General features: G+C 59.8%; 126 protein-coding genes, 3 tRNA genes and 2 pseudogenes (1 of these 131 cut by a window edge). 64 read left to right on the forward strand and 67 right to left on the reverse strand.

The window, feature by feature from the left end; genetic code table 11:
* The 3 genes and pseudogenes from chlL to ACGVKB_RS00990 form a co-directional block, all read left to right on the forward strand.
* Window positions 1-334 (forward strand): annotated as a pseudogene (gene chlL / locus ACGVKB_RS00980) (ferredoxin:protochlorophyllide reductase (ATP-dependent) iron-sulfur ATP-binding protein); the annotation flags it as partial.
* A gap of 162 nt (window positions 335-496) precedes the next feature.
* On the forward strand, window positions 497-1,057 hold the full coding sequence (locus ACGVKB_RS00985; protein ID WP_392349399.1) for a hypothetical protein: 561 nt from the start codon (window positions 497-499) through the stop codon (window positions 1,055-1,057).
* 69 nt (window positions 1,058-1,126) lie between these two features.
* Window positions 1,127-2,563 (forward strand): M10 family metallopeptidase C-terminal domain-containing protein, encoded by a 1,437-nt coding sequence (locus ACGVKB_RS00990; protein ID WP_392349400.1) that lies wholly within the window; start codon window positions 1,127-1,129, stop codon window positions 2,561-2,563.
* A gap of 18 nt (window positions 2,564-2,581) precedes the next feature.
* On the opposite strand, the gene ACGVKB_RS00995 is transcribed toward ACGVKB_RS00990, so the two are convergent.
* The 3 genes from ACGVKB_RS00995 to psaM all read right to left on the reverse strand — a co-directional run bounded on the left by ACGVKB_RS00995 (window position 2,582) and on the right by psaM (window position 4,134).
* The gene (locus ACGVKB_RS00995) at window positions 2,582-3,535 is read right to left on the reverse strand and encodes a protochlorophyllide reductase (RefSeq protein ID WP_392349401.1); all 954 of its coding nucleotides are present in this window, start codon (window positions 3,533-3,535) and stop codon (window positions 2,582-2,584) included.
* Window positions 3,536-3,601: 66 nt separating this feature from the next.
* Window positions 3,602-3,919 carry a hypothetical protein gene (locus tag ACGVKB_RS01000; RefSeq protein WP_392349402.1) on the reverse strand — a complete coding sequence of 106 codons (318 nt, stop codon included), beginning with the start codon at window positions 3,917-3,919 and terminating at the stop codon, window positions 3,602-3,604.
* Between the two features lie 110 nt (window positions 3,920-4,029).
* Window positions 4,030-4,134 (reverse strand): photosystem I reaction center subunit XII, encoded by a 105-nt coding sequence (gene psaM, locus ACGVKB_RS01005; protein ID WP_392349403.1) that lies wholly within the window; start codon window positions 4,132-4,134, stop codon window positions 4,030-4,032.
* A gap of 84 nt (window positions 4,135-4,218) precedes the next feature.
* Between psaM and ACGVKB_RS01010 the strand changes: the two genes are divergently transcribed.
* Window positions 4,219-4,689, forward strand: coding sequence for a CRR6 family NdhI maturation factor (locus ACGVKB_RS01010; protein WP_392349404.1), 471 nt, complete (start codon window positions 4,219-4,221; stop codon window positions 4,687-4,689).
* Between the two features lie 1,755 nt (window positions 4,690-6,444).
* Here the strand turns inward: ACGVKB_RS01010 and ACGVKB_RS01015 are convergent.
* On the reverse strand, window positions 6,445-7,212 hold the full coding sequence (locus tag ACGVKB_RS01015; RefSeq protein WP_392349405.1) for a sulfite exporter TauE/SafE family protein: 768 nt from the start codon (window positions 7,210-7,212) through the stop codon (window positions 6,445-6,447).
* Between the two features lie 89 nt (window positions 7,213-7,301).
* Here ACGVKB_RS01015 and ACGVKB_RS01020 point away from each other — a divergent pair.
* Window positions 7,302-7,754 (forward strand): annotated as a pseudogene (locus ACGVKB_RS01020) (lipoate--protein ligase family protein); the annotation flags it as partial.
* A 169-nt stretch (window positions 7,755-7,923) separates the two neighbouring features.
* Here the strand turns inward: ACGVKB_RS01020 and ACGVKB_RS01025 are convergent.
* A complete protein-coding gene (locus ACGVKB_RS01025) occupies window positions 7,924-9,204 on the reverse strand; it encodes a site-2 protease family protein (protein WP_392349406.1) in 1,281 nt (426 codons plus the stop codon).
* A 34-nt stretch (window positions 9,205-9,238) separates the two neighbouring features.
* On the opposite strand from ACGVKB_RS01025, the gene ACGVKB_RS01030 reads away from it, so the two are divergent.
* Window positions 9,239-9,925 (forward strand): phosphoribosylanthranilate isomerase, encoded by a 687-nt coding sequence (locus ACGVKB_RS01030; RefSeq protein ID WP_392349407.1) that lies wholly within the window; start codon window positions 9,239-9,241, stop codon window positions 9,923-9,925.
* Here ACGVKB_RS01030 and folE read toward each other — a convergent pair.
* The 6 genes from folE to ACGVKB_RS01060 form a co-directional block, all read right to left on the reverse strand.
* Complete coding sequence (gene folE / locus ACGVKB_RS01035) at window positions 9,915-10,667, reverse strand: GTP cyclohydrolase I (protein ID WP_392349408.1); 753 nt, start codon at window positions 10,665-10,667, stop codon at window positions 9,915-9,917. The genes ACGVKB_RS01030 and folE overlap by 11 nt on opposite strands.
* 10 nt (window positions 10,668-10,677) lie before the next feature.
* On the reverse strand, window positions 10,678-11,385 hold the full coding sequence (locus ACGVKB_RS01040; protein WP_392349409.1) for an SDR family oxidoreductase: 708 nt from the start codon (window positions 11,383-11,385) through the stop codon (window positions 10,678-10,680).
* 24 nt (window positions 11,386-11,409) lie between these two features.
* Window positions 11,410-12,399, reverse strand: a complete 990-nt coding sequence (locus ACGVKB_RS01045; RefSeq protein WP_392349410.1) for an acetyl-CoA carboxylase carboxyltransferase subunit alpha — start codon at window positions 12,397-12,399, stop codon at window positions 11,410-11,412.
* Between the two features lie 30 nt (window positions 12,400-12,429).
* The gene (locus ACGVKB_RS01050; protein ID WP_392349411.1) at window positions 12,430-13,470 is read right to left on the reverse strand and encodes a long-chain acyl-[acyl-carrier-protein] reductase; all 1,041 of its coding nucleotides are present in this window, start codon (window positions 13,468-13,470) and stop codon (window positions 12,430-12,432) included.
* A 116-nt stretch (window positions 13,471-13,586) separates the two neighbouring features.
* Window positions 13,587-14,303, reverse strand: coding sequence for an aldehyde oxygenase (deformylating) (locus ACGVKB_RS01055; RefSeq protein ID WP_392349412.1), 717 nt, complete (start codon window positions 14,301-14,303; stop codon window positions 13,587-13,589).
* Between the two features lie 77 nt (window positions 14,304-14,380).
* Window positions 14,381-15,211, reverse strand: coding sequence for a creatininase family protein (locus ACGVKB_RS01060; protein WP_392349413.1), 831 nt, complete (start codon window positions 15,209-15,211; stop codon window positions 14,381-14,383).
* A 59-nt stretch (window positions 15,212-15,270) separates the two neighbouring features.
* On the opposite strand from ACGVKB_RS01060, the gene ACGVKB_RS01065 reads away from it, so the two are divergent.
* Genes ACGVKB_RS01065 through pgeF form a run of 3 tightly spaced genes read left to right on the forward strand, consistent with a single transcriptional unit; the run spans window position 15,271 to window position 18,191 of the window.
* On the forward strand, window positions 15,271-16,521 hold the full coding sequence (locus tag ACGVKB_RS01065; RefSeq protein ID WP_392349414.1) for a S1 RNA-binding domain-containing protein: 1,251 nt from the start codon (window positions 15,271-15,273) through the stop codon (window positions 16,519-16,521).
* Complete coding sequence (locus ACGVKB_RS01070; protein ID WP_392349415.1) at window positions 16,518-17,384, forward strand: Tab2 family RNA-binding protein; 867 nt, start codon at window positions 16,518-16,520, stop codon at window positions 17,382-17,384. Before ACGVKB_RS01065 ends, ACGVKB_RS01070 begins: the two co-directional genes overlap by 4 nt.
* Complete coding sequence (gene pgeF, locus ACGVKB_RS01075; protein ID WP_392349416.1) at window positions 17,385-18,191, forward strand: peptidoglycan editing factor PgeF; 807 nt, start codon at window positions 17,385-17,387, stop codon at window positions 18,189-18,191.
* On the opposite strand, the gene ACGVKB_RS01080 is transcribed toward pgeF, so the two are convergent.
* Genes ACGVKB_RS01080 through hemH form a run of 7 tightly spaced genes read right to left on the reverse strand, consistent with a single transcriptional unit; the run spans window position 18,173 to window position 25,185 of the window.
* Window positions 18,173-19,828 (reverse strand): NAD(P)/FAD-dependent oxidoreductase, encoded by a 1,656-nt coding sequence (locus tag ACGVKB_RS01080; protein ID WP_392349418.1) that lies wholly within the window; start codon window positions 19,826-19,828, stop codon window positions 18,173-18,175. The two genes, pgeF and ACGVKB_RS01080, sit on opposite strands and share 19 nt — an antisense overlap.
* Before the next feature lie 36 nt (window positions 19,829-19,864).
* Entirely contained in the window at window positions 19,865-21,031 is a 1,167-nt protein-coding gene (locus tag ACGVKB_RS01085; protein WP_392349419.1) for an amino acid ABC transporter substrate-binding protein, read from the reverse strand.
* A 27-nt stretch (window positions 21,032-21,058) separates the two neighbouring features.
* A complete protein-coding gene (locus tag ACGVKB_RS01090) occupies window positions 21,059-21,274 on the reverse strand; it encodes a GIVxVP protein (protein ID WP_392349420.1) in 216 nt (71 codons plus the stop codon).
* Entirely contained in the window at window positions 21,275-21,625 is a 351-nt protein-coding gene (locus tag ACGVKB_RS01095; RefSeq protein WP_392349579.1) for a nuclease, read from the reverse strand.
* Window positions 21,622-23,475: a biosynthetic-type acetolactate synthase large subunit gene (ilvB, locus tag ACGVKB_RS01100; RefSeq protein ID WP_392349421.1), complete on the reverse strand. Its 1,854-nt coding sequence runs from the start codon at window positions 23,473-23,475 to the stop codon at window positions 21,622-21,624. The genes ACGVKB_RS01095 and ilvB overlap by 4 nt, the downstream gene beginning before the upstream one ends.
* Before the next feature lie 29 nt (window positions 23,476-23,504).
* Window positions 23,505-24,041, reverse strand: coding sequence for a M23 family metallopeptidase (locus tag ACGVKB_RS01105; protein WP_392349422.1), 537 nt, complete (start codon window positions 24,039-24,041; stop codon window positions 23,505-23,507).
* Complete coding sequence (hemH, locus tag ACGVKB_RS01110) at window positions 24,010-25,185, reverse strand: ferrochelatase (RefSeq protein ID WP_392349423.1); 1,176 nt, start codon at window positions 25,183-25,185, stop codon at window positions 24,010-24,012. The genes ACGVKB_RS01105 and hemH overlap by 32 nt, the downstream gene beginning before the upstream one ends.
* A gap of 72 nt (window positions 25,186-25,257) precedes the next feature.
* Here hemH and ACGVKB_RS01115 point away from each other — a divergent pair, with 72 nt between their 5' ends.
* From ACGVKB_RS01115 to cobO, 3 genes are read left to right on the forward strand one after another with little or no spacing between them, the layout of a single operon-like run.
* On the forward strand, window positions 25,258-26,424 hold the full coding sequence (locus tag ACGVKB_RS01115) for a site-specific integrase (RefSeq protein ID WP_392349424.1): 1,167 nt from the start codon (window positions 25,258-25,260) through the stop codon (window positions 26,422-26,424).
* Complete coding sequence (locus tag ACGVKB_RS01120; protein WP_392349425.1) at window positions 26,421-27,050, forward strand: class I SAM-dependent methyltransferase; 630 nt, start codon at window positions 26,421-26,423, stop codon at window positions 27,048-27,050. The genes ACGVKB_RS01115 and ACGVKB_RS01120 overlap by 4 nt, the downstream gene beginning before the upstream one ends.
* A 6-nt stretch (window positions 27,051-27,056) precedes the next feature.
* Window positions 27,057-27,719 (forward strand): cob(I)yrinic acid a,c-diamide adenosyltransferase, encoded by a 663-nt coding sequence (gene cobO, locus ACGVKB_RS01125; RefSeq protein WP_392349426.1) that lies wholly within the window; start codon window positions 27,057-27,059, stop codon window positions 27,717-27,719.
* Window positions 27,720-27,736: 17 nt separating this feature from the next.
* Here the strand turns inward: cobO and ACGVKB_RS01130 are convergent, their stop codons facing one another.
* Window positions 27,737-27,922, reverse strand: coding sequence for a hypothetical protein (locus tag ACGVKB_RS01130; protein WP_392349427.1), 186 nt, complete (start codon window positions 27,920-27,922; stop codon window positions 27,737-27,739).
* A gap of 83 nt (window positions 27,923-28,005) precedes the next feature.
* Here ACGVKB_RS01130 and pyrH point away from each other — a divergent pair, with 83 nt between their 5' ends.
* From pyrH to ACGVKB_RS01145, 3 genes are read left to right on the forward strand one after another with little or no spacing between them, the layout of a single operon-like run.
* On the forward strand, window positions 28,006-28,719 hold the full coding sequence (pyrH, locus tag ACGVKB_RS01135; RefSeq protein ID WP_392349428.1) for a UMP kinase: 714 nt from the start codon (window positions 28,006-28,008) through the stop codon (window positions 28,717-28,719).
* Window positions 28,720-28,760: 41 nt separating this feature from the next.
* Entirely contained in the window at window positions 28,761-29,309 is a 549-nt protein-coding gene (gene frr, locus ACGVKB_RS01140) for a ribosome recycling factor (protein ID WP_392345484.1), read from the forward strand.
* Complete coding sequence (locus ACGVKB_RS01145) at window positions 29,306-30,451, forward strand: NAD(P)/FAD-dependent oxidoreductase (protein ID WP_392349429.1); 1,146 nt, start codon at window positions 29,306-29,308, stop codon at window positions 30,449-30,451. Before frr ends, ACGVKB_RS01145 begins: the two co-directional genes overlap by 4 nt.
* On the opposite strand, the gene ACGVKB_RS01150 is transcribed toward ACGVKB_RS01145, so the two are convergent.
* The 7 genes from ACGVKB_RS01150 to ACGVKB_RS01180 are packed head-to-tail and all read right to left on the reverse strand — an operon-like array spanning window position 30,448 to window position 38,578.
* Entirely contained in the window at window positions 30,448-31,923 is a 1,476-nt protein-coding gene (locus tag ACGVKB_RS01150; RefSeq protein WP_392349430.1) for an FAD-binding domain-containing protein, read from the reverse strand. The genes ACGVKB_RS01145 and ACGVKB_RS01150 overlap by 4 nt on opposite strands.
* A 50-nt stretch (window positions 31,924-31,973) precedes the next feature.
* Window positions 31,974-33,362 (reverse strand): MFS transporter, encoded by a 1,389-nt coding sequence (locus ACGVKB_RS01155; protein ID WP_392349431.1) that lies wholly within the window; start codon window positions 33,360-33,362, stop codon window positions 31,974-31,976.
* A gap of 51 nt (window positions 33,363-33,413) precedes the next feature.
* Entirely contained in the window at window positions 33,414-33,797 is a 384-nt protein-coding gene (locus tag ACGVKB_RS01160; protein ID WP_392349432.1) for a cyclic nucleotide-binding domain-containing protein, read from the reverse strand.
* A 27-nt stretch (window positions 33,798-33,824) separates the two neighbouring features.
* On the reverse strand, window positions 33,825-35,003 hold the full coding sequence (locus ACGVKB_RS01165; protein WP_392349433.1) for a transaldolase: 1,179 nt from the start codon (window positions 35,001-35,003) through the stop codon (window positions 33,825-33,827).
* 52 nt (window positions 35,004-35,055) lie between these two features.
* Complete coding sequence (locus ACGVKB_RS01170; protein ID WP_392349434.1) at window positions 35,056-36,840, reverse strand: peptidoglycan D,D-transpeptidase FtsI family protein; 1,785 nt, start codon at window positions 36,838-36,840, stop codon at window positions 35,056-35,058.
* Complete coding sequence (locus ACGVKB_RS01175) at window positions 36,840-37,277, reverse strand: hypothetical protein (protein WP_392349435.1); 438 nt, start codon at window positions 37,275-37,277, stop codon at window positions 36,840-36,842. The genes ACGVKB_RS01170 and ACGVKB_RS01175 overlap by 1 nt, the downstream gene beginning before the upstream one ends.
* Window positions 37,278-37,330: 53 nt before the next feature.
* Complete coding sequence (locus tag ACGVKB_RS01180) at window positions 37,331-38,578, reverse strand: CPBP family intramembrane glutamic endopeptidase (RefSeq protein ID WP_392349436.1); 1,248 nt, start codon at window positions 38,576-38,578, stop codon at window positions 37,331-37,333.
* A gap of 84 nt (window positions 38,579-38,662) precedes the next feature.
* Here ACGVKB_RS01180 and ACGVKB_RS01185 point away from each other — a divergent pair, with 84 nt between their 5' ends.
* Window positions 38,663-39,991, forward strand: coding sequence for a histidine phosphatase family protein (locus ACGVKB_RS01185; protein WP_392349580.1), 1,329 nt, complete (start codon window positions 38,663-38,665; stop codon window positions 39,989-39,991).
* Between the two features lie 4 nt (window positions 39,992-39,995).
* Complete coding sequence (locus tag ACGVKB_RS01190; RefSeq protein ID WP_392349581.1) at window positions 39,996-41,270, forward strand: dihydroorotase; 1,275 nt, start codon at window positions 39,996-39,998, stop codon at window positions 41,268-41,270.
* Here ACGVKB_RS01190 and lepB read toward each other — a convergent pair.
* On the reverse strand, window positions 41,260-41,943 hold the full coding sequence (gene lepB / locus ACGVKB_RS01195) for a signal peptidase I (protein ID WP_392349437.1): 684 nt from the start codon (window positions 41,941-41,943) through the stop codon (window positions 41,260-41,262). The two genes, ACGVKB_RS01190 and lepB, sit on opposite strands and share 11 nt — an antisense overlap.
* Window positions 41,944-42,022: 79 nt before the next feature.
* Here lepB and ACGVKB_RS01200 point away from each other — a divergent pair, with 79 nt between their 5' ends.
* On the forward strand, window positions 42,023-43,528 hold the full coding sequence (locus tag ACGVKB_RS01200) for a hypothetical protein (protein WP_392349583.1): 1,506 nt from the start codon (window positions 42,023-42,025) through the stop codon (window positions 43,526-43,528).
* Here the strand turns inward: ACGVKB_RS01200 and ACGVKB_RS01205 are convergent.
* The 5 genes from ACGVKB_RS01205 to ACGVKB_RS01225 all read right to left on the reverse strand — a co-directional run bounded on the left by ACGVKB_RS01205 (window position 43,491) and on the right by ACGVKB_RS01225 (window position 45,541).
* Window positions 43,491-43,853: an arsenate reductase family protein gene (locus ACGVKB_RS01205; RefSeq protein WP_392349438.1), complete on the reverse strand. Its 363-nt coding sequence runs from the start codon at window positions 43,851-43,853 to the stop codon at window positions 43,491-43,493. The genes ACGVKB_RS01200 and ACGVKB_RS01205 overlap by 38 nt on opposite strands.
* 3 nt (window positions 43,854-43,856) lie before the next feature.
* A complete protein-coding gene (locus ACGVKB_RS01210) occupies window positions 43,857-44,216 on the reverse strand; it encodes a 2Fe-2S iron-sulfur cluster-binding protein (RefSeq protein WP_392349439.1) in 360 nt (119 codons plus the stop codon).
* Window positions 44,217-44,281: 65 nt separating this feature from the next.
* Complete coding sequence (locus ACGVKB_RS01215) at window positions 44,282-44,809, reverse strand: inorganic diphosphatase (protein WP_392349440.1); 528 nt, start codon at window positions 44,807-44,809, stop codon at window positions 44,282-44,284.
* Window positions 44,751-44,918, reverse strand: a complete 168-nt coding sequence (locus ACGVKB_RS01220) for a hypothetical protein (protein ID WP_392349592.1) — start codon at window positions 44,916-44,918, stop codon at window positions 44,751-44,753. The genes ACGVKB_RS01215 and ACGVKB_RS01220 overlap by 59 nt, the downstream gene beginning before the upstream one ends.
* A gap of 170 nt (window positions 44,919-45,088) precedes the next feature.
* Complete coding sequence (locus ACGVKB_RS01225; RefSeq protein WP_392349441.1) at window positions 45,089-45,541, reverse strand: resolvase; 453 nt, start codon at window positions 45,539-45,541, stop codon at window positions 45,089-45,091.
* Window positions 45,542-45,688: 147 nt separating this feature from the next.
* Here ACGVKB_RS01225 and ACGVKB_RS01230 point away from each other — a divergent pair, with 147 nt between their 5' ends.
* The 4 genes from ACGVKB_RS01230 to ACGVKB_RS01245 all read left to right on the forward strand — a co-directional run bounded on the left by ACGVKB_RS01230 (window position 45,689) and on the right by ACGVKB_RS01245 (window position 50,423).
* On the forward strand, window positions 45,689-47,473 hold the full coding sequence (locus tag ACGVKB_RS01230; RefSeq protein WP_392349443.1) for a proline--tRNA ligase: 1,785 nt from the start codon (window positions 45,689-45,691) through the stop codon (window positions 47,471-47,473).
* Between the two features lie 71 nt (window positions 47,474-47,544).
* The gene (psb27, locus tag ACGVKB_RS01235; protein WP_392349444.1) at window positions 47,545-47,970 is read left to right on the forward strand and encodes a photosystem II protein Psb27; all 426 of its coding nucleotides are present in this window, start codon (window positions 47,545-47,547) and stop codon (window positions 47,968-47,970) included.
* 74 nt (window positions 47,971-48,044) lie between these two features.
* Window positions 48,045-49,364 carry an adenylosuccinate synthase gene (locus ACGVKB_RS01240; RefSeq protein ID WP_392349445.1) on the forward strand — a complete coding sequence of 440 codons (1,320 nt, stop codon included), beginning with the start codon at window positions 48,045-48,047 and terminating at the stop codon, window positions 49,362-49,364.
* Window positions 49,365-49,409: 45 nt separating this feature from the next.
* A complete protein-coding gene (locus tag ACGVKB_RS01245) occupies window positions 49,410-50,423 on the forward strand; it encodes an adenosine kinase (RefSeq protein ID WP_392349446.1) in 1,014 nt (337 codons plus the stop codon).
* On the opposite strand, the gene cutA is transcribed toward ACGVKB_RS01245, so the two are convergent.
* Window positions 50,416-50,736, reverse strand: a complete 321-nt coding sequence (gene cutA / locus ACGVKB_RS01250) for a divalent-cation tolerance protein CutA (protein WP_392349447.1) — start codon at window positions 50,734-50,736, stop codon at window positions 50,416-50,418. The genes ACGVKB_RS01245 and cutA overlap by 8 nt on opposite strands.
* Window positions 50,690-51,562, reverse strand: coding sequence for a precorrin-6A/cobalt-precorrin-6A reductase (locus ACGVKB_RS01255; RefSeq protein WP_392349448.1), 873 nt, complete (start codon window positions 51,560-51,562; stop codon window positions 50,690-50,692). The genes cutA and ACGVKB_RS01255 overlap by 47 nt, the downstream gene beginning before the upstream one ends.
* Window positions 51,563-51,591: 29 nt before the next feature.
* Here ACGVKB_RS01255 and ACGVKB_RS01260 point away from each other — a divergent pair, with 29 nt between their 5' ends.
* Complete coding sequence (locus tag ACGVKB_RS01260) at window positions 51,592-52,050, forward strand: single-stranded DNA-binding protein (RefSeq protein WP_392349449.1); 459 nt, start codon at window positions 51,592-51,594, stop codon at window positions 52,048-52,050.
* A 2-nt stretch (window positions 52,051-52,052) separates the two neighbouring features.
* Here the strand turns inward: ACGVKB_RS01260 and ACGVKB_RS01265 are convergent, their stop codons facing one another.
* Window positions 52,053-52,244, reverse strand: a complete 192-nt coding sequence (locus ACGVKB_RS01265) for a hypothetical protein (protein ID WP_392349450.1) — start codon at window positions 52,242-52,244, stop codon at window positions 52,053-52,055.
* Window positions 52,245-52,300: 56 nt separating this feature from the next.
* On the opposite strand from ACGVKB_RS01265, the gene ACGVKB_RS01270 reads away from it, so the two are divergent.
* The 3 genes from ACGVKB_RS01270 to ACGVKB_RS01280 are packed head-to-tail and all read left to right on the forward strand — an operon-like array spanning window position 52,301 to window position 54,824.
* Window positions 52,301-52,843 carry a DUF2854 domain-containing protein gene (locus tag ACGVKB_RS01270; protein ID WP_392349451.1) on the forward strand — a complete coding sequence of 181 codons (543 nt, stop codon included), beginning with the start codon at window positions 52,301-52,303 and terminating at the stop codon, window positions 52,841-52,843.
* Between the two features lie 4 nt (window positions 52,844-52,847).
* Complete coding sequence (argB, locus tag ACGVKB_RS01275; protein WP_392349452.1) at window positions 52,848-53,711, forward strand: acetylglutamate kinase; 864 nt, start codon at window positions 52,848-52,850, stop codon at window positions 53,709-53,711.
* A gap of 3 nt (window positions 53,712-53,714) precedes the next feature.
* Entirely contained in the window at window positions 53,715-54,824 is a 1,110-nt protein-coding gene (locus ACGVKB_RS01280; RefSeq protein WP_392349453.1) for a DUF3153 domain-containing protein, read from the forward strand.
* On the opposite strand, the gene priA is transcribed toward ACGVKB_RS01280, so the two are convergent.
* Window positions 54,825-57,029, reverse strand: coding sequence for a primosomal protein N' (gene priA, locus ACGVKB_RS01285; protein ID WP_392349454.1), 2,205 nt, complete (start codon window positions 57,027-57,029; stop codon window positions 54,825-54,827). It abuts the gene before it with no gap.
* 354 nt (window positions 57,030-57,383) lie between these two features.
* Between priA and rpoD the strand changes: the two genes are divergently transcribed.
* From rpoD to ACGVKB_RS01300, 3 genes are all read left to right on the forward strand, one after another.
* Window positions 57,384-58,775 carry an RNA polymerase sigma factor RpoD gene (rpoD, locus tag ACGVKB_RS01290; RefSeq protein WP_392349455.1) on the forward strand — a complete coding sequence of 464 codons (1,392 nt, stop codon included), beginning with the start codon at window positions 57,384-57,386 and terminating at the stop codon, window positions 58,773-58,775.
* Window positions 58,776-58,847: 72 nt separating this feature from the next.
* Window positions 58,848-59,018 carry a hypothetical protein gene (locus ACGVKB_RS01295; RefSeq protein ID WP_392349456.1) on the forward strand — a complete coding sequence of 57 codons (171 nt, stop codon included), beginning with the start codon at window positions 58,848-58,850 and terminating at the stop codon, window positions 59,016-59,018.
* Between the two features lie 350 nt (window positions 59,019-59,368).
* Window positions 59,369-59,677 (forward strand): hypothetical protein, encoded by a 309-nt coding sequence (locus ACGVKB_RS01300; RefSeq protein WP_392349457.1) that lies wholly within the window; start codon window positions 59,369-59,371, stop codon window positions 59,675-59,677.
* 128 nt (window positions 59,678-59,805) lie between these two features.
* Here the strand turns inward: ACGVKB_RS01300 and ACGVKB_RS01305 are convergent, their stop codons facing one another.
* Window positions 59,806-60,297, reverse strand: coding sequence for a DUF6561 domain-containing protein (locus ACGVKB_RS01305; RefSeq protein ID WP_392349458.1), 492 nt, complete (start codon window positions 60,295-60,297; stop codon window positions 59,806-59,808).
* A 134-nt stretch (window positions 60,298-60,431) separates the two neighbouring features.
* Between ACGVKB_RS01305 and hemC the strand changes: the two genes are divergently transcribed.
* Window positions 60,432-61,385, forward strand: coding sequence for a hydroxymethylbilane synthase (gene hemC, locus ACGVKB_RS01310; protein ID WP_392349459.1), 954 nt, complete (start codon window positions 60,432-60,434; stop codon window positions 61,383-61,385).
* Here the strand turns inward: hemC and ACGVKB_RS01315 are convergent, their stop codons facing one another.
* A complete protein-coding gene (locus ACGVKB_RS01315; protein ID WP_392349460.1) occupies window positions 61,386-61,883 on the reverse strand; it encodes a L,D-transpeptidase in 498 nt (165 codons plus the stop codon). It abuts the gene before it with no gap.
* 186 nt (window positions 61,884-62,069) lie between these two features.
* Here ACGVKB_RS01315 and ACGVKB_RS01320 point away from each other — a divergent pair, with 186 nt between their 5' ends.
* Window positions 62,070-62,966, forward strand: a complete 897-nt coding sequence (locus tag ACGVKB_RS01320) for a phytanoyl-CoA dioxygenase family protein (RefSeq protein ID WP_392349461.1) — start codon at window positions 62,070-62,072, stop codon at window positions 62,964-62,966.
* Between the two features lie 59 nt (window positions 62,967-63,025).
* Here ACGVKB_RS01320 and ACGVKB_RS01325 read toward each other — a convergent pair whose 3' ends face one another.
* Both ACGVKB_RS01325 and ACGVKB_RS01330 read right to left on the reverse strand, forming a co-directional pair.
* Complete coding sequence (locus ACGVKB_RS01325) at window positions 63,026-63,613, reverse strand: inorganic diphosphatase (protein WP_392349462.1); 588 nt, start codon at window positions 63,611-63,613, stop codon at window positions 63,026-63,028.
* A 66-nt stretch (window positions 63,614-63,679) separates the two neighbouring features.
* Window positions 63,680-65,182 (reverse strand): carboxypeptidase M32, encoded by a 1,503-nt coding sequence (locus tag ACGVKB_RS01330; protein WP_392349463.1) that lies wholly within the window; start codon window positions 65,180-65,182, stop codon window positions 63,680-63,682.
* 130 nt (window positions 65,183-65,312) lie between these two features.
* Here ACGVKB_RS01330 and ACGVKB_RS01335 point away from each other — a divergent pair, with 130 nt between their 5' ends.
* On the forward strand, window positions 65,313-65,516 hold the full coding sequence (locus ACGVKB_RS01335) for a Nif11-like leader peptide family natural product precursor (RefSeq protein WP_392349464.1): 204 nt from the start codon (window positions 65,313-65,315) through the stop codon (window positions 65,514-65,516).
* 152 nt (window positions 65,517-65,668) lie between these two features.
* Here ACGVKB_RS01335 and ACGVKB_RS01340 read toward each other — a convergent pair whose 3' ends face one another.
* From ACGVKB_RS01340 to ACGVKB_RS01350, 3 genes are read right to left on the reverse strand one after another with little or no spacing between them, the layout of a single operon-like run.
* Entirely contained in the window at window positions 65,669-66,139 is a 471-nt protein-coding gene (locus ACGVKB_RS01340) for a thiol-disulfide oxidoreductase DCC family protein (RefSeq protein ID WP_392349465.1), read from the reverse strand.
* Window positions 66,140-66,172: 33 nt separating this feature from the next.
* On the reverse strand, window positions 66,173-66,466 hold the full coding sequence (locus ACGVKB_RS01345; protein WP_392349466.1) for a hypothetical protein: 294 nt from the start codon (window positions 66,464-66,466) through the stop codon (window positions 66,173-66,175).
* Window positions 66,467-66,469: 3 nt separating this feature from the next.
* Complete coding sequence (locus tag ACGVKB_RS01350; RefSeq protein WP_392349467.1) at window positions 66,470-67,144, reverse strand: secondary thiamine-phosphate synthase enzyme YjbQ; 675 nt, start codon at window positions 67,142-67,144, stop codon at window positions 66,470-66,472.
* A 106-nt stretch (window positions 67,145-67,250) separates the two neighbouring features.
* Between ACGVKB_RS01350 and ACGVKB_RS01355 the strand changes: the two genes are divergently transcribed.
* From ACGVKB_RS01355 to ACGVKB_RS01370, 4 genes are all read left to right on the forward strand, one after another.
* Window positions 67,251-67,541: a 4a-hydroxytetrahydrobiopterin dehydratase gene (locus ACGVKB_RS01355; RefSeq protein ID WP_392349468.1), complete on the forward strand. Its 291-nt coding sequence runs from the start codon at window positions 67,251-67,253 to the stop codon at window positions 67,539-67,541.
* Between the two features lie 20 nt (window positions 67,542-67,561).
* Entirely contained in the window at window positions 67,562-68,683 is a 1,122-nt protein-coding gene (locus ACGVKB_RS01360) for a CobW family GTP-binding protein (protein WP_392349469.1), read from the forward strand.
* A 37-nt stretch (window positions 68,684-68,720) separates the two neighbouring features.
* Window positions 68,721-68,882 carry a hypothetical protein gene (locus ACGVKB_RS01365; RefSeq protein ID WP_392349470.1) on the forward strand — a complete coding sequence of 54 codons (162 nt, stop codon included), beginning with the start codon at window positions 68,721-68,723 and terminating at the stop codon, window positions 68,880-68,882.
* Window positions 68,883-69,018: 136 nt separating this feature from the next.
* A complete protein-coding gene (locus tag ACGVKB_RS01370) occupies window positions 69,019-70,059 on the forward strand; it encodes an extracellular solute-binding protein (protein ID WP_392349584.1) in 1,041 nt (346 codons plus the stop codon).
* A gap of 28 nt (window positions 70,060-70,087) precedes the next feature.
* Here ACGVKB_RS01370 and ACGVKB_RS01375 read toward each other — a convergent pair whose 3' ends face one another.
* Window positions 70,088-70,489 (reverse strand): hypothetical protein, encoded by a 402-nt coding sequence (locus tag ACGVKB_RS01375; RefSeq protein ID WP_392349471.1) that lies wholly within the window; start codon window positions 70,487-70,489, stop codon window positions 70,088-70,090.
* Between the two features lie 327 nt (window positions 70,490-70,816).
* Between ACGVKB_RS01375 and ACGVKB_RS01380 the strand changes: the two genes are divergently transcribed.
* Window positions 70,817-71,665: an NAD-dependent epimerase/dehydratase family protein gene (locus ACGVKB_RS01380; RefSeq protein ID WP_392349472.1), complete on the forward strand. Its 849-nt coding sequence runs from the start codon at window positions 70,817-70,819 to the stop codon at window positions 71,663-71,665.
* Between the two features lie 99 nt (window positions 71,666-71,764).
* Window positions 71,765-73,273: an ABC transporter permease gene (locus ACGVKB_RS01385; RefSeq protein WP_392349473.1), complete on the forward strand. Its 1,509-nt coding sequence runs from the start codon at window positions 71,765-71,767 to the stop codon at window positions 73,271-73,273.
* A 16-nt stretch (window positions 73,274-73,289) separates the two neighbouring features.
* Here the strand turns inward: ACGVKB_RS01385 and ACGVKB_RS01390 are convergent, their stop codons facing one another.
* The 4 genes from ACGVKB_RS01390 to ACGVKB_RS01405 are packed head-to-tail and all read right to left on the reverse strand — an operon-like array spanning window position 73,290 to window position 76,691.
* Complete coding sequence (locus ACGVKB_RS01390) at window positions 73,290-74,213, reverse strand: lysylphosphatidylglycerol synthase domain-containing protein (protein ID WP_392349585.1); 924 nt, start codon at window positions 74,211-74,213, stop codon at window positions 73,290-73,292.
* Complete coding sequence (locus ACGVKB_RS01395) at window positions 74,207-75,427, reverse strand: LarC family nickel insertion protein (RefSeq protein ID WP_392349474.1); 1,221 nt, start codon at window positions 75,425-75,427, stop codon at window positions 74,207-74,209. The genes ACGVKB_RS01390 and ACGVKB_RS01395 overlap by 7 nt, the downstream gene beginning before the upstream one ends.
* The gene (locus tag ACGVKB_RS01400; protein WP_392349475.1) at window positions 75,424-76,071 is read right to left on the reverse strand and encodes a hypothetical protein; all 648 of its coding nucleotides are present in this window, start codon (window positions 76,069-76,071) and stop codon (window positions 75,424-75,426) included. Before ACGVKB_RS01400 ends, ACGVKB_RS01395 begins: the two co-directional genes overlap by 4 nt.
* Window positions 76,071-76,691: a hypothetical protein gene (locus ACGVKB_RS01405; protein WP_392349476.1), complete on the reverse strand. Its 621-nt coding sequence runs from the start codon at window positions 76,689-76,691 to the stop codon at window positions 76,071-76,073. The genes ACGVKB_RS01400 and ACGVKB_RS01405 overlap by 1 nt, the downstream gene beginning before the upstream one ends.
* A gap of 91 nt (window positions 76,692-76,782) precedes the next feature.
* On the opposite strand from ACGVKB_RS01405, the gene ACGVKB_RS01410 reads away from it, so the two are divergent.
* The gene (locus ACGVKB_RS01410) at window positions 76,783-77,568 is read left to right on the forward strand and encodes a tetratricopeptide repeat protein (RefSeq protein WP_392349477.1); all 786 of its coding nucleotides are present in this window, start codon (window positions 76,783-76,785) and stop codon (window positions 77,566-77,568) included.
* On the opposite strand, the gene ACGVKB_RS01415 is transcribed toward ACGVKB_RS01410, so the two are convergent.
* The gene (locus ACGVKB_RS01415) at window positions 77,531-77,818 is read right to left on the reverse strand and encodes a hypothetical protein (RefSeq protein ID WP_392349479.1); all 288 of its coding nucleotides are present in this window, start codon (window positions 77,816-77,818) and stop codon (window positions 77,531-77,533) included. The genes ACGVKB_RS01410 and ACGVKB_RS01415 overlap by 38 nt on opposite strands.
* Before the next feature lie 58 nt (window positions 77,819-77,876).
* On the opposite strand from ACGVKB_RS01415, the gene xth reads away from it, so the two are divergent.
* Window positions 77,877-78,716 (forward strand): exodeoxyribonuclease III, encoded by an 840-nt coding sequence (gene xth / locus ACGVKB_RS01420; protein WP_392349480.1) that lies wholly within the window; start codon window positions 77,877-77,879, stop codon window positions 78,714-78,716.
* 22 nt (window positions 78,717-78,738) lie between these two features.
* On the opposite strand, the gene ACGVKB_RS01425 is transcribed toward xth, so the two are convergent.
* Window positions 78,739-80,211 (reverse strand): FAD-linked oxidase C-terminal domain-containing protein, encoded by a 1,473-nt coding sequence (locus ACGVKB_RS01425; protein WP_392349481.1) that lies wholly within the window; start codon window positions 80,209-80,211, stop codon window positions 78,739-78,741.
* A gap of 137 nt (window positions 80,212-80,348) precedes the next feature.
* On the opposite strand from ACGVKB_RS01425, the gene hemL reads away from it, so the two are divergent.
* The 3 genes from hemL (at window position 80,349) to ACGVKB_RS01440 (ending at window position 84,479) form a co-directional block, all read left to right on the forward strand.
* A complete protein-coding gene (gene hemL / locus ACGVKB_RS01430; RefSeq protein WP_392349482.1) occupies window positions 80,349-81,650 on the forward strand; it encodes a glutamate-1-semialdehyde 2,1-aminomutase in 1,302 nt (433 codons plus the stop codon).
* Window positions 81,651-81,774: 124 nt separating this feature from the next.
* Entirely contained in the window at window positions 81,775-82,206 is a 432-nt protein-coding gene (locus ACGVKB_RS01435; RefSeq protein WP_392349483.1) for a cytidine deaminase, read from the forward strand.
* Between the two features lie 95 nt (window positions 82,207-82,301).
* Window positions 82,302-84,479, forward strand: coding sequence for a mechanosensitive ion channel family protein (locus tag ACGVKB_RS01440; protein WP_392349484.1), 2,178 nt, complete (start codon window positions 82,302-82,304; stop codon window positions 84,477-84,479).
* 8 nt (window positions 84,480-84,487) lie between these two features.
* On the opposite strand, the gene ACGVKB_RS01445 is transcribed toward ACGVKB_RS01440, so the two are convergent.
* Together ACGVKB_RS01445 and ACGVKB_RS01450 are read right to left on the reverse strand one after the other, a co-directional pair.
* Window positions 84,488-84,961 carry a nucleoside 2-deoxyribosyltransferase gene (locus ACGVKB_RS01445; RefSeq protein ID WP_392349485.1) on the reverse strand — a complete coding sequence of 158 codons (474 nt, stop codon included), beginning with the start codon at window positions 84,959-84,961 and terminating at the stop codon, window positions 84,488-84,490.
* A complete protein-coding gene (locus ACGVKB_RS01450) occupies window positions 84,961-85,356 on the reverse strand; it encodes a phosphoribosyltransferase (RefSeq protein ID WP_392349486.1) in 396 nt (131 codons plus the stop codon). Before ACGVKB_RS01450 ends, ACGVKB_RS01445 begins: the two co-directional genes overlap by 1 nt.
* Before the next feature lie 35 nt (window positions 85,357-85,391).
* Between ACGVKB_RS01450 and ACGVKB_RS01455 the strand changes: the two genes are divergently transcribed.
* Window positions 85,392-85,649: a hypothetical protein gene (locus ACGVKB_RS01455; protein WP_392349487.1), complete on the forward strand. Its 258-nt coding sequence runs from the start codon at window positions 85,392-85,394 to the stop codon at window positions 85,647-85,649.
* Between the two features lie 36 nt (window positions 85,650-85,685).
* Here ACGVKB_RS01455 and ACGVKB_RS01460 read toward each other — a convergent pair whose 3' ends face one another.
* Window positions 85,686-86,354: a hypothetical protein gene (locus ACGVKB_RS01460; RefSeq protein ID WP_392349488.1), complete on the reverse strand. Its 669-nt coding sequence runs from the start codon at window positions 86,352-86,354 to the stop codon at window positions 85,686-85,688.
* Window positions 86,355-86,743: 389 nt separating this feature from the next.
* On the opposite strand from ACGVKB_RS01460, the gene ACGVKB_RS01465 reads away from it, so the two are divergent.
* Complete coding sequence (locus tag ACGVKB_RS01465) at window positions 86,744-87,457, forward strand: hypothetical protein (RefSeq protein ID WP_392349489.1); 714 nt, start codon at window positions 86,744-86,746, stop codon at window positions 87,455-87,457.
* 27 nt (window positions 87,458-87,484) lie between these two features.
* Here the strand turns inward: ACGVKB_RS01465 and ACGVKB_RS01470 are convergent, their stop codons facing one another.
* Window positions 87,485-87,982, reverse strand: a complete 498-nt coding sequence (locus ACGVKB_RS01470; RefSeq protein WP_392349490.1) for a YajQ family cyclic di-GMP-binding protein — start codon at window positions 87,980-87,982, stop codon at window positions 87,485-87,487.
* A gap of 108 nt (window positions 87,983-88,090) precedes the next feature.
* Between ACGVKB_RS01470 and ACGVKB_RS01475 the strand changes: the two genes are divergently transcribed.
* Entirely contained in the window at window positions 88,091-88,501 is a 411-nt protein-coding gene (locus ACGVKB_RS01475; protein ID WP_392349491.1) for an MAPEG family protein, read from the forward strand.
* Window positions 88,502-88,508: 7 nt separating this feature from the next.
* Here ACGVKB_RS01475 and ACGVKB_RS01480 read toward each other — a convergent pair whose 3' ends face one another.
* Genes ACGVKB_RS01480 through ebsA form a run of 3 tightly spaced genes read right to left on the reverse strand, consistent with a single transcriptional unit; the run spans window position 88,509 to window position 90,560 of the window.
* On the reverse strand, window positions 88,509-89,042 hold the full coding sequence (locus ACGVKB_RS01480; RefSeq protein ID WP_392349492.1) for a DNA recombination-mediator protein A: 534 nt from the start codon (window positions 89,040-89,042) through the stop codon (window positions 88,509-88,511).
* Between the two features lie 16 nt (window positions 89,043-89,058).
* A complete protein-coding gene (locus ACGVKB_RS01485) occupies window positions 89,059-90,156 on the reverse strand; it encodes a phosphotransacetylase family protein (protein WP_392349493.1) in 1,098 nt (365 codons plus the stop codon).
* A gap of 32 nt (window positions 90,157-90,188) precedes the next feature.
* On the reverse strand, window positions 90,189-90,560 hold the full coding sequence (ebsA, locus tag ACGVKB_RS01490; RefSeq protein ID WP_392349494.1) for a type IV pilus biogenesis protein EbsA: 372 nt from the start codon (window positions 90,558-90,560) through the stop codon (window positions 90,189-90,191).
* A gap of 25 nt (window positions 90,561-90,585) precedes the next feature.
* Between ebsA and ACGVKB_RS01495 the strand changes: the two genes are divergently transcribed.
* On the forward strand, window positions 90,586-91,341 hold the full coding sequence (locus ACGVKB_RS01495; RefSeq protein WP_392349495.1) for an SDR family oxidoreductase: 756 nt from the start codon (window positions 90,586-90,588) through the stop codon (window positions 91,339-91,341).
* Here the strand turns inward: ACGVKB_RS01495 and map are convergent.
* Window positions 91,322-92,161 carry a type I methionyl aminopeptidase gene (map, locus tag ACGVKB_RS01500; RefSeq protein WP_392349496.1) on the reverse strand — a complete coding sequence of 280 codons (840 nt, stop codon included), beginning with the start codon at window positions 92,159-92,161 and terminating at the stop codon, window positions 91,322-91,324. The genes ACGVKB_RS01495 and map overlap by 20 nt on opposite strands.
* A 97-nt stretch (window positions 92,162-92,258) precedes the next feature.
* On the opposite strand from map, the gene ACGVKB_RS01505 reads away from it, so the two are divergent.
* From ACGVKB_RS01505 to ACGVKB_RS01520, 4 genes are all read left to right on the forward strand, one after another.
* Window positions 92,259-92,543 (forward strand): PepSY domain-containing protein, encoded by a 285-nt coding sequence (locus ACGVKB_RS01505; RefSeq protein WP_392349497.1) that lies wholly within the window; start codon window positions 92,259-92,261, stop codon window positions 92,541-92,543.
* A gap of 28 nt (window positions 92,544-92,571) precedes the next feature.
* Window positions 92,572-93,030: a 50S ribosomal protein L19 gene (gene rplS, locus ACGVKB_RS01510; protein ID WP_392349498.1), complete on the forward strand. Its 459-nt coding sequence runs from the start codon at window positions 92,572-92,574 to the stop codon at window positions 93,028-93,030.
* Between the two features lie 64 nt (window positions 93,031-93,094).
* Window positions 93,095-93,167, forward strand: a tRNA-Trp gene (locus tag ACGVKB_RS01515).
* Between the two features lie 36 nt (window positions 93,168-93,203).
* Window positions 93,204-93,392, forward strand: a complete 189-nt coding sequence (locus tag ACGVKB_RS01520; protein WP_006043540.1) for a hyperconserved protein Hcp — start codon at window positions 93,204-93,206, stop codon at window positions 93,390-93,392.
* 60 nt (window positions 93,393-93,452) lie between these two features.
* Here ACGVKB_RS01520 and ACGVKB_RS01525 read toward each other — a convergent pair whose 3' ends face one another.
* A complete protein-coding gene (locus tag ACGVKB_RS01525) occupies window positions 93,453-94,349 on the reverse strand; it encodes a LysR family transcriptional regulator (RefSeq protein ID WP_392349499.1) in 897 nt (298 codons plus the stop codon).
* A 219-nt stretch (window positions 94,350-94,568) separates the two neighbouring features.
* Here ACGVKB_RS01525 and ACGVKB_RS01530 point away from each other — a divergent pair.
* Window positions 94,569-94,642 (forward strand) — tRNA-Asp (locus ACGVKB_RS01530).
* Window positions 94,643-94,663: 21 nt separating this feature from the next.
* Window positions 94,664-96,097 (forward strand): glutamate--tRNA ligase, encoded by a 1,434-nt coding sequence (gene gltX / locus ACGVKB_RS01535; protein WP_392349500.1) that lies wholly within the window; start codon window positions 94,664-94,666, stop codon window positions 96,095-96,097.
* Here gltX and ACGVKB_RS01540 read toward each other — a convergent pair.
* From ACGVKB_RS01540 to wecB, 4 genes are read right to left on the reverse strand one after another with little or no spacing between them, the layout of a single operon-like run.
* The gene (locus ACGVKB_RS01540) at window positions 96,041-97,318 is read right to left on the reverse strand and encodes a cation:proton antiporter (RefSeq protein WP_392349501.1); all 1,278 of its coding nucleotides are present in this window, start codon (window positions 97,316-97,318) and stop codon (window positions 96,041-96,043) included. The genes gltX and ACGVKB_RS01540 overlap by 57 nt on opposite strands.
* Window positions 97,308-97,553, reverse strand: a complete 246-nt coding sequence (locus tag ACGVKB_RS01545) for a hypothetical protein (protein WP_392349502.1) — start codon at window positions 97,551-97,553, stop codon at window positions 97,308-97,310. The genes ACGVKB_RS01540 and ACGVKB_RS01545 overlap by 11 nt, the downstream gene beginning before the upstream one ends.
* Window positions 97,553-98,086: a DUF1643 domain-containing protein gene (locus ACGVKB_RS01550; RefSeq protein WP_392349503.1), complete on the reverse strand. Its 534-nt coding sequence runs from the start codon at window positions 98,084-98,086 to the stop codon at window positions 97,553-97,555. The genes ACGVKB_RS01545 and ACGVKB_RS01550 overlap by 1 nt, the downstream gene beginning before the upstream one ends.
* Before the next feature lie 37 nt (window positions 98,087-98,123).
* Window positions 98,124-99,236, reverse strand: coding sequence for a non-hydrolyzing UDP-N-acetylglucosamine 2-epimerase (gene wecB / locus ACGVKB_RS01555; RefSeq protein ID WP_392349504.1), 1,113 nt, complete (start codon window positions 99,234-99,236; stop codon window positions 98,124-98,126).
* A 191-nt stretch (window positions 99,237-99,427) separates the two neighbouring features.
* Between wecB and ACGVKB_RS01560 the strand changes: the two genes are divergently transcribed.
* Window positions 99,428-100,561: a type IV pilus twitching motility protein PilT gene (locus ACGVKB_RS01560; protein ID WP_392349505.1), complete on the forward strand. Its 1,134-nt coding sequence runs from the start codon at window positions 99,428-99,430 to the stop codon at window positions 100,559-100,561.
* A gap of 3 nt (window positions 100,562-100,564) precedes the next feature.
* On the opposite strand, the gene ACGVKB_RS01565 is transcribed toward ACGVKB_RS01560, so the two are convergent.
* Both ACGVKB_RS01565 and tsaD read right to left on the reverse strand, forming a co-directional pair.
* Entirely contained in the window at window positions 100,565-100,744 is a 180-nt protein-coding gene (locus ACGVKB_RS01565; RefSeq protein ID WP_392349506.1) for a high light inducible protein, read from the reverse strand.
* A 41-nt stretch (window positions 100,745-100,785) separates the two neighbouring features.
* Complete coding sequence (gene tsaD / locus ACGVKB_RS01570; protein WP_392349507.1) at window positions 100,786-101,856, reverse strand: tRNA (adenosine(37)-N6)-threonylcarbamoyltransferase complex transferase subunit TsaD; 1,071 nt, start codon at window positions 101,854-101,856, stop codon at window positions 100,786-100,788.
* Window positions 101,857-101,935: 79 nt separating this feature from the next.
* Between tsaD and ACGVKB_RS01575 the strand changes: the two genes are divergently transcribed.
* Both ACGVKB_RS01575 and psaJ read left to right on the forward strand, forming a co-directional pair.
* The gene (locus ACGVKB_RS01575; protein ID WP_392349508.1) at window positions 101,936-102,415 is read left to right on the forward strand and encodes a Photosystem I reaction center subunit III; all 480 of its coding nucleotides are present in this window, start codon (window positions 101,936-101,938) and stop codon (window positions 102,413-102,415) included.
* 45 nt (window positions 102,416-102,460) lie between these two features.
* Window positions 102,461-102,577, forward strand: a complete 117-nt coding sequence (gene psaJ / locus ACGVKB_RS01580) for a photosystem I reaction center subunit IX (RefSeq protein ID WP_007098612.1) — start codon at window positions 102,461-102,463, stop codon at window positions 102,575-102,577.
* Between the two features lie 73 nt (window positions 102,578-102,650).
* Here psaJ and gmk read toward each other — a convergent pair whose 3' ends face one another.
* A complete protein-coding gene (gene gmk / locus ACGVKB_RS01585; RefSeq protein WP_392349586.1) occupies window positions 102,651-103,211 on the reverse strand; it encodes a guanylate kinase in 561 nt (186 codons plus the stop codon).
* A gap of 61 nt (window positions 103,212-103,272) precedes the next feature.
* On the opposite strand from gmk, the gene ACGVKB_RS01590 reads away from it, so the two are divergent.
* Window positions 103,273-104,982, forward strand: coding sequence for an NFACT family protein (locus ACGVKB_RS01590; RefSeq protein WP_392349509.1), 1,710 nt, complete (start codon window positions 103,273-103,275; stop codon window positions 104,980-104,982).
* A 120-nt stretch (window positions 104,983-105,102) separates the two neighbouring features.
* Window positions 105,103-105,807, forward strand: coding sequence for a twin-arginine translocase subunit TatC (gene tatC / locus ACGVKB_RS01595; protein ID WP_392349587.1), 705 nt, complete (start codon window positions 105,103-105,105; stop codon window positions 105,805-105,807).
* On the opposite strand, the gene ACGVKB_RS01600 is transcribed toward tatC, so the two are convergent.
* Window positions 105,788-106,147 carry a DUF3067 family protein gene (locus ACGVKB_RS01600; RefSeq protein ID WP_392349510.1) on the reverse strand — a complete coding sequence of 120 codons (360 nt, stop codon included), beginning with the start codon at window positions 106,145-106,147 and terminating at the stop codon, window positions 105,788-105,790. The two genes, tatC and ACGVKB_RS01600, sit on opposite strands and share 20 nt — an antisense overlap.
* A gap of 104 nt (window positions 106,148-106,251) precedes the next feature.
* Between ACGVKB_RS01600 and petC the strand changes: the two genes are divergently transcribed.
* From petC to ACGVKB_RS01630, 6 genes are all read left to right on the forward strand, one after another.
* Entirely contained in the window at window positions 106,252-106,788 is a 537-nt protein-coding gene (gene petC, locus ACGVKB_RS01605; protein ID WP_392349511.1) for a cytochrome b6-f complex iron-sulfur subunit, read from the forward strand.
* Window positions 106,789-106,828: 40 nt separating this feature from the next.
* Window positions 106,829-107,761, forward strand: coding sequence for a cytochrome f (gene petA, locus ACGVKB_RS01610; RefSeq protein ID WP_392349512.1), 933 nt, complete (start codon window positions 106,829-106,831; stop codon window positions 107,759-107,761).
* A gap of 5 nt (window positions 107,762-107,766) precedes the next feature.
* Window positions 107,767-108,624 (forward strand): prolipoprotein diacylglyceryl transferase, encoded by an 858-nt coding sequence (gene lgt / locus ACGVKB_RS01615; protein ID WP_392349513.1) that lies wholly within the window; start codon window positions 107,767-107,769, stop codon window positions 108,622-108,624.
* 17 nt (window positions 108,625-108,641) lie between these two features.
* Window positions 108,642-109,415, forward strand: a complete 774-nt coding sequence (gene cobM, locus ACGVKB_RS01620; protein ID WP_392349514.1) for a precorrin-4 C(11)-methyltransferase — start codon at window positions 108,642-108,644, stop codon at window positions 109,413-109,415.
* 13 nt (window positions 109,416-109,428) lie between these two features.
* Window positions 109,429-109,500 (forward strand) — tRNA-Val (locus ACGVKB_RS01625).
* Between the two features lie 90 nt (window positions 109,501-109,590).
* Window positions 109,591-109,759, forward strand: partial view of a helix-turn-helix domain-containing protein gene (locus ACGVKB_RS01630; RefSeq protein WP_392349515.1) — the beginning only. 542 nt of this gene lie beyond the right edge of the window; only the first 169 of its 711 coding nucleotides appear in the window; the start codon lies at window positions 109,591-109,593; its stop codon lies beyond the right edge, outside the window.

Below are 109,759 nucleotides of genomic sequence, written 5' to 3' on the forward strand. Positions count from 1 at the left end.
CCGGATCGTGCAAGCCATTCAAGCCAAAGCCAAGAACTACAAGGTTCGCCTCGGCGGCGTCGTTGCCAACCGATCGGCGGACACCGATCAGATCGACAAGTTCAACGCACGCACCGGCCTGCGCACCATGGCCCACTTCAAGGATGTGGATGCGATCCGTCGATCCCGTCTGAAGAAGTGCACGATCTTCGAAATGGACGACGACGATGAAGCTGTACAAGCCGTGCGCAGTGAGTATCTGCGACTGGCTCAGAACATGCTCGAAAAGGTTGAGCCCCTTGAGGCCATATCTCTGAAAGACCGCGAAATTTTTGACCTGCTGGGGTTTGACTAAAACAATTCCAAAGGACAACCTAAAATAGTCACCGCCTAAGCCCAAAAGAACTAGCCACTCTAAAAACAATTCACAAGGAGCCAGAATTGCGAAAAGAAAGTTAAGCAGTCAAGGATTTCGCTATGCCTGGCTAAGTTCTTATTGCAAATCAAAACCCAATCGATGTCTTTCTGGCATAGCGTCACTCACGTTGGCTCCTTTGTTAAATCAGAGGTCAGCAACGCTAAAACCGTCTACACCTCAACAGTTCACAGCGTTGCTGACGCAGTGTCAGAGGCGAGCCAAGATGTGGCAGATACCTTAACCGGATCAGGCGACCTTCTTGACGAAGTAGAACATTTCACCCAATTCGTTGTCACCAAAGGCAATGGATTAGTCAAGCACTACATGGACACCGATGGAGACGGTGTATTCAACAAAAAAGTTGATACTTTAATTGGCAAAGCCAAAGCCCCTGCTGGATCATTCTTCTCTGATATTGAAGGAGAGGCTCACAGCATTCTTGGCGATAGTGGAACCATGTACGTCCACGGTCTTGACGCCCTCGAAGGGAAAGCCGTAGATGCCTACAAAGACTTCTTGGGTCATACGTCAAGCATTGCTGGTGATTTAGATCTTGGCTTCTGGGATACAGTTAACCACGGTATTACCACCGTTGGCACGGTCTTAACATCCGGTCCAAGCCTAAGCGTTGGCAGCAGCGGTGTTCACGTATCTCTGTAAATTCAGCCAACAACAGTAAGATAAGCTCCAGCGCAACTCCTGCTCTGGAGCTTTTTTTTTTGCAAATCAATGTCTAACATCAAGATCGCTCCACCAGAGGCATCAAATAATATTTGGATTAACGGATTACTCGATGGCGAACGCTGGACGAGCGAAACATCTTCTGTGGAGCTTGATTACAGCCTCATTGATACAACAAAATGGAAGAACAATGAAACACCACCATCCCCTTACAAATCCTATTCATGGAGTAAACTTGAAAGAGGTCGGATCGAAGAAGCACTGTCCAACATAACAAGCGTCAGCGACATCACATTCCAAAATATTGGGAACAATCAAAAAAATGCTCAACTAAGGCTACATCTCGTAGGGAATCGGACAATCGGCTCAAGAGGGGGATTTGCGTATGCACCAGATCAAAGTAACGACAATAGTGGGATAACTGCCGTCAACAGAGACTTCTACAACTCAAGCGTAGACTCACTCAATAAGAAACCATTGAGCGGTAGTTACTATGGCTTTTCAATTCTCCATGAGATATCTCATTCACTTGGACTTAAGCATCCCCACGACAAAGGGCGATTCGGATATCCCAAGTTTCCCGGCATTAAAAACAAAGGTCTAATTGGCCTAGACAAGGGAAGATTTGGGCAAAATGCTCATCCCTATACACAAATGACCTATGTCACAGAAATAGATCATGGAGAGCTTATAGAAGCTGAGCGCAAACGTGAATTTGGCTTTCTAAAAACACTTGGCACACTTGATATAGCGGCCATTCAGTGGCTTTACGGCATCAATCCGGATCATGCCAACGAAGACAATACCTACCTTTTGCCAACGAAGACCAAACCAGGGGTGGGATGGAGCACAATCTGGGATACCGGTGGTCTTGATACGGTTGACGGAAGAGGCTCTAAGAGTTCTGTCACTATTGACCTAAGAAACGCCAATCTTGGCAATAACAAGCGAGCTGGCGGAAGTATCAGTGCAGTCGATGGAGTTATGGGTGGATTTACAATCGCCCATGACTGGGACGGCAAAACCGTCCAGCAAAAAACAGGCATGTGTGTGATCGAGAATGCCGTCGGTGGTCCAAAAAATGATGTCATTCGAGGGAATTATGCAGACAACGAATTACTCGGTGGTCATGGGAATGACCAAATCAATGGAGGACACGGCAATGACACCCTGATCGGAGGGCGTGGCAAGGATGTGCTTAAGGGTGGTCCTGGACGCGATCAATTCGTCCTTTCCAAGGACATGGTTGACGAGATAGAAGACTTCTCATTTGAAGATGGGGACACAATCACCTTTGTAGATTCGACTCTCAAAAATAAAAACGACCTAGAAATCATTGAGGAACTCTCTGAAGGCAAACCCTCCAAAGAATTTACCTTTGTCAGCAATACTGGCGAACTTTATGCATGGTTGAATGCTTCAACGCATCCAACGAGTAAAGACACACCACATTTAATCGCTATCTTGATCACAAATCCTTTTTAAAAAGTGGCCTGGTCGCAATCAGACCCCCACCAACTTCATCGATAGCTCCCAAACCCGGCGAGCCGTTTCAGGGTCCGTGGCCTTATCGGATAACTCCTGGCTGAATTGAAGGCCATCCTTTTTCTGTCGGTTCCCCCAGCTCCAGTGCACGCCGGATTCAGCAAAATCCGGATCAGCCACCACCTGGGCCACCCGCTCTCCCGCGAGCGACTGGGAAACATAGCCACCGGTGATGTTCTTCTGGAACCAGGGGAAGATCGTCTGAAAGGCCTTCGGCGTATTGCGGAACAGCGGCGTATCGGCCACACAACCGGGATACAGCGAACTGAAAGTGATTCCCGTCTCGGAGTGCAAACGACGATGCAGCTCCTGAGTGGTGATCATGTTGCAGAGCTTGCTGTCCTTGTAGGCCTTGCCCGGCTTGAACGCTTTGCCGCTGGCCATCGCAATCGGAGCTTCGAAGCCGGCGTCAAAGCCGGATAAATCGCCTAAATCAGCCGGCGCCGGAATGGGGATCTTGCCACCAAGCTCCTTGGAATTGGCCGTCACCGTTCCGAGAATCACCACCCGCTTCGACGGATGGCTGGAGGCCTTCAGACGCTCCAACAACAATTGAACAAGGAGGAAATGGCCAAAATGATTGGTGGCCATCGAAATTTCGTAGCCCTGCGGGGACCGCTCCGGTTGCTTCAGCTTGGGTTTGTACACGGCTGCATTGCAGACCACAGCATCCAGGGACCCAGGTAGGGCTGCCACAGCATTGCGGACACTGTCCAGATCGCCGAGATCCATCAGCACATGCTGAAGTCGCTCTTTCGGCAGATCAAGATCATCCGCCGCAGCCGCCGCCCGCTGCGGACTGCGGTTGGCTGTGATCACCGTCCAACCGAGGTTGACCAGCGCCCTTGTCGCATTCAACCCCACCCCAGATGTTGTGCCTGTTATCAGAACAGTGCCTGGAGTGCCCGTCATCGCCGCACATCGAATGCGTCAGTCTGATCGATCAAGCTCTGGCAACTGCAGAAGCAGTCACGAATCTCAGCGCCAGACGATCCGCACACGATTGGGCGCAATCCACTGGTCCTGTTCGCCGATCAGGCGTTGTTCACCGCCGACGGTGAACAGACGGTCAAACCGTTGCTGCAAGGTCTGCAACTTGGACGATTCCACATCAACCACCGCAGCAATCTCTGCATGGCGGTCGAGACGCTGCTGGTAAGCACCTGACAGGCGCAAAAGACTGACTCCACCCAGCAACACCAAGCCAAGCTTGGCGGCAAGGGCCAACATGCTGCAGTGGAGTTCTCGGCGGTCAGCCTGACGTTGAATCGCTGCCGCAAGAGTCGCAGCATCCATGGATGAGGCCTGACGCGCTCTGGCTGCCGATGCCGTCAAAGGGCTGAATCAAGTACCCGCTTGTAACGCAACGAACAGCCGGCGCCAAGACCCCAGCGTTCAACTGACGATCAAGCGCGGTAAAGACTGACGCAAAGGCGCACAGCCAACACACCAGCGTGGGCTGCCACCACGAGGGCGATGTAGATCTCAGCTTGGGTCAGGACGCTGGCCATGGTGTTGGAGCAATCAAGCGTCTCCATTGTTCTCCATGGGTCGGGCCAGAGGCCATCATTCGCAAAGGCCTGTCACACCAGCCCATGGATCCGGTTTTGATCAACAGTGATGTCATTCGGACGCTGGATCTCAGTCCATTGACCCCATGGAGCAACGCTCCCCTAGAGCAGACCCTCAGCGCAGGGGCTGTACTGGAGCTCCGCTTTGAATGGCCACGGGACCCCAACGATCCCCGTGAACTGGCGGAATGTCCGGAACCACGGCTCTGGGCCCTGCGAGCCGATGCCCGTCTGCCCTGGCTTCCTTTAATTCTGGAACGGGACAACGGCAGCCTGATTCGCCATGTGGCCATGGTGGTGCCCCACAGCTTTAGCCGAAGCGAAGGCCTGCGCTTCGACCCACAAGCCCTGGAGCTTTGGATCACCCATCGGATGATGCTTCTGGACGATCTCTGCCGAACCCATGTGGGCCGCTCGATGCGCAACAACCTCACGCAGGTGGCTGCATCGCTGGGCTACGAGCTGGATCATCGCTTCTGGGATCTGCTTGATTGATTCAGCGGATCCCGCGAGGTGCTAACGCCACTGCTTCGAAGCGGCACACCAGTCATCACTGTGGTGATTCAGGGCTGTCCGCAATTGAGGCAGGTCACGCCGTCATGGTCAGCCAGTTCCTGAGTCGCACCATGAGCCAACGACCAACATTGCCTCTAAATTGAAAAGGTCTCTTCTGTGAAAACGGTCCACAGGGTGGAAACAAGGACACACTCCTGAGAATCGTTTTGAAGCCCCTGCCTTCGGCGGGGGCTTCTTTTTGTCAATTCACCCCCTGCAGATCACAGACTTACCGCTGTTCAGACGAGTGAGGAGCGACAAAGCCAGGGCACAACGTCGCCCAAAGGCCGGGGCAGCGCAGACAAAAGATGCATGATTTGCCTGTTGATATCAACAGATGGAGACGAACAATATGAACTCAAACAGCCAGAACGTTTGCGTCATTCAGCACCACCACTTTCCAGCACTGATGACACATAAATGACATCTTCTACATCCTTACACCAGCTCAAAAAGCAGATCTGAATCAGCTGTCATGTTCAAATAATGTGCAACCTGCCAAGCCATCCAACCTCGCTCTAGGCCTGGGTTCTGGACCAACCTCTTGGCTTCGAGCTGATCGGCCGCTCTTGAGCTTCAACCCCGTGACGGACTGGATCCAAGGGGATCCAGTCACAACGAATACCTTCTCTCGTACAAATCAAGAGATGCGAAGCCGGTATCAAGCCGCAGCCCCCCTGACACAGCAGGGGGTTTACATAACGAAGTGAAGGGCGAAACCATTCGCAATGTCCGGTCTTCCGATTCTTTTTAGGGTTTTCCTGTGGTCATCGGTCGGAGCAACCGTCGTCTCCATGGCTAACTCCAAAAAAGACCTCGCGCTTCTTGCGGGCGCTTTTCTCTTTGGCCTTGGAACCCTGGAAACCGTGCTCCACGCCTTTGGGGGATGAGCGACATCCGCCGCAACCAACTGCAGGCCTAGGTCCGAGCAAAAGATCCCAGCCGATCGATGGCGATCAGCCGACAGCCCCCTGTGCTGATATCCCAATAAAAATGCCCTAAGCGCGCTAACGCTTAGGGCCGGTGATGGGGAAGCACGAAATATAAGTCAATTTTTCCGCAAGAACACGGCACGCTTAACAGTATCCAAAATCACATACAAGCAAAATTGCTGTGGAAAACGCATCGGCCGACGACGCATTTCCCCAGGTCCGTGGAGAACGTCGGCATGGACGATTTCAAATGTGGATTGCATGGGCCGATCTGTTCATATCGCTCCCCTCAAAGGCCGGATCCGCGCATATCTTGGATGCATCAGGCCGGTGATGGGGATCAACGGCCAAGGAAGTCCGACCTTTCGTCGGGCTTTTTTAATGTTTTCCTGTATTTTCAGCCCTTGCGGCACGGTCCCTCGCCTTCGAGCTCAAACGGGCATGAATGAGGCACCCATTCAAAACACGAAACAACAAAAGTAAACAAAGCAAGACATCACATTGCCCACCGGCAGTGACAACTTTTAGCCCATCTTCCGCTTCCGTTAGCGTCTCAGATGGTTGCACACTGCATGCCCAGAACAGCTCAGGCATGGGGCTCAAAGCCAGCCTTCAAGAGACTTAGTTGAGCACTGAATATAACTTCAGCGCGAAAAAGAGTGCCATCTTTGATTGAATCATTGAGTCCAGGCCGAGTGGAGATTGGTCCACTCAGAACAAGGACACGACAACCACTGTGATCATCGCCAGTGCACGGAAACGTTCATCCCATCCAGAGATGAATGGCACGGCGGCAACTGTCAATCGCCAACACGATCGCGAGCCCCCGCAACAACTTGACCAACAGACCCGCATCAAATTGATCGAGGCGGCTGGAGGTCCACCATGCAGCCAGGGCTGCCACCGCTCCAAGCATCAAGCCCATCCAAGGCAACCCCCGTCCTTCATGGACGAACTGCAGGGATGCAGCGCTGGCGGAACAGAGCACGGCCAAGGTGCTGAGCCTGACCGCGAGGTGAATCGGCATTTTGAGGGGCCCGGCCATCAAGGGCACCATCACCAGCCCCCCGCCGAGACCAAGCATCCCTGCCGACCAGCCAGCGATGCAGCCCACTCCGGCCAACAGGGCTGGGGAGACCATGGAATCCGGTTGCTCCCCGTGTGGCTCATCCCTGCCCCGCACTGCAATCGCCAACACGATGTACATCAGGGTTTGCATCGCCAGCAGCGACCACTCCGGCACGATCCCGGCCAAGCCCCCAAACAGAATCGCCGAGCCAAAGGCCGACAGGCCGATGGCCAAACCGGGGCGAACCGGCAAATGGCCGCCACGCAGGTGGGTGATCGTGCCGGCCATCGCCGTCGGCACAATGGCAAAGCTGCTGGTGGCCAAGGCCTGCGCTGGGGGCAAATCCAGCCAGAGCAGCAGAGGCGCGAAAATCAAACCGCCGCCAATCCCCAGCAGACCGGCCAGACTCCCGGCCAACAGCCCCAGACCAATCAGCAACGGCACATCCCACCAAGGCAGCACGGCGTCATGACGCGTCGACGTCCAGCATGACGAGCCCAGACCAACCGGGGCGCATCTTCGATGCAGTTCGCGCAGATGGTCACACTCAGATGGCAATCGACAGCCATCTGCTCCAAACCATCAGCGATGGACCCGCCGTTCGTTTTTATCAATGGGAAGGGCCCTGGTTATCCCTGGGCCGCAATCAACGGACCATCCCCAACCACTGGCACGAACTCGCCGCGGCAGGAGAGCTCTCCCTGGTGCATCGCCCCAGCGGTGGTGATGCGGTGCTGCATCAAGGGGGCCTGACCTATGCCTTGATCTGGCCTGAGGCTCCCCGTCAACGTCAACAGGCCTACCGGGACGCCTGCCGTTGGCTGATCGACGGATTTGCCGCCTTGGGATGTGAACTGCAATTCGGCCAGAGCCGGGCGGTGGCTGGCGGAGAGAACTGTTTCGCCCGTTCAACCGCCGCAGATCTGATCGATCTCCAGGGCAACAAACGCATCGGCAGCGCCCAACGCTGGCAGCACGGCCGGTTGCTGCAGCACGGCGAAATCCTGCTCGATCCACCGTCGGAGCTGTGGTGCAAGGTGTTCCGTGAAGGGGCTCCACCGGCAGCGGGGCCGGAGATCCCCCGGCAAGGCCTGGATCAACACTTGATTCAGACCCTGGTTCAGCAATGGAATCAACTCGCCTGGCGAAGGGAATCCATCAGCGCAGACACGCTCAGGCGGCTGACGTGTCGTTCTTCTGACTGGACTCCTGATTCCTCTTCTGCATCGACTCCACCAGCTGAGGCAGCATCACCAGACCCAGGGGATAAGCGTTCTGCTTCCGGGCTGCCTCCAACATCGGAGGCGGCAAACGCACACCCAAACGCGTGAGTACGGCTTCGGCCAGATCCATCCTGTCGATCGTTCCTGACGGCAAACCGGCGGGGCTGAACACCAACAACCGCCCTTGAGGCGCCTGCTCCAAGGACTGAACCGCCTTCCAGAGCGGTTCGACGTCATGGATGGATGGCAGGTCCTCCAGGGGAAGCAAGTGATCCTCCAAGAGCTCGGAATCCCACTGCTGCACAGGACGATCGCGCAGGGAACGGTCATCCACCCAGCCCAGCCAGCGTCCGGCTCGGCAGATCAGCACCCAATCCGCACCGCGTTGATCATCCTCATGCTGCAGCCGCAACTGGCTCAAACGCCGCAGTGACTGGTTGGCTTCCAAGACGCGAAAGCGACGGCCAGCGGCATCAGAGACCTTGAGATCATTCAGCACCCTCTCCAGCACCAACATCTGCGACTGACCGCGGTTGGCGTTGAGGCCAAACCACCCCAGCAGCATCATCCAGAGACCGGTTGCATTGCGGGCGAACACCAGCAAAAAGACGCCATAAAACAACGCCGTCAGTGCCAAAGCCCGTCCTGATGCGGTGGCGACCTGAACGCCCTTGTCACGGCTTCCGGTGAAGCGCCACACCAGGGCCTTGAGAATCAGACCTCCATCCAGGGGCAAACCCGGCAGCAGGTTGAACAAGGCCAGCATCAGGTTGAGAACAGCCAACTGGGTGACCACGAAGCCGAGGACAGGGCTGACCCCTTGACCCAGCGAAAAAACAGCTCCAAGGCCGAACGCCAGCAGCAAACTCACCAGAGGTCCGGCCGCTGCCACCCGCAAGGCCCCCATGGCCGTCTCACACTCCTGATCCACCCGGGCGACACCACCCATCAGAAACAGGGTGATACTGCGAACCTTCACCCCTTCGCGAAGAGCGACCAGGGCGTGGCCCAGTTCATGGAGCAAAACCGATAGAAACAGTAGCAACGACGTCCCGAGCCCCACACCCCAAGTGATCCAGCTCGGTATGCCTGCGAGGGCCTCAGCCAACGACGGCTCCGTCGCCACCCGCTCCTGAAACAGCACCGTGGTGATGGCCACGATGGCGAACCAACTGGGGTGGATCTTGAGGGGAATGCCCCGGATCTTGATCAGCTCCCAGCCGTCACCCACCACTGCCTTGCATCAAATTGGATCCTAGAAACACTTGCTGAGCACGTCTTTGGGCAAAAACCGATCCAAACCACCCGCTCTGAAAATCTGCGGACTCAAGGATTCCGAGCAGGCCTTGGCCATTGCGGCCATGGGTGTGAGCGCAATCGGTGTGATCGGCGTGCCAGACACCCCGCGCTACCTCGCGGAGGAGCGGCGCCGGGCTCTTTTTCACACCCTTGAACAGCATGACCCCGACCTGCTGCGGGTGTGGGTGATCGCCAACCTCGACGAAGCAAGCATCGACCTGGCTCTCAGCGGAGCAGGAACGCCAAACGTGGTGCAACTTCACGGCGATGAATCCGCCGATCAACTGCAGCAGCTGAAACGACGTCATCCCACAACGCAGTGGTGGAAAGCTCTGCGGGTGCGCAGCCAAAGCGATCTTGGCGTCGTTGGGACATATGCCGACGTCGCCGATGCTGTCCTGCTGGATGCTTGGGCCCCAGGCCAACTCGGGGGAACCGGTCACCGGCTTCCCCTGCACTGGGTTGACGCGATCACCCTGAGCTGCCCCTGGTGGCTGGCGGGGGGCGTTAGCAGCGAATGGATTCCTGCACTGCTCAAGGAAGCACAACCCGATGGCCTTGACGCCTCAAGCCGGCTGGAACGGTCCCCAGGTGATAAGGACCTGAACAAAGTTCAGGCCCTCGTGGAGGCCGTGAACAGCTTCAGCTGCTGAGCAGGGCTTCCTGCTGACGCACCAGCTCGAAGAACTCCTGCTTCAGGCTTGGGTCGTGGCGGAAATCACCACGCACCACGGAATTCACCATGCTGGTTTGTGGCTCCTTCACACCGCGCCACTTCATGCAGTAGTGCTGCGCCTTGATGATGATGCCGAGGCCCTGGGGTTCGCAGAGCTTTTCAATTTCATCGGCCAAGATCATCACGGCTTCCTCTTGGATGTGGGGCCGAGAGAACACCCAATCCGCAACGCGGGTGAACTTGGAGAGGCCAATCACCCGAGCACCGGGCTTAATTCCAATCCAGCAATTGCCCATGATCGGCACCAAATGGTGTGAGCAGGCTGAGCGCACCGTGATCGGACCCACCGTGTAGATCTCGTCGAGCTGCTTCACGTTGGGGAAGCTGGCCACCTTGGGTTGGTGGTGATAGCGGCCCTTGAACACCTCGTGGAGGTACATCCGAGCGACGCGCTCGGCGGTTTCATGGGTGTTGTGATCGTTGTCGATGTCGATCACCAGGGTGCGGAGCAAATCGCGAACCCTGTCGGCGACCTCACGCTCGAGTTGAACCAGATCTCCGGGCTGGAGATGTTCAGCGATGTTGTCGTTGGCGAGGAAGGAGACACCAGCCTCGGTCAACCGGGCCCGGATGGCCTCGGAAATACTGCTAGGAAGCTGCCCATTGCCGTTGCCGTTAGTTGCAGCGCCGTTGGAAACGAAGGGGACGGTGGAAGTCATAAGTGGTCGTTTAGAAGGCGCCGGCGGACGGCATAAGGGTCAGGTCCTCGATCACTTGATTGGTGGGTTGCTCAGCCAAGTACACCAATGCATCAGCCGCCTGATCGACGGAGAGCATGGCACGACGATCGAAATCGCTTTGTACGGTTTCCGCATCCCACAGGGGAGTATTCACGGCACCCAAGGTGAGGGTGCACGCCCGAATCCCCCGTGAACGCTCCTCTTCCGCGAGACAGCGGCTGAAGCTCGCCAGGGCAGCTTTGCTGATGCAGTAAGCACCCCACTGGGGGAATGCATTGTTCGCCGCATGGCTGCTGACGTTGATCACGAGACCTCCGTTCGCACGCATGGTGGGGACCACCACCGAGCAGACCTGCATCACGCTGGTGAGATTGAGCTGAATCAACCAGTTCCAGCGCTCCAATGGCATGGAGACCAGATCACCGGTGTAGGCAGCCCCAGCGTTGTTAATCAGGAGTTGAGGAGGCTCATGTCCCTGTAACAGTGACTGAAGTGTCGGAGCGATGGAGTCTTGATCGGTGAGATCAAGGGCTCCCACGGCAACAGAGCCGCCGTGGGAACGCAATTCGATGGCTAGGGACTCAAGCTGATCCGATGATCGAGCGACCAGCAAAAGATCCCAGCCCTTTCGAGCCAGCTTCTCTGCAGTTCGCCGACCTAAGCCTCGACTCGCACCAGTAATCAGAGCTGTCGGCAACCGTTATTTGCAAACCGTTGCACTTTACGCGGCTTCATCAACAGAATGCGACGGGTTGTCCAGAACACGGCCCAAAGCACGGAATTTTCGGTAACGCGACTCGCGAAGGTCCGCTTCGGACAAATGCGATAACTCAGCCAAATGGCGCTCAATCGCGGTACGAAGCGTCTGACCGGCCTCGATCGGAGCCCAATTGTTGCCCCCGTCAGGTTCCGGCAGCACCTCATCGACAACGCCGAGTTTCAGCAGGTCTGGGCCGGTGATTTTCAAGGCAGCTGCTGCCTCGGGTGCCTTGGCAGCATCACGCCAAAGGATCGAAGCGCAGGCCTCTGGACTCGCGACCGTATAAACGCTGTGCTCAAACATCAGCAGACGATCCGCGACCCCGATCCCCAACGCTCCGCCGGATCCACCCTCACCAATCACCGTGGCGATCACTGGAACGCGCAGGCGGAACATCTCACGCAGGTTGACGGCGATGGCCTCACCCTGGCCTTGTTCTTCAGCCTGAAGGCCCGCATAGGCACCGGGCGTGTCAATGAAGCTGAGGATCGGCAGCCTGAAGCGATCGGCATGGTCCATCAGGCGCATGGCCTTGCGATAACCGCCCGGGGTGGCCATCCCGAAATTTCTGGCGACGTTTTCTTTGGTATCACGGCCCTTCTGATGACCGATCACCATCACCGGGCGGTCGCCCAGACGGCCCACACCTCCGATCAGAGCCTGATCGTCGTTGCCGCGACGATCGCCATGGAGCTCAACCCAGTCATCACAGAACATCTGGATGTAATCCAGCGTGCTCGGGCGATGTGGATGCCGGGCAACCTGGATTTTTTGAGCTGGAGTGAGAGCCCCGAAGATTTCCTTGCGACGCCGTGCCGCCAGGCTCTCCAATTGATGCAGCTGCTGACTGACATCCACCTCGGAGTCTCTGGCCAGCTGACGGATGTGCTCAATCTGCTGCTCCAGCTCCACCAGGGGCTTCTCGAACTCGAGCAGTGGACGGCGTGGCATGGAGATCAGAGAGAAAGGTTTGGAACCGACTCAGGCAGCAGCGTGCTGCACCTGGGATTGAAGATTCAGGGTTGAGAACCCATGGCGGACCGATGCCGCTCCGATGAAGTCCATCTTTTCAAGGCTGATGTTGTTGCGACCCCAGCTGAAGTTGGTATGGCATTGCTCGAACTCGAGCAGCATGGCTTCAGCGAAGCACGCGAACATCTGACGCTGTGGCTTGTCCATTTCCGCCAGTTCCATCATCGACCAACCGATGTCCTGAAAGAACTCAACGATTCCGCCCTTGAGCACGTAAGTGCCACCTCCCGAAACCTTGGAATCCAGGTTCTTCGGATAGCCCCCGTCGATCATCAGGCAGGGTTGACGCAAGCTGGCTTGGTCGATCTCCAAGGTCTTTGGCATGGAGGCAACCCAGACGACGACGTCTGCTTCAGGCAACGCATCCTCAAGGGTCATGATCCTGCCGCCGCCGAGTTCTTGCTGCAGATCGACTAGAGGCTGCTGCTGACGGGCAACCAGCAACAGTTCACCGACGCCGGTGCGAGCTGACAGCCAGCGGCAAACGGCACTGCCGATGTCCCCCGTGGCACCAACGACAGCGACCTTCGCTTTGGCAAGGTCGATCCCCACCAGAGGGGCATTGTTTTCGACCTGGCGGGCAATCACCCAAGCGGTATGGGTGTTTCCAGTGGTGAAACGCTGCCAGTCGAGGGTGGTACTGCGCACCGTGCGGTGCTGGAGCAGGTTGAAATTCTCGAAAATGATGGAGGTGAATCCACCAAGGGCCGTGATGTTGATGCCCTTCTTCTGGGCAAGCTCCATCGCATTGAGCACCTTGCGCCGAGCCGTCTTGAAACGGCTGAGCATTTCTGGAACGAAGCAAGAGTCGATGTAGGCCCCCTGAATCGTCACCCCAGCCGGACTGGTGACCTCAACGTGTTCAACGAGTTGAGGGGGAGCACTGCACCAGACGTCGAGATCGCCATCAGCAATGTGATCAAAACCCAGTTCATTCGCCTTCCGGCGAGCAGCCTCAAAACTCGTGGAATGTCCGATCAGGCCAAACATGTAGTGACGAAAACGTTCCGCAGGTGGTCTGATCGGACCATGATCCCATGATCCAAGTATCGAAGACTACCTGCCTGTGAACAAACCGGTTGACCAGAAACGGGGAGTTGGCTGAATCAAAGGGTGAGGGCTGCCGCCGCCATCCGTGCGATTTCACGGGTGTTGAAACCGATTTCAGTGAGAGCTTCCTGATAGGCGATCAGGAAATCCTCGATCAAATCTTCCTTGTCCATGTGCAGGACAGCCGCGTCTGCAGCGACCTCCTCAAGCATGGAGCGGATCAGTGGAAGGTTGGCCTTGTTCGCTTCGAAGAGCTCGTCCTTACTGGCTTCAAAATTGGCTTTCAGCCACTCCTGGCCGTAATTCAGATGGGTGTACTCGTCCTTGACGACACCTTCGGTGATTTTCCGCGCGAAGGGATCAGCAACAGGAATATAGATGTGATAAGCCGAAATTGCGAAGGCTTCGATCAGCAGGGCCTGAATCAGCAGGCAGGTCACGACCTTGCCCTCTTTCAACGCAGCCTGGAAGTTGCCGTGAAGAGGACCAAAGAAGGTTTTGGCGAAGGGCATGTCGGCCTCAACACCCAGATTGCGGCCGCAGGAGGTGAAGCCCTTCATGTGCTTCATTTCCATCCGAGCTAGACGCGCCAATTCGTCGGCCTGCTCAGGGAGCAAGGTTCCAAGAGAAATGTAGTTGTCATGGGCTTCCTGCTCGCCCTCGATGACAATGGCGTTGATCCGGCTGTAGGCGTCCTTGTAGGCGGACGTTGTGAAATCAGGCAGATCATGTCCCTCCATAACGGCTGCCTCCGGTGCGTTGAGGGTCGTCATAGGACGGGTCTAACCACAGATCAGTGGGACCGACAATAACCAGCCTTCCGGACATTGGTGAATTCTGAGTGCGTGGTTCAGCACCCAGAGGGGGCACCGTCGACGGGGGACACCGGAGGCCAATCGCTGTTCAGCAGAGAACAAAAGCGTTGCTGCCAGTGCTGAATCAGGGCCTGTTCCAGGGCGGCACCGATCGAAGCTGATGCCTCCGAGGAGTCACCAATCACCCCCGTCCTGCTGAGATCAGTGGTCAGCCATGCGCAAGGGGCAGCGCCTTCCAGGCTCCACCCCTCCGGTGGAGACGCGGGAGTGGAGGAGCCATGGGCACCATCGATGGGGCGTTGGTCTCCCACCAGCTCAGGGTGCAGATGCAGCATCAAGCTGGTTTCAGCCTGACCGGCGTGAAGGCCACCCTCCAGTTCTGGAGCCGAGATCCAGCGATCCAGCCCGCCGACACCGCTCCAGAGAAAGCAGGGGAGGACCGCCATCGATGCCGATTGGCTGCGCAGCTGCCGCGCCGCCGTCTGCAGGAGCGCGATCTGGCCACCGTGAGCATTGAACAGAACCAAACGGCGGATGCCGAGCTCGGCCAATTGGGCACCAACGCTCTCCACCAAACGGAGAACCAGATCCGCCGACAGGCTGAGTGTTCCAGGAAAACCGAGGTGCTCCGGCGAGAACCCCAGCGACTGCAGCGGCAGTCGCCATATCGGAGCGTCCTCATCCAACCCCGCCAACACGGCATCAAGGATGCGATCCGCAAACAGAGCGTCCGTTGCCAGCGGCAGATGCGGGCCATGCTGCTCCACAGCACCAAACGGCCAAACCACCGTCGCGCCGGGCCGAACAGCCGCTTGTCTGACCTCAGGCCATGGCAACAGTTCAAAACGGCGTTGCGGGAACGGCATCGACGCAGTCAAATCTCACCTTGCCTGTCAGACTGGTCGATCGACGACCCCGATGGTCCATGGCCGCTAACGGCAGTCCACAACAGAACCGCAAGCCGTTGCAGGTGATGCAGATCAACCGTCGGGAGGATGAGCAAGACCGCCTCCAACGTGAAGCCGCGGAAGCCCGTGCCGCCGCCGACGCTGCGGCTGCCAAGGCCCAGCGCCTCGAAGAAGCCGCCGGCCTCGCCTCACCGGCGAAACCACCGCAACCGCCTCAACCCCTGGCCTCACAGCCCAACGCCAGCGATGAAGAGCGCTTTGGCATGGGTGAGCTGGAAGGAATGACCATGGCCGACCTGCTCGGCGCCCCCGACGACAAGCCCAAACCCCGGGCCGCAGCTGCTGCAACACCCCAGCGGCAACAGGCTCGCAGCGTCGATGACTTCGACTTCGACGAAGAAGCCTTCCTGGCCGCTCTGGATGAGAAAGCACCGGTCGGCACCACTGGCGAGGTGGTCACGGGCACGGTGATCAGCCTCGAAAGCGACGGTGTTTACGTCGACATCGGCGGTAAAGCTCCGGGCTTCATGCCCAAAAGCGAAGCCGGTCTGGGGGTGATCACCAACCTGCGCGAGCGGTTTCCCAAAGGCCTGGAAATTGAGGTGCTCGTCACCCGCGAACAGAACGCAGACGGCATGGTCACCGTCAGCTGCCGCGCCCTCGCTCTTCGCCAGAGCTGGGACCGCGTCAAGGAGATGGAAAAGCAAGGCAAGGTCGTCCAGGTGATCGTCAACGGCTTCAACCGTGGTGGTGTCACCTGTGATCTCGAAGGCTTGCGTGGCTTTATCCCCCGCTCACAACTCCAGGACGGTGAAAACCATCAGGAGCTCGTGGGCAAAAAGTTAGGCGTGGCCTTCATCGAGGTGAACTCCGAGACCCGAAAGCTGGTGCTTTCAGAAAAACGTGCGGCCGTTGCGGCACTCTTCACCGATTTGGAGGTGGGCCAGCTGGTGGAAGGCCAGGTGGCGGCGGTCAAGCCCTACGGACTCTTCGTCGATCTGGGTGGAGTCAGTGGGCTTTTGCATCAGTCGATGATCACGAACGGCAGCATGCGCTCGATCCGTGAGGTCTTTGACCAGGGCGACCGGGTGAAAGCACTGATCACCGAGCTGGATCCGGGCCGCGGCCGGATCGGTCTCAACACAGCCCTGCTCGAAGGTCCTCCAGGTGAACTGCTGGTGGACAAGGACACCGTGATGGCCGAAGCCGCGGATCGGGCCAGCCGTGCCCAAAGCCTTCTCAAGCAACAGGAACAATCCGCGGGATGACGGGAGCGGATTGGGAACTTGATTTTTATTCCAGGCCGATCCTGGAAGCAGACGGTCGCAAACGTTGGGAATTGCTGGTGACCTCCTCCCCAGGCGGGGGGGAGCAATCGGCACCATTTCGTTTCGCCAAACGCTGCCCGTCTGGAGAGGTCAACTCGCTCTGGCTGACCGAGGCCTTGCGTGAAGCGATTGAAACCGCTGAGGCCACCGAGCACAGCGCACCACTCCGGCTGCGCTGCTGGCGCAGCTCGATGCGAACGATGGTCCAACGGGCCTCGGCTGAACTCGGATTGGAAGTGATTGCCAGCCGTCGCACCTACGCCCTGCTCGACTGGCTCCAGCAACGGGAACGGGAGGTCTACCCCCAAGAAGATGGCTTCATGGCCGGCCCTCTGGCCCCACCGCCCGCACCGATTCCAACCCCACCGGTTCCACTGCCGGAAGCGGTTCAGGGCGATGCCTGGAGCTGGGCGACACTCCCCGCAGGGCTCTTGCGCGAGGCCAGCGATTGGCCGATGGGATTCAGCGGATTGGTGCCGCTGCCGGATGGTGTGGACGACGATGCAGCGATTCCAGGTCTTCGCTTGTTCAGCAGCAGCAGGGCACTGGCGGTGGCCGGCTGGCTGGGCGGCCTCGAACCGGTTCAGATGACCGTGGAGGGGCGCCAGTTGCTGTTGGAAGCCGGTCAGGACGACCGCTGGCTGGTGAGTGATCTCGATGAGCGCGCTTCAGCTGAGATCACAACGGCACTGGAGACCTCCCGCACCAGCATGGGCGGACTGCAATTCATCGCTGTCCAGACCAGCCCTGAGGAACAGTCCTTTGCAGGCTTCTGGATGCTGCGCGATATCCCCATGGTCTGAATGGCGGACCTCAATCCGTTTCAAGGTCGGCCTGACCGTGGCTTCAATGCCCTGCCGGGCTGGAGCTGGATCGGCTGCTACGGCGGCTATTACCTGCAATCGGATCACCTGCAGGCCCATGGCATTGAGCACGGGTTCTTCACGCGCCTGTGGCACGGTCGTGGCCCCGATGAACTCGCTGGCGCCATCAGTGCAGGGATCAGCGTGCATCGGCCCCAACAAATTCACAGCGGGGACGTCCTGGAGGCCCACCGAGCGACGGGCGCACCTTGGCCGGAGGCTGACGGCCTGGTCAGTTCTGCAGGGGGTCAGAGTCTTTGGGTCTGCGGAGCCGACTGCACCCCTGTGCTGCTCGCCGATCCCGGCACAGGACACGTGGCGGCCTGCCACGCCGGATGGCGCGGAGTAGCCGCTCGGATCCTGTGCTCAGCCATCGAAAAACTGGAACAACGGGGCGCCCAGCGCAGCGATCTGGTCGTCGCCCTGGGACCAGCCATCAGCGGAGCCAACTATCAGGTTCAAACGGACGTCATCGAGGCCATCAGTGGCAGCCTCGGACATGAACACAACTGGAGTGCCCTCGAGAACGCAGGCGTTCTGCTTCCGGATCCGGAGCCGAATCACCATCGCCTGGATATCCGAGCCGCCGCACGCCAACAACTCCAGCAGGCAGGACTGACCGACGCGAACATCAGTCTCTGCCCGCTCTGCACCCTGACCGAACAGGAGCTGTTTCACTCCTGGCGTCGTGATCAGGTCAAAACCGTGCAGTGGAGCGGCATCGTCTCTCAAGCTGCCGTCAGCTGACGGGCAATGGCCTCTGCCGCACGGATGCCATCAATCCCCGCCGAAAGGATGCCCCCGGCATAGCCGGCCCCCTCACCAGCTGGAATCACCCCGCGGGTGTTGATCGACTCCAGGCTTTGATCGCGAGGAATCCGAACCGGCGATGAGGTGCGGGTTTCCACGCCGGTCAGCACCGCATCGGGATGGTCGTAACCCTTGAGGCGTGCGGCAAAGGCCGGCAGGGCTTCTCGCAGGGCCTCCACGATCGTTTCCGGCAAGGCAGAGCTCAGATCCGTCGGGGTCACACCTGGCAGATAAGACGCCGGAATCACCCCCAGATCAGTGGAGGGACGACAGGCGAGGAAATCCTCCAGCCGCTGGGCCGGAGCCGCATAACTGCTCCCTCCAAGTCGGAAGGCCCGGCCCTCCAGATCCCGCTGAAGAGCGACGCCAGCGAGGGGATCGTCCTCCCAGCGTTGATACGGCTTGAGATCCGCCGGATCCACATTCACCACCAGTCCGCTGTTGGCATTGCGTTCATTGCGTGAGTGCTGACTCATGCCGTTGGTGACCACACGCTCCTCTTCTGAAGTCGCCCCAACGACAAAACCCCCAGGGCACATGCAGAAGCTGTAGACGCAGCGTCCATTGGCGGCGTGATGCACAAGCTTGTATTCCGCTGCACCCAGCTGGGGATGGCCGGCGTTGGCACCCCAGCGCGCCTGATCGATCAGGGGCTGAGGATGTTCGATCCGCACCCCCACGGAGAACGGTTTGGCCTCGAGGGCGACGCCGACCCGTTCCAGCATCGCGAAGCAATCGCGGGCGGAATGGCCCGGAGCGAGCACCACGTGTCGGCAGTCAATCTGCTCACCATCCTCCAGACGCACACCCACCAGCTGATTGGGTTTGCCCTCGCCGCAGGCAGCGTCCAGCACCAGTTCCTCCACCCGGCAGCCGAAGCGCACCTCCCCACCGAGCGCTTCAATCCGCGATCGCAAGCCCCGCACAACCGTCGCCAGCTTGAAGGTGCCGATGTGGGGTCGATGCACCGTGAGGATCTCCGGATTGGCACCACTGGCCACCAGCTCCTCGAGCACTTTGCGCCCGTAGTGCTCAGGGTCACTCACCTGGCTGTACAACTTGCCATCGGAAAAGGTTCCAGCACCGCCTTCACCGAACTGCGCATTGGAGTTGGGATCAAATGGCTTGGTCCCTTTCCAGAAGCCAAAGGTCTGCAGGGTGCGCTGCTTCACCGGTTCGCCGCGCTCCAGCAGCAACGGGCGAAATCCCATCTGAGCCAGAAGCAAGGCCGCGAAGTAACCGCAGGGACCCGCACCGATCACAATCGGTCGCGAACCGCTGTGATCCATCCCGCCCGCTGGAGCCTGGACGACGGGGTGATAACGGGTATCGGGCGCTGGACGAACGCTGGAATTGGCCCGATGTCGGCGCAACACCGCCGCCTCGGATTTAACCCGCACATCAACGCTGTAAATCAGCTGAATCCGGTCCCGCCGCCGGGCATCGATGCTGCGTTTCACCAACCTCCACTCCAGCAACTGAGCGGCGGGGATGCGAAGACGCCGCAGCACGGCCTTGGGCAGATCCTCCTCGTCGTGGTCGAGCGGCAGCTTCAACTGGCTCAAACGCAGCACGGTGACCCCACGACTGTTGTTTATTCGACCAGATGATCAGCTTGTAAGCAGACCGGCCTTGGCCGTGCCCCCTGGCGCGAGGCCGGGCCGCAACCGAAAATCACTGGCCGCTGAAGGGATCCGCAGACCATCACCGGACAGGCGCTGCTGGAACGCCTCACACAGAGGGATCGGCTCAGCATCAGGATTGATCCAGCGCAACGGATCGCCGTCGACCCCAGAGGCCAACGCGAGGACCCGAGCGGTGTCGTATGCCGAAGCCTCAAGCAAGCCAGGTGCCTCACCCCAACGCTCCTGAAAGCGTTCCGCGAACGGTTGCCAGGCATCACCACGGGCCGGAGCCTGGAGCGCGATCTGCTGCCACTCCCTCGGACGAATCGTCTCAACACGATCCGACTCCGATAACCAGATCCAGTTGGGCGTTCGCGGTGCTCCACCACCAAAAAGGCCCTCGCCCTGCTGATGCTGCAGAACCTGGGCCAAGGCTCCCTTGGGATCAGCGGCGACCACGACGGTCTGAGCCCAGGACCAGGCCATGTCATCTCGGAAGCGCTTGAGCGACGTCGCGTCAGCCGGATCCACGCGTTGCACCGGATCGGACTCATAGCTCTCCACCACACCGCCGAGGGTCTGGTAAGTGGAGACGAACTGCGCAGAGACCGTGGCTTCCAGAGCCGTTGGATCAGCCACGACCATGGCGCGTCCCCATCCGGCGGCCATGGCGGTGTCTGCAAGAGCCTTGATGTCCTCCTGGCGCGACGGTGTCAGGGGCCAAAGATGGTGCCGATGCTCGAGAGACCGCAGCGTCTCCAGGGATGGTCCGCGTTGATAGGGCAGAAGGACCGTCAACTGGCGCTGGGCCACCAGTTGATCGAAGGCACGAAGATCAGCAGCCGGTGGTGCGACCACCAGCTGCGCGGCCCCGTGACTGCGGAGGGCATCGACAGGCGACTGGTCATCCCGAAGATCCAGCCAATTCACCGGCGGCATCTCAGCGCCGCAGCGGCGAACGGACTCCTCCCCAACCGCAAAGCCCCGCGAAAATTGCCGACGCACCCGTTGTTCCGAGGCTGCGTCGGACAACAACACCACAAAGCGGGCCTTGGGCAAGACGCTGCCCAGCAGGGCCTGACAGCCAATGACAACTCCAGCCAGACCCAGCAAGGCGAGCCAGCGCTTGGAACCGAAACCGGTTGGAGCCATCAGGACGATCAACCCGATCGCCGCAAGTTAGGGAGTGTCGTCCGTGTCGTCCGGGTTTGTGTCAGCGTCCGCGCCCAACTGAGACAAGAGTCCCGCGATCAGCAGAGCCCCACCGATCGCCGCGGCCAGACCACGGTTATCAGCAGCAGCACCCTGTCCCCAGGCGGCGGTGCCCAGGAACGCGGCACCGAGCAACAGACAGGGAACCAGAACGATCCCTCGGGCAACTCGGTTATCCGCCATTCAGCTCAACCCCGAGGCGCAACGGTCGCTGGCCAGACCTGCGGCGACCAAACCGGAACTGAGATCGAGCTCGTCGCCGATCGGCGTCACCCGGGCCAGAAGCTGACCATCCACTGACCCCGCCGGCCGCAAATTCACCCGACGGCGCCGGGGCAGTTGTTCCCTCAACCAGGACACGGCACGGGCCTCATCGGGCGCTGCCACATCAACACAGGTCAACTGCACCGTGTAGGTGCGGTTGTGGTCGCCCACCTGAAGCAGCTGAGAACTGCGCACCTGGAGGACTTCTGCAGCATCAACGGAGAGCCCCGCACAGAACAGGACCAGCAGCAGCACCAGGACGCGAATCACAGGGACGCTCCGCACTGGGGGCAGAACCGGTGTTCATGGGCAGTGACCGCGCCGCAGGAGCCACAGGTGCGGGTGGTGTCGTTGGCCAGTTCGGGATGGGACGGAAGACCGACCATCTGGGCATTGCTTTTGCCCGGTGGAACCATCGGGTAGCAGTTTTCCCCGCGCCGCACGTGCACATCAATCAGCATCGGGCCGGGGGCACTCAAAGCAGCACCCAATGAGGCGTGCAGGTCGTCCCGCTCGGTGATCTTGACCCCATCCACGCCGAAGGCTCGGGCCAGGGCAATGAAATCAGGCATGCCATTGAGCATGTCCGAGGCGGAGTAGCGCTCGCCGTAGAAGCTTTCCTGCCATTGGCGAACCATCCCCTGCCAGTGGTTGTTGACGATCACCACCTTCACCGGAATCCCATAGGCCGCCAGCGTGCCCAATTCCTGAATGTTCATCAGGATGCTGGCATCACCGGCGATGCACACAACCTGACGCTCGGGGCATGCCACCTGAGCACCGATACCTGCGGGCATCCCGAAGCCCATCGTGCCGAGGCCAGCGCTGCTGATCCAGCCCCGTGGGCCATTGCGCAGATATTGCGCAGCCCACATCTGATGCTGACCCACATCGGTTGTGACGATGGCATCCGGCGCAAGATCGCGCACGGCCAGCAGCACCTCCTGGGGATAAATCGCCCCCTCCGCTGGGGGGACCGTGAGGGGATAGCGCTCTTTCCAGGTCTGGATGCGATCCAACCAGGCGGCTGAGCGCGGTTCCACCGTGGTTTGGAGACTGAGCTGAACCAACCGCGACAGGCTCAAACCCACGTCCCCGAGGACAGCCACTTCGGGCACACGGTTTTTGCCAACCTCAGCCGGGTCGATCTCGAAGTGAATGACCTTCGCGCGGGGGGCAAACGTGTCGAGTTTTCCGGTGACGCGGTCATCGAATCGTGCGCCGACAGCGATCAACAGATCACACTCGGTGACCGCAAAATTGGCATAGGCCGTTCCATGCATGCCAAGCATGCCCACCGACAGGACGTCGTTCTCATCGAACACACCCTTGCCCATCAACGTTGTCGTGACGGGGATCTGATGACGTTCGGCGAGGGCCCGCAGGCTCTCGTGGGCCGAGGCGGACACGGCGCCGCCGCCGACATACAGCAGAGGCCGACTGGACTGATCAATCAGCGCCAGGGCCGCACTGATCGCCGCATCATCAGGCGGTTCCGGCTGACGGAACCCGGGGGGGACGATCGAGCCGGGCTCAACCGGTGTGTAGTCGAACTCCTCTTGGCCAACGTCCTTGGGAATATCGATCAGAACTGGTCCTGGACGGCCACTGGCGGCGATCAGGAACGCCTGGGCGACGATCATGCCCAGGTCAGCCGGATCACGCACCACCCACGAGTGCTTCACGATCGGCAAGGTGATGCCGAAGATATCCGTTTCCTGGAACGCATCGGTGCCGATGGCGGGCCGGGGAACCTGTCCCGTGATCACCACCATCGGGACCGAGTCCATCTGGGCCGTGGCGATCCCGGTGACGAGATTGGTGGCCCCGGGTCCAGAGGTTCCAAAACAGACACCGACCTTGCCGGTGGCACGGGCATAAGCATCGGCGGCATGGGTGCCCGCCTGTTCATGACGGACCAGCACATGCTTGACCCATCCCTGACTTTCAGCGATGTGCAGGGCGTCGTAGATCGGCAGGATCGCCCCGCCCGGATAGCCAAAAATCGTGTCGACGCCATGGCGACGCAGGGCATCCATCAGGGCCTCTGCACCCGTGATCCGGCGCAACTGACCCGATTCCTGCCCGCCGACGGCCGTGGGAGCGGAAGTAAGGGTCACGGCAGCTCAGTCGAGATGGACCCCCCAGATTAATCGCCCGAAGCCCCATCAGCCCGACGCTGCCGGATCATGGCCTTGAGGATGCGTGTCGGATCCACCCATCGCCCCCGGTAGCGAACCCCCCAATGCAGATGGGGGCCGGTGGTGCGTCCTGTCAGGCCGACACGTCCAATGAGCTGTCCAGCACGGACCCGCTGCCCCGGTTGCAACAACGGAGCCTGCAGATGGCAATAGATGTGGTCATAGGCACCGGAGCGGATCAGGACGCCGACACCGCAGGAGTCGTCCAGGATTCGTTCGACGACGTCACCGGACCACCAGCTGAGCACGGGGGACCCGAGCGGAGCAGCGATATCCAGACCTCGATGGGGCTGCATCTGACCATCGACACCAGGTCGCAAGCCGTAATGGCTTGTGTAGGCCTGGAACTCAGCGATCGGAAAGACAGCGGACGACCAGGACGGAGCGGTCTGGGCGACGGCACTGCTGCTCATCCACAGCCCTGCCGCCAACGACAGGAACCGTCGCAACCGGTCAGAGCAGACCCATGGCATGGAGCGGGCCATGACCACTGATCAGTTCGAGCAGGAAGGCAGAAAAACCGACCATCGCCAGACGGCCATTCCAGACCTCGGAACTGTTGTTCCAACCCCATTCCCACTTCTCCTGGGGGTAAAGCTTGACCTTGGTGGGCAGCTCAGCAGCCGCATCCAAACTCACCTCAGGGCCCTCGAGGCTGGTGGCAACCAGGTCTGCAAGACCTTCGATGAAACCCGGGTAGGTGTCGAGGGCACGCACGCGCCTGAAATTCACCACACCGGCTTCAGTGGCCAGTTCGCGGTACTCGATGTCGATTTCTTCCAGGGTTTCGATGTGCTCGCTGACAAAGCTGATCGGAACCACAACCAAATCCTGGGTCTTGGCCTGTCCGAGTTCCTCGAGGGCTTCTTCGGTGTAGGGCTTCAGCCACTCAACGGGACCCACACGGCTTTGATAAGCCAAGGTGTGGGGGTTGGAGAAACCCACCTGGTTGGCGAGCTCCTTCATGATCAAGGCGGTGCAAGCCTCGATTTCCTTCTGGTAGGGATCGCCGGCCTCCTCGACGTAGCTCTTGGGAACACCGTGGGCTGAAAAGAACACGTGGGCGTTCTCTGGGGAATCGCTGTTGCGAACTTCGCTGGCGATCAGTTCAGCCATCGCCCGCACGTAACCCGGGTGATCAAACCAGCTGCGGATGCAACGGATCGGCAACTTTTCAAAGTCAGTGTCGCCCTGACGCAAACGCTGCAGCTCACGGAAGCTGGACCCACTGGTGCTGATGGAGAAGTGGGGATACAGCGGCAGCACCACCACTTGATCCATGCCATCGGCCTTGATATCGGCCACCGCCGATTCGGTGAAGGGATGCCAATAGCGCATCGCCACATAACTGGTGGCATCAATGCCGCGCTGACGCAGCAGGCTCTGCAATTCCCGGGCCTGCTGCTCCGTGATTCTCCGCAGGGGTGACCCTCCTCCAATGGAGCGGTAAGCCTCCTGGGACTTTCCGCTGCGCAAGGTGCTGATCAACCAGGCCAGCGGTTTTTGCAGTGCCGGACTCGGTAACCGGATGATCTCCGGATCGGCAAACAGGTTGTAGAGGAAGGGCCCAACGTCTTGGATCCGCTCCGGGCCACCCAGGTTCAGCAGGACAACGCCGACGCGGGACATACGGAAAGGATCGATCGGAAGGGGTTGAGCGTAGCCCCCACAAACGTCATCTTCGGGACCGATGACACATCCATGGACCTCAGCGACGGGCTTGACACCATCAACCAACAGCTTCGGGAGGACGGATTCCGCCTGAGGATCGAACAACGTGGCCGCCGGCTGAACCTCAGAGGACCGCTGCCGCGGCGTGACAACCCGGACCGGACATCGGTGCAACGGCTGAGTCCAGGCCTTGCTGCCGATCCCGCCGGACTCAGGGACGCAGAACAGACCGTTCGGCTGGTCGAACGCCAGCTCAACCGCGGCGCCTTCAACTGGGATGACTGGGCTGTCACAGGACGATCGAGCACCCCAGCTGATCGCTGCGGTCAGAGCACGGATGTCGCTGGAGTCATCTCCCAGTTCCAATCCGCATTCTTCGCGGACCCAAGGCGGCGGCGCTCACCGTCGGGCAGTCGCACCACCTGGACGGGGGCCTATCTCCCTTATCTCCGCCGGTTGCAGAGCCTCGCTCAGGGGCAGGTCATCGATGCCGAGCTGCTTCTCCGCACCCTGTCCAGCTACGAGGACGGCAGTCGCAGTCGGCAGCAATGCGCCACGGCCCTGTCCGCACTGGCCCATCATCTCGACCTGACCCTGCCGGAGGACTGGCGTCAAGAGGCCGGTGGCTATGGCCTCCACAAGGCGCAGTTCCGTCAGCTGCCGACCGACCGGCAAATCCTTGAAGCCGCCATGCGCATCCCCAATCCACGCTGGCGCTTGGTCTATGGCCTGATGGCCACCTATGGCTTGCGGAACCATGAGGTGTTCTTCTGTGACTGCAGCCCCCTGGGCAGCGGGGGCGACCGGGTGCTTCGCGTGCTGCCGACCACCAAGACCGGTGAACATCAGAGCTGGCCGTTCCATCCAGATTGGGTGGAACGCTTCGGGCTCGAGCAACTCGGAGACGACGTCTCCGCCCTTCCCGCGATCAGAACCGATCTGCGCACCACCACGTTGCAGCAGGTGGGGCGACGGGTAAGTGAACAGTTCCGGCGCTATGCACTGCCGATCACGCCCTATGACCTTCGCCATGCCTGGGCGGTCCGCACGATTCACATCGGCCTTCCCGACACGGTGGCCGCCAGGATGATGGGCCACTCCGTGGCAATCCATACCCGCACGTATCACCACTGGATCACCCGCCGGGACCAGCAGCAGGCCGTGGATACAGCTCTCGCCAGACAACGCGCGTCATGACGTCCTTTCTTCGCCCCCTTGCCTACCGCTACCGCTGGATTTACGACAGCGTCACGGCGGTGTCGTCCTTGAGTGTCGGCGGCGTGAACCGCCTTCGAGCTCTTGGGCTCGACGCTGTTCAGCAGCAGCTGCCAACAGGTGCACGGGTCCTGGACCTGTGCTGCGGCAGCGGTGAGGCCGCAGCACCGTGGCTGGCCGCCGGCTTCCGGGTCACCGGTCTCGATGTGTCACCCCACGCCCTCGACCTGGCTGCCGAACGCCATCCCGCGATGGAACGGGTGGAAGGACTCGCCGAAAATCCCCCCCTGGCGGACGCCAGCTTCAGTGCCATCCAGCTGAGCGTGGCCCTGCATGAATTCCCACGCCCTGAGCGCGAACAGGTGTTGCGCAGCTGCCTCCGCCTGTTGGAACCCGGTGGCTGGCTGGTGCTGGTGGATCTCCACCCGGCCGGACCAACGCTGCGGATTCCCCAGCAGCTGTTCTGTGCCTTGTTCGAAACCGACACCGCCACCGCCATGCTGGAGGACGACCTAGTCGCCCAGCTGAACAGCATCGGCTTCGAGGCAGTTCAACAGGAGCTGCTGGCCGGCCGAGCGCTGCAACGCATCACCGCCCGACGCCCCTGACTCCCCATGAGCAACTCCCTCGACACCAGCGCCGCAGAACTCGGCATGGGCGGCCATCTGGCGCCTGAAAAGGATGACGCCGGCTACCGCAAGCGCATGGAACGGCGCCAGGAGGTGCAACGCCAGCGCGTGGAGGAACGCAATAAGGAAAAGGGCTTGGTGCTGGTCTTCACCGGCCAGGGCAAGGGCAAGACCACCGCAGGCCTCGGTCTTGTACTGCGAACACTGGGCCATGGCGAACGGGTCGCGATTGTTCAGTTCATCAAGGGGGGCTGGGAACCCGGAGAGGCCCGGGCGTTGAAAGCCTTCGGTGATCAGGTGGCCTGGCATGCCCTGGGTGAGGGCTTCACCTGGGAAACCCAAGACCGTGAGAGGGACCAACAGCTGGTTGAAGCCGCCTGGGAGACCGCTCTCACCTACCTCCGTGATCCAGCCATCAAGCTCGTGTTGCTGGATGAAATCAATGTGGCCATGAAGCTGGGCTACATCGGGGCAGACACGGTGCTGCGCGGGTTGTCAGAACGTCCGGAGTTGACCCATGTGGCCCTGACCGGCCGAGGGGCACCGGCCGATCTGGTGGACCAGGCGGATCTGGTGACCGAAATGACCCTTGTGCACCACCCCTTTCGCGAACAGGGCGTCAAGGCCCAGGCCGGTATCGAATTCTGAGACCTCGGCCCATTGCCCTAGGAGGAGGCGAGATCCTCCTGCAGATGGCGGGTTGCTTCGGTCAACACCGACAACCCACTCACCAGCAGAGCGCGGTAGACCACAGGGTCACTCCAGCAGGCGGGATCTTCACTGGCGCGCTCGAGCGCTGACAGTGTGAGGCGGGCCATGACGCCGCTCTGGGCATGGTCGTGTTGCTGCATCACCACGAAGCCGTTGCGCCATTCAAGCGGGGATCGAGGCTCTTGACGAGCGCTTGCTACTGTCAAACGGATCTGGACCGTTGATGACCTACACACGCGTCCTGCTGAAGCTCAGCGGCGAAGCTCTGATGGGATCTCAGGGCTATGGCATCGATCCCGCCATCGTTCATTCCATCGCTCAAGACGTTGCCAAGGTGGTGGCGTCCGGAACCGAGCTGGCCATCGTGGTCGGCGGAGGCAACATTTTCCGGGGCCTCAAAGGCTCCGCCGCTGGGATGGAGCGGGCCACAGCCGACTACGTGGGCATGTTGGCCACCGTGATGAATGCGATCACACTTCAGGACGGCCTTGAACAGGCGGGTGTCCCGACCCGTGTTCAAACCGCGATTGCGATGCAGGAGGTGGCTGAGCCCTACATCCGCCGCAAAGCGATCCGCCATCTCGAGAAGGGGCGCGTGGTCGTTTTTGGTGCCGGTTGCGGCAATCCCTTCTTCACCACCGACACCACCGCGGCGCTTCGCGCCGCTGAGATCAATGCTGATGTGGTGTTCAAGGCCACCAAGGTGGACGGCGTCTACGACAAGGATCCCGCCAAACACGCGGATGCCGTGAAGTACGACAACCTCGGCTTCCAGGACGTCCTCAGTGGAGAACTGGGAGTGATGGACAGCACCGCCATCGCCTTGTGCAAGGACAACAACATCCCGATCGTGGTGTTCAACCTGTTTGAACCTGGCAACATCGGCAGAGCAGTCGCTGGGGAGCCGATCGGATCGCGCATCGGCGAACCGCTCTGAATTCAGCGCCAACGACCTCGTCCAGCCCCTCTTCCTCTCCCATGTCGACCCAAGATCTCGAAGCCAGCATGCGCAAGTCGGTGGAGGCCACCCAGCGCAACTTCAACACCATTCGCACGGGGCGTGCCAATTCATCGTTGCTCGATCGCATCAGCGTTGAGTACTACGGCGCTGATACGCCGCTGAAGTCACTGGCCACCCTGACGACGCCGGACTCGCAGACGATTCAGATCCAGCCCTTCGACCTGTCCTCCCTCGGGCTGATCGAAAAGGCCATCGCGATGAGCGAACTGGGCTTCACCCCCAACAACGACGGCAAAATCATTCGCATCAACGTGCCGCCGCTCACCGAAGAGCGCCGCAAAGAGTTCTGCAAGCTGGCCTCGAAATACGCTGAGGAAGGAAAAGTTGCGTTGCGCAATTTGCGCCGTGATGCAATCGACAAGATCAAAAAGCAGGAGAAAGACGGCGATTTCTCCGAAGATCAAAGTCGCGATGAACAAGACGCAGTCCAGAAGACCCTCGATAAGTTCATTGCCGAACTCGAGAAGCACCTGGCCACCAAGGAAGCCGACATTCTCAAGGTGTGAGCGCTGCCGCTGGATCCGTTTGTGATGTCCTGATCGTCGGGGCTGGGGCCGCAGGTTCCGCTGCGGCCTTTCATTTGGCGGAAGCTGGCCATTCCGTCAAGCTCTTGGAACGCGACGCTGAACCACGGATTAAACCCTGTGGTGGAGGCATGGCGGCATCCGTACAGCAATGGTTTCCGTTTCCTCTGGACCCTGCCGTTGAGCAGGTGATTCAGCAAGTGGATTTCAGCTGGTGCCTGGACGACCCAGTGGTCGCCGCACTTCCCGGCGACGCTCCCTTCTGGATCGTGCGCAGGGAACGTTTGGATCAACTTTTAGCCGAGCAGGCAGCCCTGGCCGGTGCTGAATGCATCGCAGGGACGGAGATCAACGCCATCACCCGCATTGGTGAAACTTGGCAGGTCACGGCCCAGGACGGACGCCAATGGACAAGCCGGGCCGTGGTCATTGCAGATGGTTCCGGGTCGCCTTGGCCCCAACAATTGGGCCTGGGCCCCAAACAGATCCAGACCGCAACCACGATGTCGGTGCGTCTGGAGGGCCAAGGATCCATGGCCAACGGAACCACACGATTTGAATTTGGCTTGGTGAAACAGGGCTTTGCCTGGGCCTTTCCCATCGCCGGTGGGGTGAACATTGGCGTCGGGAGCTTCATCGGCAAGCAGGACGCCGATCCCGACGACGTGCTCGCCCAACTGCTGCCAGATCTTGGCTTTCCGGCGGATGCCGGGGTCCGCCAACGCGGGCAACTCCGGGTCTGGAACGGCCATCATCGCCTCGATGGCGAGGGCATCGTTGTTGTCGGTGACGCCGCCTCGCTCTGTGACCCCTTCCTCGCCGAAGGGCTTCGGCCAGCCCTGATGAGTGGATGTGAAGCCGCCCACCATCTCGACCGCTGGCTGCGCGGCGACCAGAAGGACCTGCGCGGCTACAGCGAAGCCATGCGGATCCGCTGGGGAGACTCCATGGCCTGGGGCAAGCGCATTGCCCAGGTGTTCTATCGATTCCCCGGAGTTGGCTACCAGCTCGGGATCAAACGCCCGACAGCGCCTCAACGCATTGCCCAAATCCTTTCGGGAGAAATGGGTTACGGAGACATTGCCCAGCGGGTCATCAGGAGGCTCTTACTGCAACGCCGTTAGAGCTCCAATGAGAGCTGTTGCGTGGAGCTGCTCTGCACCGAGCGACGCTGACGCCGTCGGCTGGTCACCGGGGTTAGGCCTGATTTGCGGGAGCCATGCCGACGCTGAATCGCATCGGCATGGCGATCAAAACCTGTCGACCGTCGAATCGCCCAGATCCGATCTTTTGCCTCCTGCATCGAGGCGGCAACATCAACAATCGGTGGTGGCATGCCCCCACCCAGGGCCCAGGGCTCATGAACATGAATGGCCGGCACATCGCTGAGCTCAGGGCACCAACGACGGATGAATCGACCTTCGGGGTCATGGTCGAGGCCCTGCTTGATCGGGTTGTAAATGCGAATCGTGTTGATCGACGTGCTCCCGGACTGCATCTGACACTGGCTCCAATGAATGCCCGGTTCGTAATCGACGAATTGCCGAGCCAAATGCAGGCCACTGTCCCGCCATGGCAACCAGAGGTTGTAACTCGCGAAGGACATCAACATGGCGCGCATGCGGAAATTGATCCAGCCATGGGCCTGAAGGGCCCGCATGCAGGCATCCACAAAAGGCACCCCGGTACGGCCTTCTGACCATGCGGCCAAGCGTTCGGCATCGCAGGAACGAATGCCACGCATGAAGGGATGGAAATCCTCGAATTCAATCGAGGGTTGATCTTCCAGCTTCTGAATGAAATGGCAATGCCAATGCAGGCGTGATTCAAAACTGCTGACCCCACGTCCATGGAAGCCACGGCTGGTCTGCAGCACCTCTCGCATCGAAACACAGCCCCAAGGGAGATAGGTGGACAGACGTGAGCAGCCGCTGAACGCCGTGTTCGGACTGGAGATCGAACGGGAATAGCGGCAGGCCCGATGCTCAAGGAAGTCCATCAGTTCCAACAGGGCCAAAGAGCGGCCGCCGCGCTGCCGCTCAGGACAGGCCTCAGCAGGTAAGTCTGGACACGGTCTGTCCGGAAGAGGGCCTGGTTGAAGACCCTCCAATGCCTGCAGTGAGGGAGAGGGGGTGATTGGCTCTGCCATCTGCGCCTCCCAGCGCTTGGCCCAGCCATGACGGGAACGCAACCCCCGCGTCACCCCGAACTGAGGGAGTTCCGTCCAGGGAATGCCGTGCTGTCGCGCCCAAGCCGCCACCCGCTTGTCACGTGCAAAAGTCCAGCCGTTGCCAGTTTCCTGATGGCTCCAGATGCCGGCAATGCCGAATTGACGCCGGGCCCGCTCCAACACCTCGACCACATCACCGCTCCGCACCACAAGGGGTTGCCCCAAGGCCGCCAGGGCCTCCCGCAGGTCCACGAGGGATTCGTGGCAAAACAACCACTGCCGCTCGGACGCATCCGGCTGCTGCCAGAGAGCAGGCTCAATGACATACAACGGCAGCACCGGTCCGCGCGCTGCGGCGGCATGAAGGGGTCGATGATCCACAACCCGAAGATCCCGCTTGAACCAGACGAGCTGCAACGCCGCCATCCATCGGCTTCAAGGCATTCGGTTCTAGTGGATCCACCCCGCAGGGCGTGTCAGTCCACCGCAGCCTGCATTCTCTCGCCAAAACTGGATTGCACCCGATCGCGGAATGCCGTCACATCGAGGCGTTGCGTCATCGCAGCGGCGATCAGAAAAAGGAAGATTTGAAATGCAAACAACCCGACATAGGCCCCAAAGGGGTCACCACCGTTGAGCCACTGAAACAGGGTCAGAAGACCACCTCCACTGATCGTGGCCAGGCCGCAGGAATAGGCATAGCCAGCCCCCCAGACCCCGAGAAGAAATCCGGTCTGTCCGGGCTGAACGAAGTTGAACATCAGCGTGAGGCAAGCATTCATGCAGACCCCCAATGACAAGCCGAACAGGGTCACACCAAGCTTCAACAAACCAAGGGATTGAATCGGGGCCGCCAGCAGCAGCAGGGCGAGGGAGACCACTGCCAGGCCAGCCCCACACTGGGACGCTCGAATATTGCCGATTCGATGGATCAACTGAAAACCACTGAGCACCATGCCAACGAAGAAACCCAGCGCAAGGGAGGCATTGAGCGCTGTCGTCGCACAGACACTCATGCCAAACACAGCGGCGCCGTACGGCTCCAGCACGGCATCGTTGAGAAACATGCTGAAGGTGAACAGGCAGAGCACGGCCATGAAGCGCCCGGCCTGCGGAATGTTTCCCATCAATCGCAGGAGCTGGAGCGGTGCCAACCGCTGGGGCGGCACCACCGTGTTGGGAACCACAGAGCTGGCCTTGGAGCTGCGTTGCTCCACACCCAACACCGAAGCGATGCCGAGCCCGAGCAGCAGCAGCGGAACCACCAGAGTTAATCGATCCAGACCAGCCAAAACGGCAGCACGACCGGCCCCCGCATCACAGGCACTGCCGAAGACCTGATTCACCAGCACGGTGCCCAGCAGCACACCCAGCAACCGCATGGCCCAAACCACAGAGAGAACCTGGGGTCGCTCCTGATCAGTGGTGCGATCGGCCACCAAGGCCGAAAACGCTGTGCCTCCAGCCGCAATCGCCGTCCCGATCGCCACGGAAATCCCGATCAGAGCCAAGAACCACGCTGCACTGTCGAGCATCAACTGCGCTTGCATCGCACCGGCAAGCAGCAGCACCACCTGCACCGCAAGCCCAAAGAGCACGGCAATGGCCACGGAGCTGGCCAAAATGAAGGGTGTACGACGCAATCGGTCGGCGGGTCGGCGATCGGAGCGGTGGCCAAACCAGACCCGCGTGAAGCCCATCAGCTGCTGCGCACCAACCGCCAAAGCCGCCAAGGCGGCAGGGACTTGAATGTCTTGGATCAGAAGACGATTCAGCAATCCCAGGATCAAGACCGAGAGCAAGCCCAAAGCGAGCTGAAACAGACCCAGCTGCAACCCAAGCTTTAATTGCCGAGGCAAGAACAATCAAATTGACGCATCAGGCACTCTAATGGTCCGAAAAAAACGTTTTTTGGATTAGAGCTCCGCCTGCTTGAGATCGCGCAGCCGCTCATCAACAGACGCCAACAGCTGAATCGCAAACATGGGTGATTCTTGAACGGCAAACAGGAATTTGTCGCGGTTCATCTCAATCAATCGCGAGTCCACCGTGGCCGTGGCGGTTCCCAGCCGCTGGTGTCCCTCCATGACCAAGGCACCCGCCCCGAAGACATGGCCACAGGGAATGTCCTCATGGCCCTCGTGACCGAGGTCATCGAGCCAGGTCAGCCGAATCGAACCTTCGAGGATTCCATACATGGATTCCCCGACATCTCCGGCCTTGAACAACACCTGACCGGCTTCGAGTGCAATGACCTCACCCCGATCGGCCAGGGAACGCATCGTGTCCAGAGCAAGCATGACAGCACTCCAAACTCAGCTCAAGGGTCAGGAGCTTGCCGCAGTCAGGGCCAAGGTGGCACCAAACCCCTGGCGGACATCCTCCTGGGTCAACCGGCCATCGTGGTCTTGATCCAGCGCATCAAAGACAGCATCACTCCCCAACCATTCATCGCGGGTGATGCAGCCATCGCCGTTGAAGTCATTCAACAGAAAAATCTCTTGAATGGCATGACCGAAAGCCGAGCCACCCTCCAGCTCAGCCAGGCGATGGCCCAATTGTTGTTCGAGGGTTTCAATCGCTTTGCTGAATCCCCTGATGCCCTCTCCGAGCTTGTCGGAGGCCATCCGATCCGCCGCCATCAAATCGTCAAAGGTCGTGCGGTCGACATGCAGCTCAGCATCCGCCGTCCCTGGAGCCGTTGCATCCAGCTTGCGCGTCAAAACCTGGTCGGTGCCACGGAGCTGATCCAGCAACTTGGGTGAAATGGTCAGCAGATCGCATCCAGCCAACTCAACGATCTCATCGATGTTGCGGAAGCTGGCACCCATCACTTCCGTTTGAAAGCCATAGGTTTTGTAGTAGTTGAAAATTTTGCTCACGGAGAGCACGCCTGGATCTTCAGCACCTGGATAGGAATCCCGACCCGTTTCAGCCTTATACCAATCCAAAATACGGCCAACAAATGGCGAAATCAACGTGACGCCGGCCTCAGCACAGGCAACGGCCTGACCAAAGCCAAACAACAAGGTCAGATTGCAATGAATCCCCTCTTTCTCAAGAACCTCCGCCGCCTTAATCCCCTCCCACGTGGAGGCGATTTTGATCAGGACACGATCATTGCTGATCCCAGCATCGTTGTACAGACGAATTAACTTACGACCTTTTTCTATCGTTCCATCGGTGTCGTAGCTCAGCCTTGCATCCACTTCCGTTGACACACGTCCAGGCACAATTTTCAGGATCTCCTTACCGAAGATCACACTGATCTCGTCCAGGGCCTCGCGAACAATCTCTTCAACAGGTGCATTCTCTCCAATCAGTCGCCGCGACGCCCTTAATGCCTCATCGATCAGGCTCTGATAAGCCGGAATTTGCGCTGCGGCAAGAATCAACGAAGGATTCGTTGTGGCATCCCGTGGTGTGAATTGACGAATCGCCTCAAGATCACCGGTGTCGGCAACGACAACCGTCATCTGCGATAGCTGGTCCAGCAGGTTGGCCATCGTTTGGTATCAACTCTTTTGTCTGAAACGTAGCCACTTTCCGGGGGTCCGTTCAGCTGAGATCCGGTTTGTTTAATTCCTCTGGCTTAGACGGGCGGATTTTCTCGATCACGAGTAAGCCATCGATGATTTGTTTGGCCACGGGAACAGCAACTGTTGAGCCATAGGCATGCTCTCCCTGAGGCTCATCAACGACAACCAAAACGACGTAACGGGGATCGTCGATTGGCAGGGTGGCCACAAAGCTACAGATCTTGGCCCCAGGGAGATAAATCCCATTCAAAGCTTTCTGCGCCGTCCCCGTCTTGCCACCAATGCGATAACCAGGCGTTTTCACCCCCTGACCACTGCCCTCATCCACCACGGACTCCATCCAGGCGAGCACGGTGCTGGTCACCGACTGCCGCAACAGCTGCTGCCCGGCGGGGGCCGCCGATGGAGCCAGGGCATCACCGGAGCGGAAGCCACGGGTGATGTGCGGACTCACCATGCGGCCTCCATTGGCCAGCATCCCGTGCAGCTGAACCAACTTCAACGGCGTCAGAGAAAACCCCTGACCGAAGGCCGTCGTTGCCGGTTCAATCGGTTGGGTGACGAAGGCCTTTCGCGTCTTCAACTGTCCGGCGACGGCACCCGGCAAATCGGTATCAGGGCGCATCGCGATGCCAAGGCGCTGCATCCAGTCCCAATAGGTCCCATCGGGCAACTGACGCATCGCCTGAACCATGCCGACATTGCTCGACACCTGCAGAACCTTGGCAAAGCTGATCACCCCGTTGGCCTTGCGATCGTGGTTGTTGATCGGCCAGCCACCGATCTCCAGCTGACCGATGTCGTTCACGCGACCATCCGGTTGGATCACCTTTTCCTGGAGGGCCAGAGCGAGGTTGATCGGCTTGAACGTGGACCCCGGCTCATAAAGATCCTGGACTGACCACTCCCGGAAACGCCCAGGATTGAACTCCCAGTAGCGATTGGGGTCGTAGGTGGGCGTTGACGCCATCACCAACAGCTCACCGTTGCGCACATCCATGACGATGGCGGCACCTTTCTTCGCTTTCCACGTCTTGACCTGATCAGCCAGTGCCTTCACCGCCAACTCCTGCAGGCGTGAATCCAGGGTCAGCTGAAGACGCAGATCATCGCCATAAAACACACCGGGCTCCAGGGCATCCGGGAGCGGGGTGCCGTCCGCGCCCCGACGCAAACTGCGGGCCTGTTCATGGCGTTGGAGATCGCTGTGGCGGCTCTGTTCAAGGCCCGCCTGAGGAACACGCTCAGTGTTGAGAAAGCCGACCACGTTCGCGAACAACGTGCCTTGGGGATACACCCGCTGCGGGTAGGCCTCAAGATCCAACCCGCTGACGCCGAGCCCTCGGATGGTCGCGGCCGTTTCCGGATCCAGACCCTCTCGCAGCTTCACCCCGGAGCGCTGATCAGCCATGGCCTGGAGCAAGGTCTCCGCCGGCGCCGCCAGGGGTTCAGCCAAGAGTTCGGCCACATCCCGGGGCGGGCGAATCGCCGTTGGCTCATCGCCGGGGAAGTTGAAATAACGGGGATGAGCCCAGAGCCTGTATCGCTTTTCATCCAGTGCGACCAGGCGACCATTGCGATCAACAATCGGGCGGCGCTGGCCCAAGGGCTGGGATTTCTGAGTCTGCAGCTGCCGGGCCCGCGTTTCCAAAGGCCCGGTCTGGACCAGCTGCAACCAGGCCATCCGACCGATCAAGCCGACCAGACCGGCCGACAGGATCAGGAAAATCATCCAGAGACGCCGATCCGGCACTTTCTCCAGGGCCACCACCCTGGAGCGCGGTCGCTTCGAGAGCCGCGCCATCAGTAGCCCGGGCGGATGGGCTTTTGCAACAACGACTGCACCGTCTCGATCAGATCCGAATCCGTGGGGGTGGAAGCAGCAACCTTGGGACGGTCCAGATGAATCAAATTGGATGCCTTCGTCGGCACCAGGCGTTGCGGTTGCGATGTTCCACGGAGGACATGCTGCTCCAACAGCGCGGTCGATTCAGTCAGGCGATGGGCCAGGGTCCGGGTGGACTCAAGCTGATTGAAGGCAACCGTCCAACGATGCTGCCAGTGCAAGGTCAGACCAGCCAAAACGGCCGTCGCCGTCAGGACGCCCAAGAGGGTTCCGTCGGCGACCCGATGAAGGCTCCCCAACACCGGTGAACGCCGCGCCACCCGTGCCGACGACATTGAGCCCTGGATCAGATCAAGGGTTCTCCCGGAAGGACGCTGTTCCGGAACCGCTACCACCGCTGAGCCGTCAAATAAGCCAGTGAACCACCCGTAACAGGGCCTTGCAAGCACTAAAGCAGGAGCAAATTCGCAAAGGTGACGGCATTCCAAATTGCATGCATGAGCACGCAGGGCAACAAGCGTCCGGTGCGCAGCCGTACCAACGCCAGACCGGTGCCCAGCACCGTCAGTGGAATCAGCTCACCGATGCTGATGTGGGCCATCGCAAACAGCAGACCATTCAGGAGAGCGCCGACACTGAAGCCCACCCGCCGAGCCAGAACAGGCAGCAGCACGCCGCGGAAAATCAGCTCTTCAAACAAGGGGGCCAGCACAACAGCGGTGACCGACAACAGGATCAGGGCCAGCGGATCCCGACTCAGCAGCACCAGCTCCAGCAGAGGATTGCTCCCTCCTGGATCACCAAAGAACTTCACCAGCAACCAGCCGGCCAACATCACAACCGGCGTGATCATCAGCCAACCGCTCAGCGCTTGACGCAGTGCTCCGCCGATCGGCTGGATCCGCCATTGCAGCCAGCCCTCCTCAGGCCGCTGCTCACGGTCCAAGGCCGCAAGCTGACGGCGGAGAATCAGCAGCGAAGGGAACGCCATCACCGCATAGGTCAAGACAACCGACACACCTTCGCGACGGGGACTGGTCAGGGCCTCGGGCAGGGCCATCAGCAACGGCTGAGCAAGCACCGGCACGGCGATCGAGCTGACCACGACAAAACCACCGGCCACCAACAGGGCCATGTCGATCAGTGTCAGCGCCGGACCCTGCAGCGAAGGCACCTCAGGCAGCCGTCCCCGCAGGGCTTGCCACCCCTTCGCCAAGAGCAAAAGAATCCCCAGGCCCGCGGTGATCAGCGGCAGGAGAGCACTGATCAGCAGACGGATCAATGCATTGGACGACGTTGCCGGATCCCAGCAGGCCTCGGGGTCTGGCGAGGAGAGCTCGCAACGCAACTGGTCGAGCAGCGGATCAGGCCGCTCCGACGGTGGCAAAACCTCGGGCTGGCCCTGCAATAAAGAGAGAAGAACGCTCTGACGGGCACTGCGCTGCTCCTCGGCGCTGGCTTCAAGGGCCTCCAACAGCGTGGTCCTCGGGTCAGGCGTCGCCAGCAGCGGCCTGAGCGCTGGCGACACCGCAGGTTCCGCCAACACCGTCAGTTCCTGGTGCTGCAAGGAGAGCGCCGGTGCGACAGATTTGCGATCAAGGCTGTCTTTAAGACCCAGCAACCAGATCACGGCCGCCAGCAACAGCGATAGAAGTGCCAGTGGCACTTTCCACTGGGCGTAGGAACGGGACGACACCGCAGTGGGTCAACTGGAACTGATTGTGACCCCAAGAGGCCGTGAGGTCGTCCCCATACGATGGCCGCGCCTCGACGCATCACGGTGACCCTCCGCCTTCTCCTGGTCCGCCACGGTCTCAGCAGCTTCAACCAGGAGCGGCGCATCCAAGGACGTGATGATTTATCCAGCCTGACTGAAACCGGCCATACCCAGGCCCGCCGACTCGGTCAGAGCCTGGCGGAGGTGCCACTTGATGCCATCTACAGCTCAAGGCTGTCGCGGGCAGCATCCACAACCGCTTCCTTGCTGGAGGGCCGTGGGGGAGATGCCCCTGAACCGGTGTTCGACGACGGATTGCTCGAAGTGGATCTCGAACCCTGGAGCGGTCTCAGCATCGACGAGCTCCAGCGCGACCATGGCGAGGCCTATGCCACCTGGAAGCGACACCCCTTAGACCTCGAACTCCAGCGCAAGGACGGGCAGACCTACCGCCCCCTCGGCGAGCTGATGGAGCAGGCCCGTGCCTTCATCGCGGCCCTGCTGCAACGACACCCCGTCGATGGCAATGACACCGTTCTGGTGGTGGCCCACAACGCCATCCTGCGCTGTCTGATGCTTGTGCTGCTGAACGAACCCGAGCGGGGTTTCCGTCGCCTGCGCGTGGACAACACCTCGCTCTCGGTGTTCAACCTCCGCCCGGGCCAGACCAGTCCCCAGGTCCAGATCGAATGTCTCAACAGCACCACCCACCTGGAGCCCCTGCCCTCCAAAGGAGACGGAGCGCGGCTGATCCTCGTGCGCCATGGCGAGACCAACTGGAACAAGGAAGGACGATTCCAGGGGCAGATCGATATCCCCCTCAATGAGAACGGCAAGGGGCAAGCTGCCGCGGCCAGAGACTTCCTGCGGGACATCCCGATCAACAAGGCTTGGAGCAGCACGCTGTCACGCCCCACGGAAACAGCACAAATCATTCTGGAAGCACACCCTGAGGTGACGCTTCAGCAGACCGATGGTCTCGTGGAAATCGGCCATGGGTTGTGGGAAGGCAAGCTCGAATCCGAAATCAATGCCGGCTGGGCGGAGCTGCTGGAGACCTGGAAAACCGCACCCGAAACGGTTCAGATGCCGGAGGGGGAAACCATTCAAGATGTCTGGTCTCGGTCCGTGCAGAGTTGGTCGGCCATCGCCAGCAGCCTTGAAGCCACAGACACCGCGCTGGTTGTTGCCCATGACGCCGTCAACAAAACCATCCTTTGCGATTTGCTCGGGCTGACGCCAGCCGACATCTGGGCTGTGAAGCAGGGCAATGGCGGTGTGACCGTGGTCGACATCCCCACCGATCCGAGCCAGCCTGCGGTCGTGACCTGCCTGAACCTCACCTCCCACTTCGGAAGCGTGATTGACCGAACGGCTGCAGGCGCTCTCTGAAGCCATGGATCCATCGGTACTGCTCGATCCTGTCCAGATCCTTCAGGGTGCAGGGCAGGCGGTTCGCACTGGAGCAGTTCTGCTCGATCAAGGTCGCATTCTTGGCTTCGATGATGCCGCTCGCCAGCTCGCACAACAGCGTGGGCTGCGTCCAACCCGAGCGGGCCATCAGCTCGTCGCTCCTTGCCTGGTGGACCCGCATTCAGTGCTGGAACAAGCCACCGGAGGCCGCGAAGAAACCCTGAACTCGCTGCGCCGCAGCGCGGCGGCCGGGGGCTATGGACAGATTGCCCTGCTGCCCCGGAGCAACACCTGGCGGGATCGTCCGGAACGTCTCCAGGGCTTCGCCAACACAACCGATGGGGTCCGGATTCATCTCTGGGGCAGCTTCAGCCTGGATGGAGCCGGAACGGATCTTGCCCCCCATGCGGATCTTTTGGAGGCAGGGGCCATTGGTCTGGCCGACGATGATGCGGTGATTGCAGTCCCTCTGCTGGAACAGGGTCTGCTGCTGGGAGAAATGAGCGGAGCTCCGATCCTGATCGCAGCGAGGGATCCCGCCCTGCAGGGCGAAGGCCTGGTGCGTGAAGGTGTGGAAACGCTGCGTGCAGGCTGGAGTCCTGATCCCATCAGCAGTGAAGTGCTGCCGCTGAGCGCCCTGCTCGCACTGCAAGACCAACACCCCCAGCGGCAACTGCGGTTGATGAATCTTTCGACGGCCGCAGCCGTACAGCACCTGCAACGCTTGGACCGGGCACCCCGTTCAACGGTGTCGTGGTGGCATCTGCTTCGTGATCGTTCCGAACTGAGCAGCACAGATCCCGGCTGGCGGGTGCGGCCATCGCTCGGGGGGCCGGACGATCGCTCGTCCCTTCGGGAAGCGCTGCGCTCGGGGCTCATCACAGCAGTGGCGGTGCATGCCGTCCCCCTGGATGCAGAAGATCTGTTGTTGCCGACCGACCAACGACCGCCTGGCTTGAGCGGCCATCACCTGGTTCTCGCGGCCCTTTGGAATGCTTTGGTCCGGAAGGAGGGTTGGAGCATCGAAGAACTTTGGCAAGCCCTGAGTTTTGGTGGATCGCTTCTGCTGGATCAACCCTCCGAGCAACTCGGCCTGGAGAGCTATCGCTGGTTGCTGTTTGACCCAGACGAAACCTGGACGGTGAGCACCAACGACCCCTCGGCTCCGATGGCACGCAATCTCCCCTTACTGGGGGAGACCATGCGCGGGCGGGTGATCGCCACAGGGTTGGAACAGCAGATGCTGTTCAGTCCGTAAGGGTTCCAAGCCGATTGGGCGGCCAGAAGCGCCAAACAGCCCGACCAATGATCTGATCTGTTGGCAGAAACCCCCAAACTCGACCGTCCTGACTGTTTCCTCGGTTGTCCCCAAGAACAAGCACATGTCCCGGGGGGACCGTGTCTGTGATCGTTCCGCAGTCGCTCCAGTTCCTGAGATCCAGTTTGCAATATTTGGTGACATACGGTTCGTCCAGCGCCTCACCGTTGACACGCGCTTTGCCTTGTGGGTCCACTTGGACGCGATCACCCTCAACGGCAATCACCCGTTTGATGTAGGCATCACAGGCGGGATGTCCGACTCCTGGAAACCATCCCACAAGCGGGATGTTCGCGATCGCGCATTGCAGGGGGCGCGGTGGTGGCGACAACGCAAGGAGAGCCGGAACAAAGGCGGCTGGGGAATGGAAGACAACGATTTCTCCCCGCCGAGGCTTGCGTTGGCGAAACGTGAGCTTCTCCACGAGCAAACGATCATGTACCTGTAATCCAGGCAACATCGACCCGGATGGGATGTAGCGCGCCTCAACGATGTAATGGCGAATGCCCAGATAAAGGGCAAAGGTGAAAAGGATCGGACCCCAGAAATCCCAAAAGGGATGAATGCGACGACTCTCCTGCCTGGATTGATCGTCCTGCTGCTCGGCTGCCAAAGGGTCGCAATCGCCAACGAATGATCCACGATAGGAGCAGTGATCCGGGATGCCTCCTGTCCCCCCGGGCCGCTGGCTGATGATCCGACCCCGCTGGCAAGGTTTGACCCGGGACAAACGCACACGCAGCTGGCTGCTCTGGGACCGAGCCATCGCGATCCTGGCCGTCATCAATCTGGGCTGGGTGGTCTTCGACGTCAGTTACCTGCCGCTTCGCAGTTTCTGGTTGCAGCGCAACCTCTACCCAGTGCCCTCGCTACCGCTGGTGGTGCCATTGCCCTGGCTGCCGGACATCACCCCCTGGTACGACCCGATCAAAGGCATTGAGACCCACCGCGACACCGAGAACTACCTGACGCAATTCCAGCGCTTGGATCAATTGATTCAGTCGCATGGACTCCGGGCTGCCCTCGTCGATCAGCAGCTTGCTGAGCAGAGACGACTGACGGAAACCATGATCACCACAAACCCCTTTGTGGGATCAAACAACGCCGGTGCGTTGGAAACAATCAAAACCCGGCTGAGGGAGCGCTCGGGGATCGACAGCTCATTCCTGGCGGTTGAGCATCTCCTGAGCACCGAACACCTCCTCACCACGGAATGGAACCGGGAGCGTCGCTTTTGGATTGATCAAATTCTTCCACTCGTGGAGATCAACACCTGGCGGAGCTTTGACGACAGCGGACGGCCCACGGATCTCAGCTGGAAAATCGACGCCCCCTTTCAGCTGTTGTTCCTCCTGGACATCCTGCTGAGAAGCTGGCGGGTGAAACGGCGCTACCCCAGCATTCGCTGGCGTGATGCCCTCTTACGGCGCTGGATTGATCTCCCCCTGCTGCTTCCGTTCGGACGGTTGCTCCGCGTGGTTCCGGTCACGGAGCGTCTGACCTCAACCCGCTTGATCCAACTGGAACCCCTCAGGGCTGCCATCAGTCGCGGCGTTGTCGCACTCCTGGCGCTTGAACTCTTCGAAGTGATCACCATCCGGGTGGTGGATGCCTTGCAGGAATGGATCCAATCCCCACGGCTGCCCCAACGCATCCGAGGGTTCTGTTCGTACCAGAGCAGTGAGCAAAACGAGCAACGCGAGCTGGTGGAACTGATCCAGCTCTGGCTCCCTGTCCTGATGACCAGGATCGGGCCCAGCATGCGGCCGCAGCTGATCGCCCTGCTGAGCCACCTGCTTCAGCAGAGCATGAATCGATCGGTCATCCCGCAACCCCTGCGTGGAGTACCAGCGCTTCAGAAAGCGGAAACTGAACTGAGCAGGCAGTTGGCTGGAGGCGTCGTCGATTCATTGCTGGATGTCTCCAAGGAAGCCGGCGAACGGATCGGACAGCGCGATGCCATTCTCGAAGACCTGGGAATCGAAGCCCTCGACCGATTCTGGGAGCAGTTGGCCCATAGCCTCGAACAGGGTCCCGTGCTCGAACAAAGTCAGCTGCTGTTGTCGTCGTTGCTGGAAGACCTCAAGCGGTCGAGCTTCCGACAACTCCGCGATCAACGCGATGTGGACGCGTTAATCGCGGAACTGGATGGCTTGAATTTCAATCAGTCAGAGCGTCAGCCCAGACCTCAGGCTTGAAGCCAACCAGAAAGGAACCGTCCGGAAGAGCGACAAAAGGACGTTTAATCAACTTGCCATCAGCCGCCAAGGCGTTGATGGCCTCTTGATCCGACATCTGCTTGACCGCCGCAGCGCCCAGGGCGCGATAGCTCTGCCCACTGGTATTGAACAGGGGCTGGCGGGAGCCAAAATGTGCCGCAGCGGCACTGAGCAGATCACTGGTCGGTGGATCAACCGTGATATCGACAACCGAATGGGCAATGTTCTGATCCTTCAGCCAGGACAGCGCCTTGCGACAGGTGCTGCACCGGCTGTAGCTGTAGATCCGAATGGAATCGCTCAACGATCAACGACCGAACAGGGCTTTCACCGCACCCACAAGGCTGTTGGATCCCTTACCAGCGCCATCGGAGGGCTTGGTGCGGACGGTCACATCACCATTGACGGTGGTCCGGCAGCTCAGGCGGTAGTTCGACGGACGATCAGCGAGGTAAACCTCTTCGACGTCGCTGCGTGGTGACAGGTTCGCCTCGCCTTCAACAACCTCCATGACACAGGTGCCGCACTGGCCAACACCGCCACAGTTGTTGAGGTTGTTCAGACCGTTATAGGGATTGACACCCGCATCGAGGGCAGCCCTGCGGAGATTTGCACCCTCGATGCAACCCACCTGTTGGCCTTCCTGTTCGAATCGGATGGTGGGCACGGTTCAGTCACGATTTCTGGTGCGCACCAACTTACAAGCAACTGCGATCAGATCGACAGCTGTTCTCACCCTTCTGCATCATCGGCCGCGGCTGCATCGATGCAACGGTTCAGCAACGGACCAACCGCATCCAAATCTCTCCACCCAGCGATGGTGATCCGTCGGCCCTCAAGGCTGCGGCTGGTGCGGAAAAACTCCGCCACATCCTCAAGCTGGCTCGGAGCAATTTGACGAATGCTGTCGATGGCGTCCTGTCGGGGGTCGGCGGCAGGAACGCAAAGAAGCTTCCCGTCGTAAACACCGTTGTCCTCGAGATCGAGCAGACCGATTGGCCTGGCCTTGATCAAACAGCCCGCAAAGGTGGGCTCCGCCATGATCACCAGGGCATCCAGAGGGGACCCATCTGCGGCAAGGGTGTTGGGGACAAATCCGTAATCGAAGGGATAACGAACGGAGGCATGCAGCACCCGATCGAGCACCATCACCTTGGTTTGCGGGCAGTATTTGTATTTGTTTCGGCTCCCCGCAGGAATCTCAACCAGCAGGTTGAGCAACCCGGGTGACGGAGATGGGGGCAGTCGGTGAAGATCCATCGTGCTCCAAGGCCGCAGGGGTCATACCGGGGGAATCGCCTGAGCGATCATTCACCACAGCGAGCAGAGGCAAGCTCAAGGTGAGCGTGGCGAGAAGGAATCCAGCCAATGCAGTGGACGCCAGACCTGGACTAAGAGGGTCCTCAGAGTCCTGAGAAGACGCCGACTCGTCCTGACGGTGTGAACCTGGTTCTGAAGCCATGTAATCGGTCGTGCGGGCGAGCCGCATGACCATTCATCCCATTGAGTATTGACTGCATTCTGTCACCGACGAGGACACTATGCAGCGGGTCTGTCCTGACGGTCCCGGCGGGCTGTGAGGTCGGCGGGGGGCTGCTCCATCCCTTCCAGATGGGAGCGGATCACACGCAGCTCATCCAGGATCGCTCCGAGCATCTGCTGGGTTGCGGTGGACGGTGAATTGAGGACCTCAACGGTCACCTCCTTGATCCGCAGGACATCCTTCGCGAAGCGGGCGACCTCGTTGGGATGGAACAGAAGTGCATCTTTCTGATCACTTCGATATTCAGGATTCAGCTTCCTTGGATTAAAAGGAGGATTGAGATTTCTGGGATCAGTATTTGTATAACGGTATACAGATGCTCTCGATCGGTTCAACGATTTCTGAACTTCGTCGATACCAACAAGCGCTTCGGCTGTTGCAGCATCCACAGCAATTTCAGTCGATTGATGAACCTGGGAGACCACGGAATCGATCGACCGAGGAATCATGAGACGTGCTTACGACAGTCTGGACTGAGCGGACGGTAGCAGTCGAGACTCAGGTCGCACAGAGGTTTCCCACAGTTCAGGACACTTCCACGATCGGCATGCGAATCAGTGAGTGATAGTTTCTCAAACTCTTGAAATGCCATAGCCATGCGCGTCTCCCGCCTGATGCTGGTGACGCTTCGCGAAAGCCCAGCCGATGCCGAAATCGCATCGCATCAGCTGCTTCTGCGCGGCGGGTTTATTCGACGAATCGGTTCAGGTGTCTACGCCTACCTTCCAATGATGTGGAGGGTTCTCCAGCGCATCAGCACGATCGTGCGCGAGGAGATGGACCGTTCAGGCGCCCTGGAAACACTGTTGCCGCAGTTACACCCATCTGAGCTCTGGGAACGCAGCGGCCGATGGCAGGGATACACGGCCGGGGAAGGGATCATGTTCCACCTGGAAGATCGCCAGGGACGCCAACTCGGGCTCGGCCCGACCCATGAGGAGGTGATCACAAGCCTGGCGGGAGACCTTCTGCGCTCCTATCGGCAATTGCCGGTCAACCTCTACCAAATTCAAACCAAATTTCGGGATGAAATCAGACCCCGCTTCGGTCTGATGCGTGGTCGTGAATTCATCATGAAGGACGCATACTCCTTCCACGCCACTGAGGCTGATCTGCGAGACACCTACGCGGTGATGGATCAGACCTATCGGCGCATCTTCGAGCGCTGTGGCTTGGAGGCTGTTCCCGTCGATGCCGACAGCGGCGCGATCGGCGGTGCCGCATCACAGGAATTCATGGTCACGGCAGACGCCGGCGAGGACCTGATTCTGATCAGCGACGACGGCAACTACTCCGCCAACCAGGAGAAAGCCGTCTCACGGCCAACCGATGCCGTTCCCCTGGAGGCCGGTTCAACCCAAGACATCTCGACACCGGGGCAAACCAGCATTCAGGCCCTCTGCGAAGCCCAGGGCTGGCACCCCTCTCAGATCGCGAAAGTCCTGCTGCTTCTCACCGTTCTGGATGACGGCAGCGAGCAACCAGTGCTGGTGACCCTGCGTGGCGACCAGGAGCTCAACGCGGTGAAGTTGACCAATGCTGTGACCCACGCCCAAGGCCAAGGCGTCCTGGACTGCCGCCCGATCACAACGGATGACATCCAACGGCAGGGACTCGACCCAGTGCCCTTTGGTTTCCTTGGTCCCGATTTTGGGGATCAGCACCTCTCCGGAGCCAGCAGCTGGTCGAAGACGTTCCTCCGCTTCACGGATCCAACCGCCGCTGATCTGACTCAGTTCATCTGTGGTGGCAATCAGTCCGACCTCCATCGGGGCCCCTGCAGCTGGGACGCCATCGGAGCCGATGGGGCAGTGGTGGACCTGCGCAATGCACAACCGGGGGACCGCTGCGTCCACAACCCATCGGCTCAGCTCGAAGCCAGACGAGGGATCGAAGTCGGCCACATCTTCCAGCTGGGTCGCAAGTATTCCCAGGCGATGGAAAGCCGGTTCACCAACGAGGCAGGGCGGGAAGAACCGTTCTGGATGGGCTGTTACGGCATCGGCATCTCCCGCCTGGCTCAGGCAGCGGTTGAGCAACACCACGACGACGCCGGCATCTCCTGGCCCGCCGCGATCGCACCCTTCGAAGCGGTCGTGGTGATCGCCAACATTCAGGACGAGGTTCAAAACGACCTTGGCGAAGCGCTCTATCAATCTCTGCTGAACGCCGGGATTGATGCCCTTCTCGATGACCGCAAGGAACGCGCTGGCGTCAAATTCAAAGATGCCGATCTCATCGGCATCCCCTGGCGCATCGTTGTGGGACGTGATGCTGCAACAGGCCAGGTGGAACTGGTTCGTCGCAGGGATCGCTCGATGCAGACCCTCGATCACAGCGATGCCCTCAAGCAGCTGCTGCAGGCATTGCGGCCGGAATGAGGACTGTGGGGGGATCAACAACCTGAGCCCCCACCTGTCCTCCTACAGTCCCCGCCAGTCTCTTCGGTGTCATGCCATCAGCCCTGGCTCGTCTGTTCCGCTCACTGTCCAGGGCGGCCCTGGCTCTCGGCCTGGGCCTCTGCTTGATGCTGACCGCTTGCAGTGGCGATGCTGAGGCCCGACTCAGCGGCGACTATGTCGATGACACCGTTTCGGTGTCCCGAAGCCTGCTGACCTTGATTGATCAACCCCAGGACGCTGAAGGTCACGCTGAAGCGGAGCTGGAAGCACGCGCGTTGATCAACGACTACATGTCGCGCTACAGGCCCCAGCCCCGCGTGAATGGCCTGAGCTCCTTCACGACGATGCAGACCGCGGTGAACTCATTGGCCGGTCACTACGCCTCCTATGCCAATCGTCCGCTCCCTGAGGCGCTCCATGACCGTCTCGCCAAGGAACTGGCCAAAGCGGAACGCACTGCCGTGCGCGGCAACTGAGCTCAAACCTTTGACGAAGGGACACTGGGTCTGAGAGACTCGCGAATTGTGCAGATTCGCGGCTTCGGGCCGCAGTGTCCTTGGCCAACGTTGTCGTCATCGGAGCGCAGTGGGGTGACGAAGGGAAAGGCAAGATCACCGATCTCCTCAGCCGTTCCGCGGATGTGGTGGTTCGTTATCAGGGCGGTGTCAACGCCGGACACACGATCGTCGTTGACGATCGTGTGCTCAAGTTGCACCTGATTCCATCCGGGATCCTTTATCCCGACACCGTCTGTCTGATCGGATCAGGCACGGTCGTTGACCCCAAGGTCATGCTCACTGAGCTGGACATGCTCATTGAGAACGACATTGATATCTCAGGGCTGAAGCTTGCCTCCAGCGCCCACGTGACGATGCCCTACCACCGCCTGCTCGACCAGGCGATGGAGCGTCAACGCGGGGAACGACGCATTGGAACGACCGGCCGAGGGATCGGCCCGACCTACGCCGACAAATCGCAGCGCAGTGGAATCCGCGTCATCGATCTGTTGGATGAAGAGCGTCTGCGTGATCGCCTTGATGGCCCCCTAAAGGAGAAAAACGAACTTCTCCAGACCATTTACGGCGTCGAGCCCCTGGACGCGGAAGCTGTCATCCAGGAATACCTCGCCTACGGACGCCGACTCGCGCCGCACGTCGTCGACTGCACGCGCACCATCCACGGGGCAGCCAAAGCCAAGCAGAACATCCTGTTTGAAGGCGCCCAGGGCACCCTGCTCGATCTGGATCACGGCACCTACCCCTATGTGACCTCGTCCAACCCTGTCTCCGGCGGAGCGTGCATCGGTGCCGGCGTTGGACCCACCCTGATCGACCGTGTGATCGGTGTGGCCAAGGCCTACACAACCCGCGTTGGAGAAGGACCATTCCCCACTGAGTTGAGCGGACGCCTCAACGATCAACTCACCGAACGCGGTGGTGAATTCGGAACCACGACCGGCCGCCAGCGCCGCTGTGGATGGTTTGACGGCGTCATCGGCCGCTATGCCGTTCAAGTCAACGGTTTGGATTGCCTGGCCGTGACCAAGCTGGATGTTCTCGATGAACTCGATGAGATCCAGGTCTGCGTGGCCTACGAACTGGATGGCGAACGCATTGACTACTTCCCCAGCAGTTCGGACGATTTCGCCCGGTGCAAGCCCATTTTTGAAACGCTCCCTGGCTGGCAGTGCTCAACCGCAGACTGCCGACGCCTCGAAGACCTGCCGAAGACGGCCATGGCCTATCTGCGTTTTCTGGCTGATTTGATGGAAGTCCCCATCGCGATTGTGTCGCTGGGAGCCAACCGCGACCAAACGATCGTGGTGGAAGATCCGATTCACGGGCCGAAGCGCGCCCTGCTGAGCGCCTGACCCTCCAGCATGCAGACTGCGGGCTCCTTCGATGAGCCCGCCCCCATGGCATCCACCGATCGCTTTAACGGCGACTTCAATCTTGATGTTGTCGGCATCGGCAATGCCATCGTCGACGTTCTGGTTCAGACCGACGACAACTTTCTGACGGCCCAAAACCTTGAAAAAGGTGGCATGGCTCTGATCGACGAAGCCCGTGCCGAGAGCCTGTACCAAGCCAGTGGCCCAGGCCAGGAAACCTCAGGGGGCTCGGCGGCCAACACACTGGTTGGCATCGCCGAACTGGGCGGACGTGCCGGCTTCATCGGACGGGTGCGCAACGACCAGCTGGGCCGCATCTTCAGCCATGACATCCAGGCCGTCGGCGCGCGCTTTGAGACCCCTGCTGCCACACAAGGGGCCAGCACCGCCCGTTGCCTGATCTACGTGACGCCGGATGCAGAGCGCACGATGTGCACCTTCCTCGGCGCTTCAACACAACTGGAACCGGAGGACCTCGATCTCTCCATGGTGCGTGACACCAAGGTGCTCTACCTCGAGGGGTATCTGTGGGACAGTCCCGCTGCAAAGCGGGCCTTCATTGCCGCAGCGGAAGCCTGCAAAGCATCCGGAGGCCAAGTGGCTTTGTCACTCTCCGATGGTTTCTGCGTTGACCGCCACCGCGACAGCTTCCTCGACCTGGTCAATGGCCATGTGGACGTGCTGTTTGCCAATGAGGTGGAGATCAAAGCCCTCTACCAAACCGAGGACTTCGAAACCGCCCTGGCTCAAGTCACGGGCTGCTGCTCCGTCACCGCCATCACCCGCGGGGCTGAGGGCTCGGTGGTGCTCAGTGGCGATCAGCGCTGGACGATTGGGATTGAGAGCCTGGGAGCACTGGTGGACACGACAGGTGCCGGTGATCTGTATGCCGGTGGCTTCCTCCATGCCTACACCCAGGGCGAGTCGCTGCAGCGCTGCGGCGAACTGGGCGCGCTGTGTGCAGGTCAGATCGTGACCCAGCTGGGGGCTCGCTCCCAGGTTCCCTTGAGCGACCTGGCCGCCCAACGCGTCAATTGAGCTGTCCGGTCGCCCAGATCCCATAGGCACTTGAGGCCTGCACCGGCCAGGAGAGCCACTCCGGCAGGTCATAGGGATGCTGCGCCAGCACGGCCTCGCGCAAGGCCTCAAGCCTCTGGGGGCAGGTTTTGAACAGCAGCTGAACTTCCTGTTCGTGCTGCTGCTCTCCCTCCCAGACGTAATGGGAGTGGATGGTCTGCGTGCTGATGCAGGCGGCCAATCGATGCTGCAGCACAGACGCCGCCAGAGCTTCCGCCTGTGCCGCGTCAGCCACCGTCGTCACAGCCAGCATCAGCACCTTGGAGTCCGTCATCGTTCACGCGGCTGATTAGGTCCTCCAGATCTCGCACAACCTCCACCCCGACCGGAGCCTCTGGACGTCGCAAGAACCAGAGCTGAATGCCCCGTTCCGCAGCGAGATTCCGCCACAACCCTTCAATGAGTCCACCGGACTCCCGGCAGATCACGTCCGTGATCCGCCAGCGGCGACAGAGTGCAGCCTCAATCGCCCCCGGGGCCAGATCGGCCCGCGGATGCACCACCGCAAGATGGTCAGCGGCAAGGCCCACGGCCAGCGCCTGACGGACGCCATCGCAGGACGGCATCACCCGGGCGAACAGGGTGGCCCCAGCGGCCGCACCGGCCCGCGCCGTCTCCGCCAGATGGCGTGACCCCAACGCCACAAACAAATGGTGGCCACCCAGGCACTGATCAGCCAATGCGCTCGGTCGCTCCAGCCAGCGGACGGAGGCGGGAACATCGGCCGACGCCGATCCAGTCCGGGACAGAACATCCGTCCGTCGCTCGAAACGGAGCAACCGCTGCCCCTCACGGCCGCATACACGATGCAAAGCCGCACTGATCTGAAGGGCAAACGGATGGGTCGCATCAACAACCCAAGAAGGGCGGCGAGCCAGAACCTGCTCAATCGAAGCATCACCGTCGAGCGGACCTTGATGCAACGCCGCGACCGCCAGGTCGGCGTAAGCCCTCGCAGCGGACGCCGTGACAACGCTGACCTCCACCGTCCAGCCCGAACGAATCAACGCTGCAGCGATGGCCACCCCTTCAGCGGTTCCGGCCAGCAGCCAGATCCAGCCCTGGTCCCGCCGGCCGTGGTCATTCCCGCCGTGGTGCATCAGGATGGCGCGGAGGAACGATCGGCGGCATGAATCACTGCGTGTTGGAAGTGGAGGTCATGGAAGCCCCCACCCTTCGTTACACCCAGGACAACCAAACGCCAATCGCGGAAATGGCCGTGCGTTTCGATGGCCTGCGCGCGGATGATCCGCCAGGCGAGTTGAAAGTGGTCGGCTGGGGCAACCTTGCCCAGGACCTGCAAAACAGAGTGCAGGTTGGCCAGAAGCTCATGATCGAAGGCCGGTTGCGCATGAACACCGTCCCGCGCCAGGACGGAATGAAGGAAAAGCGTGCTGAATTCACCCTGTCGCGGATGCATCCGATCAGTGGCGGGACGGGTGGCCCAACAGGCATGGCTCAGAGCACCGCTGCGCCTCAACGCAGGGAGGCCAGCCCGGCAACGCCGCGCCCCCAGAAAACCGAGCCCGAGCCCGCGAGCTGGAATGCAGCGCCCCTGGTCCCCGATACCGACGAGATCCCCTTTTGAGCTCACCGCAGTTTGGTCTCCTCATCCAGGTCGGAGACTCGGGTGAGCAACTGCCCCAACTCCCGTTCCAGGGCAGCGAGATCAAACCGCAGCTCGGACCATCGGCCACCATCGATCTCCTGTAGGAGCCAGGCACGGTCGGCATCCAATTGCCGAATCAGTTCCTGAAGATCTTGAGCAGAACGTGCGGTCACAAGAGCTTCAACAGGTCGACATCCATCCTGATGGCCGGGACGCCAAAATGGCTGCCATGAAGGATCTGTTCTCCCCTGGAAGTTTGGTCACCGTTGCCGGCGGTGTTCTGACCGTGATCGGTGCCACGGCATACACCACCGGCAACGCCAATCTCAGCCTGCCCACCATTTTTTATGGCATTCCCATTCTTTTGGGTGGTCTCGCGCTGAAATCATCCGAACTGCCACCGGCGGCTCGGATCACCCCGCCCTCAGCCCTCAAAGACCTGCGCGATCAGGCCCCGGACGAACTCGCCAAGGTGGTGGGAGATGTCACCCGCTGGCGCTACGGGCAAAAAGCTCATCTCGAGTCATCCCTCGAGGCGCTCAAACTCTGGGATGACGACACCCCACCGCAACTCGAAGAGATCGAAGAACTGAATGCTGACGGCGGTTATGGCCTGCGGATGCGATTCAGCCTCGGTGCCATCCCTCTCCAGCGCTGGCAGGAGAAACAGGACAGGCTCGGTCGTTTCTTCGCCAAGGGATTGCGCGCTGAACTGACAGATCTGGGCGACGGGCGCATCGATCTGCAACTCCTTCCATCCGCTGAGGGTTGATCGGATGGCTAGTGATGACGCCCTGAGGGTTTCGGTCCTGAGCGAAGCCCTGCCGTACATCCAGCGTTTCGCCGGACGGCGGATCGTGATCAAGTACGGCGGTGCGGCGATGGCCCATGCCGAACTTCGCGAGGCCGTGTTTCGCGACTTAGCCCTGTTGGCCTGCGTTGGTGTCCAACCGGTGGTGGTGCATGGCGGTGGGCCTGAAATCAACACCTGGTTGAAGCGTCTTCAGATCCCGGCTGAATTCAAGGATGGATTGCGTGTCACCGATGCCGACACCATGGATGTCGTTGAGATGGTGCTGGTCGGCCGCGTCAACAAGCAGATTGTCAACGGCCTCAATCAGCTCGGTGCCAGGGCCGTAGGCCTCAGCGGAAGTGACGGCTCACTGGTCGAAGCGCGACCCTGGGGAGATGGCAGCCATGGCCTGGTTGGCGATGTGGCCCGGGTCAATCCGGATGTGCTTGAACCTCTGCTTGAGCGCGGTTACGTGCCCGTGATCTCGAGTGTGGCCGCCAGCGTTGAGGGGCGAGCCCACAACATCAATGCCGACACCGTTGCAGGTGAACTGGCCGCGGCCCTCGAAGCCGAAAAACTCATCCTGCTGACGGACACCCCTGGGATCCTGCGCGACCGCGACGACCCCGACACTCTGATCCGAAAAATTCGCCTCTCCGAGGCGCGCCAATTGATCGACGACGGCATCGTGGCCGGAGGCATGACACCCAAAACCGAGTGCTGCATCCGGGCATTGGCCCAAGGTGTTGCGGCAGCACACATCGTGGATGGACGCGTCCCCCATGCGCTCTTGCTCGAGGTCTTTACGGACGCCGGCATCGGAACCATGGTGGTGGGACGCGGCTGATCCGTGGCTGAGCAACGGGTTCCTCCTGACCTGAGCGAGGCAGAAGCAGCACTCGAACGTGGTGACTACGGACAAAGCCTGGCCATGTTGCATCCGCTGGCCAACGCCCATCCCTTACCGGATCCGGTGGGCGCGCAAATCCGCCTGATGATGATCACGGCCTGGATGGGTCAGGGGGATGAGACCAGCGCGATTGCCACCTGCCGGCTGCTGAGCCGATGCCAGCAACCGGACATTCGTGCTCAAGCCAAACAACTGCTGACCATTCTCGAATCCCCGAGCCTGGAACGGCCGGATCGCTGGTCCATGCGACTCCCGGAGCTGAATGTATCGGCAACGGGGAGTGGCTTGCCCGCAGGGGCATCCCGCCGGCGACGCTCGCGGCGACCACCGCCACCACCACCGCCACCAACGGGGCCAACGCGTGGCCCTGCACTCGGGTTCGCCCTGATCGTGACTGTCGTTTTAGTCGGTCTCACCATGCTGCTGAGCGGCTGTGTGCGCATCGATGGAGATCTACAGGTCCCCGGCCCTGATCGGGTCATGCTGCGCTGGCAGGTGCGCAGTGATTCCGGTCGCCTGTTGCCCTGGCAAAGACGCCTGGAACCGATGTTGGCGTCGACAACGCCAGCGATCCCTTTGGAGCAGCGGTCCACCGGAGCGCAAATCATCGGCGGGGAGTCCCTTCCGGCCAAGACTGTGGCCCACCAACTCCAGGACCTCGTGGAGGCGGCGGCCAACGCTGCCGGTGTTCCCATCCCTGAGGTGGAGCTGCAGCTGGACGAACGCAATTGGCTGGTCGGCGTCAGGCAGACCCTGACTCTTCACTTTGACCTCTCGGAGGTGCCCGAGATTCCTGGTCTTCACATCGACCTCCAATTGCCCGATGCTGCGCGGGTCGTCATGGCGGAGCCCAGTCCTTCCCCGTCCAAGCGGGGCTCCGGACGCTGGCGGTTACAACCCGGCCAAGATCATCGGATGCAGCTCCGGAGCTGGCGCTGGAGCCCGCTCGGACTCGGCAGTGTGACCATTCCGGTCCTGCTCGGATTCAGCCTGATCCTGCAGAGTGTTCGCCGTCAGCTGGGCTTCGGATTTCCAGAGCTGCCGTCCTGATCAGAGTTCTAGGGGATCGGGATCCACCGCCAACGCCACTCCGGACGGCAGGCTGTTCCAAAGCTCCTGCCCCGGCGGCAACGGCAACGAGCTCCCGACAGGTCCATGCAGAAGCAACTGCCAGCGGCTCCGTCCGGCGACCCGAGCAACGGGAGCCGGGGCCGGACCAATCAGCCACCAGTTCTGGGCTTCACACAGGGGTCGAACCTGCTCAGCCACCAGCGTTGCAGCGGTTGCTGTCTGCGTTGCGGATTCACCGGAGAGACGCAGCAGGCATGCACGACTGAAGGGGACCAGGGCGGCATCGCGACGCAACTGGACTTCCTCCTCCAGGAAACATTCATATCGACCATCGACCAGATGCCGAATCACCGGATGATCCGGGCTGTAGGTCTGCACCAGCACCTGGCCAGGCCGCTCACCACGGCCGGCCCGGCCCGCCAACTGGAGCAACAACTGCAAGGCCTGCTCCGACGCCCGAAGATCGGGACGATGGAGCAGGCCATCCGCGGCCAGCACCGCAGCCAGCGTGACTTGAGGAAGATCCATCCCCTTGGCGAGCATCTGCGTCCCGATCAGCACATCGGCCTCGCCGGCGGCAAAACGATCCAACAGCCTCCGGTGGCCATCACGCCCCCCGGTTGAGTCACGGTCAAACCGCAAGAGACGCAACCCCTCCAACTCCTGTGCCAGCAGATCAAGAACTCTCTGGGTTCCTGCGCCAAAGGGCTTGAACGCGGTTGATCCGCAATGGGAACAACGGGAGGCAATCTCCTCGCGATGGTCGCACCAATGACATCGCAACCACTGACGATCATTCCGGCCGCGATGCACGGTCAAGGCGACATCGCAATGGGGACACATCACAACCTCACCGCAACTTCGGCAGCTGAGGAAGGGGCTGTAGCCCCGCCGTGGCACCAGAACAACAGCTTGTTCACCGGCCTCTGGCAAGGCCGCCAGCCGGTCCATCAACGGCCGACTGATCAGACGGCGGTGACCATCCTCGAGTTCAAGTCGCATATCGACCACATGAACCGGAGGAAGGGGCTGCTGGGAAATCCGCTGGCGCAACCGGGACAAATGAAGACTCCCAGCGGGTGCAAGCTGAACCCAACTGTCCAGGGAAGGGGTGGCACTGCCAAGAACAACCCGTCCTCCCAACCGCTGCATCCGATCCATGGCCAGATCACGGGCGTGATAACAAGGCATCGGTGCATCCTGTTTGTAGGACGCATCGTGTTCTTCATCGAGAACGATCAAGCCGATCGGATCGAGGGGAAGAAAGACCGCTGACCGGGTGCCAACCGCAAGCAACGGTTGCTCGGGCTGCAGACAGCGCCGCCAGGTCCGCAGCCGCTCGCGATCACTGCAACCACTGTGATATTCCAGAACTCGGGCACCAAACCGACGTCGACAGCGATCAACCAGTTGGGGAATCAACCCGATCTCAGGGGTGAGCAAGAGAACGTGCCGGCCAGCCTGAAGTTCCTGGGCGGCGAGCTGCAGGTAGATCTCTGTTTTTCCGGATCCGGTGATCCCCCAAAGCAACAGGCCCTGCCCTGGAGACACAGCGTTGTAATCAGCAATCGCCTGGGCTTGCTCCGCGGTTAATTGACGGGGATCTTCCTGGGCTGCGGAAGCATCGTCGGACGCCAAGGCCGCTGAACGACGCTGACGCTGCACCAATCCATTCCGCTCAAGCACCCGTAAGGGAGCGGCACTAAAGCCCGCCGACTGCAGGCCCCGGAGCCAGTCCCCACCACCACGGGACTCCAAATAATCGAGCAACTGCTGCTGACGCTTGGTCAGCGGCGGTGAAGCCATCGCGCCAGAGCGCTGAAGCGCAACCCACCACAAGGTGCGTTCATTGAGGGAACGTGCCTGGCCAAGCCAGCCTGAGGGCAGTGCCGCTTTCAGCATCCGAAACGCACTGAGATGGCAGCGGACAGCAACGGATTCAATCCACTCACGCCAGTCCGTGGCGACGGCCTCGCGTTGGACCGTGTCTTCAATCGCCAGACAACGTGCCAGGACCTCAGGCGCAACCGAGTTGACCGCTTGGGTCGCCACCACCAGGCCGTGGAGCTGTCGGCCGCGCAGGCGAACACGAACCAGATCCCCGGGCTGGGCGAGCTGATCCCCCCTCAGCCCATAGCTGAACACCTGACCTTCACGGCCAGCCTCCAACCACACATCTGCCAACCGAGTGAACGTTGTCAGAGTCTTGCGTTAAGCGAAAAACTTCTTTAACATGAGAATGTTGGGATTCATACCAACGCCCTGCGTACGTTCCAGAGGGAAGACACGTAGCTCGAAACAGATTTTGAATCTGTTCTTCGACCGGTCTGAGATCACCCCGGACGGCCCAGGTCATCGTCCAGCCGAACACTAGAGACGGCCCGACACAGAATCAGATCCTTGTTGATCAGCCCGCTGATGGCGACCTTGAGTCCCCCATCAGTCAATTGTCATAATGCTCGCTTGCCTTCTGGTCATTCGTCTGACCTGAGCTGAAAAGAGCACCCCTTTACTCGTCACCCCCTGCCTGGAACCACCATGAGTCCTGCCGCCAAGTCTGCTGCGAAATTGGACATTGTCCTGCTCGCCAACGCTGACGGACAGGTCCGCACGGTCACTCCCAAAACAGAGGACGAGCCCAAGAAGGCACCCGCCCGACGGCGCAGCCCACGGGCCACCAAGGCCAGCACCAAAGACTTGTCTGCAGCCGCGGATGAATTGCTAGCGGCAGCCGACCCGAAGAAAGCCAAAGCCAAAGCCAGTAAATCGACGGCCACCAAGGCCAGTGCCACGAAGGCGAAACCAAAAGCCACCAAAGCCAAAGCCAGCACCACCAAGGCGAAGGCAACGACAAAAGCCAAGGCCAGCCCTGCCAAAGCAGCTGACCCCAAACCCACGGCTGAAGAACAGGCCAAAGCAGCGGCTGCGGAGAAGGAGGCCAAGGCCAAAGCTCTCGCCAGCATCAAGATCGGCCCGAAAGGTGTTTACACCGAGGACTCAATCAGGGTCTACCTGCAGGAAATCGGCAGAATCCGCCTGCTCAGGCCAGATGAAGAAATCGAGCTGGCCCGGAAAATTGCCGACTTACTGCATCTCGAAGAGCTTGCTGCGCAGTTTGAAAGCGACAACGGCAGAGAGCCAGACAACAAGGAATGGGCAGCTCTTGTTGAGATGCCGCTGATTCGCTTCCGACGGCGCTTGATGCTTGGCCGTCGCGCCAAGGAAAAGATGGTGCAGTCGAACCTGCGTCTCGTTGTTTCGATTGCCAAGAAATACATGAATCGAGGCCTGAGCTTCCAGGACCTCATTCAGGAAGGCAGCCTCGGATTGATCCGCGCAGCGGAAAAATTTGACCATGAGAAGGGCTACAAGTTCTCCACCTACGCCACCTGGTGGATTCGTCAGGCCATCACCCGAGCGATTGCCGATCAAAGCAGAACCATTCGCCTGCCTGTCCACCTCTACGAGACGATTTCCAGAATTAAAAAGACCACCAAGGTCCTCAGCCAGGAATTCGGACGCAAGCCCACGGAGGAGGAGATTGCTGAATCGATGGAGATGACCATCGAAAAACTCCGCTTCATCGCGAAGAGTGCTCAGCTACCCATCTCACTGGAGACGCCGATTGGCAAAGAGGAAGATTCCAGACTTGGTGACTTCATCGAAGCCGACATTGAAAATCCAGAGCAAGATGTTGCCAAGAACCTCCTGCGTGAGGATCTTGAGGGTGTGCTCGCCACGCTCAGCCCCCGGGAACGCGATGTGCTGCGCCTGCGCTATGGCCTGGACGATGGGCGCATGAAAACCCTGGAAGAGATTGGTCAGATCTTTGATGTCACCCGCGAACGGATTCGCCAGATTGAAGCCAAAGCACTGCGCAAATTGCGTCACCCCAATCGCAATGGCGTCCTGAAGGAATACATCAAATAAAACCTCATCCAACGCATCAACCTTTCAAAACCTGGGTGAATCACCCAGGTTTTTTTGTGACCGAAGGCATTCGTGCAACAAAAAAAGATCCTCAATGGCGCAAAAGCATCTGTTGCACTGACCAAGCAAGACATCGCCAAACCTTGCGATGACATCCTCGATCAATGGGAAGGACAACGTCATTACATGTCAATTAAAAACTCGCTGGCTGGTCCCAGGCGTCTGGACGAACGACGACTGTGAACACAAGGACGGGCACTTTCGCCTGCACAACCATGACACCTGCCCATCAGCCTTTGTCGGCAGTTTTGTCAAAAGTTCCGCTCGACATGGTTCCAGATGAAGGTCGGTTTGCTGGCCAAGCTTGACGTGGCTACGTCCAAAATTGATGACTGCGCACAGACCCCGAGCCTGATCTTGGCGCCCCCGGCAACGACCGCACAGCCTCATGTCGGGCGGTCCCCAATCAGGCCGATGAAGCTGGCATCGCCTTGAAACAGTCAACGCTTGCCTGAGCATGTAAGCCACCATCGCCCCATGCACGCACCAACCTGTGTGCGACAAAGTGGGGATGGATGCATCTGGATGACACCATGCAAGATCCTCTGAGCAGCGAATTCAGAGCGATCGCCTTCGGCCAACAAATGGTGGCGTACTGGGAGCATCTTGAGCCCGGGAAGCCCGATGAAATAGCTGCCCGATATGAGCTCTCAGACGGCCTCCAGCTGGAACGCTGGGGGCTTGGCATCGCCTACGCCATGGTGAGCGAATGCCTTGGAGACCTCGAAGGGGCCCCTGTCCATTTCGAGGAGCTGGTCCGCGGTGCTCAAAGCGATACACGAACCTGGCGACAAATCCTTTACTTGGCGGACCGGCTGCATCACCATCATCATTACCACTAATGGTGACGTAAGTAGTTCTGCACCTTTCCATCAGGCGCGCAAACTCCTATAAATGGCATTGAGGGAATTGAGACGCCCTCCTCACACGGAAGAGATCCAACCCCTGGCGACCAGCCGGGGTTTTTTCTTCAGGCCGTTTGATCGGACGGATCCTGAAGGCTGTCCGTGAACTCCTGAAACGCTTTTTTCAGCCGCTCAACGGGGCTGTCATCCACTGGACATTCCTGAGATGTCTGCTCGGCATAGACCTGCATCAGGCGTGGATCCGGATCGAGCACCGATGCCAGCGCCGTCTTGAAGAGCACCACATTGCGATGGGAGGTCAAGCCTCCAAGGAAGGGTTGCAAGTCCCAGGTGGTGGCCATCCCTGCATCGTCAACGGCTTGAACCCGCACGGAACAAGGCCGAATCAATTGAAAAGCAGGATCCCCGTATCGGTCTGTCGTGTCGCGCAACCTCGCCATCACGAACTCGCCACTATTGAGCAGCAGCAAGCGAATGGCGCCTTCGGATGTCATCGGGAGAAACGCTTCGCCGTGGGGATCCGCCGTCGCGGAGGGGGCGACCTCTGCGGGCAGCGCACCCGTTTGACGGACTCCGTTCACAACAGGTCCTGGCATCGCCACTCCGCTGGAACGGAAATGTTACGCATCCTTCACAAAACTGCGGGACAAGCCGGCTCAGGGACAGATCGTCACATTCGCGATGAACCAGAGCGTGGCTGCGTAGTCTTGGCGGCTGATTCGCCCTTTGCATGGCCCTCACCGAACTGCGCATCGCCTCCCGACGCAGCCAGCTGGCCATGGTGCAAACCAACTGGGTAAAGGCTGAGCTCGAGAAAGCCCATCCCGGCCTGACGATCACCGTGGAAGCCATGGCGACGCAGGGGGACAAGATTCTCGATGTGGCGTTGGCGAAGATCGGCGATAAGGGGCTGTTCACCAAGGAGCTGGAAGCTCAAATGCTGGTGGGGCGGGCCGACATCGCTGTGCACTCGCTCAAAGATTTGCCGACCAACCTTCCGGAAGGCTTGATGCTCGGATGCATCACCGAGCGGGAAGACCCGGCTGACGCGTTGGTCGTCAACGAGAAAAACAAGTCCTACAAGTTGGAGACGCTCCCGGAAGGGTCGGTGGTTGGCACCAGTTCCCTGCGGCGCCTGGCACAGCTCCGCCATCACTACCCACATCTGATTTTCAAAGATGTGCGCGGCAACGTGATCACTCGGCTTGAAAAGCTCGACCGGGGTGACTACGACTGTTTGATTCTTGCTGCTGCTGGACTGGGACGCCTCGGGTTCAGCGATCGAATCCACCAGTTAATTCCTGGCGAGATTTCCCTCCATGCCGTCGGTCAAGGCGCCCTCGGCATCGAATGCGTTGAAGGCAAGCCTGAGGTGATGGAGCTGATCAAGGTGCTCGAGCACACTGTCACCTCGCAACGCTGCCTGGCGGAACGTGCGTTCCTGCGGGAACTCGAAGGGGGCTGCCAGGTGCCGATCGGAGTCAACACCCGCATCGACGGAGATCAGCTGGTTCTCACCGGAATGGTGGCCAGCCTGGATGGCAAGCGACTGATCCGAGAGCAGACCAGTGGTGCAGCCAAGGACGCCGAGTCCATCGGCATCGCTTTAGCCAACACCCTGAAAGATCAAGGTGCGGGTGAGATTCTCAAGGAGATCTTCGAGACCATGCGTCCTGAGGCCTGATCATCCTCTGATCTCAAGCGTTGTCCCCACGTCCACGGCCTCAAACAGCTGGCGGACGTGGGCATTCAGCATCCGAACACAACCCAGGCTGACGGCGGCACGGATCTGCACCCAATGGGGCCAAGGGGTGCCGTGGATGCCAAATTCACCACGGCCATTGCGGTGGAAGGCGAGGTAACGATCGCCAATCGGACTGGAGGGGCCGACGAGCTCTTTGCGCTGGCCTGACGTGTGGGACACGTAGACGGGATTGGCTGTTTTGGTGAGGATCTGGAACTCACCCAGGGGCGTCGGCGTGCTCGGGTCACCGATGGCCACAGGCCAAGGCCCCAGCATCTGACCTTGACGGAGCACACGAATCTGTCGGCGGCTGAGGTCCAGCACGATGCGCGAGGCCGATGGCTCCCGATAGGCAATGTCCTCGGCTTGAGCCGATGCCGGCCCAAGCCAAGCCAGCCCGGCGAGCACCACACCCGACACCAACCATCGAACCACCATGAGACCAGCGCGTCTCGCTAGTCGCAACGTATTCACAGCTCTCCGAAAAAGCCGCGTGAGGGCTGGAATTTCCGCCTGTCTTAAGAGTCTCTCCCCGTGAGGCCGGTGGTCGTGGTCTCCCCGCTGGCGGGCTCTGCATTCGCAGTACCCTGCCTAACCAAGGCGCCAGGCTCACCGTTCAGCACCATGCCCGCCGTCACCGCCCCTGCCCAGCAGCCGACAACGCTGACCGCCAAGCCCGCTCTCCTGTCCGGAGACGCACGCCTGACGATGCTGCAGGCCATTGACTTTCAATTCGCCGATGTGCAGAAGAGGCGACGGAGCCTGATTCGAGCCGCGTGGGCGCTGCGACGCCACGGAGTCATTTGCCTTCGCGCTGCGGCCTCCCAGGACACCGTTGATGCGATTCAAACGGAGATCAACGGCCTGCTGAGCGAGATCCAAAGCGGCGACCATGGGCGTCTTGAGACGCTCGCTTATCTGAACCTTCCAGAACAGCGCGTTCTGAAGGGCTACAACCACTTCCGGGATGCGGACAGACCCGTGATCAACTACCGCGTCGCCCGACCCGATGGACGCAGTGGCAGTGATGCCGGCATGATCGATATCTTCCATCCGGAACGCTTATCGGATTCCCTGCGAAGCGGGATCACGGCATGCCTTCAGGAAGATCTCATCCGTCGGCTGTTATGGATCAGCAGCCTGAACCACATGGTGGTGAAATGCCGCAACCTCTATCTGAACTACGGCGTCAAGGACACACGCAGCTACCACTGCGACGGCCGTTCTCTGAAATTCAAATCGTTTGTCTATCTCACGGACGTGCGCCATCTGGATGACGGCCCCTATTGCTTTGTCCCAGGCTCGCAGCGACGACGACGGCTGTGGTGGCGCAGCGCCCGCTACAACAAGCACAACAATCTCGGACCCTTCGAATTCAGCCAGTTGGCTGACGAACAAGCCCTCCCGCTATTCGCCAATGCCGGTGACATGGTGATCTCCTGTCAACGTGGAGCCCATTGCGGTCATCCACAAGCGGCCACGGCCCAACGCGCCGCCTTGGTGAACATGTATCAGCGTTGATGCCATAAAAAAGGCGGGGACGACCCCGCCAGCATTGAATCCCAGGGGATCGAACGCGATCAATCCACCAACTTGGGGTCGATCTCGGCCATGTAGCGGGCCTCGCAACTCTTGATGATCTCCACAGCCTTTTCGGTGCCGAAGAAGCCATTCACGGTGCAGGTGCCAGGCTTTTTCAGATCCTTGTAGTGCTCCCAGTAGTAGGTGGTTTCCTTCTTCCAGTGATCGCCAAGATCCTCAAAGCTCTTGATGTGATCCATGCGCTTGTCGTCCGCGAGGACCGCGATGACCTTGTCATCGACTTCACCACCGTCATCGAAGGTCATGATGCCAATGATGCGGGCCTCAACGATGGATCCGGGGACCAGCGGCTCGGTGACATTGACGATTTCAATGTCGAGAGGATCGCCATCTTCATCCCAGGTGCGGGGAATGCAGCCGTAGGCAAAGGGATAAGCCAGAGAGGAGTAACCCACCCGATCGAGCTTGAGGTGACCGGTTTCGGTGATCAGCTCGTACTTGTTGATCGTGTTGGAGTTGAGCTCAACGATCGTGTTGAGGCGAAGCTCAGCTTCATCCGCGAAAGCCGGCAGCACATGCAACAGGTTGGGCATGCTGCGGCTTGGAGCCTGATCGAGGTTGGCCATAAACGGCGGGGGACAGCGCCGGGATCCTACGGGGAGAGACGCGAGCCAAGGTCTGCTTGGCCATGCTCAGAGGGCCGATAGAGCCGCCAGCTTTCCCTCGAGGTAAGTCAGGAACGGAGCACTGTCCAACGGGCGGCCACTGATGCGTTGGACCAACTGCTCGGCATTCATCGCTCGCCCCAGGGGATGCACGTGCTCTCGCAGCCAAGCCAGCAGAGGCGTGACATCACCCGCCGCAACATGCTCCTCGGGCGAACCGATCTCCGCGGTCATCGCTTCACTCAATTGGGCACTGATGAGATGGCCCAACAGGTACGACGGGAAGTAACCAAACAGACCTTCCGACCAGTGCACATCCTGCAAGCAACCTTCTGCATCGTTGTCTGGGGTCACCCCGAGTGACTCGCGATAGCGACGGTTCCACTCCGACGGCAGATCCTCCACGGCGAGCCCTTGCTCGAGCAAAGCGATTTCAAGATCGGTTCGGATCAGAATGTGCAAGCCGTAGCTGAGTTCATCCGCCTCGACTCGATTGAGACCAGGAGCCAGAGGGTTCATCGCGGTCCAAAGATCCTCAGCACATCCCAACGGAGCCCCGACCTCACGGAAGCGGGACCACCAGGCCTGCGAGAAAGCGCGACTGCGCGCCACTCGGTTTTCCCAGAACAGCGACTGACTTTCATGAACCGCCATCGATGTGGCCTGTCCGAGCGGCCAGGCAAACCATTGATGACTCTGGTCAGGCAGACCTTGCTCATAGAGCGAATGCCCCCATTCGTGGGCCGTGGCCAGGAAGCATGAAAGCGGCTGACCCGAGACCACCCGGGTTGTGATCCGGTAATCGCTGGGGCCAAGGGTGATGGAGAAGGGATGCGGAGAACGGGCCACGGCCGAGATCGTGTCGGAGCGACCCCAGCTGCTCAGAAGTTCATGACAGAGCAGCTTCTGCTCAGAATCGGGCAGATCCCAGTTCGCCATTCGAGGACGAGGGGCTGTGGTGGATCGGGCGACCAGCTCAGGCAGCTGCTGTCTGAGTGGTGCAAACACCTCATTGAGTCGCGCAAGGGACAGATCCGGTTCAAAGGGCTGCGCCAGGGTTTCCCAGCAGGACCGTGGCTCATTGAACTGGCGAGCTTGCTCCTTCCGGAGATCAACCATGGTTTGCAAGGCGGGTGCAAACAACTGGAAGTCAGAGGCCTGACGCGCTTGCTGCCAGCGGTTGTATCCCTCCGATTTGGCGGTGGCTAACGCAGCAACCAAGGCTGGATCCAGAGCCTGCTGGCGCCCGAGATCCTGTTCCAAAAGATCCAGGTTGCGACCGCGTTCAGCATGGTCCGGGGCCGAGGCATGCTCCGACCATTCCTGGCGTGCCGCCGCAATCAAGTCGGCGTACTCGTTGGCACTTTGACGGGAATGCAGCTGTCGAGCCAGAAGGGTGAGCTGTTCACCGCGCCAAGCGGCCCCTGCCCGTGGCATGCAGGTGTTCTGATCCCAGTAGAGGGTGCTCTGAATGGAGCCGACGATCTGTGTTTCGCGAAGGTAGCCGCCGAGCGCGTCCCAGGCTGTCAACGGATGCTTCAAGCCGCTTGGTCGTTGGATCCGAACATCATGGCGAGCCGAGTGGAGGAATCACGTGAGCCAGAGCTCCCTTGGAGCCACGCCAATCCGTAGCTAAAGAATCCATAGACGACTCCCGGCCATGTCAGCCCCAGGTTCTAGTCCGCAGCTGAAAGCCTTCCTCAAAGCGGTTCTGGACACCCCTGAGCTTCAGGCCAAGATGCAAGAGGAGATCTCAACGGAACGCCTGGTTGCGATCGCCGCTGATTACGGTCATCAACTCAGCGTTGGGGAAGTCAACGAGAATGCGTTGTGGCAGGCCGGTGGATACAAATATCTCTACTAAAGGCTGACAGCAGGTCTTGCCAAACAACCGTTGCAGCGGTGGCATCACAGCCTGCAATCGAGCCATGCTGAACCAAGCAGGTCCAAAAATGATGCGCAAGTTGCTGCTGAGGTCAGCCCTGGCGATCGCGCTTCCTCTGGCGCTTTGGCCCATCAAACTGATGTATCGACGTCCGCCATCGCTGGCATGACGGACTGGGGAACAGCACAACGGTCCTGACACAGCACCTCCAAGGCTGGACGACCGGTCAGCCTGAGCCGCCAGTCCGCCCAAACTCTGTAGAGCCCATTCGTGAAGGGTGCGACCATCGGCCACGCCGTGGGTGCGTACACCCAGCCCAAGCCAATCAAGCGGTAGGCCTCACGGAACACAGCCACATCTCTCAAAATTTCGCCGGTTCCACGGATCGCGTGAATACGTCCCATGGCTTGGCGGTAACTGATGTCCGCGTGCTCAGCGGGGTTGTAATCAGCGGCATTGATATCGACAAACCTCAGACGCTGGTTCCGGTCACGGCGACGGAGAAAGTTGACTTCGCGCACGCACAAGGGGCACCCACCGTCAAACAGAAGAGTGAGAACAGAGCTGGGCTGCTGGTTCACGGCGCCAGGGGAAAACTGCAACAGCTTGGCGAAACCATGAGGCGATGGAGAGGATCAGCGCAGGGAGATCAACGACGAACGCCTGGAGCGATAACGCAAAACACGGGAACGCGTTTTCAAATGCCGGCGGCCTCGGCAGGGGCGGCGATAGAGATCAGCGTTGTTCTTCCACGCACGTGGGTAGGGCCAACTGCGCTTCAAGGCAGGGGAATTCGTGGTTCGGCAACACCACCAACAGTGCAACCAATACACACAGAAGGCTCCGAGCAATCCGGACATGTCTGAAGGCCGATGCCCCACGTGCTCGTCGAGGTTTTCAGCGTAGACGCGACGGGCAACTGCGTTCAACCCTCAGCGTTGTTCATCACTGATCTGATGCAAACGATCGATCAACAGATCGACCTCCGTATCCAAACCGTCGCTCGACTCCCAAGCTTGCGGATCAAATCGGTCCTGGATCGCCTGATTGATCCGCTCAGAGTTACGGAGATTCAGCAAGGTTTGAGGTGTCGCCGTTGGTGTCAAGGAGCTCTGCTGCAGCGAGGTCTGGTGGGGGGACACCGCCTGTATCGCTTCACCAATCAGATGACAGGCAATTCGTCTCTGACTGCCCTGTGATCGATGTTCCCAGAGGTACACCGCCTGCCACATGCCCAGCAAGAGTCGTCCCTGATCCACACTCAGGGTCATCGTCTGCGCCGTCAGCGCAGTGCGGATGTGAGCCGGCATGTCATCGGGACCCTCGTCATCGTGCCGATAGCGGTGACGCCGACCGTCCCCATCTGCCGGACCCCGACCATCCTGAGGAACAACCGCTTCCATCCAGGCCGTCAGGTCCTGAAGCACCCTGGGGTCAGCGTTTTCATTGATGGTCAGGCTCGCGCTGGTGTGCAGACAGGTGAGGTGCAGCACACCTTGATCGAGACCGGTGCCAGCAATCCAGGCATTGAGCTGCTCATTCAATCGGGTGAAACCAGGAGCCGCCGTTCTCAACTCCAAGACATGCAGACGCTGCACCAAATCCATGGCTGAGAACGACTTTTCCACCATCCTTAGCAAGCCTGCGTTCACGCCAACGCCCAATCAGCAATGGGAAAATGATGCTTCGATCCCCTTCATTTCAGGACCTGCCATGACGGCCCAGCGCCTCAACGACGCAGAACAGGACGCTCTGCACGTTGCCCTGCCGACATGGAAACGACAGGGCAACACCTTGCAGCGCAGTTTTGTCTTCCGCGACTTCGTCGAGGCCTTTGGCTTCATGAGCCGCGTGGCCCTGCTGGCCGAACAACGCAATCACCATCCGGAATGGAGCAACGTCTACAACCGCGTCTCGATCACCCTGACCACCCATGACCTCAACGGACTGAGCAGTCTGGATGTTGACCTCGCTCAAGCCATCGATTCCCTCCTGCCAGCATGAGTTCAAACGACGTTGCCGCCATGACCACCGCCCCAGTCCCTACCGGGGTTCCCGTCACCATTCTCAGCGGCTTTCTCGGCGCTGGGAAAACCACTCTTCTCAACCACATTCTGAGCAACCAACACGGGGTCAAGACCGCCGTTCTCGTCAATGAATTCGGAGAGATCGGAATCGATAACGACCTTGTGGTGACCACAGGTGAAGACATGGTCGAGCTCAGCAACGGTTGCATCTGCTGCTCCATCAATGGTGAGTTGATGGAGGCGATTGAACGGATCCTGGAGCGCCCTGATCCACTGGATTACATCGTGGTGGAAACGACTGGTCTGGCGGATCCACTCCCGGTCGCCATGACCTTTTTAGGAAGCGAGCTGAGGGATCAGACACGCCTGGATTCGATCATCACCTTGATCGATGCCGAAAACTTCGAGGAGAGCCTGCTGGAATCCGAAATCGGCAGAGCCCAGGTGATCTACGGCGACATCCTTCTGCTGAACAAATGTGACCTGGTCGACGAGGCACGACTTCAGGCCATTGAATCGCGGCTGAAGGCGATCAAAAATGACGCCAGGATCCTGCGATCGGTCAAAGGCGATGTCCCCTTGGCCCTGCTGTTGAGCGTTGGCCTTTTTGAATCCGACAAAGTCACCAACAGTGCTGACGACCCCAGCCTCGATCACAGTGATTGCGACCACGACCATGGCCACTGCAGCCATGACGAGCACGATCACGGGCATGAGCATCACGGACATGAGCATCACGGGCACAGCCATGACCATGACCACAGCCACCACAGTCACAGCCATGACCATGGGGCCCATCCCGATCAATTAGCGATCGAAGGGTTCACATCGTTGTCGTTCCAAAGTGATGGACCGTTTGCATTGCGCAAATTCCAGAATTTTCTAGACAACCAGATGCCGGCTGAGGTCTTCCGGGCCAAGGGAATCCTGTGGTTCAACGAAAGTGAACGACGCCACGTCTTTCACCTCGCCGGGAAACGCTTCTCCATTGACGACAGTGATTGGGTCGGTGAGCGTAAAAACCAGATCGTTCTCATTGGTAAGGAGATCAACCACGACACCCTGCGGCGTCAACTTCAGGCCTGTGTCGCCAAGGATGCTGGCAAAGGGTTTCTCTGAACGTTCACAAGCTCGACAACCGGACTAGGGTGCCGTCATGCATGAGTCATTGATGCCTGAGCCCATCGCTCTGATCGCTGTACTGCTTGTTTCAAGCCTTTTGATCTGGCTGCTTGCAGACTCCGATGACGACAACAGCGGCGGCGGATTGCATGAGCCGGTCCTGATCCCCATTCCTGTGCGGCACCGGCAACGCTGAGCGAGGCCGTCAATCCACCAACCCCTTCACTCCTCCGCCGACAGCGGGGGATTTTTTTTGCCGCCCTTCAGCACAGGAACCATCACGGAGACCAATATCGCTATTGAGTATCGTTTGCAAAGCCAACTCGATGCAAATGGGTGTCATTCTCAATAAGTGTTCCGCATTGAGAGCTGGCCTGGCTCTGTTGCTCGGCGGCACAGGGCTCATCGCTGGCTGCGCCAAGCAGGCAACGAATCAGTCCATTGGGGTGTACTCCGGCCGGCACTACAACAGCGATCAAGCCCTTTACCAGGAATTCACCGCCCAAACGGGCATCAAGGTGAAATTGCTCGAGGCGAAAGACGACGCGTTAATCGAGCGTCTCAAGCAAGAAGGCCAGGACTCGCCCGCCGATGTCCTGATCCTTGCCGATGCAGCACGGCTCGAACGCGCCAGCCAGCAGGGATTGTTCCAGGCCATTGACTCCAAAATCCTTGAGCAGGCTGTCCCGACAGACCTACGTGACAGCGAGAACCGCTGGTTCGGCTTGACCCGGCGTCTTCGCGTACCAATGCTCAACACCGACCGGGTGGAGCCCAACGAGGTCACCGGTTACCAATCTCTGGCTGAGCCGAAGCTGAAAGGCCAGGTCTGCCTTCGCAACCGCCGCAGCGTTTACAACCAGTCCTTGGTGGCCTTCATGCTTGATCTCGAGGGGCCGGAGGCCACCGCTGCGTGGATCCGGGGCATGGTGGCCAACCTGGCGCAACCGGTGTTCAACAGCGACACACCGATGATCAGGGCCGTGGCCCAGGGAAGTTGCGGGGTTGCGCTAGCCAACACCTATTACCTGGGCCGACTCCAGGCCGGTGACAAAGGGGCCGCGGATCAAGAGCTTTCAAGCGCCGTCACCGTGCAGTGGCCGAATCCTGTCCACGTCAACATCACAGGGGGTGGCGTGACCCGTGCCAGCCGTAACCCCGAGGCCGCCCAAACCTTCCTGGAATTCCTCAGCTCGAAAGAAGCCCAAGGCGGTTACGCCGCCGCTAACCATGAATATCCACTCAAAGGGCTTGGCGAGGATCCGATCCTCACAGCCTGGGGATCCTTCCAACAGGCAGAGGTCTCAGCGGAACGTCTCGGTGCCCGCAACGCCGATGCAGCGGAGCTGATGGCCGCAAACGGCTGGCAATAATCACAGGGAGCGTTCACTCCAGCTCCGGTCAGAGGTGACCCAATCGCTGGGCTTGGACCACCACGGCCCTGCAATGGGCGAGGTAGTCCTCGCCCGTCATCGATCCCTTGGCCTGTCGTGTTTGCCGGCTCAGAATCTCAAAATCGGCAATCGGTTCTTCCCCGCGATGGGCCACCGCTGGACAACGCGCCTGGTTGGCTGGCGATGACTGGACCAAACCGTTGGCATCCATGGCCATGCCGTCATAAGGATCCGTCCCATCGCTCCGATGAAAGGCGCAATGGAGGGCATCCAGCGCCTCCTTCACCCGATAAACGCCGCCCCGCTTTCGATCGCGCTTGGTGATCGAGACCGCCTCGCGATTCAGAATTCGCCGGTACTGCGCAGCCGACATCTCCATCCAGCCGGGCGGCGCATAGACGGAAGCCAACTCCGAACAACCTGACGACGGACCAGAGCGGTGCATGGACATCCCGTTCAGATCCGACGTGAACCAAGGGAAGTCTGCGCAATGCCCCTACAAACCGAAACGCCCTCCGGCGAGCCGAAATCAGGTTAAGATCTGTAAAGCGCAGGCCCGGCTTGGACATGCGTCAAGAAGACGACCGGGGCAGGGGTGAGACCCTGCTCTTTTTTTGATCCTATGTCGCTTCAAAATCGTTGCGACAGATTTTGAACACCGAAGGAACAATCCGTCGCTTCGGCGACATCATCAAGCCAAAAATCAAACAAACTCAATACACCCTGCTGAGCTCTTATGGCGTCGTACTGCATTATCGGCTGCGGCTACGTTGGCACAACAGCAGCCATCCATTTCAAATACAAAGGGCATCACATCACCGGCACAACAAAATCTCGTGCCAAATTGCTTCAACTCAGCGAAACCGTTTCCGAACCTCTGATTCTTGATCTTGCCGATCCAGATGCTTGCTTCGATTTCCTTGAGCATCAGGACGGACTTCTGATTTCAGTTGCCCCGTCCCGAGAGGGCGACTCCTTCGACGATGTCTTTGCCAAGGGCATCACACGACTGACCACTGCACTGAACCAACGCCAGTCGTCTCACCCTTTGCACGTGACTTATATCAGCACCGCCGGTGTCTACGGAGATCAGGGGGGCAACACCGTCTGCGAAGACTCCAAGCTCGACCGCGAGCATCCCCTAAACGCCCTGCTCACCTCTGCGGAGGACATGCTGCAGACGGTCGATCGCGCTGACACCACCCTCTGCATCCTGCGCATCGGGGGCATTTATGGACCCGGCCGCGACATGGCAAATGCAATCAAAGCCGCCGCCGGAGAACAGGTCAAAAAGAATGGCAATCACGTCTGCGCCTGGACCAACATTGTTGATATTGCTGAAGGCATTTCATTCGCTTACACCCGTCAACTCGAAGGCATCTTCAATCTGGTTGATGACATGCAACTCACGCGCCGCGAGCTCTCCAACCTGCTCTGCGACACCGAGGGATTACCACCTGTTCTGTGGATGAACAACGATCTGCCTGGACAACGCATCAGCAATTCCAGAGTGAGCAACACCAAAATCAAATCAGCCGGGTATCAATTGAAATCACCCTCGATGCTCGATCCACTCCGTGTCTGACTATTGAGAACAGATTTCAAGAACCTGTAGCGTGCACCATGTCGCACGATCAGTCTTGAGATCGATCAGCTCACACACTGATTGCGTGTGCAAGCGCCCATGAGCCGCCGCTTGCTGGGGGGGATTGCAACGGTTTTGGCATTGATGGCCATCTGGCCGTTGATCCAATTGATGGGTGAAGGCCTGCAAGGCTTTCGCGAAGGCCTGGTCACACTGGGGCCCGATGGAGGCCGCCAGATCCTCGGCACCCTGACGCTGTTGCTGGGCAGTGCCATCGCCGGAACCATCATCGGCACCGCCAATGGCTGGTTGCTGATCAACTGTCGTTTTCCAGGTCGCCGCTGGCTGCGCATCGCGCAACTGATCCCTCTGGCGACCCCTGCTTATCTCCTGTCCGCCACCCTCGTCGACCTGGGCAGTCGCCAAGGCTGGCGGATCCATGGCCTGCCCTGGGGGATCGCCGTGATGGCTCTGAGCACTTATCCGTACGTCTTCTTGCTGAGCACGGAGAGCTTCGCGATGAGTGGGCGTCGACAACTGGAGGCCTGCCGAAGCCTTGGTGTTGGCCCCTGGTCAGCCTTCCAGCGCGTCGCTCTGCCGATCGCCCTACCCGCCATCGGAGCCGGGGTCGCCCTGATGGGAATGGAAGTCGTCAATGAACTGGGAGCCGTCCAGCTGCTCGGGATTCCGAGCCTCTCCGCCGGCATCCTCGAAGCCTGGCAAGCCGACAGCAACCCAAGCGGGGCCATCTGTCTCGCACTGATCACGCTGGCCATCGTGCTGGGACTGGTGATCTGCGAGCGACGTTTGCGCCGGCGGAGCCGACGCTGGAGTGACGGCGTTGCAGGGGGGGATGCCACCGCATGGCCTCTCCACGGAGCCCGGGCACTGAGCGCCCAACTGCTGGCCATCCTTCCCCCGGTCATCAGCCTCGGCATTCCGTTGATCTGGGCCGCCAGCAATCTCGATCAACTCCAGAGCAACCTTGAAAGCGATCTTCTGGGACTGAGCCTGCGCAGTTTCCTTCTGGCCATCACTGCGGCAGGCCTCGCCGTGATGGCCGCTTTGGTGTTAGCCATCGCCAAGCGCTGGACCAACAACCAGCTGCTGCAAAGCCTGACCTTCCTCGCCGGCACCGGCTACGCGGTGCCCGGCACCGTGCTCGCCCTGGCCTTGTTGCTCACGGGAGCCCCGTGGCAACTGGCGCCCCTGCTGCTTCTGCTGTGGGGCTACAGCGATCGCTTCCTGGCGGTCGCCAAAGGCGGATTGGATGCGGCCCTGGAACGGATCAGCCCCAACCTTGATGAAGCCGCCACTGGCTTGGGGTTCAACTGGCAACAGGTGCTGCGCAGTGTGCACCTGCCGTTGCTTCGCGGCCCCATCACCGTGGGCTTGCTGCTGGTCTTCGTCGACACCGTGAAGGAACTTCCCCTCACGTTTGCCCTGCGCCCATTCGATTTCGACACCCTCTCGGTGCGGGTTTATCAATACGCCAGTGACGAACGTCTGGCCGAAGCACTCCTACCGGCCCTGATGATCCTGATTCTCGGTCTTCTCGCCGCCGTGGCCTTGGTCCCAAGCCTCGATCAGACCTCCAAACAATCCTGATGCCCGACGCAACCCTTCAAGATCGGGCCCTGAAACGCGTCTGAACGAGCTGATCGATCTCCATGGCTCCTGCAGCAAGGAGATCGGCCAGGGTTGAGACCAAGCGGTAACTCAGCACCACGGCCAACAATCCAGCCTCAGGAACGCTGGAACCAAATCGCATCAGCAGCGTGGCTTCGAAAACGCCGAGCCCCCCAGGAGCGCCCGGGACCACCAGACCGACGGCGTAGGCCAGGGAGAACGCCGCCAACCACGAGCCGACCAGGGCACCCTCCACCCGGAAGGCCTGGACACAACAGAAGAATCCAGCAAACCGACACAGCACAAAACCCAGATCCCACACCAACGGAGTCCAGGGGTAGCCCTCACGCCCCGATCCCAGAGGAGCGTCAGGCAGCACACCCGCCCCAGCGCGCTCGAGGCTGGATGCCTTGGTGCGCTCAAGCCGGCGCAACAGAGGCTCACGCCACCGCGGGAGCAGCATGAGCGCTGGCAACGGCGCCAGACAGACCAAGCCGTTTTGCCAGCCTCCCGCCACCAACAGCAGCAGGGCCGACGCCACAATCAACAGCGGATCGAGCAAAACGGCAGCCAGCGCCGGAGCGGCGCCCACGCTGCTCCGCAGCACCCGGACCCGCTCAACCAGATGCCAGATACCACCTGGGAGGTACTTGAGCACATTGGTGCGGACAAACAAAGGCACCAGCTCGAGCTGCCCATGGCGATGGCCCAGCCAATCCACCAGCACCCGCCAGGCGGCCCCATTGATCAAGATGCTGAGCCAACTGAAACCAAAGCCGAGAACAAGCCACAGCCAACCGGAACCATCGAGGTTCTGCTGCAGCAGCTGATCGCCCTGCTGCGACACCGCCACAGCCAGGAAGGCCACGCTGGCCAGGGTGACCCAGAGCTTGGGTTGACGCAGAACCTGGATCACCAGGTCCACTCCCCATCGGCAATAAAGGCCGCGGAGGCACAGGCCTCGCGCAGCGCCGCCACCGACTGACCGCTGCTGACACTGAGGGCGCGGACCCCGTCCGATTCAGGCTTGATGGTCACGCGACCATCCGGGCGATGCACCTGCTTGGCCGGCAGATCCCCCCAGGCTGTCCGGAGATGTCCGGATCGACGGGGAAGCAGCCAGCGCCCCTGCTCCCGCTCCCGCAGACCAATCGTTGGCCCAACTGTGAACCAGCACTGCCGGAGAGCCTCCGCCTCGGCCGATGCCACCAGGGCCACGACCGTGACACCCACACGGCCTTTCTTCATCTGGATCGGATGACAGGCCACGTCGACGGCACCGGCCTGTCGCAACCGTTCGATCAGCACAGCGATGTCTTCCGGGGAGACATCATCAATCCAAGCCTCCTGCACCAACAAACGTTGCCAACGGGGCAGCAAAGGCTCAGACAGCGCTCCCGATCCAACCGCCAGCTGGCTGATCCGAAGCTGATTGGGGCGATCAAGCTCGCGATGGCCAAGACCGCAGCCAATCGCCATCGGTGTGACCTGATCAGGGGCCTCGAAACGATCCACATGCACCGCAACCAAGGCGAGACCTGTCGGTGTGGTCCATTCGCCGGCAGGAAGGTCAAGACCGCGCCGCAACGGCAGGGTTCGACAGCGGGCAAGCTCCAGCACGGCAGGTGCAGGCACCGGAAGACGGCCATGGGCCGTCAGCACAGATCCATGCCCAGTGGGAGGGATCTCACAACTGATCCGCTCCGGCGCGAGGTGCAGCAGAGCCGCACAGACGCCGACCACATCCACCACGGAATCAATCGCCCCGACCTCATGGAAATGCACCCGGTCGGGATCCAAACCATGCACCGTCGCCTCGGCGTCCGCGAGGAGGTTGAACACGGCAAGAACGCTGGCCTTGAGGGCCGACGGCCATGGGGCCGCCTCGAACAGACCACGCAGCTCAGCCCAATGGCGATGGGGTGGTTCTTGCTCGAGACCCTCCACGGTCAGACGCAACCCCCGCAGCCCCGCACTCCGGGCCTCCTCCACGTGGAGCCCGTAGCGGTCCGACCAACCCAGTGCCGCGAGAGGCGCATCCACCACAGACCTTGGGACACCGAGATCCAGTAGGGCTCCCAGCAACATGTCGCCAGCAAGCCCTGTGGGGCATTCGATGTGGAGTGCTGTCATCGCCCGAGGCGAGGCGCAGCAGACAACAGATCGCCCGCGCGCTCATCCAGGCGAGAACGCTGCTGGCGGAGCTGCTGCTCAATTTCACGGCGTGCCCGCCGCTGTTCGCGCTGGGCCGTGTCCACATCGTGGCCGGAAAGCCCCCAGAGCTGTCCCAGCAACGCCCGATCATCAGCACCACCGCGGGCCTTGCCATAAACCAGCGTTTCAGCTGCAATGCCCGCCTGCAGCACACGACTCCAGCGGCGGAGATCCTCCAGCGACATTTTCACGCTGTCAGGAACGCGGAATTCCGTGGCACCGCTGCTCCGCAGACCAGCGCTGACACATGCAAGTGTGCCGACTAGAACCCGCTGCACCGGAAGATCCTCGGCCTCCGCGATCAGGACATGACCGGCCTCATGGATGGCGATCCGTTGCAGGCGAGCCTGACCTCCAGGCAGAGCTTCGGCCAACAGATGGCCGCCCATACCCTGCCAAGAAGCGGCATCGACACTCAGGGCGATCAACCCCCCGAGAACGAAAACCACGATCCAGGCGGGTGACACGCCGACGGCAGGTCCGAAGGCTCCGAGGATGGTGATGCCAACAACAACGAGGCCGGCACGCAACGTTGCCGTTGAACCCTGGGACTCCTCCACCATTAATTGCGTGCCCGACGGGACGCCTGGCCTCGGCCACTCTTGGACTTGCCCCCACGGGTGGGCATCGGTGCCATCACCTCATGGGACTCGAGATGGAGCTCCTGTCCCTGACGACGCAGGTCAAGGCTGACGAAATGACGCAGATGCTCCAGGGGAAGCTCGCCCTTGATCTGCAACTTGAATGGCAGCGGGCGGCTGCCATCGGCTCGGGGTTGTTGCCGCACCTTGATCACCAGGTCACCCGTCTCAGGTTTGGTGAAGATCAGCTCGCCGCGCACTGAAAAGTAGTCATCGCCCTCGGGAAGGCTGTCGGTCAGATCAGCGGCGTCCGGCGACAGTGTGCTGGGCTCCCAGATCCCGGCGATCTGCAGATGCAGATGATCACTTTCACGGCAGCGGGGATAAACAACCCAGAGGTGGGGCTGATCCATCGACAGATGGCGACGCATCAAGGTCATGACCCGGCCAAGCACGACCGTCTCCAAGGCATTGCCCGCGCTGTCCGTCAGGACGCCACGGGTGAGCTGCTCGTCGTCATGGGGGGTGTAGACGCCACGGACAACACCGATGGCCCTGTACTGCAGCGGTTCGGTGACCGGGGGAATCGGGTGGTCGCGCATCTCAATCGGGTCGGGCGGTTACAAAACCCGCATGGAACTGTAGCCAGAGCAATGCAGTCTCCTCAGACTGCGCCAAAGATGAACAGATGGGATGGCACCTCCCCGGCGGCTGCTGCTCTCCGGGATAGCCCTCACCACCGCAGGCTTGATCGGTTGGGGGGTGGCGGCTTTCTTCCCCCCGCGCACCTCCGCACTCGGCAGCCGGGCTGTCGTGAACAGAGACGTTCAGACCCTGCTGGCCCGCCAGCAACAGGGGACGCTCTCGTCGGAGGGGCGGTTGCAGCTGGTGGAGCGACTGATCGCCATCAGCCGTTTTGATCAGGCCCTCGAGCTGTTGGCCACATGGCGTGGGGAGGCCCCATCAACCATCGAGCTCAGCCTGCTGATCGCCGACCTGCGGCGGCGATCGGGGGATCACAGCGGAGCAGAACAGGAGCTTGATCAAGTTCTACGCCTGCACCCCGACCATCTCGATGCCTTGAGGCTCAGGGCGTTGGCTCAGCAGGAGTCGGGCCGCAGCCAGGTCGCAATCCAACAGATCGAGGAACGCTTCAAACAGGCCGAAGCCGGTCAGCAAGCGACGCTGGGGTTGCTGCTGGCAGATCTGCAACGGCTCAATGGAGCTCGCACCCGCGCCCGCGCGACTTACCGGGACCTGGCCACACGCTTCCCCAATGATGCAGGGCCTGTCCTGGCCCTGGCGCTTCTGGAACGAGAGGACGGCAACACCGCCAGCGTTCAAACCCTTCTGGCGGAAGCGCGACAACGGCGTTCGGACAACCAACAGGATCCATTGATCGATCAACTGGCCGGACGATGGGGGCTCGATGCCGCCAGGGTCAGGGCGATTCAGCCGGCTGCTGCTGATACGCCTTGAGCGCTGCATCGATCGCATCGCCGGGCGGCGTGGCGTCACTCATCGCACCGGACTGACGAATCCGGTTGATCAGATCCAAGGGATTGGTCGCATCGAGGATGGAGCCACCGTCGGTCGGTCCGGAGTTGTAGATCTCGCGCTCCTCTCGCGTCTGGTACGGAGCATCGACCTGAGCCATGGCCTGCTGATCCGGAGCCACGGCAAGAACGCCGGCAAGGGCGAAGCAGCTGACCGCGAATCGGCGGAGCATGGTGATGAGGCTTGAAGTGGCCGAATGCTAAGCGTCACTTGCTGAGGAAACCTCTCCCGTGCAGATCGCTACCTGGAACGTGAACTCGGTGCGAACACGGCTCGACCAAGTGCTGGCCTGGCTCGAGCAAGAACAACCTGACCTGCTGTGCCTGCAGGAAACCAAGGTGGATGACCCCCTGTTTCCGGTCAAGGCATTTGAAGCCGCCGGCTGGCAGGTGAGTTTTCACGGTCAGAAGGCTTACAACGGCGTCGCCCTGGTCAGTCGCACCCCCCTAGAGGACGTGCGCTGTGGCTTCACAGCTGAACTGCCCGATGATCCTGAAGCGGAGCCGTTGGGTGAGCAGAAGCGCGTGATCAGCGCGTTGCTGGACGGCGTGCGCGTGCTGAATCTCTATGTCCCCAACGGCTCAAGCCTGAAATCCGACAAATATCCCTACAAGCTCAGCTGGCTGTCCTGCCTCAAGCGCTACATCGATGCTCTCGCTGAACGCGGGGAGCCGCTCTGCATGGTTGGCGATTTCAACATCGCTCCAGAGGCACGGGATATCCATGATCCGGACCGTCTCAGCGGAGGGATCATGGCCAGTGATGCCGAACGGACAGCGCTGCAGGAGGCCCTGGGAGAACGGCTACAAGACGTTTTTCGAGTCTTCGAGCCGGATTCCGGACACTGGAGCTGGTGGGACTATCGAACGGGTGCCTGGGATCGGGATCGCGGCTGGAGAATCGACCACATCTACCTGTGCGACGACCTGCTGGGTCTGGCCAAAAGCTGTGTGATTCACAAGGCGGTCCGCGGCAATCTTCAGCCGAGTGACCATGCCCCGGTCAGCGTGGACCTGGACTGGCCCCCCGCTGATGACGACCTCGACGAGGACGATGACGTCTTCCGCTGAGTCGCCCCGCAAACGAAAGCGATCAGAACAGTTCGATTCCTGCAGGTTGCTCCTTCCCTCCGGCTTTGAGCGCTACGACCCGACGGGCTGACTCCCCACAGGTGCGCGGAGTTGGCAACACCTTGCCGGGGTTGGCGCGCTGACCAGGATCGAAGGCCTGACGCAGCAGGCCCATGGTCTCGAGATCATTCTCGTCAAACATCCAATCGAGGTAGCAGCGCTTATCGGCACCGATGCCGTGCTCACCACTGATGCTTCCCCCGGCCGCCAAGCACTCCCGCAGGATGTCGGCACCGAGAGCTTTGACACGCTGCTCGGCATCGGGCTCACTGGCGCGATACAGGATCAACGGATGGAGGTTGCCATCTCCTGCGTGAAACACATTGGCGACGGGAAGACCGTGCTTCTGGCTCAGGCGCTCGATCGCGGCCAGAACCCGGGGCAGGGTGCTGCGTGGGACGACACCGTCCTGGACGTAATACGTCGGTGTGATTTGGCCAACGGCTGAAAACGCCGACTTGCGCCCCTTCCAGAGCACAGCGCACTCCTTGGGATCCACGGCCCGTCGCAGTCCTCTGGCACCGGCCGCCCGACAAAGGTCTTCCGCCCGTTCGGCGGAGGCTTGCACCTCCGAAGCCTGACCGTCCAGCTCAATCAACAGGACGGCAGCCGCATCTCGGGGGTACTCGTCATATCCAAAGAAATCATCGACAGCATTGATCGTGACGCGATCCATGATTTCCATCCCCGCCGGTAACAGGCCTGCTGCGGTCACAGCTCGCACCGCCTCCCCGGCCGCTTCCATCGTCTGAAAGTCAGCGAGCAAGACATTCACGCATTCGGGTGCCCGCAGCAATCGCAGGGTGATGGCCGTCGCGATGCCGAGTGTTCCTTCACTGCCAATGAAGGCACCGCGAAGGTCGAGCTCAGGGGCTTCAGCCACCCCACTGCCCAGCTCAGTGACCGTGCCGTCCGGGAGAACCACTTCCAAGCGCAGCACATGGTTGCTGGTCACGCCGTATTTCAGGCAGTGAACGCCACCGGAATTTTCTGCCACATTGCCGCCGATGCTGCAAACGACCTGGCTGGAAGGGTCGGGCGCGTAGTAATACCCCTCGCCGGCCACCGCACGCGTGACCCAGCTGTTGATCACCCCGGGCTGAACGGTGATGGTCTGATTCGGAAGGTCGAGATCAAGCACCTGACGCATGCGACTCGTGACCACGAGCAACGCCTCCTGATCCACTAATGCGCCGCCGGAGAGTCCGGTTCCACTGCCGCGGGCGACGAAGGGCACCTGGTGATCAGCGCAGCAACGGAGCGCCGCAGCAACGTGCTCCGTGCTCTCAGGGAGCACGGCCAGCGGTGGACAGTGACGCTCAAGTGTCAGACCGTCACAGTCGTAACTCAGCAATTCTTGACGACGGGCAACGACGGCACGCGACGGAAGCAAACGGCGGAGATCCCTTTCCAGCGCTGACCAGTCGTGGGTCAAAACGATCGTGCAACTACCGCCAGGCTACGAAGAGAAACCCGATCAACTGAGTCGATCGAGACACAGATCAAACGGAACCGGTCGATCTTGGGTCAGGATGTTGCACGGTTTGCATTTGCCTCTTGGCGTCGGTTCCCGTGACAACTCCTGCGTTGAACACCAGCCGTTCCCAGGCCATCTTCGGCGCAGCACAGGGCCTGATGCCCGGTGGTGTGAGCTCTCCAGTCCGAGCGTTTAAGTCCGTCGGTGGTCAGCCGATCGTGTTCGACCGGGTGAAGGGTCCCTACGCCTGGGACGTGGACGGAAACAAATACATCGATTACATCGGAAGCTGGGGACCGGCCATCTGTGGCCATGCCCACCCCGAGGTGATCAGCGCCCTGCAGGAAGCGATCGAAAAGGGCACCAGCTTTGGTGCGCCCTGCGCCCTTGAGAACACGCTGGCCGAGATGGTCATCGATGCTGTCCCCAGTGTCGAGATGGTGCGCTTCGTCAACAGCGGCACCGAAGCCTGCATGGCCGTGCTGCGCTTGATCCGCGCCTTCACCGGCCGCGACAAGGTGATCAAGTTCGAAGGCTGCTATCACGGCCACGCCGACATGTTCCTGGTCAAGGCCGGGTCAGGAGTGGCAACGCTGGGCTTGCCGGACTCCCCCGGCGTTCCCCGGAGCACCACAGCCAATACCCTGACGGCGCCCTACAACGACCTGGAAGCCGTCAAAGCTTTGTTTGCCGAGAACCCGGACGCCATTTCCGGTGTGATCCTCGAGCCAATCGTTGGTAATGCTGGCTTCATCCAACCGGAACCCGGGTTCCTGGAAGGCCTGCGTGAACTCACCAAGGAAAACGGTGCCCTGCTTGTCTTCGACGAAGTGATGACCGGCTTCCGCATCAGCTACGGCGGTGCCCAAGCCCATTTCGGCGTCACTCCCGACCTGACCACGATGGGCAAAGTCATCGGTGGAGGGCTTCCGGTTGGTGCCTACGGCGGCCGTGCCGACATCATGCAGATGGTCGCCCCCGCTGGCCCGATGTATCAAGCGGGAACCTTGAGCGGCAATCCCTTGGCGATGACGGCCGGCATCAAAACCCTGGAACTGCTGAAGCAGCCAGGGAGCTACGACAAACTCACGGCCACCACCAACAAGCTCGTCGCAGGAATCAAAGAAGCCGCAAAAGCAGCCGGACTGCCGATCACCTGCGCCAGCGTGAGTGCGATGTTCGGCTTCTTCCTCTGCGAGGGACCGGTCCGGAACTTCGAAGAAGCGAAAGCAACCGATTCCGAACGGTTCGGACGACTGCACCGGGCCATGCTCGAGCGCGGTGTGTATTTGGCCCCCTCGGCATTTGAAGCCGGCTTCACGTCCCTGGCCCACTCAGATGCGGACATCGAGGCCACAATCAACGCCTTCCGCGAGAGTTTTGCTGAAGTGGCCTGATTCAGCCAAACCTCTGAGATCGTCGTTCATCCCAACAGCAGTGGATCGGTTGTCCTCTGGCCATCGCCAGATCAACCGGTCGACTGCTGTTTTTTGATGGTTTGATGTCTGACGTCCATCAAGGATGGCTGTAAATGAGTCGGAATCACTGCTGACGGCAGCACGGCAAGCGGCACAACAGGCGCACTGTCCTTACTCCCACTTTCATGTCGGTGCTGCAGTGGCCTGCGCCGATGGAAGCGTGGTGTCAGGGTGCAATGTTGAAAATGCCAGCTATGGCTTGAGTCTTTGCGCCGAACGTGTTGCACTCTTTGCCGCTGTCAGCCAAGGCAAACGGCCCATCCGTCTTGCCGTGAGCTGCATCGATGCCCAGGACGATGCAGCACAAGCTTCAAAGATGCCCTGTGGTGCGTGTCGTCAAGTCATGCAGGAACTGATGCCCCCTGAGGCAACCATTCACATTGACGGCGTCGGTCCACGAACGATCGAAGAGCTACTGCCGGAGAGCTTTCAGCTCAAGCCAGATGCACATCAAAGCGATCGAGCAAAAATCTGACAGGCAAAATCCAAGTCTCTAACTTGCCGGTAATGGCATCAGAGAAGAGCATGCGAAGGCAAGCACTGTGCTGGCTACTTGGCATTCTCATTGCCATGAGCTTGCCGCTCCTTGAAGGAGGCCTCGCATCATCGTTGGCCGCCAATGCCAAAGGCGCAGACATCAGCGAGCAGAGAGATGAACTCATCCGACAACCGATTATCCAACTCGAAGAACAACCATTCTTCCGAGACATCGAAACCTATTCAGATAGCTGGGAAGACTCTTATCTCGGAAAGATCACCGGATACACCCCAGAAGCAACCCTCCTTCGCTTTTATGCAGCCATGGCACGCGTTGGCAACATCATTGAAGAGGTGAGCAATCAAGCCGACACCGAGCCTGGACTTTTTTGGAGCAAAAGCAGCCTAGAAAAAATACGAGAAGCCGAAATATTATTCCAAACAGCCACACGAACAATCGACGATTCAGCCATCCCAACAAGCATTCGAAGAGACGTCAAAGAAGAGTCGGCACTGAAGCTCAAAGAAATTCTTGATTACGCCTTTACCCATTCAAGAGAAGAAATCACGCTACCAAAAGACAAGTCATTCCCTTCATGGACAATGCCAGGGACAGCCATTACGCTCACCAGACTGACCGACGACAAAAACAACGAAGACTACTTCTTTTCCCAGGAAACATTAGAAAACATCGACAGGATGTACCGCTTCATCGACAGTTCATTCGGCGCAGATCCCATCGACGAGCTGACATCAACAAATCAATATGCATCACCAAACCTTTACGACCACTTCACCTATACGCCGGGCTACCTTGTGCCCCCAAAATGGTACGAACGATTACCCAAAAGTCTCAAAAAAGCGCTGCAGCACCCCATCGGAGATCAAAGCATCCTTCAATACATGATGGCAACAATTGTCGCCATCATCTACCTTCCTACCACCGTATTCAGCATCAACGCGATGGTGAATACATACCGGACAAAAAATCAAGCTGACAAAGGCAAACATATGATCAGAGCATTCCACATCCTCACCCCCAGCTGGAAACGCTTTCTCCTCATCCTTCCGCTGGCACCACTCTCAACCATATCAAGAATACTGATTGCCAATCGCATCAATTTCACAGGGCAAGCCCTGGTCAACTCAAACTGGTTTTTCGATATCTCCACATTCATCTTTCTAGGGATAACAATTATTCTCTTTTTTGAAGCCATCAGCAATTCCGGGGCCAGCTGGATCATGCACTTCCGAGGCCGCACATCGGAGCTCGAGTCAAGGAGAATGCGCAACCTCATCATGCCATTTTCTCGATTCTTAGGAGCAATATTTGCCGTCATTTTGCTGTATCAATTGCTCTTACGACTTGGCATGCCCCCCAACGCTGTGATCGCCTTTTCAGCGGTGCCTGGCCTGGCCATTGGCCTTGGAGGATCTCGCCTACTAAGCAACCTCTTTGCAGGGATTGCCATTCAATCAGACAGACCAATTCGCGTTGGCGAATTCTGCAAGATCGGCGGAGACACAGGATTTGTATCAAGAATTGGCTTACGCTCAATCGACCTAGTGACGCTTGTTGGACGCATCACCATCCCAAACAATAAAGTCGAAGATGCGACCGTCTTCAATTATTCAGAGCGCAATAAGGCCAACATCATTGACAATCAAGGCATCAGCCAAGGCATCGAAATCGAAATCAAAGCGCCGGAGGAATTCAGCACCGGACAACTGAAGGAAACCGTTCGTCGCATCCAGGCTTTCATCGATCAGAATTCAAACCTCAACTCGCCCGTCGTCCATTTCAGCCAAGAGGATGCGACACACTCAACCATCATCATCACAGCGAGGACGGAAACAGATAACTGGGAGGACATCTTGCATGCCAAACAAGAGCTCAGTGCAGAATCCAAAACCATCATCACAATCATCAAGAACCTCAAGCACTCGATTAGCATCGACTACCAAACCCCTCGAGAAAAACGCCAGCAAGTTCCGGACATCGTGAGCAATGTGGTCAATGCAGATCCCGACCTTTCGATGATCTGCTGCAGACTATCTTCGCTCTCTGAATACAGCCTAGATTTTACCTTTTTAATCAACTCAAGCCATACGGATTCGGGGGAATTCTTTGACTCCATCGCCGCAATGAAAGAAGGGATTCTTCTCGCCTTTGAAGATCACGACATCGATATTCCTTTTCCAACTTCAATCGAAATACAACGCCACAGCCCGACCGAGAGGCTTGAGGCAACGGTTCACGATATTGAATAATCAGATCACTAGGCCTGCCAAGACGTCTTCCAGAGAGCCAAAGCCTTATCTGGATGAGAAATCTCCTCGATACTGGTGTACAGATAATCACCCCATCCCTCCATCGGGAGACCTGCGAAAAGCATCAAATTGAGGGGATAGTCCTCCGAGTCCGTACAACGACGAAAATCATCACGGAATAAAAATGTCGGCTTGCCCAAGGCAATGGCGGCACCGAGTTCCACCATGACACCTTCATCAGGTGGGGTCCCATTCACGATGGCAAACAACACATCCGCATCACGCACATCCTGAAGATCCCGTTGTGCCACCCCATAGGCCCAACCAGGGGATGCCATATCAACCTGACCATTGCGTTCGAAGGGTTCCCAGACCTCAAAACCCAATGCATCCAGCTGCTGGATGAATTCCGGCAATAACAACCTCCGCCATTGCGATGAAAAGCCGTAGGGAGACGCGAGGTACAAGCGAGGTCGATCCATCAAGACACACTGCGGGAGGAGCGATAAGCCTGCTCATCGGCCATGGCCTGGGCGGCATTCTCCCAGGGGAAGACCAGCCATTCGGAGGTCACGTTGACCTCGGCAGCAGACCACCATTCAGGAGTCACCTTGCTGATCCAGACGGCATAGGTCGCATGGGGCCAGCGGCTTCGCAAGGCCTGCAGGGTGCGTCCAGATTCATACACATCGTCCACGATGAGCGATGCGTCATCTGGCTGCAGCTGAAGCGGCAGCTCCAGGGCATGGCTCAGGGCAACCCCCAAGCACAACCCTCCACGGGGCACCCCATGAATGCCACTGAACGGCCGATCACGGAATCGCTTGACCAACAGGTCCACACAGCGATCGAACTGGAGCCAGTCAAGTTGCTTCATGCCGGGAGAATGGCATCTGATGGTGATCCACGCCGATGCATCCAGACATTCCCGCGCAGGAACAGGTGCGCAAATGGTTCCGCAGCCATCTCCTCAACAGGGAAGTGGAACTGCAGGAGCTCTACGAGCTTCCCCAGGGAGAGCTGGATCTGCTGATGGCGGAAACGGCTGAGATCCGCTCAGACACGGAAAATCGCTCCCGCAGCCATGGACGCTGGTGCACCGCTGGCTACGTCCTTGAACTCGCCAAAATCATTGATCGGCGTCGCTCGGACAACAGTGTTCACCACTGACCACGGTGCCCTGACGGAACCGATCGCTCCAGACAATCACCCGCCCAGTGAGCGGATCAATCGAGACCACCAGGACGGCTGCGATCGGCGAGCAGCATCCCGACGCAGCACCTTGAGGACCCGTTTCTGATAGCTGATCTTGTCGGGGGAGCCGGCCATCACCGCCTCGATCTCACGAATCTGCGCCTGGATCGAGCGATCACGAAACACCCCCTGAATCGCCGCGACGCTCTGGCGCAAAGCCTCCTTCCCCTGCTCAGGATCCCCCGGCATCGTTTGACGCAAACGGTCGAGCATCGCGGTCTCGATCGACACGCTGTAATCGTCGTCCTGCTCCTGTTGATGCTTCAGCACATTGAGCAAAAAGGCGACACGGGCATGGCGACTGGGAAAGGAGGAAAGCATCGACTCCTCAGAGGCTCCCGATAGGGCAATCGTTTTCCGTCCGGTACTTCGAGCCAAAGTTCGCTGAACCACGCCACCTTCCTTGAGCAGCAGATCATCCAAACCGCGTAAGTAATAGTGCTGCACAGGAAAGGACAGCCCATCACGGATGCCGAGACGACGCCCATCCCCCTGGGTTCCGGATCGATGCAGGCCAAGACCGGTCAACGAACGGGTACGCATCACGGACTTGATCTGAGGAAAGACAAAAAAACGCTTGCGGGCAGCTTCAAAACCCTGATCACTCAAGCTTGCTGTCATTTTCCAGGGCATCGATAACGTCTGAAAATCCTCCTGTTGAATAAACTGAATAAGGTCAGGATGGAGATATTCATCAGCATCAATAACCGCCACATAATCTTCACGAATCAAGTCGCGCACAGCCCCCACTCTCTGCCCTTCCACCTCGGTAAATCCGAACCCATTCCGACCAAGAATCTCGCGACAAAGCGGAGCGGAACCAGGGGCGATCACAAAATAAAATTGATCAATCCCTATGCTCAAATGATGGTCAATAAATGACTGGAGATAGGGCGCTTCTCCATCAAAAATTCGTACAACAACAGCGCAACTTTTTGCCAAGACAGCAAAACAGATAACTTCAACTTACCATGGCAAAACAAAAGTAGGGGTGCCAACCCCTCGCAATCATGGGAGAATCGGTAAAAACCATGGGCATCCGCAACTTGGCGATTGCCGTTCTTGTCGCGACGGCCATCCATCCATCGGCCCAGGCCAGGGAGATTGATCCGGATGTCGTCGAAACCTGCAAAGACGCCAGAGACTTCCAGGGCTGCGTCAATGCATTCTCATCCAAAGAACCAACAAGAAGCGGGCGGAGGACTCGAGCCCCATCGACCAACCCCGAACAATGTGATGACGAAGGCTGGTGCATTGCCAACGCAGGACTGGACATCTTTGGACTGCCAAAGGTTGTTGGCTGGAGCTACAAATCCCTCGACAATGGCATTCATTACCGCGGCCCAAAATTCTATAAGATCAAGCACAAAGGAAGCTCGAACCGGTATCTCGCCAAGAAATATGTTCACCACTACTATCAGGACGCAATCCCTGCCACATCCGGGTATTACAGGACAGTTCGCGCTGGGCAGAGAAAGTGTGGTTACAACGCCAATGGCTCCTACTATTGCTACACAACAGCGCCAAAACGCGTCTGGGTCCCTGGACAACCAGGCCAAGCTGGAGGATCACGGGTTCGTCATTACACCTGGGTTGGGGACTGCGTTGACAACACCTATGCGTACTATGTAAAGGGGAAGCTCAAAGGGAAGTGGAAGAAAGGCGAGGCACCTTCATCCTGCAGCTCCATCGAAACATTCCCCAGGCTACGCATCAAACTCTGAGCCTCAAAAGCTTCAGCGAACGCACCCTTAACGGTAGTTTTCAAATTGCAGAGGAACATCCAGGTCATCCTCTTTCGTCTTTAGCAATTGAATGGCCTGCTGAAGATCATCTTTACTCTTCCCAGTAATCCTTAGGCTTTCCCCCTGGATCGCAACCGTTACTTTTTTGAGATCATCACGCACACTTTTACTCAGCTTCTTGGCGAGCTCCTGAGTCAGGCCTTTGCGCAATTTGACCACTTGTTTAATGCGATTTCCTCCGACGGTTTCAGGCGTCTGAAAATCGAAGATCTTCAGGGAGAGATTGCGCTTGGTCGCCTTGGCACGCAGCACATCTTCCACGGCCTGCAGGGTCATATCACTGGCCGTGGTGATGATCACCTCCGTTTCCTCCAAGTCGATTTCCGTATTGGAATCCTTGAGGTCGTAACGGTTGCCCACATCCCGACGAACCTGATCCAGGGTGTTGACCAGCTCCTGCCGGTCGAAATCGGACACCACATCAAAGGAGAAAGTGCTGGCCATGACTCACGCTCGCAGGCTCACTCAGTTTAGAAACGAACCGGCGCATGCCCCACCAGGGGCTGGGCGACCAGCACTCTCGCTATGGTCTGCCCTTCTCTTGGTCAAGTCATGGCTGCATTCGCCTGGGCACTTTGTTTGATGGGGGCCGTTGTCATGGCCAGCATCGTGCTGACCGGTGCCGGGCGTGCCAAAGCCGATTTCACCCTGGATGATCTCAAGGCTCCACGCGCCATGTTCGATCGGCTGCCACCCTTCGGCCAGCGGGCCGTTTGGGCGCAGGAGAACAGTTGGGAGGCCCTCACCCTGGGAGCACCAGCCATGCTGCTGTGTCTGATTGCTGGCGTTGAAAGCCCAACGGCAACAGCTGCAGCATGGGCCTGGCCAGCCGTGCGCGTTGTTTATCTCGCTGCCTATGTGGGCAACATTCCTCCGCTCCGGGGGCTCTGCTGGGCTTCGGGCGTCACGGCGGTTGGAATTTGCTACGTCGAAGGACTTCGGGCTGTCCTCGCTAACGGATAACCGCGACCTAATCGAAGTAGAGAAGACTGACGACTTTGCCCATATCTTCCGCTGTGCGGCTGCTGGCGAGCAGCGTCTCACTGTCATGGAAAGCCAGACAGATCAACTGATCACATCGGTTAATAATTTCCTGGTTACAGAGACTGCTTGCCATGGGGAGCGGCAAGTCGTCTTGCTCAGGCTTCTCGACCAAGTGAAGAACACGATCGAGCAGATCACAGATTTCCGAAGGCTGACGATCCAGGCTTTGTGGAAGCAGAACAGTGAGCTTGGCTGGATCGACGGCGAGGGCACCGCGAATCACGGCGGCATTCACACCTTGGGAACCAGACGTCAGCAACGAATGCCCCTCCTGAACGAGTGATCGCGCCACGAGTTCGACCAGATGGATCGCCACAACAGGCACGTGACGGCTTCCGAGGATGGCGATTCTTCTCTTCCCTTTGTCCTGAAGTAAGGCCAGCTCTTGAGCCAGAGTGTCAACACTGTCGAGAGCGGGCAGATCAAGGGACTGACCCAAGGAGACACCAGGTTCTTGCATCAGAAATTAGCAACACTCATCGGGAGGGAACGGGTAAATCCAATACTTCAAACAGACGGTCAAGATGGCAGTGCTCCTCAACCAGACGGAAGGCATAAGTGGCTTTGACCGTCTCGTGAAGACGGACATGTCCAAAGGCCTGCTCGATCACCTCGACCGTGGCCAAGGTGTCGTGATCCACTTTGAGCAAGGGGACATCAAGTTCCTCCGCTCGGCTGATGAGTTGAGGGAGAGGTTCACCGGCTCCAGTGAGGATCAGGCACTGGGTGGATGCCTCCAGCGCAGCCAGTTGAATATCGGTTCGGTCCGCACCAGTCACCACGGCCATGTTGCGCCTGCGGCGGAAAAATTCCATTGCTGAATTGACATTCATCGCACCGATGCTGAGTGTTTCGACCAACAACTCCTGACGTTCGGGACAACAGATCACCCGCGCATCAAGACGACGCACCAACTCCCCCACCGTGACACTGCGCAGCAGCGGTGATCGAGGCATCACGCCATACACCGAGAGACCGAGATTTTCCAGAGCTGGCACCACCTGACGCTCCAAACTCTCGACTTCGTCCGGCGTCACAGCGTTTAAAACCACCCCTGCCAGATGGTCACCGAGGGTTTGTTTCGCCGCCAACAACGCATCCACGCTGCAACTGTCCCGCCAGAGATGCACGAGCACGACCTTGGCATTCAGGCCCTCAGCCAATTGGGGCAAGCTCAGGCCGTACAGCAATCCTTCCTGGAGGCTCCCGGCGCATTCCAAAAGGGTGAAGCCATCCTCAGCAACCACCTGCTGCTTCAGCCGATCGAACCCATCTCCAGCCGTGAGCTCACCCTGCCCAAGACGCAGGGTTGCGGTCGTGGGAGACAACAGGTGCAACGACGGGATCAGATGACTTTCAGGCAAGCCAAGGGTGTCCCCGACGAAGCGGACGTCGTCATCGATCAGTGGCTGCGGCAACGGACCCTTCGCTGGATCCCACTCCAAGCTCGTGGCCAAGGGCTTGCCAAAACGAATGGGTAGGCCCGAACGAATCAGCTGCTGCGCGATCCCCAGCACGAGGGCCGATTTTCCACTGAACGGTTCACAGGATCCGATCAACAAAGTCGTTCCCATGAACTCCAGCCAAGTGCTCTTGGCGATTGAATCTAGGCGTGATCGGCCTCCGCTTCAGGACCAATCAGCAACCAATGCCAGAACCCGTCGGGAAGATCTCCGCTCCCAGTCGCCCCACGCTCCATCAGCCAAACCACCAATTGCTGCGTCCCGACCTCGAACGCGTAACGCCGCTCAGGCTGTCCGGGGAAAGTCAGCTGACAGGCCAACGGTTCCAAAGGAGCTTTGGCGGGGGACCAGTTCAACTCAAAAGCGTGGTCGGACCGTCCTTTGATGACACGGGCCCCCTTCAGCGATCCCATCGCCAACAGGCCAAGGGCGTCCCGCAGGTCATTCTCCCGCTCGAGCCCACCGCAATAGGGGGCGTAGAACGCAACGAGAGCGGCATCACTGAGAGCAGGCAATCAGAGCAAACAGCTGCTTTCAAGGATGCCCCAAGCTGGACGAATGGCCCACCCCATTTTCAAACCCAACCCCTGGCACAACAAACGCATTGGCATCACAGGCGCCCGTGGGGCCTTGGGCCAGGCTCTGACGGCATGCTTTCGATCCTTGGGAGGCCATGTCACAGGATTCACCCACAGCGCGCCTCCCCCGCCGGATCTGGAGACGGGGCCCCACCGTTGGCTGCAGTGGCAGTGCGGAGATGAGGACGCCCTGCTCCAGGAGCTGCGGGAACTGGATGTCCTCGTCCTGAACCATGGAATCAATCCGCAAGGCGTCCAGACCCCAGACGAGCTGACCCGCAGCCTTGAGGTCAATGCCCTCAGCACCTGGCGCCTGATTCAACTGTTCGAACGCAGCACGGCCGACAGGCCCAAGGGCCAACAGCGGGAAATTTGGGTCAACACGTCCGAAGCCGAAATTCAACCGGCCATCAGCCCGGCCTACGAAATCAGCAAACGACTGCTCGGGCAGCTGGTGAGCATCCATGGGGCCGTCCGCTCACCAGAGCAACGGCAACGGATTCGACTGCGCAAACTCGTGCTGGGCCCCTTCCGATCGACTCTCAACCCGATCGGAATCATGACCGCCGCCTTCGTTGCCAAGCAGATCGTCTGGCAGGCCGAACTGGGGTTCGGGCTAATTATCGTCAGCCCGAATCCGCTGACCTATCTGCTGATGCCAATCAGTGAACTCGGCCGTCGGATTTACAGCACGGCGCTCAATCGCCCCGGTCCGTAAGGATTTCGCATCCGTCTGATGTCACCAAAACGGTGTGCTCCCATTGGGCCGACAGTGAGCCATCCCGGGTGACGACGGTCCAGCGGTCCTTCAGGGTGCGACAGGCCTTGCTGCCGGCATTGAGGATCGGCTCGATGGCCAGGGTCATCCCTGGACGCAGGGTGACGTTGGGGAGGTCGTCGGTGCGAAAATTGAACACCGAAGGTTCTTCGTGGAGATTTCTGCCGACACCGTGGCCGGTGTAGTCCTCCACAACACTGAAGCCATTGGCTTTGACGTGGTCTTCAACCGCTCCAGCGATGTCGAGCAGGGTGTTCCCAGCCTTGACCTGTGCAAGCCCAGCCATCAATGACTCGCGAGCCACACGGCTCAGGGTCTGCGCCTCTTCACTCGCGTCACCAACGCAAATCGTGACGCAGCTGTCGCCGTGATAACCCTCGAAATAGGCACCGGTATCCACCTTCAGCAAATCTCCTTTGCGAATCACACGCTTGGAGCTGGGGATGCCATGCACCACTTCATTGTTGATGCTGGCGCAGATGCTGGCTGGGAAACCGTGATAGCCCTTGAAGCTGGGGGTCGCCCCCATCTCGCGGATGCGGCGTTCGGCCAGGGCGTCGAGATCGCCGGTCGTTTGCCCCGGTTCCACGCTTTGCATCACCTCACGGAGAACGGTGGCCACGATGGAACTGGCCTGCCGCATGATTTTCACCTCGCGGGCCGATTTGATTTCCACACCGCGACGCTTCTGGATGCGGGGACCAGTTGCGGTGACGCGAGCGTCCTGGGTGGATGCCAGGAGATCTGCAAAGAGATTCATTCAGCCCTTGACGAACGGCTGCACAGAACCGAGCGGCACTGCGAGGCCAGATTGATATCCGTCAAGCTATCAAGGCTTTCCGTACAGATGCCGGACGATGACGCTGGTGAACCAGCTTCGAGCACTGCACAGGTGGGTGGCCCCCTTTGTCGTGCTGCCCTTGCTGCTCACGGTCACCACTGGGGTGGGTTACCGCCTGGCCCGTGACTGGTTCGGCCTGGAGCGGGATGACATCCATTGGCTCATGGTCCTCCACGAAGGGGAATGGCTGGGACAAACCCTGGAACCCATCGTCGTTCTGCTCAATGCCCTCGGCCTGCTTTGGATGCTGATCACCGGAACCACCTTGATGATCGAGCGCTGGCGTCGCCAGGTACAGTGATTGTTTGGCGAATCAACGCGGAGCTGGGATGGCAGCCGATCCGAAGGACACCACGGTGACCGAAGAAACCACAGAACAGGGAACCGTGGCCGTGGCAACCAAGCCTGCGTCTGCAACCCCTGGCAAAAAACTGAGCGCAGAAGAGCAGATTCGTGCCTTCGAAACCGCTCAGCAAAAGACAGAGCTTCCTGACATTTACGTCGGAGACACTGTTCGTGTTGGCGTGCGCATCAGCGAAGGAAACAAAGAACGCGTTCAGCCCTATGAGGGCGTCGTGATCGCAAAGCGTCACGGTGGTCTGAGCGAAACCATCACCGTTCGCCGCATCTTCCAGGGCATCGGCGTGGAGCGGGTTTTCATGCTGCACAGCCCTCAAGTGGCTTCCATCAAGGTGGAGCGGCGAGGTAAAGTTCGCAGGGCGAAGCTTTTCTATCTGCGGGAACGGGTGGGTAAGGCCACCCGCGTGAAGCAGCGCTTCGATCGCTGAGGTTTCGGCCTCGTTCATTCCAGTTGCCAACATCCTGTGTGTTGGTTGAGGGGTCCATCGCCTTGCGCCGTTAGTTCAGTTGGTAGAACGCAGGTCTCCAAAACCTGATGTCGGGGGTTCGAGTCCTCCACGGCGCGTCCGATGCCCCCTCGTGCAGTTTCCCGGTTCTCAGCATGGAGTTGGATCTTCAACCTGGTGATGTCGTGAAGGTTCTCGAATCCGCCGCTCTTGGCTGGGTTCGTGCCCGCGTTATCCGTGTCAAATCTGGCGGCCGTGTGGTCGTGCAAAGCGACCAAGGTCGTGAATTCACGGCTCGTGGCAACCAAGTTCGTCTCATTGAGCCCGCAGGTTTCCGTCCCTGAGCTGAGTGATGGATCCCTGATTGGGATTGTTCTGACCGGTGGCCTCGGCCGCCGGTTTTTTTATGTCTGTGCAGCACTACTGCTGATCGGAATCAGATCAGCGTGACGCTTCGCCAGTTGTTCAATCCGCTCCCGCAACGTGGTCAGCAGGACTTGAACGGCCCTTTCCTCGACGACATCTCGGCGGATCACCAGGCTTTCACCACTGATCAAACCGAGATCAAAATCCAGCCGCACCAGACCTGGCATCACGGCCAGCGCCAACGGGGTGGCGTAGCTGAGCGTGACCTGATCCTGTGTACGCCCTTGCCAAGCCTCTGGCTTGTACCGCTTCATCCGCGCTTCCGACGACCAGAGCCCCAAACCTCGCAAGGTCTGCTCCGTCTTCGGGAACAATCCTGCCGGGAGAGCCAGGCTCGGGTAGGGATCGAGATCCAACCGTGTGAGACCCGAACGGCCACTCAAAGGGTGCTGGGCATCAGCGATCAAATACACCGGCGCACGGCACAGATCGATCACGACCAGGTCCGGATCGGTCGAATCAGGGAGGTCGGGTTGATAGCTGCCGATCCAAGCATCAATCACCCGCTCCCGCAGCAACTGCAGGGGGCGATGCATCCCCACGTGATCCCAGCAGCCACCGATCCAGCTCTCCGGCAACGGTTGAGCCAGCTGCGGACCCGCCCAAAAATTCGCCTCCAGACGCAGACTCGAATCCGAGGCCAGGCGCAGCCGGTGCAATTGATGGACGGCACGCTCCATCAACAACAACTGCTGATCCCCTTGCAACTGCCATTCACCCTCGTCCCGCTGCATGGACAAGCCAAGGCGGCGCAAGGTGTCGGCATTGCGTCGCGACACCGTGCTTTGCGCGCAGTGGAGGCGCTGAGCGGTGATTTCACCGGACCGCATCCAAATCTGCGTATCCAGCATCGCCAGGTCTTCCAGCCCCACCATCCGTAAAAGGGTTCACCTCGAACACACACCAGGATGAGTAGAAGAACCCTTGCGGGGCAAGCCAAGTGCAGCTTTTATCCAACCTCTGCATAAACCGAAGCGCGCGGCATGGTGACGGACTGTTGACGGAGGGCAGGGCAACAGTCGATACTTTCTGAGTCGCGCAAGCGATACAGGTCAGATTCCAACGGACGCGAACCGTCGATCTGAATCCGATCTGGGACCGTAGTTCAACCGGTTAGAGCACCGCCCTGTCACGGCGGAAGTTGCGGGTTCGAATCCCGTCGGTCCCGTTCCAATCCCCGAGCCACACCATGGTGCGTGTTCGTCTGGCCCCGAGTCCAACGGGCACTCTCCATATCGGCACGGCACGAACAGCTGTCTTCAATTGGCTGTTCGCTCGCAATCAGAAAGGAACATTCCTGCTGAGGATCGAAGACACAGACAAGGAACGATCCAAACCTGAATTCACCGCCAACATTCTCGAGGGTCTCTCCTGGCTAGGACTTGACTGGGACGAAGAGCCATTGATTCAGAGCGAACGGATCGACGAGCACCGTTCCGCCATCCAAACCCTGCTTGACCGAGGTCTCGCCTACCGCTGCTACGCCAGCGAAGACGAACTCACGGGCATGCGCGAGGCACAGAAGGCGTCCAATCAGGCCCCTCGTTACGACAACCGACATCGCAACCTGACGCCTGAACAGGAAGCTGCCTTCCAGGCTGAAGGTCGGGACGCCGTCGTGCGATTCAGGATTGATGACGACGCCAACATTCAATGGCGCGATCAAGTCCGTGGTGCCATGCAATGGCGCGGGGCAGACCTGGGCGGAGACATGGTGATCGCCCGTCGAGCCCCTGCCGATCAAATCGGAGACCCGCTCTACAACCTGGTTGTGGTGGTCGATGACGCCGCGATGGAGATCACCCACGTGATTCGTGGGGAAGATCACATCGCCAACACCGCGAAACAGCTTCTGCTCTATGAAGCCCTCGGTCTGCCGGTTCCGACCTTCGCCCACGCTCCACTGATCCTGAATGCAGAGGGACGCAAGCTCTCCAAACGTGATGGCGTCACCTCCATCAACGACTTTCGCGAGCTGGGGTACACCGCTGAAGCCATTGCCAATTACATGACGCTGCTGGGATGGTCGGTCCCTGAAGGCATGGAAGAGCGCTTCACACTGCAGCAAGCGGCCGAAGTGTTCAGCTTTGATCGCGTCAACAAGGCGGGAGCCCGCTTCGATTGGGACAAACTGAACTGGCTCAATGCGCAGATTCTGCACAGCTGGACGCCCCAGCAGCTTGAAGAGGCCCTGACACCCCTGTGGCTGCAACAGTCTTGGATCCTGCCTGACGATTCCAGCTGGATTGAAGATCTCTGTCGTCTCCTCGGACCATCCTTGACGCTGATCAAGGACGGCGTGGAGCAAGCCCGGCCCTTTTTCATCGAGCCTGAACTCGAGGCCGATGGGGAACAACAGCTCAGCCAAGAGGGTGCCAAACCGGCCCTCAAAGCTCTGGTTGAGGCGTTGGCTCAAACCCCTTGGGATGGAACAGACCCAGCCGAAGCCCAAACCTTGCTCGGCGCAGCCGCCAAGGCCGCAGGCGTGAAAAAAGGCGTGATCATGAAGTCCCTGAGGGCAGCGCTGCTGGGCAAGCTTCAGGGCCCGGACTTGATCACCACCTGGTCACTCCTGGCTCGACTCGGCAACGACCGAGCTCGCTTGGAGCGTTGCCTCCTCTGAGGAGGACGTCAGTTCATCTGAGTCGTCCTCAGCCGCAACCAATCCCAAGGCACGAGCCAGGGGCTGCGCCGTCAGCCCCTGCAAGCCGACCGTCATCAGGATGGTGAGAAACACCAGACCCTGAAGCCGACCAGCGCCAAGAATTCCAGCTTGTTCCAAGCGAATGGAAAACAGGGACGCCACGGCCGCCGTCACGATGCCCCTCGGGGCCAACCAGCCCAAAAAGAGGCGTTGCCGCGGATCCAGGGGAAGGCCGATCGTGGCCACACTCACGGCGACGGGTCGTGCCACCAGCATCAGCACCAACACACAGCTGATCCCACCCCAACCGAGTGGACTGAGTTCGGCCCAGGACACATCGGCCGCCAGGAGCGGAAACATCATCGTGATCGCCAGCTGAGCGAGTTGCTGAATCAGCTCATCGAGGTCCTCCGCCTGACTGGATGGCCGGCGTCCGACCACAAATCCCGCCGCGACTGATGCCGGCAAACCCGACTCGGGCAACAGCCACTCACTGATGCCGTACATCAAAAACAGCATCCCCAGGCTGAGCTGCAACGGCAGACCCGTGGCCTGCTCCGGCTTGAGACGTCGCAACAACTCCGACAACAGCCAACCGACACTCGCGCCGATCAACACACCCCCACCCAAACGGGACAGCAGACCGAAGATCAGCTCTCGCCAGCCGTGCAGATCACCGAGCACCAACTCCAACAACAGCAGGGCGAGCACAGCACCGATCGGCTCCAGCACCAGCCCTTCCGCTTCCAAAACATCCCCCAGGGGAGCCGCCAAGCGGATCTGTCGAATCAGAGGAGTGACCACCGTCGGTCCGGTCGCCAGAACGATGGCGCTGTAGACAGCGGCCACCGGCCAGCTCAGACCAGCCAGCCAATGTGCCGCCACCAGGCCCGCACCGAGCGAAATCAACAAGCGCAGCAGAGAAATCCGCAGCACCGTTGCCTTGATGGTGTTCCCCGGCAACCGGAGATTGAGACCGCCATCGAACAGCACAAGGCTGACCAGGAGGCCAACGATTGTTCCCAGCCCCTGGCCCAGGTCCAATGGCTCCACCAACCCCAGGCCGGAGCGGCCAATCAGCAGACCGGACAACAACAGCAGGACAACACCAGGGAGGCCCGACAACGCGGCCAATAGGCGTGCTGTGGCGCCCGAAAAAACCGTGATTCCCCAGAGGAGGCCAAGACCCTCAGTCGTCATCGACAGAGGAGAACTGAGGTTCCACGCGGACGCCGATCACCGCCTCAGGGCGGACGACAAGATATTCACCTTCGAGATCACTGATGGGCACATTGACAAATCCTCCCTGGCCTTCTGCATTGACGATGCCCTGGTACCACTGCTGAAAGGTCTCCAGCTTGGGGAAATGAACCCGTTCGGTCTGGCCCCCCACCAGATGAAGGTGCACGGCATAACGACGTGGAGTGCGAGACATCAGTACGAACCGAAAACCGGCGGCCTCGCCTCAGGATGACGGATCACGCAGGCCTCTGCCCACACCAGAGGGATCAGGACTCCATTCCGGGGCGCATACAACGGATGGCGGGGTTGAGCATTGCGGGTGAGGCCCAACATCAATGGGCCGCAGGCAGCGGGGAAGCGCAACAGCCGTTGACGGCAAAACGGAGCCAGGATCTGCCGTGCCGAACGGCTGCGCTGGAACAACGCACCCTTCGCCCCCCAGCCCAACCAGAGATCAATCGAACCATCGCCTGACCAATGCTCGAAGCCAGCGGCCAGGACCGCATCATTGTCTTCGCCAATTGGATCTTGGACGGTCCGCAGCACCGCCGGATGGGGGGAGATCCGTGCAAACAAGTTGAGCACCACCAGCTCAGCAAACCCCCAGCGCTGGGCAAAACCGATCAACCGTCGCAGGGTCGGGTCATTGCGAGAGGCATCGGCTGTCGAGGGGTTGAGGCCAATGAACATCAACGAACGCTGGCCATCGGCCCACCGGCGTTTCAACCACCAGCGATAACCGCCACAGTCGCTGAAGCTGGCCTCAAACCCCGAGGTGGGATCGACAGAGGTCGAGGATCCGTTGGCTGGCCTGCCCATCACCGAAGGGGTTCACGGCGCGCGACATCGCGTCATAGGCAGTTTGGTCACTCAACAGGCGGGACGCCTCAGCCAAAATGCTCGCGGGTTCAGTCCCAATCAATCGCGCCGTTCCGGCATCCACAGCCTCGGGGCGTTCCGTGGTGCGGCGCAGAACCAAAACCGGTTTGCCAAGGGCCGGTGCCTCCTCCTGGAGGCCACCTGAATCGGTCAACAGCAGCGTGCAGCTTTTCATTGCAGCCACGAGCCGGTCGTAATCGAGCGGTTCGGTGAGCGTGACCCGTGGATGCTCTCCGAGCAGCTCCTGAAGCGGTTCGCGAACCGTGGGATTGCGATGCAACGGAAGTAAAAGAGCCGCATCGGGGTGGCGTTCCAACACCTGAAGAATTCCAGCGGCAATGTCTTTGAGCCGATCACCCCAGTTCTCGCGGCGGTGCACCGTGGCAAGAATCACGCGTTGCTTTTGCCAATCCAGCCCTTCAAACGCGAGGGTGGGAGCCGATTCAGCCATCTGTAACAAGGCATCGATCACGGTGTTCCCCGTGACCGCAACCGTTCCGATCACGCCCGATGCCCGGAGATTGGACTCAGCTGTGGTGGTCGGCGCAAAGTGGAGGCTGGCGATTTGCGACAGAAGCCGTCGGTTCGCCTCCTCCGGAAATGGATCAAACAAGTTGTCCGTGCGGAGTCCGGCTTCGACATGGCCCACCGGAATCTGCTCATAAAACGCCGCTAGTCCGGCGGCGAAAGCAGTGGTGGTGTCGCCCTGAACCAGAACCAGCCCCGGCGGATAGGCCTGAAACTCATCGCGCAGACCTTGCAGCGCCCCGCAGGTCACGTGGGTGAGGGTCTGACGCGGCGCCATCAGACCCAGGTCACAGTCGGCCTCGATCGCAAAGAGATCCATCACCTGAGCCACCATTTCGCGGTGCTGTCCGGTCAGGACCACGCGGGTCTTCAACGCTTCACAGCCCTGGAAGACACGGATCACAGGAGCCAGCTTGATCGCCTCCGGCCGCGTCCCAAGAACAATCGTGACGCGAGGCAACTCCGCCATGGTTTCAACGGTGGTTTTTGAATCCTACGGAGGGCAACCGGGTTTCACTCGACGAAACGAACACCCGGGACTTGCCGATTGCGATGCCGTGACGATGCTGAGGAAGCGTCAGCAGTGCCGTGGTGAGTCAACCTGTCTTTCCCCCGAGCTTTCCTGCGAAACCAGCCAGCGTTAACCAGGGGCGGGTTCCGATGTCATCGCAACCCCGATCGGCCTCTGCCCAACCCGAACGCAACGGTCGCATCACGCCAACGGATGGAGCAGCCAGCCTCAGGCTGGAAGCAATCGTGCAGAAGGCCTTCGACAACGGGTATTCCGATGTGCATCTCGGCGTCGGTGAGCAACCGCGCTATCGGGCCCGAGGCGAAATGCTGACGACGGAGTGGCCGGTTACGACGATTTCAATCTTCCGGAGCTGGCTGCAGGAAATCCTGTCGCCCCAGCAGATCGATGCCTTTTTCCGCGAAAAGGAATTCGATGGATCCCATGCGTTCTCCTTCGTCCGCATCCGCATCAACCTGTTGGATTCCTTTCATGGTCCAGCGATGGTGCTGAGGCTGATTCCTCAGACCATCCTGACGATGGAGCAGCTGCAACTCCCCGACGTGCTGCGGACACTCGCCGCCCGACCCAAAGGCCTGATCCTGGTGACAGGGCCAACCGGCTCAGGGAAAAGCACGACATTGGCAGCGATGATCGATTGGATCAATCGCAACGAAAGCCGTCACATCCTCACCATTGAGGACCCGGTGGAATTTGTGCATGAAAGTCGGCAATCGTTGATCCGACATCGCGAAATCGGTCTCCACACCTTGAAATTTCACAACGCATTGCGGGCAGCGCTGCGTGAAGATCCGGATGTGATTCTGGTGGGAGAAATCCGCGACCAGGAAACCCTCTCCACAGCTCTCGAAGCATCACAAACGGGGCACCTGGTGTTTGGAACACTGCACACCAACTCGGCGGTGAAAACGATCGAACGGGTGCTGGGCATGTACGCCCCGGACGAACAGGACAGCGTGCGGAGGTCGCTGTCGGAGTCACTGCTGGGGGTCATCGCCCAAGGGCTGATCCGCACCACCGATGGGAAACGCGCGGCCTATCACGACATCTTGATCAATACAGACGCCTGCAGGGATTACATCCAGCGCGGCGCCTTGGATGAGGTGGAGGAAATCATGGAGCGCAGTGCCTTCGACGGAATGGTCACCAGTAACCAGTCCCTGCAACACCTCGTTGAGGAAGGGCGCGTTGAAGCAGAGGCCGCTGTCGCCGTCAGCCTGAAACCCAATGAACTGGCCCAGGCCCTGCGGGGTCGGAGCTAGGCCTCAGCCACCACTGAAGACACGGACGAGCAGGACGACGGCCAAACCTGCGGAGAGACCAATCATCGCCAACCGTCCGTTCCAGATCTCCGCCTGGGGAGTAAATCCCCTCTTCCAGGCATTGAGCTCATCGGAATCAACCGGTTCCGGAGCGGATGCAGTTGTGTTGGGTGGCTCAGCCATAGCCGTGACCGTGCAACGCCAAATCACCCTAAAAGGAATGATCAGAACGGCGGTGGAAACGCATACAAATCGGTCGATTGCTCCAGGGGCCAGCGGGCCGAGACGCCGATCTCCAACGAACTCACGGCTGCCCCCCGCTGCAATCGAGCCAACGCTGCAGCGCCAATCATGGCCGCGTTATCGGTGCAATAGGCCAACGGGGCGATCGACACTGCCACCCCCCGTGCCTCTGCCTGGGCCTGCATGGTGCGCCGCAAGCAGGTGTTGGCCGCCACCCCACCAACCATGACCAGGTGGTTCAGCCCTTCATCCGCAACACAGCGCAGGCTGCGTTCCACCAAAACATCGGCAACCACCTGCTCAAAACTGGCCGCCAGATCAGCCAAGGGCAACGGTTCCCGGTCGGCCTGCAAGCGCTCCACCGTGCGCAACATCGCAGTCTTCAAACCGCTGAAGGAAAAGTCATAGGGATGAAAACCTCCCCCGGGAAGAGAAATGCGTCCCTTCGGAAGCGGGAACCGTCGGCGATCTCCCTCCACCGCCACCTCTTGAATGGCCGGCCCGCCCGGGTAACCCAGGCCGAGCAGGCGAGCGACTTTGTCAAAGGCTTCACCGGCCGCATCGTCATGACTTCGCCCCAGGCGGCGCATCGCACCATCGGGTTCGACCCGAATCAGTTCGGTGTGACCACCGCTGACCAGCAAGACCACATAGGGAGGGTCCTGACAACCCTCAGCCAGCCGGACCGAAGCCAGATGCCCCTCCAGGTGATGCACCCCGATGAACGGTCGGCCGTGCAAGGCCGCCAGGGTGCGGCCGGTGACGGACGCCACCATCAGCGCCCCGGCCAAACCAGGGGCGATGGTGGCAGCAACGGCATCCAGCTGATCCCAGCTCAGACCACTGGCCTTGAGCGCCTGGTCAATCAGACCGGGCAGAGCCTCGACATGGCGTCGTGAGGCGATCTCGGGGACGACGCCACCCCAGCGGGCATGCTCCTCAACCTGGGACGCAATTGTTGAGGCCAGCACTGCCATCTTGCCCTCAGCAAGACACACGACAGCCGCCGCCGACTCGTCACAACTTGTTTCGAGGGCAAGCACCGTGGGCATTGGAGTGGAACGCCTCCTCTACTGTCCGCAGAAGACATCCTGCCCAAACGCGGGCAGCCTACAAACAGGAATCGTTCCGATGCGTCGTCTTTTCGCCGTTGTGCTTTCGGCCCTCCTGGTGTTCGGCTTCGCCCCCGTCGCGAAGGCGGATGTGGCCGGTCTGACCCCCTGCTCAGAAAGTGCACGCTTTCAGCAGCGCGCTTCCGCCGCGACCACGCCTCAGGCCAAAGCCCGCTTTGAGATGTACAGCCAAGCCTCCTGTGGAGAGGATGGCCTTCCCCACCTGATCGTTGATGGTCGCTGGAGCCATGCCGGCGACTTTGTCTATCCCGGCTTGATGTTCCTGTACATCACCGGCTGCATTGGCTGGGCAGGCCGTGAGTACCTCAAAGCCAACCGCGGAACCAAGGATCAGTACACCAAGGAAATTCAGATCGATCTGAAGCTTGCTTTCAAGAGCTGCCTGGCCGCTGCCTCCTGGCCCCTCGCTGCCTTCGGTGAATTCACCAGCGGCAAGCTGCTTGAAGACGACAACAAAGTGACCGTCTCTCCTCGCTGAACAGTCGTTTCAAGACTCCCCTACTGAATCCATCTCTCAACTCCCATGCAGAAATTCTTGACCACTGCCCCCGTTGTTGCAGCGATCTGGTTCACCCTCACCGCAGGAATCCTGATTGAGTGGAACCGTTTCTTCCCTGATCTGCTCTTCCACCCGATGTGAACGGCGCTCCTTCAATCTGATCATCAAAGCGGCTGGAACAGCCGCTTTTTTTATGCCGCATCCAGCCTCTGAATCAGCCGAGCTGCATCAGCGCTTCCAACTGGGCCAATGCCGCATCAAGGTCGTCATTCACCACAACGGCATCGAATTCCGATTGCGCCGTCATCTCCTCATGTGCCCGGGCGAGCCGACGGGTGATGGCATCCTCAGAATCCGTGCCACGACCACGGATGCGCCGCTCTAATTCATCAAAACTGGGTGGCGCCAGAAAAATTTGCAGCCCTTCAGCAAATGTGCGGCGCACCTGGCGCGCGCCCTCCAACTCAATCTCCAGCAGGACCGGACGTCCAGCGTCCAACTGCTCAATGACTGGAGCGCGGGGAGTGCCGTAGCAATTTCCAGCGAACTCGGCCCACTCGAGCAAGCCATTGTCCGCAACCAGCCGGTCAAAGGAGTCGCGGGAATGGAAGAAGTAACTCAGCCCATCGTGCTCACCGTCGCGGGGAGAGCGGGTGGTGGCAGAGATGGACAACCAGATCTCGGAATGCTTCTCAAGCAAACGCTTCACCAATGTCCCCTTCCCGACCCCACTGGGACCAGTGATCACGGTGAGGCGTCCTCTGCTGCCGCTCATCCCGGACTCAACAACGGCCAGCAGAGTAGGAAGGCTTGCACTCCAGGCGACAACCACCGTCATGGCCGGGTCAACCCTGCAACAGATTGACCTGACCACCCTGCGGGCCCTGCTATGGGACCTGCGCAGTCGCGTGCTCCCCAGTCGGTTCGAAAAAGCCCAGCAACCGGACAGTTCAACCCTGCAACTGGGTTTCCGCAGTTTGCAAGGCATGACTTGGCTGGAGCTGAGCTGGCAGGCGGACTGTCCGCGGCTGGTGGAAATCTCAGCACCGGCCAAAGTCGGTGCCGGGAGCACCCTGGCGCAACAGCTGCAGCATGGTCTGCGACAGCTCGCCCTTGTGGAGCTGCGCCAACAGGGGTTCGAGCGGGTCGTCGAATTCCGGATGGCCGCCCGACCCGGTGACGCCGTGCAGCGCACGCTGGTCCTGGAGCTGATGGGTCGTCACAGCAATCTTCTGCTTCTTGATGAAGCCCGGCGCGTGATCGCCCTCGGTCGTCAGGTGCGGACGCACCAATCCAGGGTTCGGCCGATCAGTACGGGTGACACTTACGTCCCCCCACCATCCCTGGCCGGGCATCCGCCAAGCCTCGATGAGTCTGTCGACCGTTGGAAGGAACGGCTGCAGTTGTTGCCTCTCCCGCTCAAGCAGGCTCTCCAGCAGAGCTACCAGGGCATCAGCCCAAGCCTGGCCGAACAGCTCGCTGGACATCTGCTGACAACATCCGTCGATGCGCTCAGCGAGCAGGACTGGACAGCGCTCCATCGGCGCTGGAGGCAATGGCTTTCGAGCCTTGCATCGGAGCAGTTCTCGCTGTCGCTCTCACCCTCAGGTCGTTACAGCGTTTGGTGTGACTGCAGCGACGGTCATCCGACGAACCGCCACCTCGCTCTGACCCTTGGCGACTGGTACAGCCAGCGGCTGAACCAACGCCAGCTGACCCAGCACGTGCATGACGTTCGTCAACGCCTCAAGCGATGGCAAGGCAAAGAACAGGCGGTGTTCGATGACCAGAGCCGACGGTTGGAGGACACCACCGATGCGGATGTCCTGCAGCAGAAAGCAGACATGATTCTCTGCCTCCCCGCTCCGAACCGTGATCAGGTGGATGAGGCCCAAAAGCTCTATCGCCGAGCCAAGAAGCTGCGTCGGTCGGTCGCGATTTTGCAGGAGCGCCAGGCTTATCACCGCCAGCGCCTTGACCTGATCGATCAGAGCGAAGCCTTCATCGACGACCTCGAGGCGGCTGGATGGGAAGCGGTGGAGCAACGCCTGCTGGCTCTTCAGACCCTGCGCCTTGAACTCGACGAGTTACTGACCCCCGCCAACCGGCGCGAACAGCGCCGCCAACAACGGACGCAGCGTCCAGCGCCCCTTGAGGTAGCGACCCTGAATGGTGTCACCGTCCAAGTCGGCCGCAATCACCGCCAAAACGAATGGATCAGCCTCCGCCACGCTCGCGGCGGCGACCTCTGGTTTCACGCCCAAGAATGCCCTGGCAGTCACGTTGTGCTCAAGGCGTCCGAAGCGTTGGTCGACGATGCCGACATTCAAGTTGCCGCGGACCTGGCAGCATTGTTCAGCCGCGGTCGCGGCAATGTGCGGGTGCCCATCGTGATGGTGCCCACAGACGACCTCCAACGCATCGCTGGCGCTGGCCCAGGAACCGTCCGACATCGGGGCGGTGACGTGTTGTGGGGCGATCCCCAACGGGGACGCCGCCATCTCGGGGCCGCCGAAGCTCCTAGCCTGGGGGGACCTGGGGTCTGAACGGCCCGGTTCCCTTCAGCACCTGTGTCCGATAGCCCAGACGGTCCCGTCCTTCAACCGCCCCCACCCATCCGGATCGGGCGCGGTCCTGAGCATCCCGAGTTACCCGATGACGTCGAGATGCCATTGGTGGACCACCTCGAAGAGCTGCGTCAGCGGGTGCTGCGGAGCCTCCTCGCGGTTGTGATCGCGGCGGGGGCCTGCCTGATCGCTGTCAAACCTTTGGTGCGTCTGCTGGAGCAGCCCGCCAATGGCATTCACTTCCTGCAACTCGCCCCCGGTGAATTTCTATTCGTTTCCCTCAAGGTGGCGGGCTATGCCGGACTCACCTTTGCGTTGCCCTACATCCTTTATCAAGGCCTGAGGTTTGTCCTGCCAGGACTGACCTTGAACGAACGTCGCTTAATCGCGCCCGCTGTCGCCGCATCCGCCGTTCTCTTCCTGGGGGGCCTGGCGTTTGCCTGGTGGGCACTGGTCCCTGCCGCCCTGCGCTTTCTTGTGAGCTACGGGGCCGATGTGGTGGAACCCCTGTGGTCGATCGAGCGCTATCTCGATTTCGTGTTGCTGTTGATGGTGGCCACCGGGCTCGCCTTCCAGCTTCCAGTGCTGCAGCTTCTGCTGGGCGTGTTGGGTTTGGTGCGCTGGCGGGTGATGCTCGGGGCCTGGCGCTGGGTGATTCTCGGCGCGTCCCTCGCCGGTGCCGTTCTCACCCCGTCGACGGACCCGATCACGATGCTGCTGCTCGCCGGGGCGATCACAGCGTTGTTCTTGATTGGCGTTGGCCTGGTGGCCCTCACCGAGCGGATCAGACCAGAAACTCCTTAAGCAAACTGTCCCCCGCGGCGCCGCTGGACTCCAAATGAAGGCTGAGAGCCTTCCCCAGCCGCGGTTTATCCCGCGTTGAAGCCAGCCAATCCCTAACCTCACCAGCCAAACCAAGACGATTCACAACATCCAGCACTTCGGCGATGTGCTCCCGATAGCTGCTTTCATCCATCGGAAACGACTGTTGCTCGAGATATGCCCACATCACCTGCAGGTAAAGACGGTTGCGCCGAACCACGAGCTGAAGGTCGTAAGTCGCCCGCCAGCGCTGACGTAAGCAGCTAATCAACTCCTCCACATTCAGGGGTGGAGCCGGCGGATCGGGGGTGATGTCAAGCACAGAAACGAGAAAGGCACGGGCTGAGAAAGGCCAGTCGTTGCAAAGCGTGACAGGCCCTTATGCGTCCATAATGATCGCCATTCTGAGCAGGCTGAACGTCCGCCATGACCCAACTCTCCTCGAGCGATGTGCCCGGAATGGGTCGTCGGCAGTTCATGAATCTGCTGACGTTCGGCTCTGTGACTGGGGTCGCCCTGGGTGCCCTCTATCCGGTCGCCAACTACTTCATCCCCCCCAAAGCCGCCGGTAGCGGTGGCGGCACCAGCGCCAAGGATGAACTCGGCAACGCGATCACAGCCAGCGGCTGGCTCTCCACTCACCCTGAGGGTGACCGCAGCCTCGTCCAGGGTCTGAAAGGTGATCCCACCTATCTGATCGTTGAAGGTGAGGACGCGATCGGCAGCTACGGCATCAACGCCATCTGCACGCACCTCGGCTGTGTTGTGCCCTGGAACAGCGGCGCCAACAAGTTCATGTGCCCCTGCCACGGCAGCCAGTACGACGCCACAGGCAAGGTCGTTCGCGGTCCTGCGCCGTTGTCTCTGGCTCTGGCCAACGTCAGCGTTGAGAACGACAACGTCTTCATGAGCCAGTGGACTGAGACCGATTTCCGCACGGGCGACAAGCCCTGGTGGGCCTGATCCTTCCCTCCATCGCCTGCTCCCTCCTCGTCACTGTTCCATGCGTCGTCATCTCTCCCTCCTCGTCGGTTCGATGGTGCTGGGCTTAGCCCTTCTCATCGCACCTGCCGCCAGCTGGGCTTATCCCTTCTGGGCTCAACAGAATTACGAAAGCCCGCGTGAAGCCACCGGAAAGATCGTCTGTGCTAACTGCCACCTGGCGAAAAAACTGACCCAGGCAGAGGTGCCTCAATCCGTTCTTCCGGACAGCGTTTTCACCGCCAGCGTGAAAGTTCCTTATCCGGACGGCACCCAGGAGATCGGCGCTGACGGCAGTGCTGTGCCCCTTCAAGTGGGTGCTGTGGTAATGCTCCCGGACGGCTTCACCCTCGCGCCTCAGGATCGTTGGACTGACGAAATCAAAGAAGAGACCGAGGGTGTCTTCTTTAGCCAATACAGCGACGATCAACCGAACATCCTTCTGGTGGGACCGATCCCCGGTGATGAGCACCAGGAGATCGTCTTCCCTGTGCTGTCACCGGACCCCGCCACCGACAGCAACATCCACTTCGGCAAGTATCAGATCCACGTCGGCGGCAACCGCGGCCGCGGTCAGGTGTACCCGACCGGTGAGAAGAGCAACAACACCGTCTTCACCGCTCCAGCCGCCGGCACCATCGCCGCCATCGACGCCGCTGACGGTGGATCCAGTGTGGTCACGATCAAGGCTGCTGATGGTTCTTCTGCAACCGAGACCATTCCCGTCGGTCCTGAATTGATCGTCAGCATCGGTGATTCCATCGAAGCGGGTGCTCCCCTCACCAACGATCCCAATGTGGGTGGATTCGGTCAGATCGATGCCGAAATCGTTCTTCAGAACCCCGTTCGGATTTACGGACTGCTGGCCTTCTTCGCTGCCGTTGCCCTGGCTCAGATCATGCTTGTACTGAAGAAAAGGCAGATTGAGAAAGTTCAGGCTGCAGAAGGAATCTGAACTTGATGTTCACATCACCCGGGCCCGAGCTTGTTCAGCTTGGGCCTTTTGTTTTGCGTTGGTATGGCCTGCTGATCGCCTGTGCAGTGCTGATCGGCCTCAACCTGTCCAGCTGGTTGGCGCAGCAACGCAAACTTGAAAATGGCCTAATCAGCGATCTCTTACCTCTCCTGGTGCTGTTCTCCGTGATCGGGGCCAGGATCTATTACGTCAGTTTTGAGTGGCGTAACTACTCCGGAAACTGGTTGAGAGCATTCGCCGTCTGGGAAGGCGGCATCGCCATTCACGGGGCCTTACTCGCCGGGACAATCACCCTGATCCTGTTCTGTCGCTGGCGTCGACAATCCTTTTGGACGGTGCTGGATGTGTTGGTTCCATCCATCGCCTTGGGACAGGCCATCGGGCGCTGGGGAAATTTCTTCAACTCAGAAGCATTCGGCGTTCCCACTGACCTGCCCTGGAAATTATTCATTCCCTTTGCCAGTCGACCCCCGCTCTATGCAACGTCGGACTATTTCCATCCGACCTTCCTCTACGAATCCCTCTGGAACTTGGCGTTGTTCATCGGCCTGATGCTTCTGTTCCGGCTCGGAATGCGGCGGCCCTCCGCTCTACCGGCAGGGGCTCTGAGCTGCCTGTATCTCGTCGGTTACAGCCTTGGCCGCGTCTGGATTGAAGGTCTTCGCATCGATCCCCTCTGCATCGGCGCGCTTCCGCCGGCGTGTGAAGGCGGCATCAGGATTGCTCAACTCATGAGCGGGGTGCTGGCAGCTGTTGGCGGCTTCGGCCTCTGGTGGTTGTACGGCCGCAAAAAAAACCTGCCGGATCCGGGCCTGAAGGCCCAAGCCGAGCCAAGCTCCTAGATAGTTGCTGTTCTGCCATGCACCCAGTGAGCTTCGTCGGAGCGGGCCCTGGCGCCCCCGACTTGCTAACGCTGCGTGCTGCGGAACGACTGAAACAGGCTGATCGCCTGATCTGGACGGATTCTTTGATCAATCCGGCCATCGCCCAAATGGCTCCCGCCCATTGCAAGCAGGTCAAGACCAGCACTTTGACCCTGGAACAGGTCATCCCTGAGTTGATCGAAGGGCAGCGCAAGGGCGAACGGGTGGTCCGCCTCCATGACGGTGATCCTTCGCTTTACAGCGCCATCAATGAACAGATCTGCGCACTCAATGACGCGGAGATCCCGGTCGAGGTCATTCCAGGCATCAGCGCGTATCAGGTGACCGCATCCACCCTCGGATGCGAATTAACCATTCCTGGAGTGGTGCAGACCATTGTGTTGAGTCGAACCGGTGGCCGAACCGGAGTCCCTGCCAGTGAGGAGCTCAAGCATCTGAGCGCCTTGAAAGCCAGTCTTTGCCTTTATCTGAGTGCACGGCACGTCGATCACGTTCAGGCGACGCTGGAAGAGCACTACCCCAGCGACACCCCCGTCGCGATCGGATATCGCGTGAGCTGGCCGGATGAACAGATCACTGTTGTGCCCCTGAACGAGATGGCAGCGACGAGTCGCTCCCTGAATCTGATCCGGACCACGTTGTACGTGGTGAGCCCAGCCCTCTCAAGACTGGCCAAGCGATCGAAGCTTTATTCGCCGGAGCACGATCACCTGTTCCGGCCAGCAAAATCGAGCAAGACCGTGGTTTAAGATCCAACGGTGCGGGCGATTAGCACAGTGGTAGCGCACTTCCTTCACACGGAAGGGGTCACTGGTTCGAATCCAGTATCGCCCATATCAATGCAATGCCTGATCCGGGTGATCCCAGGTAGGTGTTAAAGCCTAATTTCCCCCTAGGCTGACGCTGAATGGTGCGGTTGGATCGATGCCCGATGCCCATCAGGGTCCAGAGTCGTCAGCAACGGCTTTGTTGACCATTGGTCAGGCCCTGATGGCCGCGCGGACGAACAAGGGGCTCACGGCAGAACAACTGGCCAATCATCTCCACATCGGGGTTGAGCAGCTCCTGGCCCTGGAGAACGGCAACACATCCG

Source organism: Parasynechococcus sp. (genome assembly GCF_042954325.1).
In the GTDB taxonomy this organism is placed as follows: domain Bacteria; phylum Cyanobacteriota; class Cyanobacteriia; order PCC-6307; family Cyanobiaceae; genus Parasynechococcus.

Coding starts and splice junctions, on each gene's coding strand:
- ACGVKB_RS01355 (WP_392349468.1), top strand. CDS start 67,251: ATGACGGCCCAGCGCCTCAACGACGCAGAACAGGACGCTCTGCACGTT.
- ACGVKB_RS01010 (WP_392349404.1), top strand. CDS start 4,219: ATGGATCCGGTTTTGATCAACAGTGATGTCATTCGGACGCTGGATCTC.
- ACGVKB_RS00990 (WP_392349400.1), top strand. CDS start 1,127: ATGTCTAACATCAAGATCGCTCCACCAGAGGCATCAAATAATATTTGG.
- ACGVKB_RS00995 (WP_392349401.1), bottom strand. CDS start 3,535: ATGACGGGCACTCCAGGCACTGTTCTGATAACAGGCACAACATCTGGG.
- ACGVKB_RS01270 (WP_392349451.1), top strand. CDS start 52,301: ATGAAGGATCTGTTCTCCCCTGGAAGTTTGGTCACCGTTGCCGGCGGT.
- ACGVKB_RS01160 (WP_392349432.1), bottom strand. CDS start 33,797: ATGCTTGCTCTGGACACGATGCGTTCCCTGGCCGATCGGGGTGAGGTC.
- ACGVKB_RS01495 (WP_392349495.1), top strand. CDS start 90,586: ATGCCCCAAGCTGGACGAATGGCCCACCCCATTTTCAAACCCAACCCC.
- ACGVKB_RS01435 (WP_392349483.1), top strand. CDS start 81,775: ATGGCTGTAAATGAGTCGGAATCACTGCTGACGGCAGCACGGCAAGCG.
- ACGVKB_RS01060 (WP_392349413.1), bottom strand. CDS start 15,211: ATGCCGTTCCCGCAACGCCGTTTTGAACTGTTGCCATGGCCTGAGGTC.
- ACGVKB_RS01255 (WP_392349448.1), bottom strand. CDS start 51,562: ATGCACCACGGCGGGAATGACCACGGCCGGCGGGACCAGGGCTGGATC.
- lgt (WP_392349513.1), top strand. CDS start 107,767: ATGTTCACATCACCCGGGCCCGAGCTTGTTCAGCTTGGGCCTTTTGTT.
- psb27 (WP_392349444.1), top strand. CDS start 47,545: ATGCCATCAGCCCTGGCTCGTCTGTTCCGCTCACTGTCCAGGGCGGCC.
- ACGVKB_RS01475 (WP_392349491.1), top strand. CDS start 88,091: ATGGCTGCATTCGCCTGGGCACTTTGTTTGATGGGGGCCGTTGTCATG.
- ACGVKB_RS01130 (WP_392349427.1), bottom strand. CDS start 27,922: ATGCAGCAACACGACCATGCCCAGAGCGGCGTCATGGCCCGCCTCACA.
- ACGVKB_RS01065 (WP_392349414.1), top strand. CDS start 15,271: ATGGCCGCTAACGGCAGTCCACAACAGAACCGCAAGCCGTTGCAGGTG.
- ACGVKB_RS00985 (WP_392349399.1), top strand. CDS start 497: ATGTCTTTCTGGCATAGCGTCACTCACGTTGGCTCCTTTGTTAAATCA.
- ACGVKB_RS01335 (WP_392349464.1), top strand. CDS start 65,313: ATGTCAGCCCCAGGTTCTAGTCCGCAGCTGAAAGCCTTCCTCAAAGCG.
- ACGVKB_RS01380 (WP_392349472.1), top strand. CDS start 70,817: ATGGCGTCGTACTGCATTATCGGCTGCGGCTACGTTGGCACAACAGCA.
- ACGVKB_RS01590 (WP_392349509.1), top strand. CDS start 103,273: ATGGCCGGGTCAACCCTGCAACAGATTGACCTGACCACCCTGCGGGCC.
- cobO (WP_392349426.1), top strand. CDS start 27,057: ATGAGCAACTCCCTCGACACCAGCGCCGCAGAACTCGGCATGGGCGGC.
- ACGVKB_RS01165 (WP_392349433.1), bottom strand. CDS start 35,003: ATGGCCAACCTGCTGGACCAGCTATCGCAGATGACGGTTGTCGTTGCC.
- ACGVKB_RS01560 (WP_392349505.1), top strand. CDS start 99,428: ATGTCATCGCAACCCCGATCGGCCTCTGCCCAACCCGAACGCAACGGT.
- ACGVKB_RS01405 (WP_392349476.1), bottom strand. CDS start 76,691: ATGCGCGACCACCCGATTCCCCCGGTCACCGAACCGCTGCAGTACAGG.
- frr (WP_392345484.1), top strand. CDS start 28,761: ATGTCGACCCAAGATCTCGAAGCCAGCATGCGCAAGTCGGTGGAGGCC.
- wecB (WP_392349504.1), bottom strand. CDS start 99,236: ATGGCGGAGTTGCCTCGCGTCACGATTGTTCTTGGGACGCGGCCGGAG.
- argB (WP_392349452.1), top strand. CDS start 52,848: ATGGCTAGTGATGACGCCCTGAGGGTTTCGGTCCTGAGCGAAGCCCTG.
- ACGVKB_RS01115 (WP_392349424.1), top strand. CDS start 25,258: ATGGACCTCAGCGACGGGCTTGACACCATCAACCAACAGCTTCGGGAG.
- rplS (WP_392349498.1), top strand. CDS start 92,572: ATGGCAGCCGATCCGAAGGACACCACGGTGACCGAAGAAACCACAGAA.
- ACGVKB_RS01150 (WP_392349430.1), bottom strand. CDS start 31,923: ATGGCGGCGTTGCAGCTCGTCTGGTTCAAGCGGGATCTTCGGGTTGTG.
- ACGVKB_RS01485 (WP_392349493.1), bottom strand. CDS start 90,156: ATGGGAACGACTTTGTTGATCGGATCCTGTGAACCGTTCAGTGGAAAA.
- ACGVKB_RS01055 (WP_392349412.1), bottom strand. CDS start 14,303: ATGACGACCCTCAACGCACCGGAGGCAGCCGTTATGGAGGGACATGAT.
- ACGVKB_RS01450 (WP_392349486.1), bottom strand. CDS start 85,356: ATGAAGCAACTTGACTGGCTCCAGTTCGATCGCTGTGTGGACCTGTTG.
- ACGVKB_RS01545 (WP_392349502.1), bottom strand. CDS start 97,553: ATGTCTCGCACTCCACGTCGTTATGCCGTGCACCTTCATCTGGTGGGG.
- ACGVKB_RS01400 (WP_392349475.1), bottom strand. CDS start 76,071: ATGGTGGAGGAGTCCCAGGGTTCAACGGCAACGTTGCGTGCCGGCCTC.
- tsaD (WP_392349507.1), bottom strand. CDS start 101,856: ATGCCCACGGTGCTTGCCCTCGAAACAAGTTGTGACGAGTCGGCGGCG.
- ACGVKB_RS01085 (WP_392349419.1), bottom strand. CDS start 21,031: ATGGCTCCAACCGGTTTCGGTTCCAAGCGCTGGCTCGCCTTGCTGGGT.
- ACGVKB_RS01385 (WP_392349473.1), top strand. CDS start 71,765: ATGAGCCGCCGCTTGCTGGGGGGGATTGCAACGGTTTTGGCATTGATG.
- map (WP_392349496.1), bottom strand. CDS start 92,161: ATGAATCTCTTTGCAGATCTCCTGGCATCCACCCAGGACGCTCGCGTC.
- rpoD (WP_392349455.1), top strand. CDS start 57,384: ATGAGTCCTGCCGCCAAGTCTGCTGCGAAATTGGACATTGTCCTGCTC.
- tatC (WP_392349587.1), top strand. CDS start 105,103: ATGCCATTGGTGGACCACCTCGAAGAGCTGCGTCAGCGGGTGCTGCGG.
- ACGVKB_RS01395 (WP_392349474.1), bottom strand. CDS start 75,427: ATGACAGCACTCCACATCGAATGCCCCACAGGGCTTGCTGGCGACATG.
- ACGVKB_RS01045 (WP_392349410.1), bottom strand. CDS start 12,399: ATGCCACGCCGTCCACTGCTCGAGTTCGAGAAGCCCCTGGTGGAGCTG.
- psaJ (WP_007098612.1), top strand. CDS start 102,461: ATGCAGAAATTCTTGACCACTGCCCCCGTTGTTGCAGCGATCTGGTTC.
- ACGVKB_RS01360 (WP_392349469.1), top strand. CDS start 67,562: ATGACCACCGCCCCAGTCCCTACCGGGGTTCCCGTCACCATTCTCAGC.
- ACGVKB_RS01325 (WP_392349462.1), bottom strand. CDS start 63,613: ATGGCCAACCTCGATCAGGCTCCAAGCCGCAGCATGCCCAACCTGTTG.
- ACGVKB_RS01465 (WP_392349489.1), top strand. CDS start 86,744: ATGGGAGAATCGGTAAAAACCATGGGCATCCGCAACTTGGCGATTGCC.
- ACGVKB_RS01260 (WP_392349449.1), top strand. CDS start 51,592: ATGAATCACTGCGTGTTGGAAGTGGAGGTCATGGAAGCCCCCACCCTT.
- ACGVKB_RS01120 (WP_392349425.1), top strand. CDS start 26,421: ATGACGTCCTTTCTTCGCCCCCTTGCCTACCGCTACCGCTGGATTTAC.
- ACGVKB_RS01090 (WP_392349420.1), bottom strand. CDS start 21,274: ATGGCGGATAACCGAGTTGCCCGAGGGATCGTTCTGGTTCCCTGTCTG.
- gmk (WP_392349586.1), bottom strand. CDS start 103,211: ATGAGCGGCAGCAGAGGACGCCTCACCGTGATCACTGGTCCCAGTGGG.
- ACGVKB_RS01245 (WP_392349446.1), top strand. CDS start 49,410: ATGGCATCCACCGATCGCTTTAACGGCGACTTCAATCTTGATGTTGTC.
- ACGVKB_RS01525 (WP_392349499.1), bottom strand. CDS start 94,349: ATGGTGGGGCTGGAAGACCTGGCGATGCTGGATACGCAGATTTGGATG.
- ACGVKB_RS01520 (WP_006043540.1), top strand. CDS start 93,204: ATGGAGTTGGATCTTCAACCTGGTGATGTCGTGAAGGTTCTCGAATCC.
- ACGVKB_RS01365 (WP_392349470.1), top strand. CDS start 68,721: ATGCATGAGTCATTGATGCCTGAGCCCATCGCTCTGATCGCTGTACTG.
- ACGVKB_RS01105 (WP_392349422.1), bottom strand. CDS start 24,041: ATGGCCCGCTCCATGCCATGGGTCTGCTCTGACCGGTTGCGACGGTTC.
- folE (WP_392349408.1), bottom strand. CDS start 10,667: ATGACTTCCACCGTCCCCTTCGTTTCCAACGGCGCTGCAACTAACGGC.
- ACGVKB_RS01300 (WP_392349457.1), top strand. CDS start 59,369: ATGCAAGATCCTCTGAGCAGCGAATTCAGAGCGATCGCCTTCGGCCAA.
- ACGVKB_RS01470 (WP_392349490.1), bottom strand. CDS start 87,982: ATGGCCAGCACTTTCTCCTTTGATGTGGTGTCCGATTTCGACCGGCAG.
- gltX (WP_392349500.1), top strand. CDS start 94,664: ATGGTGCGTGTTCGTCTGGCCCCGAGTCCAACGGGCACTCTCCATATC.
- ACGVKB_RS01070 (WP_392349415.1), top strand. CDS start 16,518: ATGACGGGAGCGGATTGGGAACTTGATTTTTATTCCAGGCCGATCCTG.
- ACGVKB_RS01305 (WP_392349458.1), bottom strand. CDS start 60,297: ATGCCAGGACCTGTTGTGAACGGAGTCCGTCAAACGGGTGCGCTGCCC.
- ACGVKB_RS01410 (WP_392349477.1), top strand. CDS start 76,783: ATGGCACCTCCCCGGCGGCTGCTGCTCTCCGGGATAGCCCTCACCACC.
- petA (WP_392349512.1), top strand. CDS start 106,829: ATGCGTCGTCATCTCTCCCTCCTCGTCGGTTCGATGGTGCTGGGCTTA.
- ACGVKB_RS01215 (WP_392349440.1), bottom strand. CDS start 44,809: ATGGATCTTCACCGACTGCCCCCATCTCCGTCACCCGGGTTGCTCAAC.
- cobM (WP_392349514.1), top strand. CDS start 108,642: ATGCACCCAGTGAGCTTCGTCGGAGCGGGCCCTGGCGCCCCCGACTTG.
- ACGVKB_RS01505 (WP_392349497.1), top strand. CDS start 92,259: ATGACGCTGGTGAACCAGCTTCGAGCACTGCACAGGTGGGTGGCCCCC.
- ACGVKB_RS01415 (WP_392349479.1), bottom strand. CDS start 77,818: ATGCTCCGCCGATTCGCGGTCAGCTGCTTCGCCCTTGCCGGCGTTCTT.
- ACGVKB_RS01190 (WP_392349581.1), top strand. CDS start 39,996: ATGGATCCATCGGTACTGCTCGATCCTGTCCAGATCCTTCAGGGTGCA.
- petC (WP_392349511.1), top strand. CDS start 106,252: ATGACCCAACTCTCCTCGAGCGATGTGCCCGGAATGGGTCGTCGGCAG.
- ACGVKB_RS01170 (WP_392349434.1), bottom strand. CDS start 36,840: ATGGCGCGGCTCTCGAAGCGACCGCGCTCCAGGGTGGTGGCCCTGGAG.
- pgeF (WP_392349416.1), top strand. CDS start 17,385: ATGGCGGACCTCAATCCGTTTCAAGGTCGGCCTGACCGTGGCTTCAAT.
- ACGVKB_RS01315 (WP_392349460.1), bottom strand. CDS start 61,883: ATGGTGGTTCGATGGTTGGTGTCGGGTGTGGTGCTCGCCGGGCTGGCT.
- ACGVKB_RS01370 (WP_392349584.1), top strand. CDS start 69,019: ATGGGTGTCATTCTCAATAAGTGTTCCGCATTGAGAGCTGGCCTGGCT.
- ACGVKB_RS01445 (WP_392349485.1), bottom strand. CDS start 84,961: ATGGATCGACCTCGCTTGTACCTCGCGTCTCCCTACGGCTTTTCATCG.
- ACGVKB_RS01575 (WP_392349508.1), top strand. CDS start 101,936: ATGCGTCGTCTTTTCGCCGTTGTGCTTTCGGCCCTCCTGGTGTTCGGC.
- ACGVKB_RS01225 (WP_392349441.1), bottom strand. CDS start 45,541: ATGATTCCTCGGTCGATCGATTCCGTGGTCTCCCAGGTTCATCAATCG.
- ACGVKB_RS01565 (WP_392349506.1), bottom strand. CDS start 100,744: ATGGCTGAGCCACCCAACACAACTGCATCCGCTCCGGAACCGGTTGAT.
- ACGVKB_RS01050 (WP_392349411.1), bottom strand. CDS start 13,470: ATGTTTGGCCTGATCGGACATTCCACGAGTTTTGAGGCTGCTCGCCGG.
- ACGVKB_RS01200 (WP_392349583.1), top strand. CDS start 42,023: ATGATCCGACCCCGCTGGCAAGGTTTGACCCGGGACAAACGCACACGC.
- ACGVKB_RS01540 (WP_392349501.1), bottom strand. CDS start 97,318: ATGACGACTGAGGGTCTTGGCCTCCTCTGGGGAATCACGGTTTTTTCG.
- hemH (WP_392349423.1), bottom strand. CDS start 25,185: ATGTCCCGCGTCGGCGTTGTCCTGCTGAACCTGGGTGGCCCGGAGCGG.
- ACGVKB_RS01000 (WP_392349402.1), bottom strand. CDS start 3,919: ATGGATGCTGCGACTCTTGCGGCAGCGATTCAACGTCAGGCTGACCGC.
- cutA (WP_392349447.1), bottom strand. CDS start 50,736: ATGACGGACTCCAAGGTGCTGATGCTGGCTGTGACGACGGTGGCTGAC.
- ACGVKB_RS01230 (WP_392349443.1), top strand. CDS start 45,689: ATGCGCGTCTCCCGCCTGATGCTGGTGACGCTTCGCGAAAGCCCAGCC.
- ACGVKB_RS01480 (WP_392349492.1), bottom strand. CDS start 89,042: ATGCAAGAACCTGGTGTCTCCTTGGGTCAGTCCCTTGATCTGCCCGCT.
- ACGVKB_RS01320 (WP_392349461.1), top strand. CDS start 62,070: ATGCCCGCCGTCACCGCCCCTGCCCAGCAGCCGACAACGCTGACCGCC.
- ACGVKB_RS01460 (WP_392349488.1), bottom strand. CDS start 86,354: ATGACAGCAAGCTTGAGTGATCAGGGTTTTGAAGCTGCCCGCAAGCGT.
- ACGVKB_RS01455 (WP_392349487.1), top strand. CDS start 85,392: ATGCATCCAGACATTCCCGCGCAGGAACAGGTGCGCAAATGGTTCCGC.
- pyrH (WP_392349428.1), top strand. CDS start 28,006: ATGACCTACACACGCGTCCTGCTGAAGCTCAGCGGCGAAGCTCTGATG.
- ACGVKB_RS01440 (WP_392349484.1), top strand. CDS start 82,302: ATGAGCTTGCCGCTCCTTGAAGGAGGCCTCGCATCATCGTTGGCCGCC.
- ACGVKB_RS01350 (WP_392349467.1), bottom strand. CDS start 67,144: ATGGATTTGGTGCAGCGTCTGCATGTCTTGGAGTTGAGAACGGCGGCT.
- psaM (WP_392349403.1), bottom strand. CDS start 4,134: ATGGCCAGCGTCCTGACCCAAGCTGAGATCTACATCGCCCTCGTGGTG.
- hemC (WP_392349459.1), top strand. CDS start 60,432: ATGGCCCTCACCGAACTGCGCATCGCCTCCCGACGCAGCCAGCTGGCC.